General features: G+C 39.5%; 123 protein-coding genes, 3 riboswitches and 1 other annotated feature (2 of these 127 running past the window's edge). Of the genes, 33 read left to right on the top strand and 90 right to left on the bottom strand.

Annotated features, from left to right (window positions below):
* The 8 genes from spoVAD to BPOF4_RS06905 all read right to left on the bottom strand — a co-directional run.
* A protein-coding gene (spoVAD, locus tag BPOF4_RS06940) for a stage V sporulation protein AD (protein ID WP_012958382.1) crosses the window boundary here: on the bottom strand, window positions 1-401 show its 5' portion. It extends 610 nt beyond the left edge of the window; only the first 401 of its 1,011 coding nucleotides appear in the window; it begins with the start codon at window positions 399-401; its stop codon lies beyond the left edge, outside the window.
* Window positions 402-414: 13 nt separating this feature from the next.
* On the bottom strand, window positions 415-870 hold the full coding sequence (gene spoVAC / locus BPOF4_RS06935; RefSeq protein ID WP_012958381.1) for a stage V sporulation protein AC: 456 nt from the start codon (window positions 868-870) through the stop codon (window positions 415-417).
* 13 nt (window positions 871-883) lie between these two features.
* A complete protein-coding gene (locus BPOF4_RS06930; RefSeq protein ID WP_012958380.1) occupies window positions 884-1,297 on the bottom strand; it encodes a stage V sporulation protein AB in 414 nt (137 codons plus the stop codon).
* Between the two features lie 4 nt (window positions 1,298-1,301).
* On the bottom strand, window positions 1,302-1,967 hold the full coding sequence (locus tag BPOF4_RS06925; RefSeq protein WP_238446488.1) for a stage V sporulation protein AA: 666 nt from the start codon (window positions 1,965-1,967) through the stop codon (window positions 1,302-1,304).
* 127 nt (window positions 1,968-2,094) lie between these two features.
* Window positions 2,095-2,865, bottom strand: a complete 771-nt coding sequence (gene sigF / locus BPOF4_RS06920; protein ID WP_012958378.1) for an RNA polymerase sporulation sigma factor SigF — start codon at window positions 2,863-2,865, stop codon at window positions 2,095-2,097.
* 12 nt (window positions 2,866-2,877) lie between these two features.
* Window positions 2,878-3,318 carry an anti-sigma F factor gene (gene spoIIAB, locus BPOF4_RS06915; RefSeq protein ID WP_012958377.1) on the bottom strand — a complete coding sequence of 147 codons (441 nt, stop codon included), beginning with the start codon at window positions 3,316-3,318 and terminating at the stop codon, window positions 2,878-2,880.
* A gap of 1 nt (window position 3,319) precedes the next feature.
* Window positions 3,320-3,670 (bottom strand): anti-sigma F factor antagonist, encoded by a 351-nt coding sequence (spoIIAA, locus tag BPOF4_RS06910; protein ID WP_012958376.1) that lies wholly within the window; start codon window positions 3,668-3,670, stop codon window positions 3,320-3,322.
* A gap of 182 nt (window positions 3,671-3,852) precedes the next feature.
* Window positions 3,853-5,013: a D-alanyl-D-alanine carboxypeptidase family protein gene (locus BPOF4_RS06905; protein WP_012958375.1), complete on the bottom strand. Its 1,161-nt coding sequence runs from the start codon at window positions 5,011-5,013 to the stop codon at window positions 3,853-3,855.
* Window positions 5,014-5,544: 531 nt separating this feature from the next.
* Here BPOF4_RS06905 and BPOF4_RS06900 point away from each other — a divergent pair.
* Window positions 5,545-6,330, top strand: a complete 786-nt coding sequence (locus BPOF4_RS06900; protein WP_012958374.1) for an alpha/beta hydrolase family protein — start codon at window positions 5,545-5,547, stop codon at window positions 6,328-6,330.
* Window positions 6,331-6,410: 80 nt separating this feature from the next.
* Here BPOF4_RS06900 and BPOF4_RS06895 read toward each other — a convergent pair whose 3' ends face one another.
* The 16 genes from BPOF4_RS06895 to spoIIM form a co-directional block, all read right to left on the bottom strand.
* On the bottom strand, window positions 6,411-7,634 hold the full coding sequence (locus tag BPOF4_RS06895) for a dicarboxylate/amino acid:cation symporter (protein ID WP_012958373.1): 1,224 nt from the start codon (window positions 7,632-7,634) through the stop codon (window positions 6,411-6,413).
* A 10-nt stretch (window positions 7,635-7,644) separates the two neighbouring features.
* Window positions 7,645-8,853, bottom strand: a complete 1,209-nt coding sequence (locus BPOF4_RS06890; RefSeq protein WP_180316874.1) for a threonine synthase — start codon at window positions 8,851-8,853, stop codon at window positions 7,645-7,647.
* A 140-nt stretch (window positions 8,854-8,993) separates the two neighbouring features.
* Window positions 8,994-9,464, bottom strand: coding sequence for a thioredoxin family protein (locus BPOF4_RS06885; RefSeq protein ID WP_012958371.1), 471 nt, complete (start codon window positions 9,462-9,464; stop codon window positions 8,994-8,996).
* A gap of 2 nt (window positions 9,465-9,466) precedes the next feature.
* Window positions 9,467-9,892, bottom strand: coding sequence for a disulfide oxidoreductase (locus BPOF4_RS06880; RefSeq protein ID WP_012958370.1), 426 nt, complete (start codon window positions 9,890-9,892; stop codon window positions 9,467-9,469).
* A 90-nt stretch (window positions 9,893-9,982) separates the two neighbouring features.
* Window positions 9,983-10,471, bottom strand: a complete 489-nt coding sequence (locus BPOF4_RS06875) for a metal-dependent hydrolase (RefSeq protein ID WP_012958369.1) — start codon at window positions 10,469-10,471, stop codon at window positions 9,983-9,985.
* A gap of 136 nt (window positions 10,472-10,607) precedes the next feature.
* Window positions 10,608-11,459, bottom strand: coding sequence for a patatin-like phospholipase family protein (locus BPOF4_RS06870; protein ID WP_012958368.1), 852 nt, complete (start codon window positions 11,457-11,459; stop codon window positions 10,608-10,610).
* Between the two features lie 143 nt (window positions 11,460-11,602).
* Window positions 11,603-12,025, bottom strand: coding sequence for an organic hydroperoxide resistance protein (locus BPOF4_RS06865; RefSeq protein ID WP_012958367.1), 423 nt, complete (start codon window positions 12,023-12,025; stop codon window positions 11,603-11,605).
* A gap of 115 nt (window positions 12,026-12,140) precedes the next feature.
* Window positions 12,141-13,442, bottom strand: a complete 1,302-nt coding sequence (locus BPOF4_RS06860; protein WP_012958366.1) for a pyrimidine-nucleoside phosphorylase — start codon at window positions 13,440-13,442, stop codon at window positions 12,141-12,143.
* A gap of 35 nt (window positions 13,443-13,477) precedes the next feature.
* The gene (locus tag BPOF4_RS06855) at window positions 13,478-14,305 is read right to left on the bottom strand and encodes a purine-nucleoside phosphorylase (protein WP_012958365.1); all 828 of its coding nucleotides are present in this window, start codon (window positions 14,303-14,305) and stop codon (window positions 13,478-13,480) included.
* A 112-nt stretch (window positions 14,306-14,417) separates the two neighbouring features.
* Window positions 14,418-14,573, bottom strand: a complete 156-nt coding sequence (locus tag BPOF4_RS21930; protein WP_012958364.1) for a hypothetical protein — start codon at window positions 14,571-14,573, stop codon at window positions 14,418-14,420.
* Between the two features lie 66 nt (window positions 14,574-14,639).
* The gene (locus tag BPOF4_RS06850) at window positions 14,640-15,458 is read right to left on the bottom strand and encodes a purine-nucleoside phosphorylase (protein ID WP_012958363.1); all 819 of its coding nucleotides are present in this window, start codon (window positions 15,456-15,458) and stop codon (window positions 14,640-14,642) included.
* Window positions 15,459-15,476: 18 nt separating this feature from the next.
* Entirely contained in the window at window positions 15,477-16,655 is a 1,179-nt protein-coding gene (gene deoB / locus BPOF4_RS06845; protein WP_012958362.1) for a phosphopentomutase, read from the bottom strand.
* A 107-nt stretch (window positions 16,656-16,762) separates the two neighbouring features.
* Window positions 16,763-17,650, bottom strand: a complete 888-nt coding sequence (gene xerD, locus BPOF4_RS06840; RefSeq protein WP_012958361.1) for a site-specific tyrosine recombinase XerD — start codon at window positions 17,648-17,650, stop codon at window positions 16,763-16,765.
* A gap of 82 nt (window positions 17,651-17,732) precedes the next feature.
* On the bottom strand, window positions 17,733-17,963 hold the full coding sequence (locus BPOF4_RS06835) for a YqzK family protein (RefSeq protein ID WP_012958360.1): 231 nt from the start codon (window positions 17,961-17,963) through the stop codon (window positions 17,733-17,735).
* 180 nt (window positions 17,964-18,143) lie between these two features.
* On the bottom strand, window positions 18,144-18,644 hold the full coding sequence (fur, locus tag BPOF4_RS06830; RefSeq protein WP_012958359.1) for a ferric iron uptake transcriptional regulator: 501 nt from the start codon (window positions 18,642-18,644) through the stop codon (window positions 18,144-18,146).
* 120 nt (window positions 18,645-18,764) lie between these two features.
* Window positions 18,765-19,403: a stage II sporulation protein M gene (gene spoIIM / locus BPOF4_RS06825; RefSeq protein WP_012958358.1), complete on the bottom strand. Its 639-nt coding sequence runs from the start codon at window positions 19,401-19,403 to the stop codon at window positions 18,765-18,767.
* A gap of 196 nt (window positions 19,404-19,599) precedes the next feature.
* On the opposite strand from spoIIM, the gene megL reads away from it, so the two are divergent.
* Window positions 19,600-20,790: a methionine gamma-lyase gene (gene megL, locus BPOF4_RS06820; RefSeq protein WP_012958357.1), complete on the top strand. Its 1,191-nt coding sequence runs from the start codon at window positions 19,600-19,602 to the stop codon at window positions 20,788-20,790.
* 66 nt (window positions 20,791-20,856) lie between these two features.
* Here megL and BPOF4_RS06815 read toward each other — a convergent pair whose 3' ends face one another.
* Complete coding sequence (locus tag BPOF4_RS06815; protein ID WP_012958356.1) at window positions 20,857-21,402, bottom strand: NUDIX domain-containing protein; 546 nt, start codon at window positions 21,400-21,402, stop codon at window positions 20,857-20,859.
* Between the two features lie 82 nt (window positions 21,403-21,484).
* On the opposite strand from BPOF4_RS06815, the gene mciZ reads away from it, so the two are divergent.
* Window positions 21,485-21,676: a Z-ring formation inhibitor MciZ gene (gene mciZ / locus BPOF4_RS22940; protein ID WP_081457639.1), complete on the top strand. Its 192-nt coding sequence runs from the start codon at window positions 21,485-21,487 to the stop codon at window positions 21,674-21,676.
* Here mciZ and BPOF4_RS06810 read toward each other — a convergent pair.
* Both BPOF4_RS06810 and BPOF4_RS06805 read right to left on the bottom strand, forming a co-directional pair.
* Complete coding sequence (locus BPOF4_RS06810; RefSeq protein WP_012958355.1) at window positions 21,604-22,692, bottom strand: DUF3866 family protein; 1,089 nt, start codon at window positions 22,690-22,692, stop codon at window positions 21,604-21,606. The genes mciZ and BPOF4_RS06810 overlap by 73 nt on opposite strands.
* A 128-nt stretch (window positions 22,693-22,820) precedes the next feature.
* On the bottom strand, window positions 22,821-23,336 hold the full coding sequence (locus BPOF4_RS06805) for a TlpA disulfide reductase family protein (RefSeq protein WP_012958354.1): 516 nt from the start codon (window positions 23,334-23,336) through the stop codon (window positions 22,821-22,823).
* A 201-nt stretch (window positions 23,337-23,537) separates the two neighbouring features.
* Between BPOF4_RS06805 and uppP the strand changes: the two genes are divergently transcribed.
* Complete coding sequence (gene uppP / locus BPOF4_RS06800) at window positions 23,538-24,374, top strand: undecaprenyl-diphosphatase UppP (RefSeq protein WP_012958353.1); 837 nt, start codon at window positions 23,538-23,540, stop codon at window positions 24,372-24,374.
* Between the two features lie 71 nt (window positions 24,375-24,445).
* Here the strand turns inward: uppP and BPOF4_RS06795 are convergent, their stop codons facing one another.
* Complete coding sequence (locus BPOF4_RS06795) at window positions 24,446-25,381, bottom strand: AEC family transporter (RefSeq protein WP_012958352.1); 936 nt, start codon at window positions 25,379-25,381, stop codon at window positions 24,446-24,448.
* Between the two features lie 83 nt (window positions 25,382-25,464).
* Entirely contained in the window at window positions 25,465-26,103 is a 639-nt protein-coding gene (locus BPOF4_RS06790) for an SDR family oxidoreductase (RefSeq protein ID WP_012958351.1), read from the bottom strand.
* Window positions 26,104-26,248: 145 nt separating this feature from the next.
* Between BPOF4_RS06790 and BPOF4_RS06785 the strand changes: the two genes are divergently transcribed.
* The gene (locus BPOF4_RS06785) at window positions 26,249-26,875 is read left to right on the top strand and encodes an MSMEG_1061 family FMN-dependent PPOX-type flavoprotein (protein ID WP_012958350.1); all 627 of its coding nucleotides are present in this window, start codon (window positions 26,249-26,251) and stop codon (window positions 26,873-26,875) included.
* 147 nt (window positions 26,876-27,022) lie between these two features.
* On the opposite strand, the gene BPOF4_RS06780 is transcribed toward BPOF4_RS06785, so the two are convergent.
* The 4 genes from BPOF4_RS06780 to BPOF4_RS06765 are packed head-to-tail and all read right to left on the bottom strand — an operon-like array spanning window position 27,023 to window position 30,057.
* Window positions 27,023-27,553 carry a 1,2-dihydroxy-3-keto-5-methylthiopentene dioxygenase gene (locus tag BPOF4_RS06780; protein WP_012958349.1) on the bottom strand — a complete coding sequence of 177 codons (531 nt, stop codon included), beginning with the start codon at window positions 27,551-27,553 and terminating at the stop codon, window positions 27,023-27,025.
* Entirely contained in the window at window positions 27,531-28,190 is a 660-nt protein-coding gene (locus BPOF4_RS06775) for a methylthioribulose 1-phosphate dehydratase (RefSeq protein WP_012958348.1), read from the bottom strand. Before BPOF4_RS06775 ends, BPOF4_RS06780 begins: the two co-directional genes overlap by 23 nt.
* Window positions 28,181-28,846 (bottom strand): 2-hydroxy-3-keto-5-methylthiopentenyl-1-phosphate phosphatase, encoded by a 666-nt coding sequence (locus BPOF4_RS06770; protein WP_012958347.1) that lies wholly within the window; start codon window positions 28,844-28,846, stop codon window positions 28,181-28,183. The genes BPOF4_RS06775 and BPOF4_RS06770 overlap by 10 nt, the downstream gene beginning before the upstream one ends.
* The gene (locus tag BPOF4_RS06765; RefSeq protein WP_012958346.1) at window positions 28,843-30,057 is read right to left on the bottom strand and encodes a 2,3-diketo-5-methylthiopentyl-1-phosphate enolase; all 1,215 of its coding nucleotides are present in this window, start codon (window positions 30,055-30,057) and stop codon (window positions 28,843-28,845) included. Before BPOF4_RS06765 ends, BPOF4_RS06770 begins: the two co-directional genes overlap by 4 nt.
* Before the next feature lie 76 nt (window positions 30,058-30,133).
* Window positions 30,134-30,237: riboswitch (SAM riboswitch) on the bottom strand.
* 230 nt (window positions 30,238-30,467) lie between these two features.
* Window positions 30,468-30,598: riboswitch (SAM riboswitch) on the top strand.
* Window positions 30,599-30,673: 75 nt separating this feature from the next.
* On the opposite strand from BPOF4_RS06765, the gene mtnK reads away from it, so the two are divergent.
* Window positions 30,674-31,888: an S-methyl-5-thioribose kinase gene (mtnK, locus tag BPOF4_RS06760; RefSeq protein ID WP_012958345.1), complete on the top strand. Its 1,215-nt coding sequence runs from the start codon at window positions 30,674-30,676 to the stop codon at window positions 31,886-31,888.
* The gene (gene mtnA, locus BPOF4_RS06755; RefSeq protein WP_012958344.1) at window positions 31,885-32,937 is read left to right on the top strand and encodes an S-methyl-5-thioribose-1-phosphate isomerase; all 1,053 of its coding nucleotides are present in this window, start codon (window positions 31,885-31,887) and stop codon (window positions 32,935-32,937) included. Before mtnK ends, mtnA begins: the two co-directional genes overlap by 4 nt.
* A 37-nt stretch (window positions 32,938-32,974) precedes the next feature.
* Here the strand turns inward: mtnA and BPOF4_RS06750 are convergent, their stop codons facing one another.
* Window positions 32,975-33,925 (bottom strand): CobW family GTP-binding protein, encoded by a 951-nt coding sequence (locus tag BPOF4_RS06750; RefSeq protein WP_012958343.1) that lies wholly within the window; start codon window positions 33,923-33,925, stop codon window positions 32,975-32,977.
* Window positions 33,926-34,049: 124 nt separating this feature from the next.
* Window positions 34,050-34,598, bottom strand: a complete 549-nt coding sequence (locus tag BPOF4_RS06745) for a DUF2179 domain-containing protein (RefSeq protein WP_012958342.1) — start codon at window positions 34,596-34,598, stop codon at window positions 34,050-34,052.
* A 267-nt stretch (window positions 34,599-34,865) separates the two neighbouring features.
* Between BPOF4_RS06745 and BPOF4_RS06740 the strand changes: the two genes are divergently transcribed.
* Both BPOF4_RS06740 and BPOF4_RS06735 read left to right on the top strand, forming a co-directional pair.
* Window positions 34,866-35,894 (top strand): permease, encoded by a 1,029-nt coding sequence (locus tag BPOF4_RS06740; RefSeq protein WP_012958341.1) that lies wholly within the window; start codon window positions 34,866-34,868, stop codon window positions 35,892-35,894.
* Between the two features lie 38 nt (window positions 35,895-35,932).
* On the top strand, window positions 35,933-36,886 hold the full coding sequence (locus BPOF4_RS06735; RefSeq protein ID WP_012958340.1) for a TIGR03943 family putative permease subunit: 954 nt from the start codon (window positions 35,933-35,935) through the stop codon (window positions 36,884-36,886).
* Between the two features lie 43 nt (window positions 36,887-36,929).
* Here the strand turns inward: BPOF4_RS06735 and BPOF4_RS06730 are convergent, their stop codons facing one another.
* The 6 genes from BPOF4_RS06730 to BPOF4_RS06705 form a co-directional block, all read right to left on the bottom strand.
* The gene (locus tag BPOF4_RS06730) at window positions 36,930-38,549 is read right to left on the bottom strand and encodes a carbon starvation CstA family protein (RefSeq protein ID WP_012958339.1); all 1,620 of its coding nucleotides are present in this window, start codon (window positions 38,547-38,549) and stop codon (window positions 36,930-36,932) included.
* The gene (locus tag BPOF4_RS06725) at window positions 38,546-39,094 is read right to left on the bottom strand and encodes a DUF8052 family protein (RefSeq protein ID WP_012958338.1); all 549 of its coding nucleotides are present in this window, start codon (window positions 39,092-39,094) and stop codon (window positions 38,546-38,548) included. Before BPOF4_RS06725 ends, BPOF4_RS06730 begins: the two co-directional genes overlap by 4 nt.
* Window positions 39,095-39,114: 20 nt before the next feature.
* Window positions 39,115-39,420 carry a CC/Se motif family (seleno)protein gene (locus BPOF4_RS06720; RefSeq protein WP_012958337.1) on the bottom strand — a complete coding sequence of 102 codons (306 nt, stop codon included), beginning with the start codon at window positions 39,418-39,420 and terminating at the stop codon, window positions 39,115-39,117.
* Window positions 39,421-39,747: 327 nt separating this feature from the next.
* Window positions 39,748-40,692 carry an aminoimidazole riboside kinase gene (locus BPOF4_RS06715; protein WP_012958336.1) on the bottom strand — a complete coding sequence of 315 codons (945 nt, stop codon included), beginning with the start codon at window positions 40,690-40,692 and terminating at the stop codon, window positions 39,748-39,750.
* Between the two features lie 24 nt (window positions 40,693-40,716).
* The gene (gene licT, locus BPOF4_RS06710) at window positions 40,717-41,556 is read right to left on the bottom strand and encodes a BglG family transcription antiterminator LicT (RefSeq protein WP_012958335.1); all 840 of its coding nucleotides are present in this window, start codon (window positions 41,554-41,556) and stop codon (window positions 40,717-40,719) included.
* A gap of 307 nt (window positions 41,557-41,863) precedes the next feature.
* Window positions 41,864-42,382, bottom strand: coding sequence for a PTS sugar transporter subunit IIA (locus tag BPOF4_RS06705; RefSeq protein WP_012958334.1), 519 nt, complete (start codon window positions 42,380-42,382; stop codon window positions 41,864-41,866).
* Between the two features lie 389 nt (window positions 42,383-42,771).
* On the opposite strand from BPOF4_RS06705, the gene BPOF4_RS21165 reads away from it, so the two are divergent.
* Window positions 42,772-42,858 carry a YjcZ family sporulation protein gene (locus tag BPOF4_RS21165; protein ID WP_049779878.1) on the top strand — a complete coding sequence of 29 codons (87 nt, stop codon included), beginning with the start codon at window positions 42,772-42,774 and terminating at the stop codon, window positions 42,856-42,858.
* Window positions 42,859-42,987: 129 nt separating this feature from the next.
* On the opposite strand, the gene BPOF4_RS06700 is transcribed toward BPOF4_RS21165, so the two are convergent.
* Window positions 42,988-43,389, bottom strand: a complete 402-nt coding sequence (locus BPOF4_RS06700) for a periplasmic substrate-binding domain-containing protein (protein ID WP_327869773.1) — start codon at window positions 43,387-43,389, stop codon at window positions 42,988-42,990.
* A 153-nt stretch (window positions 43,390-43,542) separates the two neighbouring features.
* Window positions 43,543-43,644, top strand: a riboswitch (purine riboswitch).
* A 167-nt stretch (window positions 43,645-43,811) separates the two neighbouring features.
* On the opposite strand from BPOF4_RS06700, the gene BPOF4_RS06695 reads away from it, so the two are divergent.
* Window positions 43,812-44,405 (top strand): xanthine phosphoribosyltransferase, encoded by a 594-nt coding sequence (locus BPOF4_RS06695; RefSeq protein ID WP_012958332.1) that lies wholly within the window; start codon window positions 43,812-43,814, stop codon window positions 44,403-44,405.
* Between the two features lie 12 nt (window positions 44,406-44,417).
* Complete coding sequence (locus BPOF4_RS06690; protein ID WP_012958331.1) at window positions 44,418-45,947, top strand: NCS2 family permease; 1,530 nt, start codon at window positions 44,418-44,420, stop codon at window positions 45,945-45,947.
* Window positions 45,948-45,990: 43 nt separating this feature from the next.
* Here BPOF4_RS06690 and BPOF4_RS21585 read toward each other — a convergent pair whose 3' ends face one another.
* From BPOF4_RS21585 to BPOF4_RS06680, 3 genes are all read right to left on the bottom strand, one after another.
* Window positions 45,991-46,140, bottom strand: a complete 150-nt coding sequence (locus tag BPOF4_RS21585; RefSeq protein ID WP_012958330.1) for a YycC family protein — start codon at window positions 46,138-46,140, stop codon at window positions 45,991-45,993.
* A gap of 57 nt (window positions 46,141-46,197) precedes the next feature.
* Window positions 46,198-47,064 carry an SDR family oxidoreductase gene (locus BPOF4_RS06685; protein WP_012958329.1) on the bottom strand — a complete coding sequence of 289 codons (867 nt, stop codon included), beginning with the start codon at window positions 47,062-47,064 and terminating at the stop codon, window positions 46,198-46,200.
* 101 nt (window positions 47,065-47,165) lie between these two features.
* Entirely contained in the window at window positions 47,166-47,909 is a 744-nt protein-coding gene (locus tag BPOF4_RS06680) for an SDR family NAD(P)-dependent oxidoreductase (protein WP_012958328.1), read from the bottom strand.
* Window positions 47,910-48,042: 133 nt separating this feature from the next.
* On the opposite strand from BPOF4_RS06680, the gene BPOF4_RS06675 reads away from it, so the two are divergent.
* Genes BPOF4_RS06675 through BPOF4_RS06660 form a run of 4 tightly spaced genes read left to right on the top strand, consistent with a single transcriptional unit; the run spans window position 48,043 to window position 52,146 of the window.
* Window positions 48,043-48,843 carry a carotenoid biosynthesis protein gene (locus BPOF4_RS06675; RefSeq protein WP_012958327.1) on the top strand — a complete coding sequence of 267 codons (801 nt, stop codon included), beginning with the start codon at window positions 48,043-48,045 and terminating at the stop codon, window positions 48,841-48,843.
* Window positions 48,840-49,565, top strand: a complete 726-nt coding sequence (locus BPOF4_RS06670) for a lysophospholipid acyltransferase family protein (RefSeq protein WP_012958326.1) — start codon at window positions 48,840-48,842, stop codon at window positions 49,563-49,565. The genes BPOF4_RS06675 and BPOF4_RS06670 overlap by 4 nt, the downstream gene beginning before the upstream one ends.
* Window positions 49,562-50,671, top strand: a complete 1,110-nt coding sequence (locus tag BPOF4_RS06665; RefSeq protein WP_238446487.1) for a glycosyltransferase family 2 protein — start codon at window positions 49,562-49,564, stop codon at window positions 50,669-50,671. The genes BPOF4_RS06670 and BPOF4_RS06665 overlap by 4 nt, the downstream gene beginning before the upstream one ends.
* Window positions 50,668-52,146, top strand: coding sequence for a phytoene desaturase family protein (locus BPOF4_RS06660; RefSeq protein ID WP_012958324.1), 1,479 nt, complete (start codon window positions 50,668-50,670; stop codon window positions 52,144-52,146). Before BPOF4_RS06665 ends, BPOF4_RS06660 begins: the two co-directional genes overlap by 4 nt.
* A 56-nt stretch (window positions 52,147-52,202) precedes the next feature.
* On the opposite strand, the gene BPOF4_RS06655 is transcribed toward BPOF4_RS06660, so the two are convergent.
* From BPOF4_RS06655 to BPOF4_RS06615, 9 genes are all read right to left on the bottom strand, one after another.
* On the bottom strand, window positions 52,203-53,042 hold the full coding sequence (locus BPOF4_RS06655; RefSeq protein WP_012958323.1) for a phytoene/squalene synthase family protein: 840 nt from the start codon (window positions 53,040-53,042) through the stop codon (window positions 52,203-52,205).
* 14 nt (window positions 53,043-53,056) lie between these two features.
* Entirely contained in the window at window positions 53,057-54,502 is a 1,446-nt protein-coding gene (locus tag BPOF4_RS06650; RefSeq protein WP_012958322.1) for a phytoene desaturase family protein, read from the bottom strand.
* The gene (locus BPOF4_RS06645) at window positions 54,499-55,998 is read right to left on the bottom strand and encodes a phytoene desaturase family protein (RefSeq protein ID WP_012958321.1); all 1,500 of its coding nucleotides are present in this window, start codon (window positions 55,996-55,998) and stop codon (window positions 54,499-54,501) included. The genes BPOF4_RS06650 and BPOF4_RS06645 overlap by 4 nt, the downstream gene beginning before the upstream one ends.
* Window positions 55,999-56,179: 181 nt before the next feature.
* A complete protein-coding gene (locus BPOF4_RS22145) occupies window positions 56,180-57,661 on the bottom strand; it encodes a methyl-accepting chemotaxis protein (RefSeq protein WP_012958320.1) in 1,482 nt (493 codons plus the stop codon).
* Window positions 57,662-58,376: 715 nt separating this feature from the next.
* Window positions 58,377-61,259 (bottom strand): ATP-binding protein, encoded by a 2,883-nt coding sequence (locus BPOF4_RS06635; RefSeq protein ID WP_012958318.1) that lies wholly within the window; start codon window positions 61,257-61,259, stop codon window positions 58,377-58,379.
* Complete coding sequence (locus BPOF4_RS06630; RefSeq protein WP_012958317.1) at window positions 61,252-61,614, bottom strand: response regulator; 363 nt, start codon at window positions 61,612-61,614, stop codon at window positions 61,252-61,254. Before BPOF4_RS06630 ends, BPOF4_RS06635 begins: the two co-directional genes overlap by 8 nt.
* A 28-nt stretch (window positions 61,615-61,642) precedes the next feature.
* The gene (locus tag BPOF4_RS06625; RefSeq protein ID WP_049779915.1) at window positions 61,643-62,995 is read right to left on the bottom strand and encodes a glycosyltransferase family 2 protein; all 1,353 of its coding nucleotides are present in this window, start codon (window positions 62,993-62,995) and stop codon (window positions 61,643-61,645) included.
* A 75-nt stretch (window positions 62,996-63,070) separates the two neighbouring features.
* Window positions 63,071-64,045, bottom strand: coding sequence for a HEAT repeat domain-containing protein (locus BPOF4_RS06620; protein WP_012958315.1), 975 nt, complete (start codon window positions 64,043-64,045; stop codon window positions 63,071-63,073).
* A 110-nt stretch (window positions 64,046-64,155) separates the two neighbouring features.
* Window positions 64,156-65,784: a GGDEF domain-containing response regulator gene (locus BPOF4_RS06615; protein ID WP_012958314.1), complete on the bottom strand. Its 1,629-nt coding sequence runs from the start codon at window positions 65,782-65,784 to the stop codon at window positions 64,156-64,158.
* A 197-nt stretch (window positions 65,785-65,981) separates the two neighbouring features.
* Here BPOF4_RS06615 and BPOF4_RS22770 point away from each other — a divergent pair, with 197 nt between their 5' ends.
* Together BPOF4_RS22770 and BPOF4_RS06610 are read left to right on the top strand one after the other, a co-directional pair.
* A complete protein-coding gene (locus tag BPOF4_RS22770; RefSeq protein WP_274378528.1) occupies window positions 65,982-66,113 on the top strand; it encodes a hypothetical protein in 132 nt (43 codons plus the stop codon).
* Between the two features lie 27 nt (window positions 66,114-66,140).
* Window positions 66,141-66,551, top strand: a complete 411-nt coding sequence (locus tag BPOF4_RS06610) for a peroxiredoxin-like family protein (RefSeq protein WP_012958312.1) — start codon at window positions 66,141-66,143, stop codon at window positions 66,549-66,551.
* 43 nt (window positions 66,552-66,594) lie between these two features.
* Here BPOF4_RS06610 and BPOF4_RS06605 read toward each other — a convergent pair whose 3' ends face one another.
* From BPOF4_RS06605 to asnB, 4 genes are all read right to left on the bottom strand, one after another.
* A complete protein-coding gene (locus tag BPOF4_RS06605; protein ID WP_012958311.1) occupies window positions 66,595-67,602 on the bottom strand; it encodes a DUF3231 family protein in 1,008 nt (335 codons plus the stop codon).
* A gap of 58 nt (window positions 67,603-67,660) precedes the next feature.
* Window positions 67,661-70,156, bottom strand: coding sequence for a YhgE/Pip family protein (locus BPOF4_RS06600; RefSeq protein WP_012958310.1), 2,496 nt, complete (start codon window positions 70,154-70,156; stop codon window positions 67,661-67,663).
* Window positions 70,157-70,221: 65 nt separating this feature from the next.
* Window positions 70,222-70,797, bottom strand: a complete 576-nt coding sequence (locus BPOF4_RS06595) for a TetR/AcrR family transcriptional regulator (protein WP_012958309.1) — start codon at window positions 70,795-70,797, stop codon at window positions 70,222-70,224.
* A 145-nt stretch (window positions 70,798-70,942) separates the two neighbouring features.
* The gene (asnB, locus tag BPOF4_RS06590) at window positions 70,943-72,790 is read right to left on the bottom strand and encodes an asparagine synthase (glutamine-hydrolyzing) (RefSeq protein ID WP_012958308.1); all 1,848 of its coding nucleotides are present in this window, start codon (window positions 72,788-72,790) and stop codon (window positions 70,943-70,945) included.
* A 188-nt stretch (window positions 72,791-72,978) separates the two neighbouring features.
* Here asnB and BPOF4_RS22140 point away from each other — a divergent pair, with 188 nt between their 5' ends.
* On the top strand, window positions 72,979-73,137 hold the full coding sequence (locus BPOF4_RS22140; protein ID WP_012958307.1) for a hypothetical protein: 159 nt from the start codon (window positions 72,979-72,981) through the stop codon (window positions 73,135-73,137).
* Window positions 73,138-73,246: 109 nt separating this feature from the next.
* Here the strand turns inward: BPOF4_RS22140 and BPOF4_RS06585 are convergent, their stop codons facing one another.
* Complete coding sequence (locus tag BPOF4_RS06585; protein ID WP_012958306.1) at window positions 73,247-73,432, bottom strand: hypothetical protein; 186 nt, start codon at window positions 73,430-73,432, stop codon at window positions 73,247-73,249.
* Window positions 73,433-73,445: 13 nt separating this feature from the next.
* Entirely contained in the window at window positions 73,446-74,243 is a 798-nt protein-coding gene (locus BPOF4_RS06580) for an SDR family NAD(P)-dependent oxidoreductase (RefSeq protein ID WP_012958305.1), read from the bottom strand.
* Window positions 74,244-74,402: 159 nt separating this feature from the next.
* Window positions 74,403-74,614 (top strand) — a binding site (T-box leader).
* 84 nt (window positions 74,615-74,698) lie between these two features.
* Here BPOF4_RS06580 and proB point away from each other — a divergent pair.
* Genes proB through proC form a run of 3 tightly spaced genes read left to right on the top strand, consistent with a single transcriptional unit; the run spans window position 74,699 to window position 77,911 of the window.
* Window positions 74,699-75,820, top strand: coding sequence for a glutamate 5-kinase (gene proB / locus BPOF4_RS06575; RefSeq protein ID WP_012958304.1), 1,122 nt, complete (start codon window positions 74,699-74,701; stop codon window positions 75,818-75,820).
* A 2-nt stretch (window positions 75,821-75,822) separates the two neighbouring features.
* Entirely contained in the window at window positions 75,823-77,070 is a 1,248-nt protein-coding gene (locus BPOF4_RS06570) for a glutamate-5-semialdehyde dehydrogenase (protein WP_012958303.1), read from the top strand.
* 7 nt (window positions 77,071-77,077) lie between these two features.
* Complete coding sequence (proC, locus tag BPOF4_RS06565) at window positions 77,078-77,911, top strand: pyrroline-5-carboxylate reductase (RefSeq protein ID WP_012958302.1); 834 nt, start codon at window positions 77,078-77,080, stop codon at window positions 77,909-77,911.
* A gap of 648 nt (window positions 77,912-78,559) precedes the next feature.
* Here the strand turns inward: proC and BPOF4_RS06560 are convergent.
* The gene (locus tag BPOF4_RS06560; protein WP_012958301.1) at window positions 78,560-79,570 is read right to left on the bottom strand and encodes an NAD(P)/FAD-dependent oxidoreductase; all 1,011 of its coding nucleotides are present in this window, start codon (window positions 79,568-79,570) and stop codon (window positions 78,560-78,562) included.
* Window positions 79,571-79,804: 234 nt separating this feature from the next.
* On the opposite strand from BPOF4_RS06560, the gene BPOF4_RS06555 reads away from it, so the two are divergent.
* Window positions 79,805-80,659 carry an ion transporter gene (locus BPOF4_RS06555; RefSeq protein WP_012958300.1) on the top strand — a complete coding sequence of 285 codons (855 nt, stop codon included), beginning with the start codon at window positions 79,805-79,807 and terminating at the stop codon, window positions 80,657-80,659.
* A gap of 50 nt (window positions 80,660-80,709) precedes the next feature.
* Here BPOF4_RS06555 and BPOF4_RS06550 read toward each other — a convergent pair whose 3' ends face one another.
* Together BPOF4_RS06550 and BPOF4_RS06545 are read right to left on the bottom strand one after the other, a co-directional pair.
* Window positions 80,710-82,080, bottom strand: coding sequence for an aspartate kinase (locus BPOF4_RS06550; protein WP_012958299.1), 1,371 nt, complete (start codon window positions 82,078-82,080; stop codon window positions 80,710-80,712).
* A 377-nt stretch (window positions 82,081-82,457) separates the two neighbouring features.
* Complete coding sequence (locus BPOF4_RS06545) at window positions 82,458-82,742, bottom strand: hypothetical protein (RefSeq protein ID WP_012958298.1); 285 nt, start codon at window positions 82,740-82,742, stop codon at window positions 82,458-82,460.
* Window positions 82,743-82,949: 207 nt separating this feature from the next.
* Between BPOF4_RS06545 and folE2 the strand changes: the two genes are divergently transcribed.
* Window positions 82,950-83,840 carry a GTP cyclohydrolase FolE2 gene (gene folE2 / locus BPOF4_RS06540; protein ID WP_148229570.1) on the top strand — a complete coding sequence of 297 codons (891 nt, stop codon included), beginning with the start codon at window positions 82,950-82,952 and terminating at the stop codon, window positions 83,838-83,840.
* Between the two features lie 48 nt (window positions 83,841-83,888).
* Here the strand turns inward: folE2 and BPOF4_RS06535 are convergent, their stop codons facing one another.
* Genes BPOF4_RS06535 through cobA form a run of 3 tightly spaced genes read right to left on the bottom strand, consistent with a single transcriptional unit; the run spans window position 83,889 to window position 86,820 of the window.
* A complete protein-coding gene (locus tag BPOF4_RS06535) occupies window positions 83,889-84,506 on the bottom strand; it encodes an NAD(P)-dependent oxidoreductase (protein ID WP_012958296.1) in 618 nt (205 codons plus the stop codon).
* The gene (locus BPOF4_RS06530; RefSeq protein ID WP_012958295.1) at window positions 84,503-85,342 is read right to left on the bottom strand and encodes a sirohydrochlorin chelatase; all 840 of its coding nucleotides are present in this window, start codon (window positions 85,340-85,342) and stop codon (window positions 84,503-84,505) included. The genes BPOF4_RS06535 and BPOF4_RS06530 overlap by 4 nt, the downstream gene beginning before the upstream one ends.
* Complete coding sequence (cobA, locus tag BPOF4_RS06525; RefSeq protein ID WP_012958294.1) at window positions 85,342-86,820, bottom strand: uroporphyrinogen-III C-methyltransferase; 1,479 nt, start codon at window positions 86,818-86,820, stop codon at window positions 85,342-85,344. Before cobA ends, BPOF4_RS06530 begins: the two co-directional genes overlap by 1 nt.
* 249 nt (window positions 86,821-87,069) lie before the next feature.
* Here cobA and BPOF4_RS06520 point away from each other — a divergent pair, with 249 nt between their 5' ends.
* The 4 genes from BPOF4_RS06520 to BPOF4_RS06505 all read left to right on the top strand — a co-directional run bounded on the left by BPOF4_RS06520 (window position 87,070) and on the right by BPOF4_RS06505 (window position 90,691).
* The gene (locus BPOF4_RS06520) at window positions 87,070-87,372 is read left to right on the top strand and encodes a MerR family transcriptional regulator (RefSeq protein ID WP_012958293.1); all 303 of its coding nucleotides are present in this window, start codon (window positions 87,070-87,072) and stop codon (window positions 87,370-87,372) included.
* A gap of 113 nt (window positions 87,373-87,485) precedes the next feature.
* On the top strand, window positions 87,486-88,301 hold the full coding sequence (locus BPOF4_RS06515) for a divergent polysaccharide deacetylase family protein (RefSeq protein WP_012958292.1): 816 nt from the start codon (window positions 87,486-87,488) through the stop codon (window positions 88,299-88,301).
* Between the two features lie 40 nt (window positions 88,302-88,341).
* Window positions 88,342-88,899, top strand: a complete 558-nt coding sequence (locus BPOF4_RS06510; RefSeq protein ID WP_012958291.1) for a GNAT family N-acetyltransferase — start codon at window positions 88,342-88,344, stop codon at window positions 88,897-88,899.
* A gap of 16 nt (window positions 88,900-88,915) precedes the next feature.
* Window positions 88,916-90,691, top strand: a complete 1,776-nt coding sequence (locus tag BPOF4_RS06505) for a S8 family peptidase (RefSeq protein ID WP_012958290.1) — start codon at window positions 88,916-88,918, stop codon at window positions 90,689-90,691.
* A gap of 61 nt (window positions 90,692-90,752) precedes the next feature.
* On the opposite strand, the gene cysC is transcribed toward BPOF4_RS06505, so the two are convergent.
* The 7 genes from cysC to BPOF4_RS06475 all read right to left on the bottom strand — a co-directional run bounded on the left by cysC (window position 90,753) and on the right by BPOF4_RS06475 (window position 96,193).
* Window positions 90,753-91,358, bottom strand: a complete 606-nt coding sequence (cysC, locus tag BPOF4_RS06500) for an adenylyl-sulfate kinase (RefSeq protein WP_012958289.1) — start codon at window positions 91,356-91,358, stop codon at window positions 90,753-90,755.
* A gap of 67 nt (window positions 91,359-91,425) precedes the next feature.
* Window positions 91,426-92,502, bottom strand: a complete 1,077-nt coding sequence (locus BPOF4_RS06495; RefSeq protein WP_012958288.1) for an inorganic phosphate transporter — start codon at window positions 92,500-92,502, stop codon at window positions 91,426-91,428.
* Between the two features lie 127 nt (window positions 92,503-92,629).
* Window positions 92,630-93,775, bottom strand: a complete 1,146-nt coding sequence (gene sat, locus BPOF4_RS06490) for a sulfate adenylyltransferase (protein ID WP_012958287.1) — start codon at window positions 93,773-93,775, stop codon at window positions 92,630-92,632.
* A gap of 19 nt (window positions 93,776-93,794) precedes the next feature.
* Window positions 93,795-94,523, bottom strand: coding sequence for a phosphoadenylyl-sulfate reductase (locus BPOF4_RS06485; protein ID WP_012958286.1), 729 nt, complete (start codon window positions 94,521-94,523; stop codon window positions 93,795-93,797).
* 86 nt (window positions 94,524-94,609) lie between these two features.
* The gene (locus BPOF4_RS21580) at window positions 94,610-94,753 is read right to left on the bottom strand and encodes a YezD family protein (protein ID WP_012958285.1); all 144 of its coding nucleotides are present in this window, start codon (window positions 94,751-94,753) and stop codon (window positions 94,610-94,612) included.
* 209 nt (window positions 94,754-94,962) lie between these two features.
* On the bottom strand, window positions 94,963-95,766 hold the full coding sequence (locus tag BPOF4_RS06480; RefSeq protein ID WP_012958284.1) for a DUF4097 family beta strand repeat-containing protein: 804 nt from the start codon (window positions 95,764-95,766) through the stop codon (window positions 94,963-94,965).
* Between the two features lie 175 nt (window positions 95,767-95,941).
* On the bottom strand, window positions 95,942-96,193 hold the full coding sequence (locus BPOF4_RS06475) for a hypothetical protein (protein ID WP_012958283.1): 252 nt from the start codon (window positions 96,191-96,193) through the stop codon (window positions 95,942-95,944).
* 161 nt (window positions 96,194-96,354) lie between these two features.
* Between BPOF4_RS06475 and cbpB the strand changes: the two genes are divergently transcribed.
* Entirely contained in the window at window positions 96,355-96,804 is a 450-nt protein-coding gene (gene cbpB, locus BPOF4_RS06470) for a cyclic-di-AMP-binding protein CbpB (RefSeq protein ID WP_012958282.1), read from the top strand.
* Between the two features lie 51 nt (window positions 96,805-96,855).
* Window positions 96,856-97,875, top strand: coding sequence for an NADPH dehydrogenase NamA (namA, locus tag BPOF4_RS06465; protein ID WP_012958281.1), 1,020 nt, complete (start codon window positions 96,856-96,858; stop codon window positions 97,873-97,875).
* Window positions 97,876-98,186: 311 nt separating this feature from the next.
* Here the strand turns inward: namA and BPOF4_RS06460 are convergent, their stop codons facing one another.
* Entirely contained in the window at window positions 98,187-98,621 is a 435-nt protein-coding gene (locus BPOF4_RS06460; protein ID WP_012958280.1) for an SRPBCC family protein, read from the bottom strand.
* An 88-nt stretch (window positions 98,622-98,709) separates the two neighbouring features.
* Between BPOF4_RS06460 and BPOF4_RS06455 the strand changes: the two genes are divergently transcribed.
* Entirely contained in the window at window positions 98,710-99,321 is a 612-nt protein-coding gene (locus BPOF4_RS06455; protein ID WP_012958279.1) for a CPBP family intramembrane glutamic endopeptidase, read from the top strand.
* 36 nt (window positions 99,322-99,357) lie between these two features.
* Here the strand turns inward: BPOF4_RS06455 and BPOF4_RS06450 are convergent, their stop codons facing one another.
* The 6 genes from BPOF4_RS06450 to BPOF4_RS06425 form a co-directional block, all read right to left on the bottom strand.
* Window positions 99,358-99,795: a YaaR family protein gene (locus BPOF4_RS06450; protein ID WP_012958278.1), complete on the bottom strand. Its 438-nt coding sequence runs from the start codon at window positions 99,793-99,795 to the stop codon at window positions 99,358-99,360.
* A 123-nt stretch (window positions 99,796-99,918) separates the two neighbouring features.
* Window positions 99,919-101,319 (bottom strand): flagellin N-terminal helical domain-containing protein, encoded by a 1,401-nt coding sequence (locus BPOF4_RS06445; protein WP_012958277.1) that lies wholly within the window; start codon window positions 101,317-101,319, stop codon window positions 99,919-99,921.
* Between the two features lie 14 nt (window positions 101,320-101,333).
* The gene (fliS, locus tag BPOF4_RS06440; protein ID WP_012958276.1) at window positions 101,334-101,759 is read right to left on the bottom strand and encodes a flagellar export chaperone FliS; all 426 of its coding nucleotides are present in this window, start codon (window positions 101,757-101,759) and stop codon (window positions 101,334-101,336) included.
* A 64-nt stretch (window positions 101,760-101,823) separates the two neighbouring features.
* Entirely contained in the window at window positions 101,824-102,123 is a 300-nt protein-coding gene (locus BPOF4_RS06435; protein ID WP_012958275.1) for an EscU/YscU/HrcU family type III secretion system export apparatus switch protein, read from the bottom strand.
* The gene (locus tag BPOF4_RS21160) at window positions 102,120-104,762 is read right to left on the bottom strand and encodes a coiled-coil domain-containing protein (protein WP_012958274.1); all 2,643 of its coding nucleotides are present in this window, start codon (window positions 104,760-104,762) and stop codon (window positions 102,120-102,122) included. Before BPOF4_RS21160 ends, BPOF4_RS06435 begins: the two co-directional genes overlap by 4 nt.
* A gap of 121 nt (window positions 104,763-104,883) precedes the next feature.
* Window positions 104,884-106,131, bottom strand: a complete 1,248-nt coding sequence (locus BPOF4_RS06425; RefSeq protein WP_238446509.1) for a DNA polymerase IV — start codon at window positions 106,129-106,131, stop codon at window positions 104,884-104,886.
* A gap of 291 nt (window positions 106,132-106,422) precedes the next feature.
* Between BPOF4_RS06425 and BPOF4_RS06420 the strand changes: the two genes are divergently transcribed.
* Window positions 106,423-106,629, top strand: a complete 207-nt coding sequence (locus BPOF4_RS06420; protein ID WP_012958272.1) for a hypothetical protein — start codon at window positions 106,423-106,425, stop codon at window positions 106,627-106,629.
* Window positions 106,630-106,929: 300 nt separating this feature from the next.
* Here the strand turns inward: BPOF4_RS06420 and BPOF4_RS06415 are convergent.
* From BPOF4_RS06415 to mce, 3 genes are all read right to left on the bottom strand, one after another.
* Window positions 106,930-108,092, bottom strand: a protein-coding gene (locus BPOF4_RS06415; protein WP_087943500.1) for an IS3 family transposase whose coding sequence is annotated in 2 segments (ribosomal slippage) — window positions 106,930-107,816 and window positions 107,816-108,092 — 1,164 coding nt in all. Because the reading frame shifts where the segments join, the coding sequence is not laid out codon by codon here.
* Window positions 108,093-108,214: 122 nt separating this feature from the next.
* Complete coding sequence (locus BPOF4_RS06405; protein ID WP_012958269.1) at window positions 108,215-109,333, bottom strand: M20/M25/M40 family metallo-hydrolase; 1,119 nt, start codon at window positions 109,331-109,333, stop codon at window positions 108,215-108,217.
* A gap of 143 nt (window positions 109,334-109,476) precedes the next feature.
* A complete protein-coding gene (mce, locus tag BPOF4_RS06400; RefSeq protein WP_012958268.1) occupies window positions 109,477-109,902 on the bottom strand; it encodes a methylmalonyl-CoA epimerase in 426 nt (141 codons plus the stop codon).
* 164 nt (window positions 109,903-110,066) lie between these two features.
* Between mce and prli42 the strand changes: the two genes are divergently transcribed.
* Entirely contained in the window at window positions 110,067-110,156 is a 90-nt protein-coding gene (prli42, locus tag BPOF4_RS22135; RefSeq protein ID WP_022626944.1) for a stressosome-associated protein Prli42, read from the top strand.
* Between the two features lie 50 nt (window positions 110,157-110,206).
* Here prli42 and BPOF4_RS06395 read toward each other — a convergent pair whose 3' ends face one another.
* The 7 genes from BPOF4_RS06395 to BPOF4_RS06370 form a co-directional block, all read right to left on the bottom strand.
* Window positions 110,207-110,701 (bottom strand): L,D-transpeptidase, encoded by a 495-nt coding sequence (locus BPOF4_RS06395; protein WP_012958267.1) that lies wholly within the window; start codon window positions 110,699-110,701, stop codon window positions 110,207-110,209.
* 50 nt (window positions 110,702-110,751) lie between these two features.
* Window positions 110,752-111,720, bottom strand: coding sequence for an aromatic acid exporter family protein (locus tag BPOF4_RS06390; protein WP_012958266.1), 969 nt, complete (start codon window positions 111,718-111,720; stop codon window positions 110,752-110,754).
* A 99-nt stretch (window positions 111,721-111,819) separates the two neighbouring features.
* Window positions 111,820-112,542 (bottom strand): amino acid ABC transporter ATP-binding protein, encoded by a 723-nt coding sequence (locus BPOF4_RS06385; RefSeq protein ID WP_012958265.1) that lies wholly within the window; start codon window positions 112,540-112,542, stop codon window positions 111,820-111,822.
* Window positions 112,535-113,191, bottom strand: a complete 657-nt coding sequence (locus BPOF4_RS06380; RefSeq protein ID WP_012958264.1) for an amino acid ABC transporter permease — start codon at window positions 113,189-113,191, stop codon at window positions 112,535-112,537. Before BPOF4_RS06380 ends, BPOF4_RS06385 begins: the two co-directional genes overlap by 8 nt.
* Before the next feature lie 33 nt (window positions 113,192-113,224).
* Window positions 113,225-114,082, bottom strand: coding sequence for a transporter substrate-binding domain-containing protein (locus BPOF4_RS06375; RefSeq protein WP_012958263.1), 858 nt, complete (start codon window positions 114,080-114,082; stop codon window positions 113,225-113,227).
* Window positions 114,083-114,287: 205 nt separating this feature from the next.
* Window positions 114,288-114,443, bottom strand: coding sequence for a hypothetical protein (locus BPOF4_RS22420; protein ID WP_012958262.1), 156 nt, complete (start codon window positions 114,441-114,443; stop codon window positions 114,288-114,290).
* 250 nt (window positions 114,444-114,693) lie between these two features.
* Window positions 114,694-115,343 carry the 3' portion of a YqcI/YcgG family protein gene (locus BPOF4_RS06370; protein ID WP_041822685.1) on the bottom strand. The gene runs 82 nt beyond the window's last position, so only the last 650 of its 732 coding nucleotides appear in the window; its start codon lies beyond the right edge, outside the window; the stop codon is at window positions 114,694-114,696.

Genomic DNA, 115,343 nt, shown 5'->3' with positions numbered 1-115,343 from the left:
GCAACAAGAGCATTCGAGACGTAATTACTGTTTATCAGAACAGCACCTACAGCTACTGCTTCCATTACCGTTGCACATGCGCTGAACATTCCAAGAAAGGGGATGCTAAGCTGTCTCGCTGCGTAATTAGAGGTGACAATCTGATTTAGAAGATCACCTGCCAGCATCACATCTATCCCTTCTGGTTTCATATTTATTTTTTCTAGACTGATTCGAACAGCCTCTTCCATTAAAGCCCTCTCAGCTAGCTCCCAATTCTCTTTATCGCAGTATAGACTATCAAAAACCTTATCAAAGTTAACTCCAAGCGGCCCTTCACCTTCTAACGGTCCAACGGCTGTACCAGTGGACTGAAGGTATACTGGTTGATTAAACTGCCAAGTCGTTTTTCCTACTCTCATAAAAGTGGCTCCTTTACTGAATAAGCATCTGAACAAGTAATCGAGTGAGTCCGACTACATAGGCTGATAACACTCCAAAAGCAATCACGGCCCCTGTTAACTTGAACATGTTCGCCCCAATCCCAAACACCAGCCCTTCACTTTTATGTTCTAGTGCCGCACTCGTCATTGCATTAGAAAAACCGGTCACCGGAACAAGCGAACCTGCGCCTGCAAATTGACCAAGCTTATCGTAGACTCCAAATCCTGTTAGCAAAGCCGCAGCTAATATTAACGTTGCTAAGGTCGGACTCATCGCCTCTTTTTGAGTCAAATCAAAGATATTCATATAAACATTGTTAATCCATTGCGCAAGTGCACAGATCGCGCCACCAACAATAAACGCCTTCAAACTGTTTGAGAATACCGGTCTTTTTGAATGATATAATTCAATATTTGCTTGATATCTTTTTTGTTCATCTGTTAACACATTGCCTCACCTCCTATAAATACAACCATTGAATAAGAGAGCCTGCTATCTTCCCAAGAACGATAGCCATCATTAAAATAACGATTTTGTCCGTCATGCCAATCCTTTTAGCAAGGAGGGGAAAGACATTTAATACTTCTGTTAAAGCGGCCGCAAGCATCCCAACAAACATTCCACAGGCAAGGCCAATAGGGATGAGAAAGATGCTTGAAAGCATCAGGGAAACGGGAGTAAAACTAGCCCATACCCCAGCTTGCGCCCCTAAAATAATCGCCCCTTCATACGCTCGAATGGATCGATGTGTTTTCGTTAACTGAGTCATCCTTGGAGCAATGCCTAATACGGTAAGAAAAGCAACCAATCCACTCCCAACAGCAATCCCTCCTGCTAGACCAATGAACATAACTGCTACTGCTTCAATAACCATTTTCCTACCTACCACTCTCTTTTAATACATTTTGATCTGCACCGCTGCTGGGGCCTTGTAATTCATCCATAATGACGTATTGATCCAAGTTCTGCTGATAATTAAACATTTCTACTTCAAGCGGACTTGGTTCATCATTAAGTCTTTTCTTAAAAATGTGATTAAAAAATAGAATCATCCCGAGTCCAAGACCAATGGAATACGGAATCTGAAGCAGAAGCGGGTTCGCAATTGTTTTGCCTGTTACTAAATAATAAATTTGACCGTGAACTTCTCTCATGCTGACATCTTCATGAAAATTCATAATAGCAAGTGCTGCTCCCACAAATAATAAAAACCAGATCAGTATGACATAAACAATTTTATACGGTTTCGTTTGCACATTTACTTCGATAATCGTCTGTGCAGCACCTACGGTTTGGATGGTTAAAGACTTCACGTTAGCAGTGATTGCATAAATGACTTGCATAACATCAATAACTACCCGATTCTTATCTTGCTTTGTGATTTGATAAATGGGTATGTGAAGTAATTGGTTCAAGCTTGGTTCATTCGTGACGATATGAGCCACATCCCCGATTGTTAATGATTGATTCATATCCGCCTCTATCCGTTGCTTCATTCGAATGTATACCTCAGCATCCCCCATTTTTTCACCACCCTTAGTCATGTGAGTTATCACTTAGTATGAGAAAGATCGCAAGAAAACATGCAAGGTGCAGAGGGCATCCGCACTCCTTAACATCGAGGTCCTTTTCGAACACAAAAAAGCAGCCTAAAAGGCTGCTTTCTCAAGTCTATATTTGCTCTCCCATAACTTCTTTCATTTGTTCGAGAATCTTTTTTTCTAATCGAGACACTTGAACTTGAGAAATACCAAGTCTTGTCGCCACTTCTGATTGCGTTTGGTCTTTATAATACCTTAAAAAGACGATCAGCCTCTCTCGTTCATCGAGGTCACGGATGGCCTCTTTCAAAGCGATTTTATCAAACCATTTGGTTTCCGTTTGATCAGCAATCTGGTCAAGCAAAGTGATCGGATCTCCGTCATTCTCATAAACTGTTTCATGTATAGACGTTAACGATCTGCTTGCCTCACCAGCGAATACCACTTCTTCAGGAGTTATCTCAAGCTGTTCAGCAATTTCATTAACAGTGGGCACGCGTCCTAGAGACTTAGTTAATTCATCTTTCATTTTGCGGATTTTATTTCCTAATTCTTTAATAGACCTGCTTACTTTCACTGTCCCATCATCTCGTAAAAAGCGTTGAATTTCTCCAATGATCATCGGAACAGCATACGTTGAGAATTTCACATCATAGGAAAGGTCAAATTTATCAACGGATTTAATTAAGCCTATACATCCGATTTGAAATAAATCATCTGCTTCATACCCACGGTTCATAAACCTTTGTACAACCGACCACACGAGTCTAGTGTTGCGGTTTACAATCAGATCACGCGCTTGTTGGTCACCTTCCTGACTTCGGGCAATGAGCTCCTTGACCTCTTTATCAGAAAAGTGAGCTTCCTTCTTCTTCTTTACTTGTTTTACCTCGACATCCATAGGCAAAACTCCTTAATTGCAAATCGCTTTGCTATTAGTTAAATGCTTTTTCAAATAAACCGTCGTACCAATCATCGGCTCAGAGATGACCTTAATTTCATCCATAAAGTTCTCCATAATCGTAAAGCCCATGCCAGAACGCTCAAGCTCAGGCTTCGTTGTATAAAGAGGCTGTCTTGCCTCTTCGATATCTTCAATTCCCATACCTTCATCTCGAATCGTTAATTCAATGACTCCGTTATCAAGAGTGACATGAATAAAGACCATACCTTCTGGTTTATTATGGTACCCGTGAATGATGGAGTTAGTAACTGCTTCTGAAACAACCGTTTTAATTTCTGTCATCTCATCCATCGTAGGGTCAAGCTGAGCAATAAAAGCGCCAACGGTTACACGTGCGAATGATTCATTTTCGCTTAAGGCAGAAAAGGTTAAATCCATTTGATTACGCATATTAGGCCACCCCCAATGTCTTTAATGCAAATTGTTCATTTTCCTCAAGACGGATGATCTTGAACAATCCTGACATCTCAAACAAACGTTTAACTGCTGGTGAAATGGCGCAAACGACCATCTCTCCTCCATTTGCTTTTACTTGTTTGTAGCGTCCAAGTATCACTCCTAGTCCTGAACTATCCATAAAAGACAGCTGTTCAAGATTAAGAACAATATGCTTGACACTCGCATCGGTTAGGTGACCTTCTACTTGTTTACGTAATTTTTCAGCAGTGTGATGATCAAGCTCGCCTTCAAGTCTAACGAGCAGCACACTTCCTTTTCGCTCTAAATCCATCACTAAACTCATTCGATCACTCCCTCTAAGTCTCACATACAGGACCCCCTGTTTGTTTTGCTAGAGAGGATTTCGCCTTTTTCCACTCCTATACCTGCCATATGACAAAACTAGTTTACATTCGTAAAAAGTAGTCTTCATTCGCCTAATAAGACGATCTAATTCCACCATACGATTAATTTCTACTATGTGATTTATTTGCCGTTAAATTTTGATAAGACGTTTTTAAATAACTTCCACCAAGAAGCATCCATTACATCATCACCGGCAACAAGCGGCGTTTCACTTAGAACCTCTCCAGCTCTTTCGATATATAAGGTTCCAACTGTATCTCCTTTAGCAAGCGGGGCATGCAATTGCTGATCAATTTCCATACGCTCTGTCACGTCATCAATCGATTCGCCTTTTTTCGTTAAAATTGAAACAGATTCAGAGGTTTGTACAGGAATTTGATTTTTATCCCCTTTACTAACCTTCACTTCAGCTAAAATATGGTCTCTCTCATACAGTTTATGTGTTTTAAATTGACTAAAAGAATAATCAAGCATCTCTGTAATTTGAGCGTTTCTTTCTTTCGGAGTAGGTGCTCCCATAATCACAGAAATGACACGCATATCGTTCTTTTGGGCTGTTGCTGTTAAACAATACATTGCTTCTCTTGTAAAACCTGTTTTAAGGCCGTCAACTCCAGGATAAAACTTTACAAGCTTGTTCGTATTCACGAGCCAAAACTTATTTTCTGAATCCTGTCTTAAGTAATCTTCATAAATTCCGGTGAATTTTGTGATATCTTCATACTTGAGCAGCTCTTTTGAGATCATCGCTAAATCATACGCCGTAGTGTAGTGATTTTCTGCAGGTAATCCGTTAGAGTTCATAAAGTTTGTATTTTCTAGTCCCAATTCTTTTGCTTTATCATTCATCATTGAGACAAATTCCTCTTCCGTACCTCCAAGGTGTTCAGCCATTGCTACTGATGCATCATTACCTGAGGCAACAGCAATCGCTTTTAACATATCAGTAACCGTCATCTCTTCACCTGGCTCTAAAAACACTTGAGAACCACCCATTGATGCCGCGTTTTCACTCGTGCGAATTTTATCATCGTAGGAAAGAGAACCTTCATCAATGGCTTCCATAATTAAAAGCATAGTCATAATTTTTGTCATACTAGCAGGGGGAAGTTGATCGTGGCTGTTTTTCTCGAATAACACTTCTCCTGTATCCCGCTCAATTACAATAGCTGATGAAGCATTTTCTGCTAAACTAGCCTGCTTTTCAGCTGCATATCCCATTGGTGCTGCCAACGTACATACAAGTACGATAGCTAATAGTGTAGATAAGACTTTCCGCATCCCATCCGACCTCCATCTCATCATTTTCATAGTCCTCTTAAGGAAGCCTCAAAAAACAAGATGTCCCTAAGTTTGCTACCCACCATTTTTACCAATGTTTTCTTTTTTATACATGTTCAATCAATAATAACTAGGTAAATAATCAAACTAAAAATGCCTTCCAGAAAGGAAAGCCGCCAAAACCTCTTGCCTGCTTTGAATGTAAATTATGTCCTTTATGGTTTAGGAGGCAGGAGTATAGATTGTAAGTACTTTAGGATGTTCTTTTAAGAATACAGAGACAGTCCTTGTATTCCCTTCTATCTCTTACATGCTAAAACCACCTAAATTTAGATAAAGACTATTTTTATTCTTATATAAAAGAGACTTGCACCAATAAAATGGTGCAAGCCTCGGCAGCCTTATCAGCAAAGACCTTTTAAGTAATTATTCATTATTCCGACAAAACCACCCGGAAAAATTAGATTTTTATTGTTATTTTGAGTGGTACTCTTTATAATAAACTAAATAACACAAAGGAGCGTGAGACGGATGGCAAGCAAACATATTACCATTTCTGCAGGTGAGTATAATTTATCGACCGCAATACAAACACCTGAACAATTGTTTGAGAAAGAAGCACCTGCCCTCATCTTTATTCATGGGTTTGTGGGCAATAAAATTGGTGAACACAGAATGTTTGTGAAAGCCGCACGCTACTTCAGTTCTTTAGGTTATATTTGTGTAAGATTTGATTTTAGCGGCTGTGGTGAAAGTGATGGCCATTATAAAGATATTAGTGTAACAAAGAAAGTAGACGAGCTAAAATCAGTGATTTCATATACTATGGAACTAGAGGGTGTAGACCCTAATCGTATATCTCTTGTAGGTCATAGTTTAGGGGGCGCAGTTACAGCATTAACCTCACCAACAATCCCTCAACTTAATCAAGTTGTTCTTTGGGCACCTGTTGCTAGACCATATAATGATATTGTATCCATTACTACGAAGGATGCGGTTATGTCTGCTAAGAAGAATGGTGTCTATGATTACCAAGGCTTTGAACTAAGTAAATCTTTCTTTGAAGACTTAAAGCGTCATGATCCTCTAACTTCTATTTCAACTTTTAACGGCTCTGTACTTATCATTCACGGTGATGAGGACCAAGAAGTTCCAAGATCCAATGCTGATGATTATGCTACTGCCGCTATAGATGCAAATCGTATTTTTATAGATAAAGGAGACCATACCTTTTCAAGTCATGCTTTTGAAAATAGACTATTCAATGAAACGGCAGTATGGTTGTCAAAAAGGGTGAAAACTACAGTCAATATTTAAGAAGGACTCTACTATACAGGCAAATACCATAGCCCTAAAACAATAACACCCTGTACCTAAGACGGTACAGGGTGTTTCTTCTATGAAGCAAGCTCATTTGCTTCAATAGGTTTGTTCTTATTCTCAGAACGATCAATGACAACCGAAGCTGCTGCATCACCTAAGATATTCGTTCCTGTTCTAAACATATCTAGAATACGATCAATCGCCGCTACTAAAGCAATGCCTTCAATCGGAAGTCCAGCAGAGCTTAAAACCATCGCAAGCATAATCAAACCCGCACCTGGCACCCCTGCCGCACCGGTAGATGCTAGAGTAGCCGTCAGCATAACAGTAAAGATCTGCAGCACTGTCAGCTCAATCCCATAAAATTGAGCAATAAACAATACTGCGATCCCTTGATAAATCGCCCCTCCGTCCATATTAATTGTGGCACCAAGAGGCAGAACAAAACTGCTCGTTTCCTTTGATACGCCGACCCTCTCTTGTGCATTTTTCAAAGTAACAGGAAGCGTCGCTGCACTGCTTGATGTTGTAAATCCAACGAGTGCTGCAGGAGCCATCCCTTTGAAGAAATGAAGGAGGCTGGTTTTACCAAGTGTTTTCACAGCTAAACCGTAGACAATCAGAACATGCAGAATACACGCCACAGCGACAGCTAAAATGACCTTCCCTAAAGGAAGCAGCACAGCTAAACCATAATTACCTACTATAGGCGCCATAATACCAAATACACCGATAGGAGCAAGCTTCATAATAGCACCAGTAATCTTTAATAATACATCTGCAAAGCCTTCAAAGAAGCGACGTACAGGGATTGCTTTCTCTCCTACAATTGTTATACCAATTCCAAGAGCCGCTGCAAAAAAGATAATCTGTAGAATATTTTGTTCAGCAAGAGCTGCAAATGGGTTGGTTGGAATGATATTAAGTAAAGTGGTGACAACACCTTCTGTTTCATTCACCTCAACTGAGCCTGTTGCAGGCGGTTCAATATTCAGCCCCTCCCCAGGAGAGAACAAAAAGCCAATAGCAAGACCTAATGATACGGCAATTAATGTGGTAGTTAAAAAGAATCCAACTGTTTTTGCGCCGAGTCTAGCTAGTTTTTTCCCGCTGCCAAGACTTGCAATTCCTGTAACAAGGGTCGCTAATATGAGCGGTGCAATCACAAATTGAATTAGTCGTAAAAAGAAGGTACCTAAGGGACTGACAACTTCTGCAGAAGAACCAAAGATTGACCCGACGATGATGGCCAGAACAAATGCCAATAAAATTTGAGTTAACAATGATGGCTTTTTCATCTTCATCCCCCTATAATCGTTCTGTTTTTGAGCGGACAGCCACATTCATCGGAACCGTCTCGGGATACTTGATTCCCATGCCTGTGTTTAAGCATATGACGGTTTCATTTTCTTTAATCCATCCATCTTGACGTAATTTTTTTGCAGCCGCAAATGTTGCAGCCCCTTCCGGACAAATAAATGCTCCTTCTCTTTCGGCAATATGATGCTGCTCTTGTAAAATATGTTCATCTGACACTGCAATTGCACAACCATTTGTCTCATAGATCGCTTCAAGAACTAGAAAGTCACCAAGTGCTTTAGGCACATTTATTCCAAAAGCTGCAGTTACAGAGTCATTCCAAAATTCAGAATCTTTATCTCCTGCTTCAAATGCTTTAACAATTGGTGCACATCCCTCTGCCTGAACTGCTACAAGCCTAGGAAGCTTTTCTTTTTCAATCCAACCAATTTCGGCTAATTCCTTAAGTGCTTTGTATATTCCGATTAAGCCGACTCCCCCTCCAGTTGGGTACAAAATCACATCAGGGAGTTCCCAATTCAATTGTTCTGCAATTTCAAGCCCCATTGTTTTTTTACCTTCAATCCGGTAAGGCTCTTTTAATGTTGAAACATCAAACCAGCCATATTCACTTACAGCTTCCCCTACTAATTTACCTGCGTCACTAATTAAACCGTCAATCACTTTCAAATCAGCACCAGCCACATGAACCTCTTGTCTCGTAATCATCGGGGCATCTTTTGGCATAACGATATGGCTTTTAATTCCTGCTCTCGAAGCATACAATGACCAAGCTGCTCCTGCATTACCGTTTGTAGGCATAGCAAGCTCTTCTACACCAAGTTCTTTTGCTTTAGAAACACCAACTGCTGAACCTCTTGCTTTAAACGAACCGGTTGGGATTAACCCTTCATCTTTCATCAATAATGTTGTAATTCCATACTCTTCACCGAGCTTACCCATAGATAGTAATGGAGTCATTCCTTCTCCTAAAGAAACGATGTTCTCTTTCTTTTTTACTGGCAGCAATTCATGATAACGCCATAAATTAGGTTCTCTATGTAGTAAATCTTCTTTTTGCCACTTTTCTTTTAATGAGTTGTAATCATAGCTCACTAGTAATGGTGAACCACATGAACACAAATTATTTTTTTCATCTGCAGAATAGGCTGCAGAACATTTCGGACAATATAAATGACTCACATAACTAAAACGCACCCTCATCCATCCCTTCTTTTAAAACCAACTAAACAACTTTGTTTTATAAGTTTATTTGATCATTCATTCATTTGTCAATATATTCATACTTTTCTTTACATAAAAAAAACCGATCAACAATTAGCTGATCGGTCGCACTATTAATTATTGACGTTTCGTTCGAAAAAAGCTCTATATTCTTCATCTGGGGCGCTGCCTACAATTCTGTCAACCTCTTCACCATTCTCAAACTGGACAATTGTTGGAGTGGATTCAATGTTATGATCAGACCAGCCCTCATCAAACTCTGTTAAGTTATATTGAACAAGATCTACTCCTAGCTCTTCACTGATCGGTACAAGTCTAGGTGTGGCCTCCTTACAATAAGGACAAGTAGAACTATAAAAATACACCGTTACATCCCCATTATCTTCAAGGATCTCCTCAAGCTCTTCTGGTAAGATGACATTTTGATAGTTTGGATCATTCACTAACTCTGCTGTTGCTGGATCGATCCGTTCTTTTCCAAATGGATTTCCCTCTGCTAGCTGTGATTGTTTCATAGAATTAACGACTGCTAATAACCCAAATAATATGACAATAATGCCACCAAAAATAAGAACCTTCTTCATATCTACTCTCTCTCCTTAGTATTGCGAATGATGATTAAGCTGCATAAAGCAATAATCGTAAATGCTGTTAAAGCTAAAAACGGTATCGTTACAAAACCAAACCAATTAATATACTGCCCGCTGCATGGGACTCTCCCGCAAGAAGGGACAGCATCCTGCAAGAAAGGGAGCTTTTGGTTTGCGTAATGATAGGAGGAAACAAGAATCCCTATAATCGAAAAAATGAAAGAATAAATAGCAGCTGTTGTATCTCTTCGTATAATCCCAATAAGCAAAATAATCACAAGTGGGTACATCAATATACGTTGATACCAGCACAACGAACATGGCTCAAATTGACGTATTACCGAGAAGTAAAGGGAACCAAGCATCGCAGTAAATGAGGTAAGCCACGCAACGATAAATATATTTTCTATTTTTTTAGTCAAACCTAGTACCCCCTTCTTTCACCTATGAAAATTACTTTACCACAAAAGCGAAGAAAGAAGAGTGAACGAATTGTTAAAGATAAAGTAAAACTACAGCCATCCTTTAAGAGTATCGAGTGAATAAATGACAATATAAAGAGACAAAGCTAAGAATAAGACTCTCTCGAAAGCTCCACCGGTTCGAATGTAGAACGGAAGACGAACCCGAAAGTCTAGTGGATAGAATAATCGTACTCCCCTCACTGTACTTGCATCTAAAATAATATGACTAATCATACCTACAATTAATCCATCTCGTATCATCGTATACTCTGCAAAAAAGATATGAAAAATCAATGCCCATATTCCTAAAAAAAGCAGACTGTGAGTGAGCGTCCGATGACCGAATATAGATGAGATGGCTCTAGATAAAAGAGGAAGCCTCCTTCCAATTTTAGAGTGGATATGGCATATATCAGGGATTAGCGCTCCAGCCATCCCCGCAACATAATAAAGCGGTGTTCCGCTATGAGGCAGCAAAAAGGTATCTGCTGCCATACATAATGCAAGCCCTCCGGCTACATGTGTTTTTCCTGTCATATGTATAAAGCTCTCTTTCTAATAAAAATCAAAAAAGAAACATCTGTTCTTATTTGTATTATTTTAGAATATCATAGAGATGTCTATCTAGAAAGAGGAAGATAAAAAAGCTAGAACAATTTGTCCTAGCTTTGCATTACTTGGCTAACCACTGCTCAAATTTATTCATTTCACTTTGCATATCCTCTACACCTTCATTATAAAGAGCTGCAAGTCTTTCTTTGTTCTTTTCTAATCTTGAGACGCGGACGGGCATTTTGGGCCTTATAACATACGCCTCACCACTTGCTTCCATCTCTTCGATTCGTTTTAACGTTTGATTATACCGTTGATAACGCGTGAGCATGGTCTGCAAAAAAGCTGGGTTGTTTCTGAATTGCCATTTTGCAAAACGAGTAAATTTCATAGGAGTTTTCTGATACCCTTTATTTTGAGTTAAAACGATCACATGCTTTTGATGTCCTTCTTCTATTGAACGGTTTATTGGAATAGGATCGGCTACGCCGCCATCAAAGAACACATCATCTTTGTATATAACAGGAGGTGCAAGCAACGGGATACTGCTAGATGCCTTCAAGACAGTCAAAAGATCTTCTTTGGGCAGATGTTTGTCGAAGTAGTAAGGCTTACCTGTGTCTAGTTTAGTTGTGACAATAGTGAACGTTTGAGGAGAATCTTTAAACGTGTCAAAATCAAATGGTTCAAGCTCATTTGGAAGCGTATTAAAAATAAAATCCCATCCAAAAATTGATTTCGTTTTTACTAAGTTTTTAAAACTCAAATATTCCGGGCGATCGATATAATCAATATTCACTTTGCGATTTCGCTCAATTTGCTTAGACACATAAGATGACCCATTACATGCTCCAGCAGAAACTCCAATCACATGAGGAATTTCGACTTCGTTTTTCATCAACGCTTCAAGCACCCCAGCAGTATAAACAGCTCTCATTCCTCCGCCTTCTAATACAAGACTAACACCATTCATAAATAGTCACTCCTAAAACATAATGGGCTCTTTCTTATCTGCAATTGTATCTTAAATTTGAAAATAATGGTATCTTTTTGCTCAGTTGAGATCTAAGGTTCTCCACTAAAAAGCCCTCCATCTAGAAGATGAAGGGTGCTGAGTTATTCTGCTTTTACATTTAAATTAACATCGACATTGCCGCGCGTCGCTTTAGAGTACGGACAAAATTCATGTGCTTTATGGGTCAATTCTTCAGCTGTAGCCTGAGACACACCCTTGATCATTACATTTAGCGTGACGCCAATTTTAAAGCCATCATCAGATGGATCCTTTAATAAACTTACTTCTGCTTCAATTTCAGAATCGATGTCTTCATTTGAATTTTTGGCCATTAAATTAAGTGCTCCGTCGAAACAAGCGGCATACCCTGCTGCAAATAATTGCTCAGGATTGGTTCCGTCCTTATCAGAATTGCCTCCTGTCGGCATAACCAGCTTATGGTCAATCACACCATTATTAGAGGTTACATGTCCATTTCTTCCATTTTTTGCTTTTGCTTGTGCTGTAAACATTACTTCTGCCATGACGTACACTCTCCTTTTTTGCTACTAAATTGGGTACTTACTTATGTATTAACGTTCTTGTTCCATTTTAAACATAAAAAAACAGCCTCTTTTTGTAAAAAGGCTGTTTTTAGTCTTAATGAATTTCATCATAAATTAATGTTGGTTTTTCCACATTGTCACTTGTAATTGAGTATGCGTTTAGTACCATGTCAATGACATTTTGTACATCTTCATTGTTACTATGAAGGGTAACAATAGAATCGCCTGCTTCTACTTTATCACCAATCTTTTTATTTAATACAAGTCCAACAGCAAGATCAATTTCAGATTCCTTCGTTGCTCGTCCAGCCCCTAATAACATAGCAGCTGTACCGATCTTGTCCGCAACAATGGCAGAAACTGAACCTGATTGTTTCGCTTTAACTTCTATTAAGTGCTTAGCTTTTGGCAGCTTTTCTGGATCATCTACAATCGAAGGATCACCATTTTGAGCCTCAATAAACGTTTTTAATGTTTCAAGAGCCTTACCAGATGAAATCACTTCTTCAAGTTTTTGACGAGCTTCCTGAACGGAACTCGCTTGATTTGCCAAGTATACCATCTGGCTTCCAAGCGTCAAGCATAATTCACGAAGGTCTTCAGGGCCCTCACCGCGCAGCATATCAATCGCTTCTTTCACTTCAAGAGCATTACCGACTGTTAAGCCTAACGGCTGATTCATATCTGAAATGATCGCCATTGTATTACGGCCAAGGCTGTTACCGATCTCAACCATCGCTTTAGCAAGCTCTTTTGATTGATCCAACTCTTTCATGAACGCCCCAGAACCTGTTTTCACATCAAGAACAATCGCATCTGCACCAGATGCAATCTTCTTACTCATAATTGAACTTGCAATCAGTGGAATAGAATTCACGGTTGCTGTTACATCGCGCAGCCCGTAAAGTTTCTTATCCGCCGGTGTTAAGTTCCCCGTTTGGCCAACCACCGCTAGCTTATTTTTGTTGACTAGTTCAATAAATTTATCCGTTTCAATTTCTACACTGAAGCCTGGAATCGCTTCTAGCTTATCAATCGTTCCTCCTGTGTGGCCTAAGCCGCGTCCAGACATTTTAGCTACGGGCACACCAAGTGCCGCTACTAATGGAGCTAAGGCAATCGTCGTTTTATCACCAACACCGCCTGTAGAGTGCTTATCAACTTTTATACCATCTACAGCAGAAAGATCAATTTGATCCCCTGATTTCACCATTGACATCGTTAACTCGGCACGCTCTGCTGTACTCATATCTTTAAAAAAGATCGCCATTGCGAGTGCTGACATCTGATATTCCGGTATATCTCCTTTTGTATAGCCTTCAATAACGAACTGAATTTCTTCTTTCGATAACTCTAAGCCATCACGCTTTTTCTCAATAATATCTACCATGCGCATTTCTCAAACATCTCCCTCGTCTTAGAGTGCTGCTCTTACACTTCTACTGTAGAAACAATTTCTTTTACAAGCTTAATGAACTTTGGTTTCGTACGGTTTGCTACTTCTACCACTTCTTCATGAGTGATTCCTTGCAGTTCTTCTCCAATCGCCATATCCGTAATACATGAAATACCAATTACTTTCATACTAGCGTGACTAGCTACAATCACTTCAGGAACCGTGGACATTCCAACTACATCCCCGCCTAAGTTGCGAAGCATAACAAGCTCAGCACCACTCATGTAAGTAGGTCCTGTTACGCCAGCATATACACCTTTTTGAACTTTAATATCTAAGTTATTAGCTGTCTTTTCCACAAAATCAACATACTCAGTAGTGTACGCACTGCTCATATCAGGGAAGCGTGGTCCAAGCTCCTCGAAGTTAGCACCAATAAGCGGGTTATCACCTGTAAAGTTTAGTTGATCCGTAATAATCATTAGATCGCCTGGTTCAAAGTTCTTGTTCATACCGCCGCAAGCATTTGTAACAACCATTAATTCAACACCAATTTGCTTCATTACACGTACAGGGAATGTTACCTCTTGCATCGTGTAGCCTTCATAATAATGGAAGCGGCCTTGCATTGCTACGACATCCTTCCCATGAAGCTTACCAATAACAAGCTGACCTGCATGACCTTCAACAGTAGATACAGGGAAGTTAGGAATATCAGAGTAAGGAATCTTAACAGCATCTTCAATCTCATCTGCAAGCTCACCAAGACCAGAGCCTAAGATTAGACCAATTTGAGGTTTTGTCTCGATTTTCCCTTCTAAATATGTAGCTGACTGCTTAATTTTCTCTAACATGTTTTCCATTAAAATCGCTCCTTTAGATGATATAAAATTCATATAAATACTAGCTTTTCTTATGAGGCTATATATTCGTATTTATCGAGTCGCTTCCGCTTTTCTTGTCCAGTTCCATGATTCAGATAATCGGCGCCTTCACTTTGCCAAACGAAGCAAAGTGCGCTTCTTTTTGTCGAACCTCCAGCCTCCTCATATCTAAACGAATCATTTCACTTTTCTGTCCAGCTGCAGCTCCTTGTCCTGCTGGATAAAACGGTGCTTCGATTGAAGTCAAAGTGCGACTTCAAATCGCTCCCCCTTATTTCTCCGCATGCCAGACCAGTCGCTTCCGCTTTTCTTCCTACATTTCTTTTACGATGGCTTTTACTAGGGATAGGAAGTCTGATTTGACTCGTTCTGTCGTTTCCATTACCTCATCGTGAGTTAATGGCTGTGGCAGGATACCTGCTGCCATATTTGAGATACATGAAATACCTAGTACTTCAAGACCAGCATGACGGGCTACAATAACTTCAGGGACCGTTGACATACCGACTGCATCGCCGCCCATTTTACGGATCATGCGAACTTCGGCTGGAGTCTCATAGCAAGGACCTGAATTACCAACATACACTCCTTCTTTCAGTTCAACATTCAACTGAGAAGCTTGTGTTTTGGCAAGTTCACTTAATTCTTTTGAATAAGCATTTGACATATCAGGAAAACGTACACCAAATGCTTCATCATTTGGTCCAATTAGAGGATTTGCATTCATGTTATTAATATGATCAGTGATAATCATTAAGTTTCCTGCTTCAAATGATTCGTTCACGCCGCCTGCAGCATTTGTTACAATAATCTGCTTGACACCGATCTCTTTCATTACACGAACAGGGAACGTGACAACATCCATGCTGTACCCTTCATAGAAATGAAAGCGGCCTTGCATCGCTACAACTTGCTTACCTTGAAGTGTACCGATAACTAGTTGACCAGCATGTCCAGCCACTGTAGAAACTGGGAAGTTAGGAATTTCGTTATAAGGAATCTTTACAGGATTTTCGATTTCTTCAGCTAGAACACCAAGGCCTGATCCAAGAATTAAGCCAATGGACGGTGTTTCAACCATTTTCTCTTGTAAATACGCTGCTGCTTCTTGTAATGCTTGTTTGTTTACCATTTTTTATCCCCCTATTAATTAAAGATCGCCTAAAAAGCTTGTTCCGTGTTTAGGTAGAGTCACATTAAAGTTATCAGCAATTGTTGCTCCAATATCAGCAAATGTTTGACGAATCCCTAAATCTTTAGCTTCTGTCTGCCCTTTATAGTGCACAAGCAATGGAACATATTCACGTGTATGATCTGTGCCTGGATGAGTAGGATCATTTCCGTGGTCAGCTGTAATGATTAATAAATCATTCTCTCTTAACTGAGCAAATACCTCTTCTAGCTGACGGTCAAACTGCTCTAGTGCCTCGCCGTACCCGATCGGGTCTCTGCGATGGCCATACAACGCATCAAAATCCACTAAATTTAAAAAGCTGATTCCTGTGAAATCTTTTGACATCGTCCCAACCAATTTTTCCATCCCATCATCATTTGACACAGTACGAATCGCTTCTGTAATTCCTTCGCCATCGTAAATATCAGAAATTTTGCCGATAGCAATTGAATCTAATCCGCTATCCTTTAATTCATTCATAACTGTACGCTCAAAAGGCTTCAAAGCGTAGTCATGACGGTTCGCTGTACGCTTCCATAAACCTGGCGTACCAATAAAAGGACGAGCAATAATTCGGCCAACCATGTACTTAGGATCGAGTGTCAGCTTTCTTGCTTTCTCACAAATATCATATAATTCTTCAATTGGCACAATCTCTTCATGCGCGGCGATTTGTAAGACAGAATCTGCTGAAGTATAGACAATCAGCGCTCCGGTTTTAACATGTTCTTCTGCTAGTTCATCAAGAATTTCTGTCCCGGAAGCTACTTTATTACCAATCACTTTGCGGCCAGTTTGGCGCTCAAGCTCTGCTACTAATTCTGGCGGAAAACCTTCTGGAAAGACTTGAAATGGTTCTTGGATATCAAGACCCATAATTTCCCAATGACCTGTCATCGTATCTTTTCCGTTAGATGCTTCCTGCATTTTACCGTAATGAGCGATTGGCTTGTCTACTTTTTCTACCCCATCTATTTCTTTAATATGACTTAAACCAAGGTTTGCCATATTGGGCATTGTTAGTCCATTCATCTTTTCTGCAATATGTCCTAATGTATCAGAACCTGCATCTCCAAACCTTGCTGCATCAGGAGATTCTCCAATACCTACTGAATCCATCACAATTAAAAATACGCGCTTAAATTGATTGCTCATTTAAAAGTGCCCCCTTTACATTCCTACCATAGTCTTCCCTTTTCTTGGTGAGTTTTGCTAATAATCATAGATGTCAGAAGTCTGACCTCTTTTATTAAAAAAAACGATTATGCTCTAGGATGGTATTGAGCATAGACGTCTTTCATTCGTGTTTTTGTGACATGAGTATAAATTTGAGTAGTAGATATATCAACATGTCCGAGCATTTCTTGAACGGCACGGAGATCAGCCCCGTTTTCAAGTAAATGGGTTGCAAATGAATGGCGAAGCGTATGTGGAGTCAATTCTTTTTCAATCTTAGCAGCTTCAGCTAACTTCTTTACAATTTTCCAGAACCCCTGTCTTGTCAGCGGTCTCCCGTAGTGATTTACAAAAACATATTCATGTCTATTCTTTTTCAGCATAGTAGACCTTGCTTGCTCTAAATAGAGTTGAAGCGCTTTCGTTGCTTGCTGACCTAAAGGAATGATTCTTTCTTTATTCCCTTTTCCTATACATCGCACAAATCCCATTGATAGATGGGTATCTGTTAACTTTAGATTAATCAATTCTGAGACGCGCATGCCTGTTGCATATAATGTCTCCATCATTGCACGGTTGCGAATAGATAAATGATCTTGTCCAGAAATCGTTAACAACGCTTCTACCTCTTCCAATGATAACACTTTTGGCAGGCGCTTTGAAGCTTTAGGTATGTCAAGGTGAACAGAAGGATCTTGCTCACTTAATTTTTCTCTAAGCAAAAATTGATGAAAAGCACGAATCGACGCTATCGTTCTGGCAATCGTCGCTTCAGCTCGTCCCTGCTCCTTTAAGAAGAAAAGGTAATCTACAATCATGTGACGTGTAACATCCTTAAACGTTTGAATATCAATGACGTTCTGTAAAAATTTCGCATAATTTAACAGGTCACGGCGATACGATTGAATCGTATTCTCAGCAAGGCCTCTCTCAATCTGGATGTAGTGCAGGAATTCGCTTACATCTTTTTGCATATACACCCTCTCCTTTATTTAAAGCCCTTGATGAATTGTCTATAAAATGAGAACCACAAATAAGTCAATCAAAACTAAGAAACTATTCACCAAAATGATAGTACATCATTAAACGATCGACCCATGTCATCTCTATCTCATTTGATTCATAACTCATCACTTTGACCGCTTTTCCTTTTGGTTCATCATATCGATGATAGCTTTCATACTCAGCACTCACCCATAGGATACCATAATAAAAGAGAACTGTGCATCCTATAAATAGCAGAAAAACTTTAATACTTTGTAAAACGAGCAAAAACCACTGTTTCATATCCTCACCTCGATAAAGTTAAATCCATTTTGGATTAGCTGTTACTATCAAGCTATGCCAAAAAGTGTGAGGATTATACCTGTCTTAACAAACGAGTGATTAGGTGCTTGCATTAGGTTCCTGTATTAAGTGTCTGCACAATATAAAAAGTGCCCATTCACCTCGTGAACGGCACTTTAGTTATTCGTTATTTGATTCTTCATTAGAAGGTTCATTAGAAGTTTCATTTTCACTTGTTTCGTCTTTATCGTTACAGCGATAACAAATTCCATGGAAAGTCAAACGATGATCTTTAATTTTAAAGTTCCAATCACGCTCAACGATCTCTTCCACATCACCAAGTAAATCTTCTTGAATTTCGTCTACTGCACCACATTCTATACATACTAAATGATGGTGAAAGTGAGCGGCTCCTTCTTGTCTGAGATCAAATCTCGATACGCCATCACCAAAATTAATTTTATCAACAATTTTAAGTTCAGCTAGTAATTCTAGCGTGCGGTATACCGTAGCTAGTCCAATTTCCGGTGCTTTATCTTTGACAAGGAGGTATACATCTTCTGCACTCAAGTGATCCTCTTCATGCTCAAGTAACACACGAACGGTTGCTTCACGCTGCGGTGTTAATTTATAGCTTTGTGAGTGCAAATGCTTTTTAATTCTTTCTAGTCTTTTCTCCATTGTATGTGTGTCCCTCCCAAGCCTTTAACCTCCTATCATTATAATCATCTAAAAAAATAGCGTCAATCAATAATGATTATTATTTAAAGTTAATCACACACTCTTATTTAATAATAATTATTAAAAAGTAGTTAGTACAAACCTCATTAATAAAGGTGAAAGATATGCCTCTACAGCAGACGCTGCAGCAAGCGCTGCCCCCACACATAGTATTAATGCAGAATACTTAATGAAAATCGGAAAGAAAGGCGTACTTGATTTTTTTAAAAATTGATGACGGATCATTTTCAAACAAAAAGCTACACTTGCGGTACCTGCTATTAAGAAAGCTGGTACAAGGATAAAATTTTGGGGCATGATTGCTACAAAGGAAAGAAGAAAGCCTGACATTCCCATTTGATTGACAAGAAAGCCGACCGTAAACCCAACAACGACTCCCTTTAAAAATAACAATATTAGTATAACCGGCAGCCCGATTACTGAGAGTCCAAGCAGCCACATGAGTCCAAAGTATTTAGCATAATGAGCGAAGCTTTGACTGAAAATAGCAGATGATTGTGCTAGGTTCCCCTCTGATACCTGTCCAAAAAATTGCCCCAAATACATATATAAGTCATGCTTTTGTGTCAAACTCAAGCTATTAACGACGATGGCACCAAAAATAATTCCGATTAAAAATAATACAGTTATGAATAAATAAATCGATCTATTTTCTTGGATGTGAAATGAGATCATATCTCTTACCCCATACTTAAACATCCGCATCCCTCCTCTGTACACTCTTACTCTACTCTATGAAGACAAGCTGCAATCTATGCCTGCAGATAAAATGATAGATTTTTTCTTCTTTTTAAACTTGCTCTTTTTTAGTATAGTAATAATGAGGGGCATCCATTACGTGTGCTATTTTTTTCGTTCATTATGAAAACGTTTACAAAAAGAGAAGAGGGATATCATGTCATCAAAAGAATCCAACCGAGAGCAAGGCTTTCAAACATTAGCTGTCCATAAAGGGTACAAACCAGATCCTCTTACCGGTTCACTTGCTCTACCTATTCACCAAACGTCTACTTTCGTCTTTCCTAGTGCAGAGACAGGCGGAAGGCGGTTTGCCGGCGAAGAGGAAGGTTATGTATATTCAAGACTTGGAAACCCGACAGTTACCGCATTAGAAGAAAAAATCGCAGCTCTTGAGAAAGGAGAAAAAGCATTAGCATTCGCGTCTGGTATGGCTGCTATTTCAGCTGTGCTTCTAGGCCTTGTGCGCTCCGGAGATCATATTTTATGCTCACGAGGTCTTTATGGTTGTACATTTGGCTTTTTATCGATTTTAAAAGATAAGTTTAATGTGGATTACACATTATGTGACATGCGAGATAAAGAAAGCATCCTCCGTGAAATAAAAGAAAATACGAAAGTTATCTATATTGAAACCCCGATTAATCCAACGATGCAAATTATTGACTTAGCACTTATAGGTCAAATAGGAAAAGAGCATAATGTGACTACAGTAGTAGATAACACATTTATGTCTCCTTACTTGCAGCGTCCCCTAGAATATGGGTGTGATGTGGTTGTCCATAGTGCAACAAAATATTTAGGTGGACATGGGGACCTTGTAGCTGGTGTCGCTGTTGGTACAAAAGAATTTCTTGAGCATATTCAATTTACAACTCAAAAAGATATTGGCGGAATCCTTGCTCCATTTGATGCCTTTTTACTTGTCAGAGGAATAAAAACATTAGGTGTACGAATGGACCGGCACTCTGAAAATGCTCAAAAGGTTGCCGAATTCCTAGAATCCCACCCAAAAGTGACGAATGTCATGTACCCTGGGTTAAAAAGCTTCCCACAACACGAACTCGCAAAAAGACAAATGGACGGTTTCGGCGGACTTATCAGCTTTGAATTAAAAGAAGGACTTGAAGCTGGACTTAACATGATGAACAAACTTGAATTACTTAAATGTGCTGTCAGCCTAGGGGATGTTGACTCATTGATTCAGCACCCTGCTTCTATGACTCACTCTGTTGTCCCTCGGGAAGAACGGATAAAAATGGGGATTGCAGATGGTCTAATTCGTCTGTCTGTAGGAATAGAGAACGTTGAAGATATTATTTATGATCTAGAGCAAGCACTATCGTAAACAAGTTCGGTGATATGTTAATTACACAATAAAAGCGCTCCTACTCTCAAAGCAGGAGCGCTCCTCTTATTTATCAAGATATTTCATTAACCGCATATATTGAATGGCATAGGCTGTTTTGGCATCATGAATCCGTTCATCTCGCACCATCTCTTCTGCTTCCTCAAGTGTTGCCTCAATCACATCTAGAAATTCATCTTCATCCCGGCTTACTTCCCCTGCTGTAAGACCAGTAGCCGCATACATATAAATGAGCTCATCAGCAAATCCAGGCGATGTATAAAATGAAAGTAAAAAGTCAAGATTGTCTGTTACATAACCTGTTTCTTCTGCGAGCTCTCTTTTCGCACAATCAGCAGGCTCTTCCCCCGCGTCCAACTTGCCTGCTGGTATTTCAATAATCGTTTTTTCAAGTGCTTTTCGAAATTGCCTAACTAAAATCAACTTTCCTTCTGTTGTAATAGGAAGAATAGCTACAGCTCCTGGGTGTTTAATAATCTCTCTTTTACTTGTTTTTCCGTTAGGCAGTTCTACTTCATCCACTTGCAAGTCAATGATCTTGCCGCTGTATATCGAGTTAGATTTGATTGTTTTTTCGTAAAGATGATTCAACGATCTCACTCCTAGGTTCTTTTTGACATAGTTATTACATAGAAGTGTACCATATAATCTATCATTCGAGGATGTGTGAGATATGAAAGTCTATGTACACAATCAAGGAATCGTTTTAGCAGGTAAAGCTTGGGAAATTAATGCCAAGCTGAAAGAGTCTATGCAGCATTTTGAGTACGTAGAAGACTGGGTTAAGACTGTTCATTCACGGCCTAAATTAAGACTGGTCCATAATGCTGCCACCACTGCCCAGAAAAAAACAGGATCTTCCTGATAGCCTCTTCCCATAGTCTTAATATCTTTTCCTAACGTACGAAGAGCTTGCTCTGTCTTTTGTTGTACTTCCTGTTCTTCGATCCACTTTATTTCAGGGTACACTTTTGCTTCTTGCAGCATAGAAAGCTGGTTTTCAATCATTTCAAGCCTATCTCCATTTAAAAGTGGCAGGGGCAAGATAACCTTCGTCAGGACTGCTTCTTTTAGCGGCGTTAATGTATGATGACTAATCCCTCTATGCCGCTTCCTTTTATCAGCAAAGGACAAGCGCGGAATCCATACAGGAACCCCCCCTAAAGCCGCCACATTATTAGACCAATTCGCCAAAGACATTCCTGTAAATCCGTAATAACTTCCTGTGCCTACAACTCCAGGGCCGACAGTTATCATAATAATGTCAGCTTTTAGATGTTCATGAGCAAATTGAAGAGCAGTTTGGATGGTAATTGCTTCATATGTCCCTCCAAAAGCCTGACCTACCGTAATGGTTACAAATGTCTCTTCTCCTTCAAGTGCTCTAATGTGTTCACTCAGCGTAAGAGGCAAAGCTGCTTGATCATCAATGATAATACATACAGTAGCCCCTTTGTGTAAAACTTTAGAACCTGCGTAGAGAATGGGAATCATACTATGCAATTCACCGACTAAAACAGGCTTCTTCTCTAGAGAAAACGCGGTTTGAAACATTGAATGATATGGACTTTCCTGTGATTCTACAGATAAGACTTGATGCTGCATCGGAGTATATCGTAATTTCAGAATATGACCGTCATCCCTGTTTAGACAAGGAGTCACATGGGCATTCTCTCCCGCTGATTTAACAAAATCATATCCTCCGGTACCTAGATTCAATTCGCTCGCTGTGGTATTTAATAAAACCGTATCTCCTATCCGGCCTTTTTTTGTCAGCGCTTTATATAAAACAGCTTGTTGTGTGCGAGATGTCTGCAAAATCTGTATATGATTATCTTCAAACACAATAGCTTTGATCTGATCTCGCACTTCTGCAAACATCTCACTTCAGCTCCGTTCTTTTCCTTTGCTCTTAGTATGAAGTTTCCCTTCCAAATTATTCATAAATTACTAATTCCTCTTCTTTAACACAAAAAGCCGAGCATAGGCTCGACTTACACTAGATCCACTTATAATAAGGGTTTAATCAATTCTTCTAATCTTTCATAATTCACTTCACCAGGAATCACATGGGCAATGACACCTTCACGGTCAATAACAAAAGTCGTCGGCAGAACTCTTATTCCGTAACGATCTGATACAAGCCCATCTGCATCAAAAAAAACAGGAAGTGTGAGATTCATTTCTTCTATAAATTCAGGGGCATCATTTAGCGTTCGTTCGTACGTCTGCATATTTACAGTCACTATGTCTAAGCCCTCTTGATGATAATCTTGCTGTAGTTCCATAAAGTCTGGCATTTCATCACGGCAAGGCTCACACCATGAGGCCCACATATTAAGGATTACAACTTGACCCTCGTACTGATTAAATGATTCTTGACCGCCTTGATAGGTCGGCAGTTCAAAATCTTCAGCAACCATCCCAACTTCATTACCTACCTCTTGCCTGTCCATTGTTACAACCGTCACAACTGCTAAAATACACGCTATAGCTAAAACCAAAAAGGTTCTTTTCCGTTTCATTTTTACACATCCATTCTAAAATCACTTACTCTATTTTCTCCCTACATTATAGAATTTAAAAAACGAAGCCGCAATAAACAATAAAGTGAACGTACGATGTATTTCTACTAAATACTCTTTTCTAAAAATGAAAAGTTTGCTAGAATGAAGCAGTTATTACCCAATAAAAAATGACTATTCATAAAAAGGAAGGAACCTACTATGTCAATAATTGAAGCAATCATTTTTGGAATTGTTCAGGGAATTACTGAATTTCTTCCTATATCAAGTACGGCTCATATTATCATTACACAAATGGTTTTTAATTACTCTTTTCCAGGATTTGGATTTGAGATCTTTTTACACCTCGCTTCCATCTTAGCGGTTGTCATCTATTTCAGAAAAGATATCGTTGAAGTCATTATTGGATTCTTCTCATTTTTTGGGAATCGTTCAAAAGAAAACCGTGTGCAATTTTTATTTGCACTCTATATTATCGTAGCAACTGGAATTACAGGTGTGTTAGGCGTATTACTAGAAGATTCGATTGGCAGTGTTTTAAAAACACCACCTTTTATCGCCTTAGCTCTTGCTACAACGGGAATCTTCTTGATTATTATTGAACGTTTTGTTAAACACGGAAACCGAACAGAAAAAGACATGACATTTATCGATGCAATTATCGTAGGTTTAGGACAGACACTTGCTGTTATTCCAGGAATATCAAGGTCTGGAGCGACTCTAATTACAGGGTTATTTGCAGGATTAAATAAAGAAACGGCTGTACGCTACTCGTTCCTTTTATCTATTCCTGTAATCCTAGGATCAACAGTGTTAGCTATTGGTGATTTTACAGACGGCACACTAGTTGCTGAAACAGGGGTCCTGGCATTAGTCGTTGCTTTCATCGCTACATTCATTTTTTCATGGCTAGGTATTGTATGGCTGATTGAGTTCTTAAAACGTAGCAAACTTATTTACTTTGCGATTTATTGCTTTGTTGCTGCCATCTTCATCTTTTTCTATTTTGATGCTAACTTCATTATGGAACTTGAATAGAAAACATTTAAAAGGAGCTGCCCTGCTGGGACAGCTCCTTCTTCGTTCTAACGTTTCTAAAACTAACTATATTATGAAAGCCATATGATCAAGCTGTACAATAACGGAATCGTCAGCACACAAAGAATTGTCCCCGCTGCCACTATAACTGCCGCAAACTTAGTATCGCCTCCATATTTCTCTGCATACATTGTAATGGTTGGTGCAGAGGGTGTTGCTGTCACAAGGATAGCTACACCGATAACAGTCATAGAAACAGGCAAATAGATAAAAGGTAAAAGAAAAACAGGAATGACAACTAATTTTGCCAGCACGGCAAGCCATACATACTTCGATGTCATTAATTGCCGGCAAGCAGACGCCGTCAAACCAGCTAATAAGCTGCCTATCAATAACATTGATAAGGGCATTGTTAATTCTCCTAGTGTTAAAAGCAAGGAGGATACAGGAGAAGGCCAGCCGAAAGGCAATAGCATAATGACCAATCCAAGAGTAGTTGCGATTATACCAGGATTCCAGAATAATAAGGATAGGTTAATTTTTTGATAGTTTCTCGCCACTAAGTAGATGGCATACGACCAAATTAAAAATAGATAAAATATCATAAAAACAGCTGTATATAACACTCCTATTTCTCCAAACAAATAAAAAGTAACAGCGTATCCGATGAACCCTTGATTTCCAAATACAATTAACCCTTCATACACACCTTGCTTATTCTCAGGTAATGTCGCACTCCTTCGCATTTCTCTTCCTACTAAGATGGCAACTGCCATAGCATATATCGATAAACCTATTAACCATAGGAGTTCAAACATGATTTCAGTTGATAAGTTAATGTCCATAGCATAAAGGATCAAAGAAGGAAGAGTAATGTATAAAATCACTTGGGTCAAAACCCTATTTGCTTCAACTGGCAGAATTCTCACCTTCCGCGCTGTAAAGCCTATCAATCCAATAACTAACAGCCCAAGCATCTCATAAAAGAGAAATGCACTTCCTGTCATAGCCCTCACCTCACCCTATGTGTATGAGGAAAAATAAAAAAGGTGAGTGAACAAATATTGTTCACTCACCTAAAGATTCCTTTTTACACTCGATCTAGAGCTTCATTAATTGGTGTATCACCATTTAAAATTTCAAACGTTTTACCATAGGTATTCACCCGATCTACAACCTCAGCTAAAACCTTAGCAACATCCGCTCTAGTGATCGTGGTATCGCGCACTTCAATTTCCTGCTCTAGTTTAATTTTTCCAAGAGCCTCATCATCTGTGAGAGTGCCTGGTCGTACGATTGTATAATTTAAACCTGATTGTTTTAGATGATCGTCTGCTATTTTTTTAGCAACAAGGTAATGTTTGATGCGATCACTCTTATCAGGATCAACAGTCCCCATTGAGCTAAGCAGAACAAAGCGGTCGACCTTATGTTTTTTCGCAGCATCTACTGCTTTCATCGCACCCCACATGTCAATTAAAATCGTTTTATCTGCCCCGGTATGACCTCCGGAACCAGCTGCAAAGATGACAGCATCTATCCCGTCAAAGGCATGATCGATATTTTCCTCTAAATCAGCAATGACCACTCTGTCTGCGCCTGCATCCATAAGTGATTCTGTCTGTTTGTCATCTCTAATCATCGCTACTGCCTTATGATCACTTTTGCTTAATTCTTTAATAGCTTGCTTTGCTACATTTCCATTTGCTCCAACTACTAGTATATTCATTTCATTCACTCCTTTTACTATCTCAATAAATCTTTTCCCTAATTCAGTTTTTCATAAACATCAGAAATAAGCATTAAAGCATTTACGAACGACAAGGAAGTTAGTATGATAAAAATAGTAAAATCAACCAAAGGAGCTTTAATCTATGATGTTGTCTGATTGTTCTTTTATTCATACAGAAAATGAGCTTGTAAATATGCTTGGGGAGCCTAGTCTTTTAGCTCAGCGAAAAGTTATTGATCACATTGATCGACATGTGAGCGAGTTTCTTTCTAAATCTCCCTTTGTTGTAATATCTACAGCTAATGCAGCTGGTTTATGTGACGCATCACCACGAGGAGATGCTCCGGGCTTTGTATCCATCCTTGATTCAAAAACATTGATTATTCCTGAGAGACCAGGCAATAAGCGGCTTGATTCCATCAAAAACATTCTTCAGAACTCTCAGATAGGCTTGTTATGTATCATTCCTGGACTTAATGAAACTCTACGAATCAACGGGAAGGCTAGAGTAACGAATGATCAAAATTTATTAGAATCAATGAGTGTAAAAGGGAAAATCCCCATTTTAGGAATAGTCGTTGAGGTAGAAGAGTGCTTCATACACTGTGCCAAAGCTTTTATTCGTTCAAACTTATGGGATTCAACTTCGTATGATAGTGAACTTCCAAATCCAGCCTCTATTTTATCAAGTCATGCAAAGACATTGAAGCGTGACACAGAAACAATTCAGCAGCAGCTTGAAGAAAGCTACACGCAGCGCCTCTATTAAAAAAAGAAAAGGGGACAAAGTATTTAATGAGTCTTGCAAACAATAACCCCAAAGAAGTAAAGTTTATTCAACACTCCGCTTCCTACTATGCTTCAGATGAATTGGCATTTTGTTCGCTCTCAGTTAAATACTTCCGTCCCAGCTTTTTTATTTTACTTCCTCTTTTCGATCATATACTGGCACCCATCCTTCTTTTGTTTTAAAAATGCGAATGGCTACGACTTGACGATCTTCTTGCAGCGTGAAATAGTGACGATAATTTTCAGGTACAGAAATTAAATCGCCCGGTTCTAACTCTACATCAAAGAAACGGCCATCTTTCCCCTCAATAGCAAATATCCCATGTCCGCTCACAATATATCGCACTTCGTCATCAGTATGATGGTGTTCTTGCTTAAAGTTTTTAAGTAAATCTTCAAGCTTGGGCGTAGCAGAAGACAATGAAATTACATCTGCAGTTAGATAGCCTCTTCTCTCTGAAATATCAGCAATTTCATTTGCATAAACTTCTAGAATTTTTTCTTTCTCAACCTCTGATAATGTATACTTTTCAACTAAGGGAGACGGTAGTTTATCTGTTGACCAGTTTTCATAGATAACACCTTGATCATTTAAATATGTTTCTACCTTTCCTCCTTCTAGTCTCTCGTTCGTATCATGAAATCTCAATGTTGCCATAGTTCATTCCTCCCTTAATCGCTTGTACTTGTTGTGTGAGAAGCAGCTGCTTCACATGAAAGCTGAACAAAAATTCAAGTGCTTCCAGATGCTTTTTAGCTTCTAGGCCGTCACGCCCCCAGACAGTGATTCCGTGATTTCTAATTAAAACAGCTTTCGTTTCTGGTTTAATAACATCAGCAACAACTTGGCTAAGTGTAGGGATATCTGCACAATTACGAACAATAGGGATCGTTAATTCCCCGTCCTCTTCCCAAATATTGAATGCTTTAATTAGTTCATTGCCTCTAAACGTTACGGCTCCTGTATCACCGTACATATTTGAAATTAAATTATTATCAACTGTATGCACATGCAGCGAGCAGCCAGCGTTCGTTAACCGGTATACTTGTGCATGAAGGAGCGTTTCTGCAGAAGGTTTTAAGGATGTTTGTTCGATAGATTGACCCCATTGATCCACTAACAAAAAATCTTTTTCCGTTCGTTTACGCTTATCTACTCCGCTAGCTGTCACATAAAAAGATAATGGCTCATTATTTACCTTTATAGAAAGGTTGCCGCTTGTTCCAGGAAACCAATCACGAGCAGCTAATTCATCTTTAATATCAGCTAATTCGTTCCACTCATCTATCGACAAACTAACTTCCTCCCTTCTAAGTAATTCATAATCTGATGAAAATCTTCAAAAGGCTGATAGGTAATATTTAATTCCTCGCATTTTTCTTTTAGATAGCCTCGCGCAAAAACTAAGTCTGCTAACTTTGCTGCTTCAAGATCAGTTATTGAATCGCCAATGACAATACGCTCATGCAATGTCTCATCGAATGATCGTATAATACTTGGTTTGCAGCAGCCGCACCCATTAGTGCAATGCGTATCACAAGAATACGGCCATTTAATCAGGATTTTCTCACCTGAAAAATCGGCTTTATTACAATAGATCTGCTCTAGTGGCACATCAAATTCTGCAAGCATTGGATAAACAAAAAAATCAATGCCTCCGCTCACTACGTAAAATGGGATATCATTGTCATTCGCATAAGTTAACAGCGAAGCAAAACCCTCCCGATAGTGTGCGTTCTCCCTGAGAAATTCAAGCATGTCTTGCTTTTTAGAAGAGGGAATATAGGAGAATAATTTCCCGACCCCTTCTTGTATCGTAATGGTTTGATTTAAAATCTGATCTTTGATCTCTTCCCATTCAGGAGGGGCAAACTGCTTCATTAGAGCAATAATGTTGTCTGATTCTGTAATGGTCCCGTCAAAGTCACAGAAAATAATCGGTTTCTTCATACTTTTACGAGCCCCCACGTATCTAGTGCCTTTCTCAAGTTTAAACTTGATTCAGCCTTCTCTTCTAACGTCCGGCCAGAAAGAACACCATCTATAGCTTCTCTAAAAGCCGCACCGCCTGCGCTCGCTCCATCTGGATGACCATGAATGCCTCCGCCTGCATTAATGACAGTATCAATTCCAAAATCTTCAATTAATTGCGCTGTCATACCTGGGTGAATGCCTGCTGATGGGACAGGAAATGCTTGCGCGTATGGCTCATCTGCTGTTCGCAAAGCTTGAGCGATTTGTAATGTTTCTTGTTTAGGCATCGCTACACTGCCATAAGGTGACGGAAATAAGACTAGGTCTGCACCAGCCATACGTAGTAATTTCCCTAAAAGTAATGGATTGCTCACCCCGTATCTAGTAGAAGAGGTTATAGCCCCTGAAAAGGCTGGATGTGCTAAGATCGGCACATCAATTTCCGGGTCTTCTCTTAACCCTTGAAGAACATCGAGTCCATATGTAAATACGTTAAACAGTAAGGCCGGTGCTCCGAGTTCAATCGCTGTTTTTGCCCGCTCTTTCAACTCAAATGTCTTTCCTGTTAAATTCACAGCATATAAAGGTCGATTTCCAGTTTCTTCTGCTGCTTCAGCAATCGCTGCAAGCCCAACCGGAACTCTTTGTTCAAGGGGAGTTAATTCATTTTCAAATAGAATTTCATCGTCTTTCACTAAATCAACCCCGCCTAACGCTTGATGAAGCATTTGCTCATGAAGCGAGTCGAGTGACCTTCCAATAGCTGCCTTAAATATACTCATCACCAATGGACGATCATAAGCACCTGTTAATTCTCTCACCCCTTGAATACCAAAACGCGGTCCTTTGAAATGGCGTTGAATTTCATTGCTGAAATGTAGATCGATCAGTTTGATTGAGCCGTCTAAAGATAGTTTGCCAAAGGTCGTTGTTAAAATAGCCGGCAGATCAAAGCTGTAGTTAGCAGCAGGAAAAGAAATACTAATTAACCCTCTTCTGACCCCATCTGCTGATTCCTCTATTTCCCTCACTTCAACAACCTCACCTTTATGAGCAAGCAGTTGTGCTTTTTCAAGTTCTGGCAGATCGGTCCACGAACCAACCGTTAGTCCTATTGCAATTTTTTCTGCTTTTTTTTCAAATTCACCATTTTTATCATGAACTAAATACTGAGCGATAACTGTCATTTTTAGACCTCCTGCATGAATAGTAAACAAAAAAACCTCTTCCTAAAGAGGGAGAGGTTTGTATAGTTTAAACTCCCTCTTATCTATCAGCTAATAATCGCTGCAAGAATTAGCACCGTGTTTTTCAAACCGGTTGCCGGGCTTCACTGGGCTTGTCCCTCCGCCTGCTCTTGATAAGAGATTTGTATAAAATTCTAATTAAACTCACTTAAATCTAAAAATTTCCAGAAGAATAAACTGAACAATCAATTTATTGTTACTATCATGACAGGTACTAACTTAACTTGTCAATAATTATTTTAATCAGATTTGAAAATTATTTATTTCAAAAAAATATTGACGAATTGCAGATACTTGTTTTATAGTTTTCATCAAGTGATCTTACATTTTTCCAAAAACTTCATATTCCACTCTTATTACGAGTAGGCTGAGGGAATTGGCCCTATGACGCCCAGCAACCGACCTTTCTTTTATAATTGATGATTTAAACTAATCAATGGCACGGTGCTACATCCAACAGACTTTGTCTGAGAGATAAGAGAGATGCGATCATACATCCACCTCTTTTCGATCAGAAAAGAGGTTTTTTATTTTTATTATTTTAGGAGATGATCTAATGAGTACAAGCATTGCCACGACAAGTTATGAACCATTAACAGAAGAAACGGCTATCGCCTACATCGAAAAGCTTAATCAAAAGCTCGGCCTCTTCCCTGCACCTTCTCTTCTTCTATGCAAAGAGATTGGTGATGGTAATCTTAATTATGTATTTCACTTGAGCGACTCACTAAGCGGACAATCTCTCATTATCAAACAAGCACTACCTTATGCAAAAGTGGTAGGGGAAAGCTGGCCCCTCACTTTAAGACGAGCAAAAATTGAAGCAGAAGCCTTGCAAAAAGCTGCAGAAACTGTCCCATCATTGGTTCCTAACGTGATACATACTGATGATGACTTAGCTATCACTATCATGGAAGATTTATCTGACTATACTATTTTAAGAAAAGGACTAATTGATGGTGAGACCTACCCTAATCTTGGCAGGCATATTGGGATATATCTAGCAAAAACGATCTTTCATTCCTCTCCTTTTGGTGAAAGCCAGCAGGAGATAAAAGAAATCTCAGTTAGATTTACAAATCCTGAGCTTTGTAAAATCACAGAAGATCTCGTGTTCACAGATCCTTTCTTTGATCATGATACAAATGACTTCGAAGATCATTTGAAAGATACTGTGAATGAACTATGGAAAAACGAAGAGCTTAAGCTAGAAGCTGCCAAACTCAAATATACATTTCTTACAAAATCAGAAGCTCTCATTCACGGGGATCTCCACACAGGGAGTGTGTTTGTTACTGCAGAAGAAACAAAAGTGATTGATCCGGAATTTGCATTTTATGGTCCTGCTGGTTTTGATTTAGGTTTATTTATTGCTAATATACTATTAAATACCATCTCAAAAACGGCTATAGATGAACAGCAGCATTCTGACCTGTATCAAACCATCACCGAAACAGTAGAGGTATTTAAAGAAGAATATAAAAAGCTATGTCAAAACCACCATGTAGAAGCTTTTATACAAACAGAAGGCTACGTCGATTATATGCTAGCTACCATTTTTGAAGATGCTGTTGGCTTTGCTGGCTGTGAATTAATTAGAAGGATTATTGGACTTGCTCATGTGGCTGATATTGATAACATTTCAGATTGTCAAAAGCGTTTATGCGCTCAGAAAAATGCGTTGGAATTAGGAAGCACCTTTATCCTAAAAAGACGAAATTTTCGTACGATTCATCAATTAATTCAAGAAACAAAGGATGTGTTAAAATGACCATTCAATCTGTTGAGTGGAATCAAGAAACAAACGTACTCCGTATCCTAGACCAAAGACAATTACCTCATAAAGTGATCTTTATAGATGCCGTTTCCATTGAGGAAGTTTGGGAGGCCATCACGTTTCTTAAAGTAAGAGGTGCACCTGCGATTGGTATTGCCGCAGCTTTTGGACTTATTTTATGGAGCGAAGGAAAGCAATCTAATCAACTTGAACTCTTTTTAAATGAGCTTCAGGCCAAACGAGATTATCTTGCCACAAGCCGCCCTACTGCTGTTAATTTATTCTGGGCCACAGACCGAGTGATTGAAGCAGCTATTCAAGCTAAAAGTGTCGAGGAAGCTAAAGAGCGGTGTGTATTAGAGGCACTAGCGATCCAAGAGGAAGATAGGAATACGTGTAGAAAAATTGGAGAATTTGGTCTAGAGCTCTTGGAAGATGGAGATACAGTACTAACGATCTGTAACGCTGGAGGGATCGCAACGGCGCAATACGGTACAGCTCTGGCTCCCTTTTATCTCGCAAAAGAAAGTGATATAGAATTAAAAGCTTATGCGTGTGAGACAAGACCCGTTTTACAAGGTGCAAGACTAACTGCTTGGGAGTTGCAGCAGCTAGGTATTGACGTAACCTTAATTACTGACAGTATGGCTGCTCATGTATTAAAAACAAAAAACATTACTGCGGTGATTGTTGGAGCGGACCGAATCGCCGCTAATGGAGATACTGCAAATAAGATAGGTACATACGGTCTTGCCATCTTGGCTAAAGCTCATGATATTCCTTTTTATGTAGCAGCACCTTATTCAACCATTGACCTTAACACTGTATCCGGGGAAGATATACCTATTGAAGAACGAGCTGCTGAGGAAGTGACTCACCTTCAAGGTGTGGCGCTTGCACCTGATGGCACCAAGGTATTTAACCCTGCTTTTGATGTTGTACCTAATGAGCTTATTAGCGGAATTATTACCGAAAAAGGACTTATTAGAGGAGATTTTAAAGATCGATTGCAAGCACTCCAAAACGAATCCGTCCATGTATAGAACGTAAAGAAGCGTAGTGCAATCACTACGCTTCTTCTCACCCTTTCATTAACACTTCTGCTTTTATGGAATCCAAGAGTTCCTCTTCATGAAAATCTGTGCCAATCAAAATGATAACAGGTTCATCTTCCCTTTCAGCAGGCGTTAACTGCAAAGTCTTGGATGCATATTGAAAGTGAAAGAGTCTTGGTGTTTCAGTTAAGCGAACCACTCCTTTAGCTCGAATGATCAGCTCATCATTTTTCTTCAGCCACTTCTCAAAAGCTACCCTCTCTATATTCGGCACATCTTTTACTCGAACAGCTTGGAAAGTATGTTGATGGTGATGGTGATGGTTGTTTTGACTTTTTTCAGACTCCTCTAATTCCCACTTAAATCTTGAGGCGAACAACTCAGTATGAGCTACATTTCCCATCTCAGTTTCAATAATAGGAGTGTTTTTCTGCTTCAAAACTTCCACTTTCTTTTTAACTTTGTTAAGCGTACGGCCGTCTGTTAAATCCATCTTATTAAATAAGAGTAATGAGGCAAACTCAACCTGTTGATTTAATAACTGTCTTACTTCTTTAGAACTTTGAAACCGGCTTTGATACTCGAGAAATTTACTAGTATCTAATACACTTATAATCGACTGTAATTGAACGGCCTCAACTAAATGTGGGTGTGTGAGTGCTTCCATTATTTCTTGGGGATTAGCAATGCCTGTCCCTTCTATAAATAATATATCTCCTGGATCGTCTGAGCGTAAAAGCTCCTCTAGTTCGGTTCTCATATCTTCTTGAATCGTACAGCAAATGCATCCATTCAATAATTCAACCATTTCAACATCAGTAAATAAATGACGTTCTACATTCGTTTCACCTAGCTCATTCAAGACAATAATTGGTCTTAAGCCGTCATCTTTAGCTGATTGGATCATACGCTGCAGGACAGTGGTTTTTCCGCTGCCAAGGAATCCCGTTAACACATATGCAGGAATTTGTTTCATTGACCTGTCTCCTTCTCTCCTTTTCTACAAAAATATCATAAATCACCTCACAAATCAAAATCATTCTTATTTACACAAAGAAAAAAACATAAGGTTCCCCTTACGTCTTCCTCTATCATTTATATTATGCACTCATTTTCTTCTTCAAGAATTTTTCTTTACGCTTTTTCATCGCTTTTGTAATGTAACCGCCTTTAAAATTACGCGGTTCAAAGGAAACGATAAACGCACTTGGCTCATAAGCATTTACAATTTCAATAAACTCTCGCTCACGATCTCTCCGAGCTGTGCAATCTAGTCTAAAACGAGAAGAATTCATTCCTTCTACTTCAGCAGTCGAAACACTGAATCCTACCTCTCTTAAACGATTTGTTAATTCCTCATTACGCTGCATAATGTTGACTTCAATTGTTACATAACCAATCGCGAGCTTTTGTTCAATAATTGCTCCGATATAAAGTCCAACACCAAAGCCCAATGCATACGAAGCCATATTTAAATAGTTGGATAGATCACTGAACACGAGTCCAAGTGCTCCAACATAAATAATCCCCTCAAGTATACCCATAGCAGCAGCTTTCTCTTTCATCCCCTTAACCATCATAATCGTACGTAAGGTTAAGACTGGTACAAATAAAAGCTGGGCAACAAAAATAATTAAAGCCTGAACCATATTCAATCACCTTCCTTTACTATTATCCATCAGGCAACTCCCGTAGTTTAACAGGAAAACCACCATGAATCTACCACTTTTTTTCTACTTCTTTCGATATTTTTTCAATTTTATTACGAATGCAACGGTTTCCCCTGTTGTGAAGCTGTTTGTGATAAACTAGCTAGGGAACTTTTTTCTAGCAAAGTTATTCTATTTCTACTAAAGCCAAAGTCACTTACATAAGAATAAATAGAACCATCTAATAAAGGAGTCGATTTAAAAGAAATGAAAGCAGGTAAAAAATTAATAGGTTTTGGGAAAGACATGATCGGCTTTGTCTTGCTGCTGTTGTTCTTAATTTTATTTTTCAATATTGAATCATTTAAAAATACGGAAGCCTCTATCGCTGTCCCTGATACATGGTTAACGGTTAATACAATCTTCTTAAGTATAGTAATTGAAGCGGTACCCTTTATTTTACTTGGAGTCTTCGTGTCTGCTTTAATTCAAATCTATGTAAAAGAAGAATGGATTCATCGTTACCTTCCGAAAAATGCTTATGCAGCCCTTCTGCCCGCTGCCTTTTTAGGAGCGATCTTCCCTATTTGTGAATGTGCCATCGTTCCTATCGTCAGACGACTCATCAAAAAAGGAATGCCCCTGCATGTGGGTGTGGTCTTTCTAGTCGGGGCACCAATCTTAAATCCGGTTGTAGCTGCATCGACTTATTATGCCTTTAGAACAGATTTAACTGTTTTATATGCAAGAATGGGACTAGCGTTCATACTTGCTATAATTATCGGAGGCATCTTGTATATCATCTTCAAAAATAGTGATCAGCTAAAGTTATCTAAAGAAGAGCTAGTAGGCATTACCCCTGTTACTATTGAAAGCCCTGGGCGCAAGATGAATCGGTTTAAACAAACCCTCTATCACGCTTCAGACGAATTTTTCTTAATGGGAAAATATCTGATTCTTGGGGCATTTATTGCCTCGTTATTTCAAACGTTCCTAGATCGTGAGCTTCTTCTTACAATTGGAAGCAACGAATGGTCTTCAACGGCTGTAATGATGGCTTTCGCCTTCTTGCTTTCATTATGCTCTGAGGCAGATGCTTTTGTAGCTTCATCATTTGGAAATACATTTACTACTGGATCACTTATAGCCTTTTTAGTATACGGACCTATGTTGGACCTAAAAAATACAATTATGTTATTTGCGTTCTTTAAAGCTCGCTTTGTTGTTACATTTATGATCGTTGTTACAGTGGCTGTTTTTGCGGCAGTGATGACTCTTCAGTTATTCATATTGTAAAAAGTACTCAGTTTTTAAAATAAATGAGGTGAAAGGATTTGAAGAAAGAAACAGACTTAGGATTTCATGCCTATATTCGAGGAATTATTTTAATCGGTTTTGCTTTATTAATATTGGCATTTATCATTACTGGCAACATACGTTACTATATTGCCGTAAATATGATGCCGTTTATCTACTTTGCTACGGGCGTTTTTCTCTTGCTCGGTGTCGTTCAGATTATAAGAAGCACATCAAAAGGCCAAGAGGAAGAGCTGTTATGCGATTGCGGAACCGACCACAGTATGGAAGGTTCTCCTGTTACTAAATTACTTATTTACTCTATTTTCATTGCACCTATTGTTTTAGGGTTTGTGCTGCCGGATAAAGTATTAGACTCAACTGTCGCGCAAAACCGAGGGATCCAATACGGTTCAGGCATTCTAACAAAACCAACAGCTCAAGTGTCAGAAGAAGGATCACAGACTTCTCGAGCTGAAGCCTATTTAAATGATCCTGATGGTTATATGGAAAGTCTCGAGTCAGAAACAAGCTCCAGTGACGAATTCAGCACAGAAGAATTTTATACTGAGGAAGGGTTTAACTCCTATTACGACGAAATGGCACAAGAGTTACTTGCAGAAGAACGGATTGTAGTTACAGAAGAAAATTATTTAGATATTATGACTGTCCTAGATTTACACTTAGACCGCTTTGTCGGGAAAGAAATTCATATAGTAGGATTTGTGTACAGGGAACCTGATTTTGATGATAATCAATTAGTCGTTGCCCGGTTTGGAATGACTTGCTGTGTTGCCGATGCATCGGTTTATGGAACGATGATTGAAACGACTGAAGCAACTGCATTTGAAAACGATACATGGGTCAACGTAGTAGGTACGATTGACAAAACAATGTACAATGATTTTCACATACCTTTAATCCAGCTCGATACGATTAACGAAGTTCCAGAACCAGACACTCCATATGTCTTCCCAAGCTTTGGGATCTAACAAAAAAGGCAGCTCTTATGAGCCGCCTTTTTTGTTTCTTTATTTACATTTTAACCGTACGATCTTGTTCTTCTTTCTCTCCTAATGCTCTCCAACCTTCAATGGCTAGGAAGATACATAGAATAAATAAGATGAATGCTGAAACAAATAACAGCCAATTGCTTGCGATAAAGTTGTTATACATTAATACCCCAAGTGCTGCTACTGTGACAAAGAACATGAAGTACATCGGTATAACGACATAGAAGGTACGAGCTCCAGTCTTTTTAAGCCAGACAGCTACTGCAAGCAGAGCAAGCGCACCAAGCATTTGATTAGCTGAGCCGAACAGCGGCCAAATTTGACTCCACGTTCCTGATAGAGCTAGTGCAGCTGCAAAGACAAGACCAGATGCTGTAGCCACATGTGAATTTTGGAACGCTTTTGGCGCACGGTCTTCAGTGATTTCTTGGACTGCATAGCGCATAAGGCGCGTAGCAGAATCTAGTGTTGTTAGTAAGAAAGCAGATGCAGTCAGGGCAGCAAATGTAACGGCAACCGTTTCGCTGATTCCCCAAAATGACATGAAGTATCCGATACCCGCAGCAAATGTTCCAATCGGTCCGCCTAATGCATCCATTCTTGCTGCAAAGTCTGCTTGTGATAAATAAGCAACAGAGCCAATAGCAATAATCGCTAAGAAACCTTCAAGGAGCATACCGCCGTAAGCAATAAATTTACCATTTTTCTCATTATCAAGCTGTTTTGCCGTTGTACCTGATGATACTAATGAATGGAAACCTGAAATAGCTCCACATGCAATCGTAATAAACAAGATTGGGAATAAAAAGCCCATCGTCTCATGACGGAAACCAGTGTAAGCTGGTAATTGAATAGATGGAGCGGCAATTAAGATCCCCACTACTGCTCCAATAATTAACCCATATAATAAGAAGGCATTTAAATAATCACGCGGCTGAAGAAGCAGCCATACAGGCATAACAGAAGCTGCATAAGCATAGCCTAGTAAAATGAGCGACCATGTCGGTGCACTTAAATGGATTGGGAAGTTAATTCCTACCCAAATCGATAATAACATGGCAATAACACCAAACACGCTTGCAATCGCTAAATTGACACGAAGCTGGTTTACAAAGAATCCAAAAATAATAGCAACACCTAAAAATAAAATCGACGCTGTAGCAGCTTCAGGAACGGATACAAACGTATTTGCTACAAGAATCATAAATACACCGACAACTAAAATTAATGTAGCAATAGAGAATGTAAGAAATAATACCTGACCTCGTCCACCCATATATTCTTTAATCACCGCACCAATTGACTTTGCTTTATGGCGGATAGAAGCTTGAAGTGAAGTATAATCATGTACCCCGCCAATGAAAATACTACCAATGATAATCCATAATACCGCAGGCAGCCAGCCAAATGCTACTGCTGTAATAGGGCCTGTAATCGGACCTCCACCAGCAATGGTTGCAAAGTGATGTCCTAGCAATACCGGCTTCTTTGCAGGAACATATTCTACCCCGTCATTTACTTCTACTGCTGGAGTGACACGGTTTGGATCCACTTTTAATTCTTTTTCTAGAAAACGACCATAAATACGATAAGCAAGTAAGAAAATGACCCCTGAGATCATCATTAATGTTAAAAAGTTCATACCCTAGCTTCCCCCTTCAATAAGGCATCCTGAAATCCCTTTACAAATTCTCTCCCTTTGTTGTTTACGAATACTTTTCTCTCTGTAAGGTCAACAATCGCAATGTAGCGATCTGCCCAGCCATGTAAACCAAACTTTAAAAACTGCAGCTTCCGTGCCTTCCTCACCTCCTTCAAAACAGCTTTATCTATTGGTTGATTGGTTACAATAAATCCAATAAAAAATGTCGACATATGTTCACGTTTAGATGGTACAAATTCTTTGATTCTAGCATCAATATCTTTGGCGAACTTCTTTATATCTGTTGGAGTGATGGCTTGTTCTTGATGTTTGACAAATGCATATTGCTGATTTTCAACACTCCATACCTTAATTGACTTACTCATTAGATATTTCTCATCACGCCTTTTAAATTCAGCATAAAAATCAAGCAGTGTATCGCCTATTCTTTCCTCCCGGTACACATTAAACTGCATCGTATATTGATTAGCCATATCATTAATAAATTCTTTCATTTCCTTTGTGCTGACTTTAGTCTTGTTCATTCCCTTCACCTTACTCCCCTTTAAAATCTCTCGAGTCCTGTTGCTTGTAGTTGTTTGATCCAGCCGAATGTAGATAGATCAATTTTTAAACCTGTATCTTTTAGAGGAAGGTTCGGTTCAATTAACAACTCAATTTCATTATGCTGAATTTTCTGAAACTTATTTCTATCAAAAGGTGCCTTATAAGATAAAATAAGTTCAGTAATCCCCCCTGTACAGCAGGAAGAATTTCCGTGAAATAATGAAATGCTTACTGTACCTCCGTGCTTTTTTATAAAGTCATAGGCACGTTTTGAAATGGTGATAGGAATGTTCGAATCTTTCATGTAGATCCCCCCATTATCAGTGTACCTTCTAAAACACTCATCTAATGAATGTTATTATTTAATCCTTAATAGTATTAACAATTTTCGAACTTTTCTACCAACTATTTATCATTATACAAAAATAGAAATAGAAAACAAGAGTAAGTTCACTAATTTGTTCGATTTTCTAACAATTCCATTAAATTATATGTTTCTAGAGTACATTTCGTATAAAAAGAGCTGTTCTAGGTTGAACAGCTCCTTCTTTTGTCTTATAAAATTAGGTCAGCCAACGCTACGATCGGCTTATTTCCCATAAAAATACATTAAGATTACCTGACACACACTCTACTTTTGTAATGTAGCTTTCACTTCATCAAGCGTAGGAAGGGCAGTCATTGCCCCTCTTGTAGAAGCCGCAAGCGCCCCTGATACCGAAGCAAACTCAACAATTTCCTTCCACTGATCAAGAGCAATCTCTCCTAGAGCCGTATTTCTTTCGCTCAGTTGATATAAGATTCCTGAAACAAAAGCATCCCCTGCTCCTGTAGTGTCAACTGTTTCAACTTTCATTGCCGGCACATGAATCGTTTCATTATCAACATGTACATAACTCCCCTTGCTGCCATAAGTAACAAGCAACACTGGAATGTTGTACTTTGAAAGCTTTTTTATACCTGCTTCAAGTTCTATTTCACCAGTCAAAAATGTAAGTTCCTCGTCTGAGATTTTCACAATGCTTGCTTCTTTTAACATTGAACTAATCGTTTCTCTCGCGTCCTTTTCTGACGGCCATAACCCTAATCTTAAGTTAGGGTCATATGACACAATCATATTTTGCTCCTTAGCCATTTTTACTGCTTGTAGAGTAGCACTTCTGCTCGGCTCGGAAATCATTGAAATGGACCCATAATGAAGAACATTATGTCCTGTAAATAACTCGGAATCTAAGTTATCTATTGAAAGAAAACGATCTGCACTAGGATCAATATAAAAGCTGAAATTACGCTCACCCGATTCATCTAACGTTACAAAAACGACTCCAGTTCTTGCTTCCTCAGTTAAGATCATAGAAGTAACATCTACCCCGTGGCTTTGCAACGTTTCTTTGAGGAACTCTCCCAATACATCTTGCCCAACTTTACCAACAAAGGTGGATTTCGCACCTAATTTAGCTGCTGCAACAGCCACATTTGCCGGAGCACCGCCAGGACTTTTTTGATAAGTGATATTCTCTTTGTCTAATGGAATAAAATCAATTAATGCTTCACCTAAGGATATAATCCCTTTCATATTCAATCACACCTTATTTTTTCTTTAACTTCGTTCTTTTTTATCAATTCGTTGAATGTGTAATGTTAAATAAACAAGTTCTGATGAGGGAAGGTCCTGTTCCAAACGATCCTTTACATGATCTCTCAGCAGCAAGGCCGTTTGATAGGATCTGTTGTATTTCTCCTTTACAAGCGCATGCATGTCTGGGTCTACATCTTGAAACGGTTCATTTTCTACTACTCGTTTCAAAGCGAAATTTAAGTGAGTCATTAATCGTTGATATGATATCGAGTCTTCTTCAACTTTGACTTGCAGTGTATTTTCAATTAATGAAATGAGCTCATGAAGGATAACGGTTGTATTCATCACTTCATTCATGGTAGAGGCATTCATCTTGGCTGTATGAATGTGAAGAGCTAAATGTCCTGCTTCATCTTCCGGTAATCGAACACCCGTTTTTTCGAAAACCAAGTCGACAGCCCATTTACCAATTTCAAATTCAGCAGGGTACAGTGCTTTAATTTCGTGTAATAATTTATTATGTAGGCTGAATCCCTGTTTTATACGTTCAATGGCAAACGAAAGATGATCGGCTAAAGCCACATGAACATGCTCATTTAGACTGGCTTTTAACTTCTTCTCGGCATACGAAATGATTTGCTCAGCTAAAGAAATATGTGCTTCAGGCAGCATATTGAGCATTTGAGTAAATTTTTCATATTCATTCTTATCTTTCATGACAAACACTTTCTCAATTTTCTCAGGGTTAATTAAATCATTCTTCCGCTTACCAAAAGCTAATCCAGAGCCCATAACAATAATTTCTTCTTGCCCCTCTTTTACGACCACTACATTATTATTTAACACTTTATTAATCCTCATCATCATGCTCCCTAATTAATCCGCCATCAACAATATATCATCCGAATAACACCCTACCATTGTAACGAAATGAAACGAAAAGCGAAAGTGAATGCTTTGGCATTGCAGGTAAATGAGGAGAAGCAATATGAAGTCGCTTTTTGACTTTATTTGATTCACCGTTTTATCTAGCAGGCCAATGAACTGTAGCTAGACACGAAAAGCGAAAGTGAATGCTTTGGCATTGCAGGTAAATGAGGGGAGCAGATGTAAAAAAAGTGAAGCTGTTTGACGGCTTCACTTTTCTCATTCAACTATTAATTTAAGATTAGCCCTTCATCTTTAATGTAAGAAGAGGAGTTTCACCTGCAACCACATCGGTTGCTGTTTCTTTGATGACGCTATCTAGGTCGTCTTGATTTGTAACAACAATTGGCGTAATGATGCTTGCCGCTTTTTCTTTTACAAGTGCAAGGTCAAAGTCAACTAAAGGATCTCCTACTTTCACTTTATCTCCTTCTTTAACATGAGCTGTGAAACCTTCACCTTTCATATTGACCGTTTCAAGACCAATGTGAAGTAAGATCTCTGCTCCGCCTGGCGTTTTGATTCCAATCGCATGTTTTGTCGGGAAAACCTGCATGATTTCTCCTGATACAGGAGCAACAACTGTTCCATTAGCAGGTTCCACGGCAACACCGTCACCCATCATTTTCTCTGCAAAAGTTGGGTCTGGAACATTTTCAATAGCAACATATTTCCCCGTCATTGGAGAGTGAACAATTTCTTGAGTTGGTTGAACTGGTGCTGCTTCCTTCTTATCTAGTCCGAATAATTTTTTTAACATGTTAAATACACCTCTCAATTAATTTCATAATTACTAATTACATGACTGGAAATGATGCTTTTTTTCAGGAAATAGAAAAAGACCTAAAAAAACGCATAAAGATAGCTTAGTGCTCCCCATTCGTTTCTCAAGGTCTTGCCTGATCTAATCAGTTACAATCCTGCCATATTCATTTCGCTAACACATTTTAATATGAACAATAGACCTTGTCAAATGATCTCGCTTAGGGGAAGCGTTGTTTGTACTATTCCCTTGTTTACCATTTCTCAAACAAGAAAACATCTCATGCCTGGATTTATGATTTTCACCTAAAAAATGATGATTAGCCCAACCAATATCAGCTAATTGACATAGTATGTATGGAACAGAGCAGAAAGGAGTTGACAGCTATGGGTTACTCTTATCAAGGTGGGTTTACGTTAATTGTCGTATTATTCATCTTATTAGTCATTGTCGGTTCCGCTTACGTATGCTAATTAAACTTTAAGAACCCCCTCCTTATTGTGAACGCATATAACCCCCCAGTTTATAAACTGGGGGGTTAGTGGATTTACATAGTCGTTAAATTATGGAGTTATGCTATGGTTTTATACTATGGTTTTATACTATTGAATCGTCACATCACGGAGGTAATATAAGCTGCTTGGATGAATCCAAAAACCTTCTACCTCATCACGAAGACCAGCTAGATGCTCTGTATGATAAAGAGGCACTAGAGGAGCTTCTTCGATAATAATTTCCTGTGCACGTTTGTAAATGTTTAATCGCTCGCCCTCATCAGTTTCTTGGCGGCCTAATACAAGCAGCTCATCTACTTCATCATTTGCATAGAACGTACGGTTGCCAGTCATACCGAAGTTAGATGAATGAAACATCGGATAAAGTCCGTAATCAGCATCAGCTGTCACCGTTCCCCAAGCACCAATCATCATATCATGCTCTGCATTCGTGATACTGTCTAAAAATGCACCATATTCCATCGCACGAATATCAGCTCGGATCCCGATCTCAGCTAAGATTTATGTTCATTAAGGACCATCAATTAAAAGATTTTGAGCACTCTAAAAAACGAATGAATTTTCTAAATTTAAGTTTTTTATTCGTTTTTTTCAAAAAACTCTTTAAAAAATAGACATGATACTCTATACTAACCCCTATACACAAACAATATAAAACAAACTCGTATAATCGTGAGGATATGGCTCACAAGTTTCTACCAAGCTGCCGTAAATGGCTTGACTATGAGTGATGATGACAATCGGATCAAATAATAGTTCAATTGAACAGGTGTTTTATGTATATTACTGCTTATTTAGCAATATACATTGCCTAACTTTTCTTTTGACAAAAAACCCGAATGTCAAGGTATCACTTGTAGTCTACAGGTGCCTTGATATTCGGGTTTTTTCATTATTAAGGAGGGGATCGTATGCAAGAGCTAAAAAATGCAATACGAGAAAGAGGAAAAGTATTATCAAATGATGTGTTAAAGGTTGATACTTTTTTAAACCATCAAATTGACACGGAGCTAATGGCATTGGTCGGCAAGGAATTTGCTGCACGTTTTAAGAATGATGGGATTACTAAAGTTTTAACCATTGAATCATCAGGTATTGCACCAAGCTTTATGGCAGCAACAGAACTTCAAGCACCGTTGATCTTTGCCCGCAAGAAAAAGTCATTAACGTTAACGGATAACCTCCTTGTAAGCACGGTTTATTCTTTTACGAAACAAGAATCAAATGATATATCTGTCTCCAAGGATTTCATCCAAGGAGGAGATCGTGTGTTAATCATTGACGATTTCCTTGCTAATGGCCAGGCGGCATTTGGATTAATAGAGATCGTTGAACAAGCAGGTGCTAGTGTTGCAGGTATTGGAATTGTGATTGAAAAATCATTCCAAGAAGGAAGAAAAAATCTTGATGATGCTGGGTATCGCGTCGAATCGCTAGCACGCCTGCACGATTTAAATGAAGGTAAAATTACATTTGTTGATGAACTCGTTTCATCTCACTCATAAGGAGGCTGCATCATGACGACTAAACCTATTCATTATCCCCTTTATAAAAGAGAGGATACAGATGCATTTTTTGCCTTATTCCAAAATAACTTAGCAAACTTTGTGATTATAGCGGTCACTATGCTTGGTATGGGATTCCCTGCTAGTATTGTGTTTGGAAAAGTTATTCCTGGTGCTGCTGTTGCTGTTATGGCCGGAAATTTATATTATGCGTACATGGCAAAGCGCTTGGCCGTTAAAGAAAACCGAACTGATGTAACCGCCCTGTCTTATGGGATCAGCACTCCTGTTATGTTTGTCTTTTTATTTGGGGTTCTTGCGCCTGCTAACGCTCTTACAGGTGACCCTGAACTTGCTTGGAAAATTGCTGTTGCCGCAGCCTTTTTAAGTGGTTTGATTGAAGCTGTAGTCAGCTTATCTGGAAACTGGGTCCGTGACCACCTGCCGCGCGCAGCCATGTTAGGAGCTCTTGCGGGTGTGGCAATCACATTTATTGCTGGTGAAATGTTATTTAATACGTTCTCCATTCCGGTTGTAGGTCTTGTTGCATTAGCTATTATTTTAGTTGGTGTAGTTGGTAAAGTCGCAATGCCATTCAATATCCCTGCATCATTATTCGCCGTAATCATCGGTACTGCTCTAGCTTTTGCCTTAGGGTATCAATCTCCTGGAAGTATTGCTGAAGGTATCTCAAACATGGGATTTTACCCAATCGTCCCTTCACTAGCTGCATTTGAAGGAATGACTTATTTATTTGGAGCACTTATTGGATTACTTGCCGTATTACTGCCTATCACACTTTATAATGCGATTGAAACGATGAATAACGTCGATGCGATGGCAGCTGCAGGTGATTCTTATGATGTTCGTGAATGCCAAGCTGTGGACGGCACAGGGACGATGCTTGGTGCCATTTTTGGAGGATTGTTTCCTACAACTGTTTATATTGCAACAGTCGGCTCAAAACAAATGGGAGCCGGACGAGGGTACAGTATATTAAATGCCGTTGTTTTTGGTGCAGCAGCTGTAACAGGTGTGATTGCTGCATTAGCCGCGATCATTCCATTAGCTGCGATCGCACCAATTCTTGTATTTGTCGGCTTATCAATGGTCACAACAGCCTTTCAATCTAATGATAAGAAATACTATCCTGCTGTGGCGATCGCAATGCTGCCGTATTTCGCTAACTATGTTATGACACGATTTAATAACGGAGCAGGTGAAGTCGTTGCTGGGATTTCTGAGGGGATCGTTCCACTCGGACAAGGAGCTATGTTTACAGCTATTTTACTTGGGGCTATGACGGTTGCTATTATTGATCGGAATTTTAAACAAGCAACCATTTTCTCTCTGATTGCTGCCTTCTTATCTTTTGTCGGATTTATGCATGCACCGGCTCTTGCTGTTAATGCTGCCCCAGATTATGCTATAGGATATGTACTAGTTGCCGTTTTCTTTGTATATTGTGCGTATAAACAAGCATCGGCACAAGAAGTCACAGAGCCTGCTTTAACGAAAACAAAACAACAAGTAGCCTCTTAATAAAATGAAAGACGTATCCGCCGTTCAGTGCGGATACGTCTTTTTATTTTTCTGTGCTATCATTTTTTTTCTCAAGCTCAGCCAGTTTTGCAATTAGAATATGCTGAGGCATATGCATAATTTGTTCAATCGGCACATTCAATGATTTAGATAATTTCTGTGCAGTCTCGGCTGAAATTTGTAAAGGTCTCATGTCATCACTCCTCGTATTTATTAGTTTAGCGGATGTGACTCTATGATGGCAACACCTTTAACCGTTTACAATGGTCCCGCCGTTTACATGAAGCATCTGTCCGCTGACATAAGAGGAATCATCAGATGCTAGATAAACATAGGAAGGTGCCAATTCTTCCGGCTGCCCGGCACGTCCTAAAGGGGAGTTTTGCCCAAAAGAAGCGACGTGGCTCGCATCAAAGCTTGCTGGGATAAGCGGCGTCCAAATAGGACCAGGCGCTACCCCATTTACTCGTATGCCTCGTTTAATTAATGATTCTGATAAAGAACGGGTAAAGCTGACGATCGCCCCTTTTGTTGAGGAGTAATCGATTAATTGATCATTTCCTTGATATGCCGTAATAGATGCTGTGTTAATAATACTCGCACCAGATTTCAAGTGAGGCAGTGCTACTTTTGTTACATGGAAAAAGGAGAAAATATTTGTTTTAAATGTTCTCTCTAACTGCTCTGCAGTGATCGCTTCAAGTGATGTTTGAGGATGCTGCTCTGCTGCATTATTTACTAGAATATCTAGCTTATTATAGGTTTCGATCGTTTTTTGAACAAGCTGCTTAGCAATGCTTTCCTCCCCAATATCTCCAGTGAATAATAAACATTGCTTCCCTTCTTTTTCGACTAATCCTTTGGTAATCTGGGCATCTTCATGTTCATCTAAATACCCAATTACAAGGTCTGCTCCCTCTCTAGCGAATGCTACAGCAACCGCTCGTCCAATTCCGCTGTCTCCTCCTGTAATGAGAGCTACTTTACCTTCAAGCTTCCCGCTCCCCTTGTATTCCGTCCGGTCATACACAGGTTTTGGGTTCATTTCCTCCTCAAAGCCTGGCTGGCGATTTTGATGCTGGGCTGGCTGACTAGTTGGATACGATTTATTTGTCATATAGCAACACTCCTTTTCCATTAGCTTCTCACTAATGAGAAAAATCATGAGGCTTCTATCACTCGAAAATGAATAACCCTTTTGAAGTTCCCACTATTGTTTTAATGTTCATAAATCATTTTCCGAGTCATGCCACCGTCAATAACGACATTCTCACCAGTGATGAACGAATTCTCTTTTTGAGTTAAAAACAGGCATGCACGCGCAATATCTTCTGGTACGCCGACTCTTTTTGAAAAATGCTGGTTGTGATCAACCTCTCTTAGTTCCCCTGCATCTCCTGTATGAATCCATCCAGGGCTGATAGCATTTACACGGATCCCTGAATCTTGAAGACTCGCCGCAAAAGCATGTGTTAGGGAGATGATACCCCCTTTTGAAGCAGCGTAAGCCTCAGAATTTGGTTCAGACATCATTGCTCTTGTAGAGGCGATATTGACAATCGCTCCATACTGAGTTTCCTGCATTACCTTTGCTGCTTCTTTTGTAAAAATAAACACACTTCGTAAATTCGTGTGAATCACATCATCCCATTCGCTTACATCTAATTCAAAGGGAGATTTAAACGAAGAAACACCTGCATTATTAATTAGAACATCAATGCGCTCAAATTGTTGTTTCACATGGCCGGTCAATTCTTGTATTTGATCTTCAGACCTGACATCACATGCCATAGGATAATAAAGGTGTTTGTCTTTTTCATCTATTTCTCGAGCCGTTTTTTCAACTGCCTCTTGATTGAGATCACAAGCAATTACGGTCGCTCCCCTTTTTATATACTCTAATGCAATCACTTTCCCTATACCCTGTCCTGCTCCTGTTACAATGACGACTTCATTTCTCATGATAATGCCTCCGTTCTATTTAAATAACAAATTGTGTAATTTAACATGCTGTACATTTTAACGCGTTGTACAATATTTGTACAATTATCTAAATCACTTTATAATGATCATAGTAGATAAGGAGGATAAAGTCATGTCACACACATTCGACCGTATACTATTCGGTTTATTTATTTTTTGGTACATAAACGGAGTCATTCTATTAACCTTTGATATTCTGCCCCCTGCTCTTGAGTGGGCTAATGCAGTGTTTCTCATCTTATCCGGAACTCTTGGAGTCGTTTACTTTATCCGAAATTATGGTGCGGCTCTTGGGAGTGTGATCAGTGCTGCTATCTTTTTGATTACACTTCTTGTTGAAGGCGCAGGAGTTCATTACGGGCTGTTTTTTGGACACTATTATTACAATCCAGATTTTGGACTTGTCGTATTCGACCTTCCTTTAACGATCGGCTTTGCTTGGTTGATGGTTATAGCAACAACCCATGGCATCAGCAAACAACTGACAAAAGTCATTTCTAATACTTGGATTAGGGGACTGACTTACGTTGTAGCTGGCAGTATATTCGCTGTTGTGATTGACTTAATCATTGATCCAGTGGCTTTCCATATTAAAGAATATTGGATATGGGATCAGGGCGGGTTGTATTATGACATTCCTTTTTCAAATTTTGCAGGATGGTTTTGGCTTGCTTTTTTACTTCATGCTATTATTTATCTTCTGCTTTCTTATAAAAAGGTTTACCACATTGATCAATCACCTTATTGGAAGATACGTATGGTCTGGCTATTTGGATTAATGATTTTCATGTTTATGGTCATCGCTGCAACTGAACAGCTTTGGCTGGCTATTATTGTCACTGCCATCCCTGCCATAATTATTTTATGGAGCTATCTCCTCTCACTACAGAAAGAAGAAGGTGAGTCTAGATGATTAAAGATAAGAAGAGTGTCTGGTTTTCAAAAGTGTTTCATTTTTATACCACTCATTGGCTTCTAAAAAGATCCTTTTATTCAGTCAATCTAAAGGGAACCTTCCCTAAAACTGACAGACCTCTTCTGTTAATTGCCAATCACAGCAGCTGGTGGGATGGTCTCGTTTCCTTTTATTTATCCAACGAGTGCTTACGTCATGAATCGTTTGCGATGATGAGTGAGGAAGGGATGAAGTCCTATTCCTTTTTTAGAAAAATAGGTGCTTTTTCAGTCAACCCATCCGATTCTCGCTCTCTCCTAGACTCGTTAAACTATTCCCGGACCAAGTTGACAACTAAACAAGCCCTGTGGTTTTTCCCTCAAGGGGCTGAACAACATCTTGAAAAACGGCCGCTTGAATTTAAATCTGGTGTCGGCTACTTATTAAAAGATAAGAAAGATGTATTAGTCGTTCCGCTCACCTATTACTACACCTTTAGACACGAGCAAAAACCTGAGCTATATATTCATATCGGGACTGCTATTGAGAATAACGGTGGTCTAGGGAGAAATAGAAAAGAGATCACATGTTCATTAGAAAAAACACTTACAAGGCAGCTTGAGGAGCAAAAGGAGGAGTTGGTTCTTGAGAATCCATCAGAGTACCAACCTCTTTTGCAAAGTGGAAAAACAGTCAGTGAGTGGCTGCAAACATTCACTTTAAAGGGAGGAATTAAATGATGATATTGATCCTCTGCTTCATTCTTTTCGTCATACTAATATGGGCCACGATCAATCGCTTATTTATCCCGAAGCTTCCAGATAAAAGTGAGAAACGTGTCACCTACCCCTTGCTTTCTGTTTTGGTGCCGCTTAGAAACGAAGAGCGCAATGTAGGTGACTTACTTTCTTCTTTATCGAAGGTAACGTACCCAAATGTAGAATTTATTTTTCTAGACGACGGTTCAACTGATCAGACTCGACCTCTTCTAGAAACATACAGTCAATCTCTTACCAACGTAACTATAATCGACGGAAAACCGCTTCCAAAAGGATGGGTGGGAAAGGTTCATGCATGTTATCAACTTGGAGCAAAAGCGCGGGGAGAATTTCTCGTTTTTATTGATGCAGACATTCGAATAAAGCCAAACACACTTCATAAAGCTTTACAGCTATTGGAGAAACATAAAGCAGGATTGCTTACAGGGTTTCCGTTTTTCCCTACAACAAGCTTTCTTAGTAAACTGCTTGTTCCTATGCAGCATATGATTGTACTTATGCACCTGCCGCTTTTTATGGCTAACTATACAATGAAGCCTGCTTTTACTGCTGCCCATGGTGCTTTCATGTTCTTTAGCCGTGCAGCCTATGAGAAAGCCGGCGGGCATCAGACAGTTCAAAATTCTCTTGTCGAAGATGTCCATCTTACCCGCGCTGTAAAAAAAAGCGGCAGCAAAGCAATCATTGCGAATGTGACAACTGATGTAACATGCCATATGTACGACAGTAATAAAGAAGTATGGGAAGGGTTTTCAAAAAATATTTTTCCCGGTATAGGCAGGTCAGTAATACTAGCCGTTTTTCTCTCTATTTTTTATTTTATGTTGTTTATTGTGCCACTCCCTCTTGCCTTATACGGTCTATTTACTTTGCAATTTTATTACTTGTTACCGTTAACTCTAACTTGGATGATCAAATTCTTTATTGATCGTTCCATGAATCAAGAAAAGTGGCTGTGGCTCTTCATGCCCCTCTCCGCAGTAAGCCTGTTATTAGTATTATATCGATCTATGTTCTTAAGCTTTAATGGGAAGGGATTTGTTTGGAAAGGACGGCGTTATTCATGAAAAAGAAAGTTGTAGGGATTGTTGGCGGGGGACTGGGCGGTTTAGCTAGTGCAGTACTGCTTGCCTATCATGGTTTTGAGGTGCATTTAGTAGAAAAGAATCAACATTTAGGTGGAAAGATGATGCGCCATCAGTTAGGTCGTGCTCAATTTGACTTTGGTCCAAATACCATAACCATGCCTGATGTGTTTAAAAGTATCTTTAAAGAGACTGGTGTCAACCCGGATGATTATCTTGAGTTTATTCAACTAAAAACCCACACCAGAAATCATTTCACAAATGGGACAACGCTAGATTTGTCTACTGATGTATCTGAGGTAAGCAGTCAGCTCACTTCATTTGAGCCAGATGCTCGGTCTTGTTATTCAAATTATTTAACTGAAATCAAGCGTTTATACGGATTGTCAGAGCGCTACTTCTTTCATCGAACCTTCACCAGCTGGACTGATTATCTTTCACCAGAGCTTGCTCGTGCACTTATCCAAGTAAGGCCGCACCAAACCCTTGATTCATTTCATAGAAAATACTTTACCAATGAGCAGGTAATCCAAATGTTTAACCGATATGCAACCTATATCGGCTCCTCTCCGTATGTTGCCCCTGCTACATTTGCGATGATTGCTTACTTAGAGTTGATCGAGGGAGTGTATTACGTTAAAGGGGGAAACCCTGTCATTGCGGAAGCTCTAACTACAAGAGCAGTGGAGCTTGGTGTGAACATTAAGAAAGACACAGAAGTGAATCATCTTGAAGTGAAAGACAGCCGTGTAACAGCAATGGCTTTATCAACTGATGAGATGATTGATGTAGATGAAGTGATTATGAACGGGGACCTTTTATCCGTATATCCTTCCTTAGTAAAAGAAAAGTACCGCCCTTCTTTTAAAGATCGAAAAAGAGATTCCTATGAGCCCTCAATTTCTGCGCTCGTTCTCTTAGTTTCTTTAAATAAACGGCTTGATTCACTTATTCACCATCAGGTTTATTTTAGCGAATCGTACGAAAAAGAATTCAATGAATTATTCACCAAAAAACAGCTCCCGAAAGATCCTACAGTGTATATATGTAATTCATCTTATACGGACCCTGCTGTCTCACCTGATGGAGATAATTTATTCATTTTAGTGAATGCACCAGCCATCACAAATGAAAAGGATCCGCTAGATTTAGAAACATATAAAGAAGTAATCTATGATAAACTTGAGGCTTTTGGTGTAGAGATCAGACCCTATATTTTAGAAGAAAAAATAATAGAGCCTAATTGGATTGCTTCCACATTTAATGCATATCGCGGGGCATTGTACGGGCCAGCATCTAATAAACGAAAAGATGCATATTTAAGGCCAGCAAATAAAGCAAAAGACTTGAGCAACCTATACTTTGTCGGCGGCTCGACTCATCCAGGAGGCGGGTCTCCAATGGTCACATTAAGCGGCAAGAATATAGCGAAGGTACTCATAGATAAACATGGTTAAGGAGCTGTCTTTTGACAGCTCCTTCTTAGCGTATAGCAGATAATGCAATGAAAAAGTTATGCTTCCATCTCTAACAAAATCGCATCTTTTTCTTCTTGCGTCACATAATGACGGGTCTTAAAAACATTGTAGTTATTTTTGCGGATCGATTGGAGAATCGCTCGATACAATAAGGCAGACCCTTTTACTTGGAGTCTCGAATCAAGAGGGTATCCTTCCATAGTATCTAAGGCTTGTTCATACAGCATTTCTGCTCTTTCAGCGACCTCTTCAAAAACCTTCACAAAAGAAGAATTATTGATTCCCATATGCAAATCGACTAGAGAATAGCCATGCTTCTTCATTAAATCGTATGGCAGATAGATACGGTCTCTATCTAAATCTTCCTGCACATCACGGAGAATGTTCGTTAATTGCATCGCAAGCCCGAGCGCAACTCCACCCGCTCTAAGAGATTCGTGGTTCTTAGGAGCAAGAATAGGAAGCAGCATCAGCCCAACGGTACTAGCCACGTGATAAGAATAGTGTTCTAACTCTTCTAATGTCGTATATTTTGTTTTCTCTAAATCCATTCTCTGTCCGCGAATCATATCATAGAAAGCTACTTGATCCATTTCAAAACGAGAAAATACATCGTCTAGTGCAATCCATTTAGATTCTACAAGCGGCAGCTTTCTTTGCAAAAACAGCTCAAATGTTTCTTCAAAATGTGTTAACTCTTCTTTTGGGTTGTCACCTTCATCAACAATATCGTCCACTTCACGGCAAAAAGCATATACAGCCCATACGGCATTTCGTTTTTCTTTCGGAAGTGTACCAAAGGCTTTTGTAAATGTTTTAGAATGACGGCGAATGACCTCGTAACAATCATTATAGGCTTGTTCTATCCTATCCATCGTCTCACTCCTTTTCACCATGATTGGACCAACTCTTCTGTTTCAATATACTCATTTAACAGCTTAGCACCTTGCATCACAATTGGGATGCCCCCGCCTGGATGAGTTGATGCTCCTACGGCATACACATTTTCATATTGAAAGGGTTTTAATTGAGGTCTAAATACTCCTGATTGCATAAGGGTAGGAGCAATTCCAAAGCTTCCTCCCGCATACAAACCGTCCTGCATCGCATCTTTTGGAGTCCGGACTTCCATCCATTCAATCGCTTCTCTTAAATTAGGAAATGCTCTTTCCTCTAGCTCCTTAATCCGCTCATCTACATAGTCATCAATTGAATCCCAATCCACATTTCCGTTAGATGGAACTGGAATTAACACATACATGACCCCTTTATTCTTAGGAGCGAGCGATTCATCAATCAAAGACGGATGAAATACATACATGGAGGGAGAAGCCGGCAAAGTCTTCTTTTCAAATACTTCATTCATATGAGTTTCAAAGTCTTCTGTCATCAAAAACTGATGAACAGAGGACTCACTATACGTACGATTGAGCCCAAAATAGAGCAGGAGACACCCTGATGAAGGGGTATACGATTTCTGTTTACTGGTCACTAACCGCTCAGCAAGCGGAAAGTCTCCATTTACAATTACTCGATCAACCTTATCTAAGTTATCCCCTGCACGTACACCTGTACATCTTTTACCATCAATGATCAGTTCACTTACTTCTGAAGAAAGCTTGATCTCAACTCCTCTAGCACGAAGCTTTTCCTCAAAAAGTGAAACGAGACTTGCATATCCGCCTTTTACATACCAAATGCCATGATGGTGTTCACTAAACGGAACTAATGAATAAAGCGCAGGAGACTTGTTTGGCGCCCCGCCTATATATAAGGTTTGAAACGAAAAAGCCTCTACAAGTCTCGGATTAATGAAATACCGGCTTGCCTGTTTTTTCACTGTTTGATATGCTTTTAGCTTCCATAATGTCTGTACATTTGAAGGAGAAAAGAAATCTCGTTTTCTCACAAAGTCTCGATCTAGAAACGCTTCTTTTCCTTCTTCAAATCTCCATTTCATTTCATTTAAATAATGAACAAAGGATTCTTCTTCTCCTGGAAACCATTTTTTGATCTCTTGTTGTTGTTTTTCGATATGACTCCATTTGAAAAATTCCATCCCATCAGGAAATTGTAGTTTGTAGAGAGGGTCAATCCGAATCATCTCAACCTCGTCCTTTTGGATCCCTACTTCTTCTAAGATGGAATAAATCATTTCTGGAAGTAAAACAATTGTTGGACCTTTATCGATTTTAAAACCATCTTTGGAGACAAAATTTAACCTTCCACCTAATGAGGATTCTTTTTCATACAAGACTACTTCATTGCCTCGCTGTCTTTCATACAAAGCAGAGAGCATTCCTCCGACACCACCGCCAATAATTGCTGTCTTCACGTGGACACCAACACCTCCTTATCAGCATCAAAGATTAAGTTAGCTGTTATTCTTGCCGATTCAAAGATTGTAGGCAGCCCGCTCCCTGGATGAGTACCGCCTCCTACAAGCCAGCAATTCTCAAGTTCCTGAAATTTATTATGAGGCCTGAAATACATCATCTGTCCTAAATTATGGGCTAAATTAAACGTCGCCCCTTTATAAACATAATGTTTTTCTTCCCAGTCAAGCGGTGTAATAATCTCTTCTACCTCAAGATTCTCCCTTAGCCCTTTAAACCCTGTCTTCTTTTCTACCTGCTCGTATACAAGCTGCTTAAAAGCATGTTTGTTCTCTTCCCAATCGATTAAACTAAAATTATTTGGTACAGGGGCTAATAGATACATAGCAGATTTCCCTTTCTCTGCTAATTTGCCGTCTGTCACACTGGCATTTTGAATGTATATTGATGGATCGTCTGAAATGATTTTAGAATGGGTAATTTCCTCCACATTCTTTTTATAATCATTTGAAAAAAGGATTGTATGGTGAGGAAGATCAAATGTTTTCTTTACCCCTGCGTAGATCATAAAAGTAGAGCAAGAGTATTTCTTTTTTTCCAAGCGCTTTTTTGTATAAAGTTTTAAGTCACGATCTTCTACAATCGTAGTCATTGCTTTAGCGAAGTCAGCATTAATCACCACATCATCGCACTGAAGACGATCCCCGCTAGTTGTTTCAATCCCGATAATTTTTTTATTTTTAGTAATCAGTTTTTCTACTCCGGTATTCAGGTGGATGCTTCCGCCAAATTCCTGAACGACTTTAGCCATCGCTTTAGGTATTTGATTTAACCCCCCTGTTGGATGGAATACACCGTATTTATGTTCCATATAAGATAGTATGCTGAATGCCCCTGGACAATCCCACGGTGACATTCCTAAATATTTTGATTGGAATGTGAATGCGAGTTTAAGACGTTCATCCTTGAAGTATTTAGATAAGACTTGATAAAGGCTTTGGCCAAGTGATAATTCTGGAAGCGCCTTAATTGTTCTCCATCTCGTATAATCAAGCAAAGAACTATGTCTATTTTGCAGAACAGGCATTAAGGCATTCATTTTTTTCTCTGTTTCCCTCATAAACTGCAAATATCCTTCGCCCTCACCTGGAAAAGTTTGATCAATTCTCTCTTTTGTGATCGAAGAATCTCTTGAAGGAAAGACAGAGAGGGTATCAAATTTCAATTCATACATCGGATCAATTTCTAGCATAGAAAGATAGTCTTTCATTCTACGTCCCACTGCATCAAATAACTCTTCTAAAATATAGGGCATGCTTAGAAATGTAGGCCCTCTGTCAAACGTATATCCATCTTTTGTAAAAGAAGAGGTTCTGCCCCCAAGATAAGATTGTTTTTCAAATACTTCTACGTGATACCCTCTACCGGCTAAGAGCATAGCTGCTGCCAAACCGCCAGGGCCCGCACCGATGACGAAAATCTTTTTTCTTGCCATCGTATCCACCCTCTCTTAATCACTAATCATAACTTAAAAATAAATTGTACATATATTATACAAACAGTATAACCTTGAAACGGTTCTTTTTCAAACAATATCACTCCAATTCAACACTTACCAAAATAAAGCAAAAAAGACCCATGTAGAAACCTTTTCTTCATGTGCCTTTTTATCAGTGTTATTCTGTTCTATCTATTAAAGAAGATAATTCATTTGTTAGTTTTTCTAATTCTTTAAAGCGGTCCGTTATGGATGCGATATACTCATTTTGTTCCTCGACACTTGCAAAAACTTCTTCAACCATCGCATGTGATTGCTCGGTCCCGCTTGTAACTGTTGCAAGTTCCTCGGTTATAATCGCAGATGATGATTTTAATTTTTTCACCAGCTCATTAAATGCACTAGCTGCTTCAGCCATTTGCTTCATTTTTGATAAAAGAAACTGTAAGCTCGTTTCCGTTTGTTCGGTCGCAAGCATTCCTCTGTTGATTGCTTGTTCACTAAGGTTTACCTCTAATGAGACGGATTCAGTTTTTTTCTGAATATCAAATAAAAGATTGGTGATTTCTTTTGTAGACTGCTGTGAATGTGTGGCAAGCTTTCTTACTTCATCAGCGACAACAGCAAATCCTCTCCCATGTTCTCCGGCCCTGGCAGCTTCAATTGCAGCATTTAATGCTAGTAAGTTTGTCTGTTCGGCAATTTGATCGATCGTCGTTAAGATGGCACCAATATTTTTCGTTTTATCTGTTAGGTCACTCATATTAACTGTCGTACTTTCTACCATCTTCTGAACATCATTCATTTCCTTGGTTAATTCATTTAAACGCTGATAACCAGACTCAGTTTCTTTGAGACTGTCATGAGCGGTTGTATGAACCGTCTCAGCATATGTTGAAACATATGTCACTGATTGGTCTTGCTCCTTTATTAATTCGTTCATTTCACTTACACTCATTGCTTGATCTTCTATTCCCCCGGAAACTTCTTTAAATGTCTGATAAAGCTGTGTAGATACAGCTTTTGTAGAATGAATATCGTCTTTTACTTTTCCGCTGAATTGTGTGATGACAGCTTGAGATTGTGCCACTTTATGTAATAAGTTTTCAGCTTTTTCTTTAGCTTTCGTCGCATCTTCTGCCTGCATTTCAACATCTTTTTGCATACTAGTCCCAATCCTAGCCTGTGCAATTAGAATAAGAGTTAATAACAATACATACAGATTTAGAGAAATTAACACTTCACTGCCTAATCCACTGAACATAGCTTCATTTAGATTAAGGAAGAAATAGTTGGTTAATACGAGCCCAAGCAATCCAGAAATAGCAATGAGATGATATTGATGATATAAAGTGACGATTGCTAAACTGACATATACTAAAAGATAATTCGATAATTTTGGTGAGGTAGTCCCGAGTACAAATGTTAGAATAGAAAATGAAACAGTTACAGCATATGGAACATACATTTGTGCTTTTTCTTGAAAGGTTAATAAAGTGATCACAGTTGATAAAACTGCCCCGCACACTGCATAAGCTATGATCCCTTCCATTGGAACCGAGCTTATGAAATTACTAAGCAACCCTAAGCTAAATAAGGCCCAAATAAGCTTCGTTAATAGCCTGTTACGTTTTTTAAGTACGATTGTTGAATCGAGCAACTCTTCCACTCCCCCTTATTATGAATGAATAGTCATTCACATAAAAACCAAAACAATTGTCATGATAAATTAGTCTGATTACTGTGATCATACCACAGTTCATTTGCATCCTACAATTACCTTTTCAGAATTTTCTTCCTTCTAATAAAGCCTATTAGAATAGTATCTTTAACTTGTATGGTACAAACGTTACATAAGCGTCTTATGTATACCGTTTCTAAACTAAACTCCTTTTCGCGGGGAGCTAGTGATTTTATGCAAAAATTAAGGGGAAATATTGTTTACATGACAGTGATTCAAACATGGGATATAGCGGATTCGCCGCTTCTGAACTATACTGCGCTTTTCGCGGGGAGCTGGTGAGCTTCCTCGGGCTATTGCCCTGTGGGATCTCACTCCTGCTCTAGGCCCCGTAGAAGTCTACGTATAGTTCATCCGCTAAGTTATTGCTTTTTGTACCTATTATGTGGAGCGATTAAGTTATGGTTCAGTTCAAATAATAAACTAAGCCATCGTTTGCTAAAATCACTGAACAACGAACAAATACAATGAAGGAGCACTTTACAGCATGCTCGCTCAGTTGACCTCGCTGCAGGTAGATCCATTTTCAGTATCCTTTTTTTCCTCCCACAGTCTTCATATATTTCAGTCGCTATATTCAGTACTTCCTTCGTATCCAGAATAAAGCATATTAATCATGTCCCAGCCCCTCTGCTTATATTTCACTCTTTCTCTTAGGTATAAGTATTTCACCCCTTGTCTTATCTTGATTAAGAGTTTTAATTATTGTTTTTGATAGTTCGCTAGGAGGGTAGGGTTTTGTCAAATAGCTCTCAATCTCAGAGTGTCTTGTAAGCTGCTCGGTTTCATCTAGTGCTGAAGAAATAAAAATAGGTAAGTCACTCCAAAGATTATTTGCTTTTATCTTATGGATAAAGTCCCAGCCCGTCAGCTCATCTCCAAGCATAATATCTACAACCATTGCATCTAGAGGGGGCGAATGAGTTGAGTTAAGATGACTAGCCATTGTATCCACAAACGTGATAGCTGTGGCAGGGTTTGAGAAATGTTCAACATTAAACCCATAATTCTTTAATTCTTCAGCTAATAATAATGCCAGGCTCTGATCATCTTCTAACAACAATATAGTTTTAGGGCTGTCCCCTTCCGCCTTCAGCGTTTGGGAACAATCATTTAAAGGGAGCTCGATGATAAATGTACTTCCCTCATTTTCTTTTGATTCTACGCTTATCGTACCGTTATGAGCTTCGACTATTTCTTTACAAATAGGAAGTCCAAGCCCTGTTCCCCCAATTTTCTTTCGATCTGAGTTATCGATTCTGTAAAACTTTCTAAATAAATTTTTCATCTCGTTCTCTGGAATACCAAGCCCATCATCCTTAACAGATACGAAGAGGGAGGTGGAATTACTAGCTAATGTCGTTGTGATGTCACCGCCATTGGGGGAAAATTTAATGGCATTGCTAATAATGTTTGTAATGACTTGTTGGATCCTCTCACTATCCCCTTGTATGATCGTCTTTTCTGCAAGGTTGATAAAATGCAGCGTATGCTTCTCTGAATACGCCTCAAATCTTGTTAACACTTCAGATATAAGATCCCTTATATCTAAACTCTCGTTTGTATACATCTGCCCGCCCGATTCCATCCGTTGTAAATCTAAGAAATCATTGATCAGATTCGTTAAACGGTTGGCTTCTTTATGGATCGTTTTTAAGTATTTTTCTTGTTTTTCAGGCTTCAGCTTGCGATGAAGCATTAATTCCGTAAATCCTAAAATACTAGATAAAGGTGTCCTCAGCTCATGGCTTACTGTACTAACAAGCTCTGATTTCATTTGCTCTACTTCATGCTGCTTAGTAATATCACGGTGTACAAAAATGGTCCCTACTTTATTATATCCATGGTATACAGGCTCGGCATACACTTTGAATATACGTTTTTGCTTGGTGTGAATCTCATAATTCATTGATAACACGGAGCTATTATCTTGTTTTAAAGCCTCATTGTAAAAACTGGCTACTGCCTCGTTACCACCCACCACATGTTCTAGTGCCTGAAACCACATCGAAAAAGGCGCTTTTAATTGAGCCTTCTGTTCACATTCAATCAATTGACAAAATGACTGGTTAAACTGTAAGAGATGCCCCTCATTGTCTACAAACTGAATCGCTTCATTTACATTATCTATGATATCTTGATTTAGCTGTCTTTCTTTTTCTGTTTCTTCGTGCATAAGAACTTTCTCAATAGCTATAGACATATGATTCATAACTCCGCTTAATTCATTGATCTCAGTTTGCAAAAAAGGTTTACCGACTCTATTGGTTGCAAAAACAGCCCGTAGTTCCCCGCCGGAAGAATAAATAGGAATGTAGAGATCGTAAGCAGTCAGCACTCCCTCTGCTAACCCTCTCTCAACATCGGTCACTTCTCTTTCCACGAGATGATAGTTATTTTTCTCTCTTAATATAAGTCCAATCCCTTGATCGAAATGATTCAATAGCTGAGTGACGTGCTTATCATAAATCCCTCTAGAACGGTAAAATGTTTCCTCCGTTAAGAATAAAAGCATCTTATCAACAGGATAAATGTCACTTAAATGAGTAAGTAATTCATCAAATAAATCCTCTTTATTAAGAGTGACAGATATAGCATGGTTGAGTGAGTTGTATTTTAGTAATACGTTTTGCATCTCTTCTGTTTCATGAAGGGACTTTATTAACTGATCCTGCTTATGTTCAAGTTCTTCTTGCTGGGTTTTCAATTCAATATTTTGCTGAGTCATCTCATCTTCTTTTTGTTGAATGATCTCCACCATATCAAGAAACGTTCTAGATAACACTCCAATTTCATCTTCCCTTTGATGGCTTTTCAAAGAAACATCTTTACCGATTGCAAGCTCAGCTGCTGCAACCGTAACATCTTGAATCGGCTTTCCAATTTGTTTAATCATTTTGTACAGAACGATGAAAAGAATGAGAAGTACAACACCTAAAAAAATAACAAATAATGAGACTAGTATACTTACTTTTTGCGTGTAGCTGCTGCTTATTTCTGCCGCCTTTTCAGAGATTGTTAAGACATAATTAGATGTGTTCTCAATTAACTGATTTACTGTATCACTAGCTCCGCTGTTGGCATAAGCACTTAAGCGGTCAAGCTCATTGTTACTTACTAAGCTTAAAGCTTCAGGCAGGTGAATCGTCTGATATAAATGAATGGTTGTTTTAATTTCAGTTAATAAAGCAAGCTCTTCTGCTGAGAGATCTAAAGAGGAAAACCTCTCGATATACACATTCAGGGCATCTATTTCTCTGTAGAGAGCATTTAACTCTTCATTATTTTGAAAAGCAAAGTAACCCCTTGCCCTTATTAACATCTGCTTAGCGTGTGAATCAATCTCAAATACAATTTCCTGTTTTTCTAATTTCCGCTCCCTTTCAGCCTGATAGCTTGATTGGATCGACATACCATAAACAGCTAGAACTCCACCTACTAGAACAATAACTAAAGATACAACAAGTAATAAGAAAGTGAATTGCCTATTGAGTGTCCTCTTGAAATAATTAGTCACTTAACATATCCTCCACGATCGAGAGCAGTTCAATTGGGCTAAACGGCTTTGCTAAAAAATAGTTCGCACCCTCTTTATACATTTCATCCTGATCTTTTTGCTGGCTTTTAGCTGTTAACATTAACACTTTTGGTTGAGGAATAGTCAACTTTCTTGTCTCCATTAATACTTCTATGCCTGATTTCTCAGGCATCATATAATCTAGGATAAGCAAATCATACTGTTCTTTCTTTATTAAAGACAGGGCTTCAATACCATCTTCTGCCTCATCTAATTGAAGATGATCTTCCTCTAAAGTATCAACAATTAACATCCGTAATACTTCTTCATCATCAGCGATTAATATCTTTTTCAACCAAGCTCCCCTCCTGTTTTTACATTTATTATTTAGATACTCCTTTTCGAGTCATAACACCCCAATCCGAGCGCTTCCTTAACGCCTGCCAAATACCTTCTAACCTCCAGAAAACAGTTAACGGCCGGTACCAAAATACTTCGCTTGAAGCATACAAAAATAGAATGATTAGATCTCTTTTTCTTGGATATCTGCGAGAACTCCATTCTTCTAGCAAAACACCCCACATGGATAAATAAGAACCATACACCCATGTAAGTAAAAATAGAAGGACGGTTATATCAATAGGTACAAAAGCAAAAAACAAACCTAGTATGATATAGAGGTAGGCAAAAAATTCAACAACCGCTCCGAGCAGCTCTATTAAAAGGAAATAGGGCATAGAAATCAAACCCACTTGTTTATATTTAGGATTAAAAATCAACTTCCAATGAAGGCGGAGCGTTTCAAATAATCCTCTTTGCCATCTAGTTCGCTGCCTTCTAAGAATTGTTAAGCTTTCTGGTGCTTCTGTCCAGCATACGGGGTCCGGAATATAGCGGATAGATCGTTTAACCCCTTCTTTTTTGATTTGACGGTGAAGTCTGACAACCAGCTCCATATCTTCCCCTACGGTCCCTACTTTATATCCGCCTGCTTTAATGACCCAGCTTTTATTAAAGACTCCGAAGGCTCCAGAAATAATAAGAAGCAAGTTATATTTTGACAACCCGATTCTTCCCATTAAAAATGCACGTAAGTATTCAATCACCTGCATGATTGCTAAAGGGTGTGTAGGAAGATTTATTTTTTCTACCTGCCCGCGTTCAATTTCACTTCCATTAGCAATTCGTACGCTTCCTCCTGCAGCAATTACCTTCTCATTTGAATCAACAATCGGCTTCATTACTTTTAATAAAGCATCGCCCTCTAAAATGGAATCTCCATCAAGTGAACATATATACGGATATTTTGAAACATTAATTCCCGCATTTAATGCATCAGCTTTTCCTCCATTTTCTTTATCAACCACATAAATATTATGGAATAGCTCTGATTTATAAACGGCCTTAATTTCTTTCGTTTCAAGCTGTTTTCTGCAAATTTGCACAGTTTCCTTCATACTAAAAGCTTCTATTAAACGATTCAATGTGTCATCAGTTGACCCGTCATTTACCACGATAATTTCATATTCGGGATAATTCATACTGAGGAGTGAACGGATACTGCCAACGACCCCTGCTTCTTCATTAAAAGCTGGTACAAGAATGGAAATAGGCTTTGTGTCTGTCGAATGCAGGATATCTTCGTATGGCTCTCCTTTATTTAATCCTCTCTCCCGTCTAAGCATCCCTGCAGAGAGAAGCAAGAGCACCGTGTAAAAAAGTGAGGCGAAAGCCATATAACTTATGAGCAGAATACCGATTACATAAAAGACTGATTCTAATGATTCGATCACACTCCCCTCCCTCCTTTTCTAACATCCTCCATCACTCACACTGTCCCTGCTTCCTACCCATTGTCTAGCCATATCTCTTGCAAATGGATCGGGGTGATTAGTGTGAATATGCTCTAAAATAAGCACGCCGTCTCGATAATGGAATAAAGCCTCTGCAGCCCCTTGTCTTACCCACCAATTTGAATCCCCCATTAATTCGTTTAGTATGGAGATATAGCGAGACTGCTTTAACTTCCCTGCTATTCTTGCAAATAACATTCTCTCCACCCATTCACTTGAGGAAGCAAAGGAAGTGAGGAGCTCAACCTTAGTTATTCTCTCTAAAGCTAATATACCTTTTAAGGCTCTAATCCTTACTTCAAGAGAGTGACTGCTAAGAAGATCTTCAAATAACGGAAGCAGATCTTCATCCCGTTCTTCCCTCGCCACATCAAGCATCGCATGGCCGACAGGGTGCTCGAATGAATCTAGTTCTGAAACGTTATATTTAAATTGATCTCTATCCATCCTTCTAAATATTTCTTTATATAAGCCCACAGACCAATCAGGCTGCTCCTCTACTAACATTCCAAACAGCCTCACGTCTTGCAGAGCTGCAAGAGTTCGGATGATTTGTTCTTTTTCTTCATCCCATTTTGAATGCGTTTGAAAGAGCATCCAAATTGTATCGGCAAGACTTCTCATCTTAAAGTCCTCGATATAGTAGAGTGTATTCATCCTCTTACTCCATCTACCTTTTAACAGCTGGTCCTTATAATAATCTCTTAAATAGTGTTCAGCTAATACAACAACCTTTTCTCTTGTTTCTTCATGATCAATTAATTTTTGGTACGTCTCTAGTGATTCTTCAAGGAGCTCATACGTAATCGATTGTCCTTTTAAATGTCGTGTCAGCCCTACTTCATTAAGTGATATCGAATCATTAAACAAGTAGGTTGATACTGCTTTATCTACTGTGAACCTAAGGTGCTCTTTTCTTTTTTGCTTCCTCATCCATTTTCCTTTAATGAAAAGTAAATAGATGAGGGTGAAAATATGGATGATAAGGAGCAGGATAAACACAGAGAAAATAGTTGAAATAGATATGATGACCAACTCCTCACCTAAAGTAATGAGCGCTTAATAAGCCGTTTAATTCTAGCAGTCACTTCATCAACCTTAAATGGTTTTGTTAAATAATCATCAGCACCTAATTCTAGTGCTTTGACAATTTCTTGTTCCTGCTTGCGCCCCGTCAGCATTAACACCATAACTTCATGTTCAGGGTACTTGCTGCGAAGGATAGATAACACTTCTAAACCATCCATTTTAGGCATAATGCGGTCAAGAATCACTAGGTGTTTTTCCCTTGTTTTATACCAATCTGCTAAAAGAAATTCTTCACCATTTTTATAGGCAGTCACTTCAAGATTTACTTGATCCGTAACGAGCTCACATACCCGGTCAAATAATATTCTTCGTAACACTTCATCATCATCAATAATAGATACATAGATTGTACGTTTTGAAGCTACCATATTCTTATTTTCAAAAAGAACGGTTTGATTTCTGCCTGTTTGCTTAGCCATATATAAAGCTTGATCTGCCTGTTCAACTAACTCTTCCAAATTTTTAGTTTCGATTGTAGAACCTGCGATACCGCTTGAGAACGTAACATTAAAGGAGGAGGAGCCTTCTTGGTACTCTGTTAGTCGGAGTTTAATGCGAATCCTCTCCACCACCTTCTTTGCTTCAGCAGGTGTTGTATTTGGAAGAAGCAATAAAAATTCTTCGCCCCCTAACCTAAACAATAAATCATACTCTCGTTTTAACTGAGTAATAATATTTGCAAAAGACTTTAGTACGTTATCACCAGCAGGGTGGCCATACGTATCATTCACCTTCTTAAAAAAATCTAAATCAAACATAGCAGCAGTTAATGTTTGCTTGGATCGTAGTGCTTGACTCAATTGTTTTTTACCTTCTGTAGAAAGATAGCGTCTAGTATAGACACCTGTTAAATCATCAGTCATGATTGTTTGTTGAATAACCTTTTGGTATCTTAGACGATTGTTCATACGTACTTCTAACTCTTCACTATTTACTGGTTTTTTTATAAAATCAGCTACACCCGATTTATAAGCATTTAACTCGATATGTTTATCCATACTGCTGCTTATCATTAGAACGGGGATAAATTCAGAGGTCGCTTTCGATAATAGCGATTGAGCAGACTCATACCCTCGTTCATACGGGCGTACATAATCTACAATCACACAGTTAGGTCTTTCATTAAGAAACATTTCAAGACCCTTTTCAGGAGATGTAGCTAATAAAACGATAAAACCTCGCTGCTCTAACCCGCTCTTCATCCCAGAAAGAAAGTCTAGGTCTTCATCAATCATTAAGACAACTGCTTTAGCATCCTGTTCTTCGATCGTTTCCAATGTTGAAACAGGAACAAGAGTTGACTCCCTTAAACCTTCTGCTTGCTCTGTCATATCTTTTATAAAAGGGGAAAAATATCCGGTCATTACTTCTTCAAATGACCATTTATCCTTCAGTTCCTTATTAAGTTCTGTTAATTTTTCTGAAGCAGCTTGTGAGTAGTCCGGCAGTCCGATAGAAGCGGCAGTACCATTAACAGAATGAAGAAAACGATAGATCTGATCTCTTGAAATGGTATCCCCTGGCTGCCACTTTTCAACCTGTTGTTTCAACCTTTGTTTAAATTTTTCTTGATATTTTTGCATAATACCCCCCTGTAGCCCATTACCACCATATTTCACATGTATATTCCTTATTTTTCATTTCATTTTCTCACATATCATTTCTTATGACTATAGGACCATATCTCAATCCGCTTCTCCTTTAACAAAAATATGTGCTGAAGGGGGATTAGTTGCTATTATTTGCTAAAACTTTTATCCTCTAGAAAAGGAGGTCAAGCATGATGACTACTAAAATGACTGAAGATCAATTAAATACAAAGCTTGAGGCGGCCGATGGGACTGACATTACATTTCATGAGTTGGTCAAAGAAAGTCCTTGTTATGTATTATTCGTTCGTCACCTTGGTTGACCAATTTATAGAGATTTCCTCACGCAGGTGCGTGAGTCTTACGAACAATTCAAAAAGAGAAATGTAGAGATATTCATTGTCACTCCACACGACGAAGAGTATCTTACGAAATACAAAGATACACTCTCTTCGTACCCATTTCCTTTTTACGGTGATTCAACGCTTTCTTTGTATAACAAACTAGGTCACCAATCCCTGTCTAAATGGAAACTATTCATTCATTCTGTATCCAGCTTATTTAAAGGGAATTTTACTCTTCCCTCAAATGCTCAAGACAAAAAAGCTGTTAAAGAAGCCATTAAGAAATCTGATGTTGAAGTTCAAGGCGGCGCTTGGTTGTTTGATTCAAATAATGAAGTAGTCTGGCATCACATAGACAAGTCTCCAAATGATCACGCAGACATCTCTACCCTAATAGAAAAAGCAAATTCCGTATAGAAAAAACCAGCGGCATAACATGATATGCTGCTGGTTTTTTGATTTATTTTTTTGACTTTATAATAGCTCTGCGATCAATCATTTGCGGAGGCTCTTCCATCCAGCCATGCTTGGCCATTAACTTAGCACCTTCTGAGGCAAAATCAAAAATTGACTTTCCAAGTGATGCAACCTTTAATGGCAGGTCGTTTCTAAGACTAAATGCCGTACCAAATGCGTTGCTCCCTAGTGAAAAGCTGCATAACAAGCTTGTACAATACATCATAAGCTTATCTGAAAATGGTGAAATAGTAGATGAAGTCAACGCTCCGTTTGGTGGCTTTGTAAATTGGATGTCATCATTTTTCATGATTTGACTAATGTCATCAACCACTTGATTAGCTAACTTTTTTCCTTTAAGAAAGTAGTCTTGAATATCTTTTTCTTTAGCAGATTGAGCAAAGCCAATCATTAAGGTTAATCCAATGGTGTTATTTTCAATGGCATGATACAGATGGGCCACTTCAATGGCATTTAGCACACGTTCATCCCCAACCAGCTTGTTTCCCCTGAAGTAATCTTTATCTTGAACAAATTGGATCCCTTGATCATTTGATAAATAAGGCGGTCTTGTAAGCAAGCCCTTCTCTGCTAAATACATAGAGCATTGATTGTAATATTTTTGAGTCAGGGCGGTAAGATCCCTAAAAAGGATTAATAAATCTTCTCTATAGGCCATATTTACATGCAATACATGTATCCCCATACTAATAGCCTTCATCAGTTTCATACACATAATATCAAAATGTTGATCAAATAACTTAGGAGCTTCTAAATTAACATCTTGCTCAGTGTATCCTAATGGAATAGAATGCCCTTCTTGGATAAATAATTTTTCAATTTTTATTGTAAATGTAGATATATCTTTATGGAGCCCCATCATTATTTTCTTGGATTTCTTATCTTCAGTATGCAATAGAAAATGTTCAATCATCCTTAGCAGCATCGTTTTTTGTTGATAGGTCATCCACAGAGTACCAATCTCTGATGCGGTTAATTGGATATTCTTCATACATTTGCCTCCAATACGAATCTGATACCTGTAATGTGCCCAATTAAAGTTGAGACATTCATTCTTTATCAGCTGCTGAAGTTGTAGGATATTCTTTTTTATTCCGCTTATGATGTGTAACTATAAAATAAACGAAAGCCCCTGCTGTACAAATCATTAATAAGATGCATAAAAAGCGAACGCTGTCCCAAAGCAAAGGATTCACCCCCATAAAAATGACCGACCTAAATCCAAGTACAGAGTAAGTCATTGGCAGCCAGCCATGCAGAGTTTGCAAGGGAGATGCTAACAATTCAACCGGAAAGCTTCCCGCACTTCCGCCTAATTGCAGGATTAATAAAATGATCGCTGCAAACCGGCCAGGATTATCAAGGACACTTACCAAAAAGAAAATAAGTGAGAGAAACGCTAAACTCGTAAAGATGGTAAAGCTAAAAAAGCCAATCTTGCTTGCTACATCAAGCTTAAGCCCATATAGCAGAAATACAGCAACTAGCGAAGACTGCAAAACCCCAACGGAATAGATAACTCCTAGCTTTCCGCTAAACCATTCCCATCCAGATTGATGCTCTCCTAATGGGTCTCTAAAGGGATAAATGATCGATAAAGTCAGCCCCCCAACATATAACCCAATGGACAGAAAGTAAGGGCTTAAACCTACACCGTATGAGTAATCTTCAGTCTGCGATTGATTCTTGGACTGCACTGGACTCACAAGCATGCTTTCTTGTTTTTCATTTGGATCAACCTCAAGCAGCGCTTCTTTAAGCTGATTCATATTAAGGGCTAAATCAATGGATCCATCTTGTAACGTATGAAGACCGCTAAAGAGTTCGTTTCCTCCATCACTTGCTTCAACTAAGCTCTCACTCAGAAGATTTGATCCATTGACTAGTTCATGCAGACCTTCATTTAAATCTACTACCCCTTTATATGCTTGTTCACTTGCTGCCTCACCTCTTTGATAAAGAGAAGCGGCCATATTCAATTTTTCATTTACTTTATTAAGAACCGATAAAACATTCATATACTCTTCTTCAAATGAGGCAGTTAGTTGATCCCCATTTAAACCATCTGGAATAGCAGCTTCAGCTTCTTGTAAGGCACTAGAGAGCTGATCTAAAATCATAAGAAGCTCTTCCGTTTTAGATGTCGCCTCTTCAAAGAATTGATTCATTTTTGTTGAAGATTGATCCAATTGTATGTTTAACTCTTCATTAAACTGTTTCCATTCGAGTTGACGTGACTCGAGTCCGTTCAATAATTCAGGAAATCCATTATTAATCGTTTCTATTGAACCTGCAGTCTCTTTGTAAAACCCCTCCACACGTTTCACATTCGCTTGAATATCCTCATACCAACTAACGAGATGTTCATGTTCCCTCCATTCGGGATATAGGTTATTAAGAATGGCCGGAAGCTCCTCCACTTGAGATTGAATTTTTTTAAGTTCAGCCAAAGGTTGTTCTACTTTTTCATAGGCTGCTTTCACGTTTTGATTCCATTCATCTAACTCTTTATGAGTCATTCCCATTTGTTGATTCAGCTTGTCAGTATGATCATTTATCGTATGAATGACTTCATTAATCTGCTGTTCCATCCCCTCCATGCTGTCTTTCAGGCCTCGTATTTGTTCTTCTACCAATTGCACTTGCTCGTCTGCTTGGTTTAACTGCCTGTTTACATGTTTGAGACGGTTATCTAGATTATCTAGTATCACAGCTGCTTCTTTTGTATCGGCTTGTTCTAGCTCATTAATGGTTTGTTCTAAAAGTTGGCTTGTCTCATTAAATATAGCGTCTACATTATTTGCTTGATTGAATGTTTGAAGTTCTTTTTTTGCTTGCTCGATCCCACTAACTAACTGATCCGACCCTTCAGCAGCCTTTTTCACCCCTGTAGTAAGCTCTTTTGAACCAGATGTTAGGCTGACTAACCCCTTAGACAAGCGCTCCATGCTTTCAGTCGCAGTCTTATTTCCATCAGCTATTTCATTGGATCCTTCTTCAAGCGCTATGACTGCCTCTGTCAACTTACTAAATGCATCATGTGCGACCTCTACATACGCTAATGTCAGGGTTTCTGATAATTCTTTTTCCATTTCTTCAATCACATTTGAAGCTATTTGTGATGATACGTAATTATACTCTTCATTCACTTCATAAAATACGTTTGCCTTCACAGGGTTTGACTCTTTTAATGAAATAAGATCCTCTGAGAAGCTCTCAGGAATTTCAACATAGAAATAATAATCGTGACTGGCTAATCCTTGTTCTGCCTCTTTCTTTGAAACGAAATGGAAGTCTAAGGCTGGATCTTTTTTCAACTCTTCAATAAACTCTGCTCCGGCTTCTATTTGTTCCCCTTCTACCTCTGCCCCCAGGTCTTCATTTACTACAGCTACTGGCAACTGATCCAATTGACCATACGGATCCCAAAAAGACCAAACTAATACACCTCCATAAAGTAAAGGCATAAGAATAATTCCTAATAGAGCGATAACCATTTTCTTTTGACGCCATATACCTTTCAGCTCAGTTATATAACCTTTCATGCAACCACTCCAATTTATGACTGATTTGTTCAATTGGTCATTTTCGATTAAAATAAAAAGGTCCCCTAGTCACTAAGCAGACCTTTCGTTAAATGACTCTTAAATAACTTGATAATCTTTTGTTTATCGATAGGTTCAAACATCTCTGTAAATTCAATAGCTAATGCCATATAAGACTTATACACCATAAATGCGGTCAACTTTGGGTCTGAAACCTTAACTTTCCCGTGCTCGATCCCTCGTTCAATTTGCTGTGTGATCGATTCAATAATGACTTTTTCAACTTCAGTTAGTGCATTTTTTGCAGGAATGGAACGAATAGCAGACGCTTCTTGAGTCAACTTATTTAAGAGTACATGCTGCTGCCTGAATTCAAGCAAATCATGCAGCGCATGACTGATGTTGTCATCCATACTTCTACTGTCTAGAAAAGCCCGCTCAAATACATCTTTCACTTCAATAATAATTTGATTTAAGACTGCTTCAAATAATTCTTCCTTGCTTTTAAACGCTGTATAGATGGTTCCTTTACCAATATTGGCAAGCTTTGCAACTTGATCGATCGTTGTTCCTTTGTATCCAAACATCGAAAAAGATTGACCAGCAGCCTCTAAAATCATTTCTTTTTTATTAGCTAACATATCATCACCCTTGAAAAATGACCATTTTACGAAAACAGTCATTTCTTTTATTACTTAATATCTTACTTCACCTTACCTATACATGCAACCTCTAAATAAATCTACAATAGAAAAAACAGCCCTACAACGTAAGGCCGTTCTCTAATTATCCTTCTATTTTGACTCCGTATTCTCTCAGCCAAAAGTCCATCTGAATAAAATGTGCTAAAAGCTGCGGTCCTGCCATCAACTGCCCAAAATAAGGTGTGCCTGTTGAAAGCCCTCCGCTATCAGCTATTTGTCTCAGCTTTTCTTTATTAATAAATTCAAAAATGGGCGAGTCATCATGATCTAGAATCTCTTGGATCCCTTTTTGAACAGCTTCTGTGTAGCTAGGGTGATGGGTCTTAGGATAAGGACTTTTCTTTCGATATAAAATCTCATCTGGTAATAAGCCCTCTAATGATTTTCGCAGAATTCCTTTTTCTCTTCCGCCTAATTGTTTCATCTCCCACGGGATATTCCATACATACTCAACTAAGCGGTGATCTGAAAATGGAACACGAACTTCAAGACTTGCCCCCATACTCATACGATCTTTTCTATCTAATAAATTGGTCATAAACCAAATGATATTTAAATAAGAGATCTCTCTCCTTCTTGCCTCTTCTTTCGTATCACCGTTAAATCTTGGAGTTTCAGAGATCGTTTCTTTATACCTGTCGTACACATATCTTTTTAAATTAATTTTCTTCTGCCATTTTTCATTTAATAAATCTTGCCGCTCATCAATGGAGCGCATCCATGGAAACATATCAACATTCATGATCTCAGGTTTATGAAACCACGGGTATCCTCCGAAAATTTCATCCGCACATTCGCCAGAGAGCCCCACTGTCACATCTTTCTTTATTTCCCTGCAAAACCATAGAAGAGATGAATCTATATCTGCCATGCCCGGTAAATCCCGTACCCGAACAGCTTCTTTCAGTTGATTTGCTAGTTCATCAATAGAAATAATGGCATTATAATGCTTTGTTTTAAATGAATCAGAAACGAGCTTTATCCAGGGGCCGTCTGCATTTGGCTGAAAATCATTTGCTTTAAAGTATTTATCATTTTCATCATAATCAACCGAATAACTTCGAACAGCACCCAAGCCTTGCTTATCATGTACTTTTGCAGCTAGAGCTGTTAATGCACTTGAATCTACCCCCCCAGATAAAAATAAACCGACTGGTACGTCAGCAAATAATTGTCTCTCTACAATATCTTCCATTAATTCACGAATATGTGCAGCGGTTTCCTCCATTGAATGGGGGTGGGGTTTACTTTTAAGTGTCCAGTAACGGCTGATTTTCGCACCATTCCGGTCATAAATTAACATGTGAGCAGGTCGAAGCTCATTTATATCTTTGAACACCCCATGACCAGGTGTTCGCGACGGACCTAGCCCCATAATTTCTGCAATACCTTCCCTGTCAACAACAGGCTCTATATCACGGTGAGCCAGGAGTGCTTTCAACTCCGAACCAAATAGTAAACATCCGTTTCGTACGGTGTAAAACAGGGGCTTCACTCCAAGTCTATCTCTTGCCATAAACAGACTTTCATCTTGATCATTCCAAATAGCAAATGCAAAAATTCCATTTAATTTCTCGAGGCATTGATAACCCCATTCAATATAGGACTTCAATAATACCTCAGTGTCGGAATGGCCGCTAAAGTCATGACCAGCTGATAGCAGCTCTTTACGAATATCTTCTGTATTGTATAATTCACCGTTATAACATATCGTATAGGTTTTATTTTTATACGTTCTGCTCATCGGCTGTATTCCGCCTTCTGGGTCAACAACAATAAGCCTTGCGTGACCAAAGCCCACATGCTTAGAAGTCCACACATTCATATCATCTGGACCCCTTCTATTGAGGGTTTCAGCCATCTTTAATACTTCCGCTTCTTCTTTTCTCATATCGCGCCGCCAGTCAATCCACCCAGTAATACCACACATATTTTATCAGCCCCTCTTGGGAAATATCACATGTTCTCTCTAAAACCTGCACAGCTTAAGGTCCTCTACCCATAAATTATGTTATTCAGGCGATTACCCAAAAGTGCGATTTTTTTAATTGAAGTTCATTCTTCGTGTTTTGTATAGAGAGTACTTCTAAGTAAATAATAGGAGTAGAGGTGATTTTCATGAATTATCCCGTAGCTCGTTTAGAGCAAAATCAATTACAAACTGTCCGTCAGCTTGAGCAAGATCTCGGTGTCATTTTAATTGCTTATACACCGGATGATGATCCTGCAAAGAAGCCTGAGCAAATCAATCATCAAAGAGATTTAGATTTCTTCTAAACAAACAAAAATCAAGGTCCGAGATGGACCTTGATTTTTGTTTTACATGGTTAGTCACATGTTTATGGGAGGCTGTTTCATTTACCATAGTTTTTACTAGGTTCTTTTATCACTCTTCAGAGGAAAGACGCTTCTTCATTAACTTCTTTACTTGTTCTTTCGGCTCCCAGCATGAAAATTGATAAGAAGGCTTGGTTTCATACCCAAGTCTTTGGCAAAAATAGTGCATGTGATCATTAACCCTGGCTGCCTTAAAATGAATACAGGTCGCACAGCAATGGAATGTATTTTTCACTGTTACCTCCATTTTATTTCTGTCGTAATTTACTGCCTGCAAGCTTCTCTACCACACCAGGCATCAATTGGTATAGTTTTGATCCAAACCCCATCCATTTCGGAAGGTTAATTTCCCGTTTTGGCTTTTCAATCACTTTTAAAATTTCATTTGATACGTATTCCGGGTCCAGCATGAACTTTTCAATATTAGCCACATAACTCCCGTCCTCATCAGCACGGTCAAAAAAAGGTGTGCGGATTGGACCAGGGTTCACAGCTGTCACATGAATATTTGTCTCTTCTAGCTCAAGACGAAGAGCATTTGTGTAGCCTAATACTGCATGCTTTGTAGCAGCATATACACTTGATTTAGGTGTTGCGAGTTTCGCTGCTTGAGAGGCGACATTGATGATATGACCTTGATTCGCTTTTTTCATCAATGGCAGTACTGCTCTCGTCATTTCAATCAGACCAAGAACATTCACATCAAACATTTCTTTCGTATCCGCTAAACTCATTCGATCTGCATAATCAAATACCCCAAAGCCAGCATTATTAATAAGTATATCAACTCTTTGGACTTTTTCGACTATGTTTTTGACACTTGCTTCTATATCCTCAGGTTTGCTAATATCAAGTGTATAAATATGAGCTTGACCGGAATTTTCTTGGATGACTTGCTGCACCTCTTTAAGCTTAGCTTCATTTCTAGCTAATAACACCAGCACCGCACCAGCGGCTGCCGCATCTATAGCTAATTGTTTTCCTAGACCGCTTGATGCGCCTGTTATCCATATTACTTTGTTTTCTAGACGTGTAAACTCACTCATGATCTCACTCCTACATATAATAAAGGATCCTTTATTAGTGTAACCCGGTCCATTATGAGTAGCAAAAGTTTTCTATGAAAGCGCTTTAAAGTTGTGTGAATCTTCAGATTTCTACTTGACTAAAATAGCTTGCATGATTATAATAATAAAAATTAAATCAAATGTGCGTTGATTGGGAATAGTACGCATACTTCATGTGAAAAGAGAGTGGTCTCACCGGCTGAGAGGACCATCACCCCTGTTGTAGCGGAACCTGCCCTTGAGCAGTCTGGTAAAAGCCTGACCGTCTCATCCACGATACGGATGTTAGAGCGGGCATAATTTTATGCCAATCAAGGTGGTACCGCGGATGTAACCCTTCCGTCCTTATTTATAGATAAGGATGGAAGGGTTTTTTATTTAGTAAAAACAAGATGCATGTAATATAAATGATCCAAAGAAAGAAGGCATTGATTATGAACCGTCAACGATTAGTTATGAAAGTAGGAAGCAGCTCCCTTACAGGCGCTAATGGCGCGCTATGTCTGACAAAATTACGCGAGCATGTCAGGGCCATTGCTCATGCAAAAAAACTTGGCCATGAAGTCGTATTAGTTTCTTCTGGGGCAATAGCGGCAGGTTTTTCTGCGCTCGGTTATCCATCCCGTCCTTCCACAACAGCGGGCAAACAAGCTGCTGCTGCAGTTGGTCAAGGATTGTTAATGCAAGCTTATCTTGCAGAATTTGCAGCACATGATCTTACAGCTGCTCAGCTGCTATTAACTAGAGAAGACTTTAAAGATCAGAAGCGTTACCAAAATGCCTTGCAAACGTTAACTGAATTATTGAAGCGTTCAGCTATTCCGATCATTAATGAAAACGACTCAACTTCGATAGAAGAGTTAACTTTCGGTGATAATGACATGCTTTCCGCTCTAGTCAGCGGGTTTATACATGCAGATGCCCTTTGTATGATTACGGATGTGAATGGTCTATATGATTCCAATCCAAATCAAAACCCTAATGCTAAAAAGTTTCACTATATTCCTGAAGTAACTGAAGACCTTTTCGCTTATGCAGGTGATTCAGGGTCTAAGGTCGGCACAGGTGGAATGAAATCTAAACTAATGGCAGCTAAGACAGCTACCCCTTTTGGAGTGAATGTGTTTATCGGAAAATCCAGCGGGGAGACAACACTTGAAGATCTCTTGCTAGGTAAAGGTGATGGAACGTATATTGGATCATTCAAACATGCGAGCGTTATGCCCGCTTCTAAACAATGGCTGGCAGTGCACTCTGAGGCATCTGGCCAAATTAAAATCGATAAAGGAGCAGAGCGAGCCTTGCTTTTTGAAGGCAAAAGCCTGCTGCCAGTTGGTGTAGTAGACGTTATTGGACGTTTTCACGAAAATGATGTCGTTGAAATTGTAAATGAAAAAAATGCAGTCATTGGCAAAGGACAAACGACACTGTCTGCTAGTGATTTAATGTTGATTAAAGGCATGCAAAGCATTCAAGCCAATGAACAAATCAAGCTGACTAAACCAGTGGCCATTCACCGGGATCAATGGGTCCCACTCACAAAGGAGAGAATCTAGAAATGAATGAAGTATACACAAAAGCAAAAAATGCAAAAGAAATTGCCCATCTTTTAGCAAACTTAACAACAGATCAAAAAAATGCTGCTCTCAAAGTCATTGCTGATGAACTTAGAATAAACCAGGAATTTTTATTAAATGAAAATGCAAAAGATGTAGAAACTCAAAGAGCAAACGGGATGAGTGAAACAATGATTGACCGCCTTACTCTTACTGTAGACCGTTTAGAAGAAATTGCCTCTGCCGCTGAACAAGTAGCCGAACTAAATGACCCGGTAGGTGAGGTGACGAGTGAATGGGAAAGACCTAACGGGCTTCATATTCAAAACGTACGCGTGCCGCTAGGAGTTGTCGGCATGATTTATGAAGCAAGGCCGAATGTCACAGTTGATGCAGCGGCCTTATGTTTAAAAACAGGAAATGCAGTCATTTTACGAGGCAGCTCTACAGCCATTCATTCCAATATAGCCCTAGTCAATGTATTACAAGGCGCGCTTAAAAAGGCTTCACTTCCTGTAGAGACGATTCAGTTAATTGAAGATACAAATCGAGCGACGGCGGAACACCTATTTACATGCAACGAATATGTAGATGTACTTATTCCACGAGGGGGAGCTTCCTTAATCCAGGCAGTCATTGAAAAAGCAACCGTCCCAGTCATTGAGACAGGTGTAGGAAATTGTCACATCTATGTTGATCATTCAGCTGATTTCGAGCTAACAAAATCAATTGTCGTCAACGCGAAAACACAGCGTCCATCTGTATGTAATGCAGCAGAAACAGTAATCATCCATCAAGACTTTGCAAATGAACATTTACAAAGTCTGCTTGACCAACTTGAAGAAAGAGGGGTAACCTTTTTCGGAGATCAGACTGCTTGTTCAATGGATGAGCGTGTTAAGGAAGCCACAGAATCTGATTGGGCAGATGAATATTTAGATTTAAAACTTGCTGTTCGAATCGTCCCTTCTATTGATGAAGCGATTGGACATATACGAAAATATGGCACAAAACATTCTGAAGCCATCATCAGCGAGACTAAAGAACATATCCTTACATTCCAAAATTTTGTGGATGCAGCTGCTATTTATCACAACGCTTCAACCAGGTTTACGGATGGATTTGAATTTGGTTTTGGGGCCGAAATTGGAATAAGCACACAGAAATTACATGCTAGAGGGCCAATGGGACTGAACGCCCTGACTTCAAACAAATACCTGATTTTAGGGAACGGACAAATTAAAGGATAGGTGACTTATGTTAACAAATAAAACGATTACTTTTTTAGGTGCAGGTGCCATGGCAGAGGCAATCATTGGCGGACTTATACGAAACCAAATCGTAGACCCACATAACATTATTGCCACAAACCTGTCAGATACAAATAAGCTTGAAAAATTAAAAATGAGATACAACATTCAAACGACCACAAGTCGAACTTGGGCTGTGGAACAAGCGGAAATTATTGTTTTAGCGATGAAACCTAAAAATATTGAAGAAGCTGTACGAGAAATTAAAGAGAAAGTAAATAACAATAAGCTGATTATTTCAGTTATTGCAGGGATCCCTTCTAGTTATATAGAGGATTTATCTGGCACAAAGAGCAGGGTCGTTCGGACGATGCCAAATACTTCTGCTAAGGTAGGAGCTTCAGCAACCGCCATCTGTGCTGGCAGATATTCAACAGGTGATGACTTAGAAACGGTGTCCCTATTATTTTCAGCTGTAGGTACGGTAACTGTCGTTCCTGAAGAAAAAATGGATGCTGTCACCGGCGTAGCCGGCAGCGGCCCTGCTTACTTTTATTATCTCATTGAAGCGATGGAAAAGGCGGCTGTTGAGAGTGGATTAACAAGTGAGGAAGCTACAGCTTTAATTACGCAAACGGTTGTCGGTGTTGGAAAACGACTTCAAGACACATCAAAATCATCTCGGGAATTATACGAAGAAGTGATGAGTCCAAACGGAACAACGGAAGCTGGCATCACGCTTTTAAGTGAACGTAACGGCCAGGATGCCATGCATGATGCTATCCTAAAAGCCATTGCCCGTTCGAAGGAATTAGGATCTGTGTTTACAGAATCAAAATAAATATAGAGGCTGGGGCAAAAGCATTTTGAAACGAACGTATGATAGAGGAGAATTCCCGATCCTGAAATACCCTTCGCTTTCCATGGGAAGCTGCTGAGCCTCCTCGGGCTTTGCCTGTGGGATCTCAGCCCTGCTCTAGGCACCGCAGGGAGTCTCCGCATAGTTCATCCGCTAAGTAATGTGCTTGGGACGGATTTAGTTGGATGATTTCGTTTGAATCAGACCAATCGAAACACAAATTATATGATGTTCACTATAAAGCTAAGTCACTGAATACTATCTTGCAATGTGAGGGACCACTTATTAACCTACATGCTACGTTGATTGGAGCGGAAGGCGCCGACTCCAGCGGGATGCGCGTGACCAGGGAGACCCCACAGGAGCCAATTGCGACGAGGAGGCTCCCGGGCCGCCCGCGGAAAGCGTGCGCCTGCAGCGGAAATCAACAATTACTGCAGGGGAGAACCTTTTCATACTGTACATGGCCAGTGAGGTCCCACAGGAGTTAAGTGACAAGGAGCTCCTGGGCCGTCCGCGGGAAGCGTGTGCCTTGCAGCGGAAATCAACAGCTACTGTAGGAAGATGCATTTTCAGTGACTTAAGCGCTTTGTTCTATTCTTATTTAAGCAATTCCGTTATGCCCAGCCTTTATTTCTTTAAGTACCTGCTCATTCGTTTTCCTGCTTCCATTCCAGATAATACTGCACCTTCTACTTTCCCTTCTTTAAAGCAATCTCCTGCAAACACTATAGGACTGGGATACGTTGTAGCAAGCACCCTGTCTGGATATAGTGACCGTGGCTTTGCATACCTCCACCTCTTTACTTGTACTTCTTCTACTTCATTTTGAGAGATGAGTGATTCTACTTGCTTTAATAAGGATGAAGTGACCTCGTCATCGGCAGCATCGAAATTGTTAGAACTCCATTCTCCTGAGGCATGAATCGTAATGATCGGTTTGGTCGAAATTCCTTTTTGTTGATTGTCCCCTATAAAAGCTACATCTCCTTCTCCCTGTATACCGCCCTTAGGAGGAATTCTGCTGTCATTTCTTAACGTAACCATCAAACAAATGCAAGGATCATACGTAATATTTGCAAGCTCTATCTTTATATCACTTTCTAGCAGCTCGAGGTTCATCCAGGTGAGGACTTGAGGGATCGGAATGGTTGATATAATTCCTGCCGCTTGTATTGTTTCTGTTACAGAATCCTGCTCATTTATGACTTCCAACTGCCATTGTTGCTTTTGATAATCAAGATGAACGGCACGATGATTTAAAAGAATATCATTCTCATCAACAAGTGATTTTGTAAGCGTGTTCATACCACTTGAGCCTACATACCTCGGATAACCATCTGCCTCTAGATGAACTTGACCGCCTAGGTCCATTTGGTGAAAGCCCTTTGTCCACTCATTAACAGTGCCCTCTTCCATCCAGCTGTCTACTAAACTTTTCATAACATCTGATCTTGCTGTAAAAAATTGAGCTCCATGATCGGCTCTACCGCCTTGGATTCTTCTTGTAGCCATCCTGCCCCCTACACTTCTCCCTTTTTCAATGAGAAGAGACGGGATGCCTTTCTTTTTTAATTCTTGTGCAGCAAATAGTCCTGTTAACCCTGCCCCTAGAATAATAATAGGTGATTCTTTTTTCATATTCACCCTCCCTTTTCTATTATTATTGATCATAGCAGAATAAATCCGAATGACGAAATAATTTACCTCGCTTTCGAAGTGGTTATTTCGATTTCGGTTTTCAATTACTGCTGAAGGGATTGCACATATATAAAAAGAAACGTCAGCTTGTCTTGTTGACTTCTTATCTAGTAAAATAGGAAAGTGTGCATATCGAAATAGCAGAATAAAATGCAAGAAGGAGTTATTATGTAAATGGAAAACAATCCAGCCGAACAACAAGTTCCACCATTAGTAGCCTTAGCTCAGCGTATCGTCTTTCATAAGGCCTTCACCCCAACTATTATTACCTTGATTATCATTAATGCCATTATTGTAGGCCTTGAAACATATCCTACTGTTTATCAAGGTTATAATGATTGGTTCTACGCAGCAGATTTAGCCTTACTTTGGATATTTACAATTGAGATTACACTGCGTTTTATCGCAGCGAGACCGACTAAATCTTTTTTTAAAAGCAGCTGGAACTGGTTTGATTTATTAATCGTTCTTGCCGGTCATGTCTTTGCCGGTGCTCATTTTGTAACGGTTCTTCGTATCCTGCGCGTTCTTCGCGTATTACGTGCCATTTCTGTCATTCCTTCTCTGCGTCGTTTAGTCGATGCTTTGCTGATGACCATCCCGGCTTTAGGAAACATTATGATCCTGATGGGAATTATTTTCTATATTTTCGCTGTGATTGGAACGATGTTATTTGCTTCTGTAGCACCTGAGTACTTTGGTAACTTACAGCTTTCTTTATTAACATTATTCCAAGTTGTTACACTTGAATCTTGGGCAAGCGGTGTCATGAGGCCGATTTTTGCAGAGGTTTGGTGGTCTTGGATTTATTTTGTCATTTTTATTTTAGTAGGGACATTTATTGTCTTTAACTTATTTATCGGTGTTATCGTTAATAACGTTGAAAAAGCAAACGAAGAAGAACTCAAATCAGAATTAGATGATAAAGAGGCAGATACAAAAGAAGAGCTTGCTTCTCTGCGTAATGAAGTAGCAGAGATGAAAGACCTCATTAAACAAATGCATAAACAGCAAACAAAAAAAGGGTAACAAAAAGGAGCTGACTAAAGACAGCTCCTTTTCTGTGTGCGTATTACCATTTATTGAACGACTTCAACTGCAGCACCGAAAAATTCAGCATACAGTTCTCGTACTGCGCGGTCTGTATCTTTTTCATGAATTCCAATAACTAAGCTCACTTCAGAAGAGCCTTGGTTAATCATCTCAATATTCACATTCGCACGGGCCAGAGCAGCAGTCATACGAGCTGACACGCCAACTGTATTGTGCATCCCTTCTCCGACAATCATAATCATCGCAAAATCCTTTTCAATATACACATCATCTGCCCCGAGTTCCACTCTGATACGCTCAACAATCCGCTCTTCAATCTCTGGAGTTAACTGGCATTGTCTCAGAATGACAGATGTATCGTCAATTCCCGATGGAATATGTTCATAGGACAAGCCTTCATCTTCAATAATTTGCAGAAGTCTTCGTCCGAAGCCCACTTCTCTATTCATTAAGTATTTCCGAACGTAAATGGTTGAAAAGCCTTCATCTGCCGCAATCCCAATCACAGGATTCAGAAAATATTCGCGCTCAGCAATAATCATTGTTCCAGAAGAAGATGGATTGTTGGTATTTTTCACACAAACAGGGATTCCTTTTCTGAATGCAGGAATTAAGGCTTCATCATGGAAAACAGAAAATCCAGCATACGAGAGCTCGCGCATTTCTCGATACGTCATTTTCTTGATTTTCACAGGTTCTGAAACGACATTAGGGTTCGCTGCAAAAACAGAATCTACGTCTGTAAAGTTCTCATATAAGTCAGCTTCCACTCCGGCCGCTAAGATCGAACCAGTAATATCTGATCCGCCTCGTGGGAACGTTACAAGAGTCCCTTCTTTTGAGTAGCCAAAGAAACCTGGGAAAACAATGATTTCGTCTGTGTTACGCAGCTTTTTTAAATGATCATAAGCTTCTGGAAGCACCTGCGCATTTCCAGGCTCATCACTTACTAATAATCCTGCATCTTTAGGATTAACATATCTTGCAGGTAAGCCAACACTTTGTAAATATGCAGCAATTAATTTAGCATTATTATCCTCGCCGCTAGCTTTAATTAAGTCCATAAATGACCCAGGACGACTCCTGTCAAAAGATAATCTCTCACGGAGATCAGCTTCGATCGTTGCAATAATACCTTGCCCTAAACCAAGACCCTCCGCAATGGAAGCGTAACGTTCTACAACGGCTTCAAGCGCTTCTTCTGTGTCGCCAGCCTCAAGGTGCGTTTCACCTAAATGAATAAGTAAATCTGTAACTTTCGTGTCGCTGCTATCTCTTTTTCCAGGTGCAGAAACGACAACAATTTTCCGCTCAGAATCCTCTGATACAATTGCTGCAACTTTTTTGATTTGTTCTGCACTAGCTACGGAACTTCCCCCAAATTTAGCTACCTTCATCTTGTCACTCCAGCTCCTTACTTCTCTCGTTTTCTCTATTTATCTAATAATTTGAACATTCTAACTATAGCACAATGACACCGTTGCCGCAAAGTGAATCTATCCTACTCATCCTGCATACCAAACGCTTAACTTAGCTTACCTCGCCTCACCCATCTAGTTCATTCATTTTACGCCAATCATTGCCCATTTCTCCCAAATGCTCAAAATGGATAAACATTCTTGAGTATGGTTAAGCACATATAAAGGATATTTTATGTTCATTTCATTATATTATGTCTACACTTCTTTCACTAGCTCTTTGCGAATTAGGTTACAGCTGGATTAAATGAAAAGAAACAAAAAAACCCCCTCGCATTTTTATGCGGGGGGTCAGCTTATCTGAACCATGAGAGCAATAATGGCATTTTCTCACTTTTAAGTGCTTCAGCCGTGCAAGATGATTCAGAATCATATCCTAGATCAACTGCATAGCCATATGTAACTTCTTCAAGGTTGTTGGTTAATTCAGCTTGATCAAAACACTCTGGTGCACTGTAAACTTTCTTTGTGTGATCAACAATTACTCTCTCATCTGTAGGTTGAACGGTTGTTTGAATCGTTAACCCAAGCACTACTAAAACTAGCGCAACTGCTATTAAAATACCCGTTCCTTTTTTCAAGTATGCTCACTTCCTTGTCTACATTTCCTTTTGTAGTGTAATATGAGGGAGCAGCGCATGCAACCTTTACAACTTGTATAAGTAATTTTTAACTATATCGAATCAAGTTGTTTTCTGCTTGGAACAAAATATGGTATGATAATTTCGTATTTCTTATGTAATTTACTCTACTTATAGATTATGTTAGAGGATAAATCAGGAGTGATGATGATGAATAGACAATTGCCGCCTAAAGCTGAAAGGCACCGTCATTTCGGCTCAGTGGAACCAATTGAAGGAACAAAGCCTAAAGAAAAAGATCAGATGCCAGATCTTCAAAATAAACCAGATGATTATTATTTCCCTATTCAAAAAGTAGGTATTTCAAAGGTCAAGTATCCTGTGATGATTGAATCGGCCCTAGCACCAACAACTCAAACGACTACAGCCGAATTTGCCATGACGACAAGCTTAGATGCAGAATTCAAAGGGATTAACATGAGCCGTTTAACAGAACAGCTCCATATGTATTTCCAAACTCATCTTCTTTCAATTGAAACGCTGCGTGAGTTTGCTGCCATCTTAGCCCGTGAAATGAAACAAAAAGCATCTGATGTAAAGGTTACATTCCCTTGGTTCTTTACTAAATCAAGCCCTTCTATGAAGAAAGAAGGAATGGCTCACGCAGATGTTACATTTGATGTTAGTTTTAATGAAGAAACAGGTTACACATCAAAGATTACTTTAGTTGCTGCTGTAACTACTTTATGTCCTTGTTCAAAAGAAATTAGTGAGTATAGTGCGCACAATCAGCGCGGCTTTGTAACGATGAGTGCTGTAGTGGATGACGTGGAAGATATTGATTGGAAGCAAGCAATGCTTGAAGCAGCAGAAAGTAATGCAAGCTCCATTCTTTATCCTGTATTAAAGAGACCTGATGAAAAAGCTGTTACCGAACATGCATATGAGAACCCTCGTTTTGTAGAAGATCTTGTTCGTCTTGTAGCTAGTGATCTTTATGAAAATGAAGCGATTCGTTCATTTGAAATTGAGTGCCGTAATGAAGAATCGATTCACCAGCATGATGCAATCGCGCAGCTTTCTTTCTCTAAAGAATAACAAACAGCCTGATCCTATCCGGATCAGGCTTCTTTATTTCAGGCTTCTTTATTTCATGCTTGATTTCTTTACTTTAATCAGAAGCTTCTCTTCACGCTCTTTATCGTTAAGCCAATTAGGCTGAACGATTTGGGTAAGCAGACCTTTTTTATTAACTGGATTTAAAGACGCGCTTTTAATCTGATCTCTTGCCCATTTTAAAAATAAGAGCTGATCTTCAATATCAACCGGTAATTGATTTTCGATTTGATTTGAGAGCTCTTTAGCATATAACGGACTTGCCCCATTTGTTGAAACTGTGATTGTTAAATCCCCTTTTTGTAAAGTGTGAGGGAAATGAATATCACTCTTTACTTGATTTGAGGCATTATAGACCCATTGTCTAGCTTCCCGGTTATGATAAAGCACCTCATTTAATTCTTGATCATTGGTAGCTAGAATGAGCAGGTCAGATGAGAACGATTCATTCGGCTTAACTTCACGTTTTTCAAAGCTCACTTCACCTGCTCTAACTAGGTCTTCGATTTCTGCAGTGATGTTTGGCGAGATAAGATGAATGGTTGCTTTTTGAAGCCGAAGCTTCTTTATTTGACGGCAAGCCACTCTTCCCCCTCCAACTACCGTTACTTCCCGTCCCTCAAGGTCCATCATCACAGGAAGATTCATTCAGGGGTCACCTGCTTTTTTTCTTCTGCTTCAATACGATAAACACATAAATCACAATTCACCCTCACCTGATTAGCTAACACTTCTTCTACCCTCTTGACCAACACTTCTTTTATATCATCATCAAACCCTAAATAAGGGCATAAAATCGATTCTATCCCGGTTTCAAGCGACCACTGGTCTAATTTTTTTTGGAGTCCTTTCATTAAGACACCAGTGAAAAGAAGATAAGGAAGAACGAATACTTTTTTATAAGGTGATCTAGTAATTTTCTCCAAACCTTGATCGACAGAGGGTCTTGTTGCCGCGATATAACATACCTCTATCTCACTTACCGGAGCTTCCTCCCACAAAAGTCTAGAGATTTTCATTAAATCGCTGTTTGCATCAGGATCACTGCTGCCCCGTCCTACAAGCAGAACACTTACCTCTTCACGCTCCTCATCTGTTGGTCTGCCTTCAACACTTATTAAACCTTTGTATTCAAGTCTCTTCTTTAAAATTGAGATTAAAGTTGATTCCACTCCAAACGGGCGGCCGTAAGAAAACTGTACGTTAGGATATTGTGCTTTTGCGCGGTCGATTTCTCTTGGAATATCAAATTTCGCGTGATTGGCCGTTAGCAGCAAAACAGGAATGACCGCAATGTCTGTTGCCCCTTTTTCAATACATGTTTTAATTCCTTGGTCGATCGACGGTTCGGCAAGTTCAATAAAACTATGCTCCTGAATAGGAACCTCGGGAAACCGCAGCTTTACTTGGTTAATAAATGCGATTAATTCTTCATTTCCAGCCCTCACCCGGCTTCCGTGACCTACATATAAAATGGCTTTCACTATTTAACCACCTCTGTTATGTTCGATTGTATTAGAGCTTTAATGAGTGCTTCTTTTGTAGGAGATTCTAACACGACATCTACTTTATAACCAGCAGAAAGGGCTGCCTTCTCTGACATTGAACCAAAACAAATCACTTTGACTGTTTCGTTAATTTCCTCTATGCTCCAGCCCATCTTCATAAACCGATCGCTGACGGTTTGTACAGACTGAGCACTTGGGAAGACAATGGTTTGAATACGCCCTTCATCTTTTAGTCTTTCACAGGTAACATCTGTAGACGAGACAACCAAATCGTGATGGGTAATAACATATTCGTGTGGACCCCATGTGTCAGTTAATAACACTTTGTCATTTGCTGAATGTGCATTCCCTAGCAACAGAACCTTAGAACATCCATCCTTTACCTTAGATAATTCACTTGTAAAACAACCGTACTTCTCTAAAGCCCTCTCTGATTTTTTTGACCGTACATGAAATGCAGCCCTTATATCCCGTAGATCCACTTTATCTGCTCTCAACCAATTAAAAAAGATTTCAACACTTTCAGGCGATAAAAAGACAATTTGATCAAAGTTCCTAAAATCTGCTTGCGGTTTTTCAGCTGTCTTAGAATACATACGTGGAAATTCGAATACTTCAGCTCCTAGTTCTTCTAACTCATGAGCAACCGCACCTTGGCTTCCTGAAGTTCTGCCTAATAAGATATGCTGCCCAAATAGTGGTTTACGCTCAAACCAGCTTGGTTCTTTTCTTATGTTGGCCACATCACCAACTAAAGTGATCGCAGGGTTCGTCAAGTTTGATTTGCTTACTTCTTCTGCAATCGTTTCAAGTGTCCCGCTCACGGTTTTTTGACTGCCTAACGTTCCCCATTGAATCAAAATAACAGGTGTTTCTTTTGGCTTACCGTGCAGAGTTAGTTGATTAGCTATATAACCGAGGTTTTTCACTCCCATATAAAAGGCAATTGTATCGCTCCCTCTTGCAAGTGCTTGCCAGTCGATTAAAGGCTCTCCTTTTTCAGACTTGTCATGGCCCGTTACAACGGTAAACGAGGCACTGTGATCCCGATGCGTCACAGGAATACCTGCATATGTTGCCGCTCCAATTCCAGCTGTAATTCCCGGAACGATTTCATATTGAACACCAGCTTCATCTAAAGCATGAGCCTCTTCCCCCACTCGACCAAACACACTTGGGTCGCCGCCCTTAAGCCTGACGACAATTTTCCCTTCACTCCCATACTGAACGAGCTTTTCATTTATAGCCTCTTGTCTCAATAAGTGCCGCTTAGGTAACTTCCCGCAATAAATATGCTCACAATCCGGCTTCGTCCATTCAAGCAATAATGGATTCACCAGCCGGTCGTAGAGTATAACATCTGCCATTTCTACACATCTTCTAGCTTTCAATGTCATGAGCTGCAAATCCCCAGGACCTGCCCCAACTAAATACACATACCCTCCATTGTTCATCTCTTCATCTCCTCTAAACTGTCCGCATCTATTATTCCGAGTTAATTTATAAGTTTTATAAAGTATAACGTAATTTTCAGAAAATGTACATTCACTATTTTTATATGTAGCCTGAGCGAAAAAATTGTCAGATAATCTAACAAACCCTCTCACCTACCCCTTGTCCATGTGATATAGTATGACAAAAGGTCAGAACATTCTCACTTAAAAACAGCTAAATAATCCCCATCAAAGAGGTGTTTCTTGGTTATGTCTTATAAAGATAAAAAAGTGATTACAATTGGGATAGTAAGTGAACTAACTGGATTAAGCGAGAGGAAAATCCGGTATTATGAAGAAAGAAAATTAATTTACCCTGACAGAACAAAAGGCGGCACACGCAAGTATTCATTTATAGATGTCGAACGCTTAATTGATATTGCAAATAAAATGGAAGATGGCATGCAGACGTTCGAAATAAGAAGACAAGAACAAAAGATGATGAAGAAGAAAGAAGTTCGCGACAAAATGCTTCGTGGTCAATTAAATGCAGCCTTTAATATAAGAAAATAACTCATGCCGGGTCTAAAGCCTGCGCATGAGTTTTTTTGTGCTGAATGGAGTCATAGAATAAACTCCGAAACGGAACACTATATCTACACCTATTATAAATAAGGAGTGATCTCATGAAGGCTTACCCTTCCTTCTTTTCTTTAGTACTGGTTTTATCTCTTTCTATAACTTCTGTTATATTCTGCACTCCTTTCACCGCTCAGGCGGACGAATGGAAAAAAGTAGCGATAGTGATTGATGACTTTGGAGGAAATGTTAAAGGAGTAGAATCTTTTTTAAAAGGTGATATACCTATTACAGCGGCCGTCATGCCTTTTCTAGAATACTCAACTGAGCAAGCGGAAGAGGCGCATCACGCTGGTCTTGAAGTAATCATCCACCTCCCTCTTGAACCTAAAAAAGGAAAAGCTTCATGGCTTGGCCCTAAAGGAATTACAAGCGACCTCTCTAATGAAGAAGTACGCAAACGCGTTGAAGAAGCGATTGAAGATGTTCCCCATGCAGTTGGCCTAAATAATCATATGGGCAGCAAAATTGTAGAAGACCGGCGGATTATGGGTGTTATTTTGGATGTGGTAAAAGAACACGGGTTGTATGTAATCGATAGCGGGACGAGTAATAAATCTGTGATATCTGAGCTCGCTGAAGAACGTCGTATCCCTTATTCAATACGCGATGTATTTCTAGACGATTCTCTATCTTCGCGATCCCATGTTGCAAAGCAAATGAGACTGCTTCAAAAAGTGGCTGCAGTTGAAGGTGATGCGATAGGAATTGGTCATGTCGGAGTAAAAGGAGAAGAGACAGCAGCAGGCATCTTATCCTCGCTTCGTGACCTTGAGAAAAATAAAGTCCAAATTGTCCCTGCTTCACACATTATCGAGAGTGTAATCGAACAAGACCCTAATTACTTTTGGACACCTAATTAATTAAGTTAAGCGATAAAGAAACATTAAGGAGGAAAGATGTATGGTGGTAGCCCAAGAACCATTGATTATGACTTTTACCGCTAAAGATGATACCGATGTTACATTACGCCCCGTTCAAAAAAGCGATGCATACGACATTATTACTTCTGTTGCATCCATAATTAAAGAAGGCACTTATATTCAAAAAGAGCGCCCTCGTACATTAAATGAAGAACATCAATTCATTGAAGAAATGAAAGCAAACGATAATATGTATATCGTTGTCGAAGTGAATGGTGCAGCCAGAGGGATTGCAAGGGTCGTCAGAGGCGAACTTGAAATGAAGAAACATACTGGCTTGTTTCGAACCTGGCTGCATGAAGATGCTCAAGGCAAAGGGATTGGCAAAAAGGTTATGGAGTATACCTTTGAGTGGTGCCGAATGCATAACTTGCACAAGCTGTGTCTCACTGTATTTGCATCTAATGAAATTGCCATCACCCTTTATAAAAAATATGGGTTTGTTATAGAAGGAACACAAAAAGAGCAAGCTTACTTAAACGGGCAATATGACGATGAATTATTTATGGCTTATTTCTTTAATGATCAAAAAACATGACAAAGGAGCAAGGATAATGTGGAGAATGGCAAAAACCGTTGCTATTGTTGCTGTAGTGGGTTTAGCTTTAGCAATGATAGGACGTGCTCTAATTGATGATAACCAAATTGCAATTCAGTCGAAAGAGATCCCAAAGAAACTAGAAACGAATGCAATGGACCAATTAATGGCTCAAGATCTAGCTTTGACCACGTCCATGTTTTTAAAACAACTATCAGCTCAGCTCCAGCGCTGGGGAGATGCTGATTTAACGGACTCAGAAATACAAAAACGCTTTAGTGAAGAAGTGCAGGAACATCCTCATTTTAATGGATTTGCCCTTCTAAAAGATGATCAGCCTGAAATCATAGTCGGAGACATGTCGACTTCTAATTCCAATTTACTCACACATCATCATATGAATAGTGAGTTCTCAGACCCGTATGAACAAGACGGCAAAATGTATATGTTAATGGGTGAAAAAAGCGAAGGCGGACATACGATTCTCGGAGAAGTAGATCTTTCCTTTGTTAAAGCATTTATCCGTAATACTGCTGCTGTAGCAGACTCAAACGGTAACTTCTTCGTTTCAGGTGATAACCCTAACATCGATTGGAAAACAACGGCTGATTTACCCGAATCGATTAAGGCAGAAACGGTGCCAGTATTAGGTTGGCAGATTGTGGTTCAATCCGAACAGCCAGATAAAGAAAAATTAACTTACGTGGAACATCAAGCAGTAATCAAATTCAAACGTCCGCAAAATAATACTGCTTGGTTTACAGATAATCAAGATTTAACTGTCGTAAAGCAGAACGATCCATTTTACGTGGTGAAAAGTGAAACCGAAACGACCGAAGCTTTGATTCAAAGACTTCGCAGAGATTATGATTTGGCATTTGCTGAGCCTAACTATGTATTTACTCAAACAGGCATCACCCCGCAATTCACCGTACCAAATGACGAATTTTTCGCTGATTATCAATGGAATCTCGAGCAAATCGAAATGAGCCAGGGATGGAATCTTTCTGGTGGTAAAGATGTAACAATTGCCATCCTTGATACTGGAGTAGACCCTGAACATCAAGACTTAAAAGATAAACTTCTTACTGGATTTAATGCTTTTGATGAATCTTCAGACCACTCAGATGCTCATGGTCACGGAACACATGTAGCGGGAGTAGCAGCCGCACTGACAAATAACGTAACCGGCATCGCAGGTGTTTCTTGGCATAGTAAGATCCTCCCTGTTAAAGTGTTAAATGATAACGGAGAAGGGTCGTCATATGAGGTAGCAAAAGGGATTTATTGGGCGGTTGATAACGGGGCAGATGTTATTAATATGAGCCTCGGGGATTACTATCACGCAGATGTGTTACAAGACGCAGTAAGGTATGCGTATGAAAATGACGTGGTCTTAATTGCAGCATCAGGAAATGACAACGTCGAAGACCCAATGTATCCAGCACAGTATGAAGAAGTACTAACTGTAGCTGCAGTCGATGACACTAGAAATCGTGCCTTCTTCTCCAATTACGGACAGCATATTGATGTGGCAGCTCCAGGTGCACACATTCCTAGTTTGTTCCCTAATAATCAGTACACGGTTATGTCTGGAACTTCAATGGCTTCCCCTCATGTAGCTGGACTAGCTGGGCTGATTCGTGCGATGCGTCCAGATTTTAACGTGGAGCAAGTCTATGATGTGATTCGTAATACCGCACGTGACCTCGGAACCGAAGGACATGATGCGTATTACGGACACGGAGAAATTGATGTCGCTAATGCATTAGAATCACTTACTGGTAGATAATCATGAGGAAAAAGAAACACGGTGAGCAGCATAATGATGCTCGGACCGTGTTTCTTTCTTCTTAAATGATGCCTCGATCTGCTAAGTACAATGTAATTTTCTCAACGGACTGCTCAACACTTAAAGAGTCTGAGTCAATCGTCAGCTCTGGATGGTCAGGTTCTTCGTAAGGGGAACTAATTCCTGTGAATTCAGAGATTTCTCCACTACGTGCTTTTTTGTATAAGCCTTTAGGGTCACGAGATTCACATGTTTCAAGAGAGGCTTTTACATAAATCTCAATAAACTCATCTTCCTCAACTAACGCTCGAACATTGTTGCGATCTTCTTTAAAAGGAGAAATGAAGGCTGTGCAGACAATACTGCCAGCATCTACAAATAATTTTGCCACTTCACCAATTCTTCTAATGTTCTCTTTCCGGTCATCATCACTAAACCCCAACCCTTTATTTAAACCATGTCGAACATTATCTCCATCAAGGATATAACTGCTTAAACCACGTTTAAACAATTCCTGTTCAAGCGCATTAGCTAATGTTGATTTTCCAGCTCCAGACAGCCCGGTAAACCACAATATGGCACTGCGATGTTCATTCTTTTTTTGACGTTCTTTTTTTGTAATCGCTGCTTCATGCCAAACGATATTGTTAGCTTCTTGATTAGTCATCCTGTACATCACTCCAATTATTTTGATCTATTTACTATGTTTTAAGGATAAACCAGCTGGTGATCTATTAAATTCCTCCACCCTCATCATACGTTGTTCGTCGTTCCGTTTTCACCTGTATATAGAGGCTGATCGAACCAATAGTTGCTAAGAAAACACTAAAAATAACGAAAAACGTATAGTAATCTGCTTGCCTAAACAGTAAAATCAATCCGTAACTCATTACAAGAGAAAATACCGGTGATACTACCCACACTTTGGCAATTTGTTTCAAAATGCCTTTTTGCCACAACCTAAACCCGTTTTTAGCGGTGCCAATTCCTACAATGGCTCCAGTTGTCACTTGTGTAAGAGGAACCGGCAGTCCAAACAACGACGCGACAATGACTAATCCGCCGCCTGTTATTGAAACCGTACTTCCTTGCAGCAGTGAGAGTCTTGTGATCTTTTTCCCGTTTGTCTCAAGCACCTTTCCACCTAAAAGCAGTGCTCCCAAGGCGACAAAAGCCCCTCCAAATAATACAGCTGTCCTCACATCAATCAACCCTGCCCCAACAAGAGGACCAACTGCATTGGCTACATTGTTCATGCCGGCTGCAAATGCTTCTAAGCAGCCGCAGACAATTAATAGAATGACTAACGGCTTTCTCCACTTCCCTTTACCCGTTAAGAGAGGCCACTTTTTTTCCGCTTTATTTACAAGGTGACCAGCTAAGTAGGCAACTATAAATGCTACAACCGGGACAATCACCCAAAACGATACAATGACTAACAATTTATCGAAGTAAAGAGCTTGATAAGCTATCCCTGCCCCAACAATTGCACCTACTACGACTTCACTTGTTGATAATGGAATGCCTAGTAAATTAGCTATAAATAAGGTTAAGCATGCTGATGCTAAAATAATGATTACTAATTCAACATCTACGATATCAGCAGGAATGATGCCGCTGCCGATCGTCCGAACTACTTCACCGCCGGCCAGTGCCCCTAAGAATGCAAATACTCCTACAAGAAGCATCGCAATCCGTTTATTCGGTACAGCGCCGCTGCCATAGGCCGGCCCCATAGCAGCTGCTGTTCCACTTGCTCCAATATTCATTGCGAAGAAAAATGCAATGGCAAACGCTGCAATCGTCAACATGCCTGCTCGCCTACTTTCTTTTTCAATGTGTCATGCAGGATGGTCTAAAACGGTTTGAGGTAAATCTTTCATCGCCTCAGACTATGACGACTGATCATTCCTTGTCATACCATGTTTCATTCACCTACTAAGCATGAACACTTTTCTGCATGCCTTTTATTAAGACTTCAATGACCTCTTTACGACTAAACTCAGGCGGCGGAGTGATTCCGTTACTAAGCATCTCACGAACCTTTGTGCCTGAGAGGATAACATGATCTTCTTTCCCATGCGGGCAAGTTTTTGTGGAAGCCATGTTTCCGCATGCTTTGCAATAAAAGCTATGCTCAAAAAATAATGGTGTGATTCCAAGCTCATCTTCAGTAAAGTTTCCAAAAATCAACTGAGCATCATAGGTACCGTAATAATCACCTACACCCGCATGGTCTCTGCCTACGATAAAGTGAGTGCAGCCATAGTTTTTACGAACAAGGGCATGGAATATAGCTTCACGCGGTCCTGCATATCTCATTGCAGCTGGAAATACTGCTAGGAATACACGATCTTTTGGATAATATTTATCAAGTAAGACTTCATAACTTTCCATCCTTACATCTGCAGGAATATCGTCAGCCTTTGTATCCCCTACTAATGGATTCAAAAATAAGCCGTCTACAATTTCTAATGCTGTTTTTTGAATATACTCATGGGCACGGTGTACCGGGTTTCTCGTTTGAAAACCAACGACTTTCTTCCACCCTAGATCTGTAAAGGTTTGACGTGTTTCCACTGGGTCTAAATGATAAGACTGAAAACGTCCTCGTTCTACCCGTTTTACCAATGTAATCGGACCCGCTACATATACATTTGGACGATCTAGGAGCTTAGCTACTCCAGGATGAGCAAGATCTGAGGTACGATAAACCTGCTCTGCCTCTCTTTCTTTATCAGGTTCATAGATTTCCCGAACCTCAATCGCACCGTATACCTCCCCTTCAAACGTTAATTTAACTTTCTCGCCGACCGAAAGCTCACTTGCCTTCTCTTCTGTAACCGGCAATGTAACCGGAATACTCCATACCGTTCCGTCTTTTAATCTCATATTGTCTACAACAGATAAGTAGTCTTCTTTTCCTAAAAAGCCTGTTAAAGGACTGAACGCTCCAATCCCAATTAGTTCCAGGTCAGATAATGCAAACGAGTCGAGCTCAATTTCCTTTATGATTGTATCAAGTGCTGTATCCGGTTTATACCGGTTTATTAGGGTTCCGCCATGTGGTTTGATTGTTGACATGATTTATTCCTCCATTAAATTAATTATTTTTTTGTTTGTCACCTAAATGTAAGCCGCATTCCTTTTTGGCCGAGCCTGCCCACCTACCGCTTCTGGGGTCCTCACCAGGTTGAACAGGCTTCGTACAGAATTCACAGCCAATACTCGGAAAATTCTGATCATGAAGCGCGTTATAAGGCAGCTTATGGAGTTTGATGTACATCCAAATTTCTTCTTCCGTCCAATGAATCAACGGGCAAACTTTAATCGATTGAAAACGTTGATCTTTGTTTATAAACTGCGTATTTGCTCGTGTAGGAGACTGCTCTCGCCGCAATCCTGAAATCCATGCTTGATGTTCACTTAAAACTGATTCAAGAGGAGTAAGCTTGCGCAGCTGGCAGCATAGATCTGGATTCGTTTTCCATAGCTCTTCTCCATGTATTTCCGACTGTTCAACTGGGGTTAAAGACGGCTTCTTTAATTCAATCGTAAGTGTCGGATACTTGTTTTTCACCTGCTCTATCAATTCGTACGTTTCTTTAAAATGAAAATCGGTATCCAAAAAGACAATCTTTGCATCCTTTTTAACCTTTGAAATAAGATCAATTAAAACCATACCTTCTGCACCGAAACTGCAGGAGTAGACTAATTCATTCCCAAATGTTTGATAGGCCCACTTTAAAACATCTAAGCTGTCTTTATTTTTCAATTGGTCGTTTAGGCTTTTATAATCCTGTTCATGTAAGGATTGATATGTGACCTCCATTATTGTCCCTCCTCTTAGATTGAAAAAGCGGCATTCAAAAAGGGTTTCCCTTTTGAATGCCGCCTCTAGTTTGTCTAGTCAGCTAGCTATTTCAATCGTTGTTTTTCATTTTTTTCAAGTTGAACAATTTTTCCATCCTGTACCACAATCGTGACTGATCCGTATTGTAAGTTTTTCAGCATGGCTTGTAATCGTTCTGAAAGAAGCTCCCACTCTGTTTGTTTACTCATATTGACCTCCTCTTTTACATTAGGAGAAGTTTAATTCCTTGTAATTTGATATGAATTATTAGTTTAATAGTATTCTATCCATCTATCTCCAAATTGTCAATGATCCTTCTAACTTTTTTGAAAAATTGGGCACTAATTCTCATCCTGAAATTTCCACAAAATAAAAAAGCCGCATGTAGCGGCTTTATATTGATGATTTAATCATTATTTTATTCAGGCGTTTTCACTTCTCCTGTGACACCCTCAATCTCAAACTTACCGCCTTTAGACTCTAATATGGTTACATTTCCATCAATATTATTAATGGCTACATCCCCATTTCCACTCCTTAGAGTAATGTCCCCATTATGATCAGAAATCGTTACGTCCCCTGAACCAGCTGTAAATAATACCGTTCCATTAGAATCTGAGATAGTGGTAGCCCCTGCATTGATGTTTAGTTGCAGCTGACCTGTGATCCGTTCAAAAGAAGCTGCTCCTGCACCATCTGTCAGCGTAATATCACCGCTAATATCATTCATAGCAAGTGCACCTCGACCGTGCTGAACATTGATATCACCAGATAGGTTTGAAGCTTCAAACCCTCCCTCTTTCTGTCGGTAAACGATCGGAAGTTCCTCTGGCACTTTAATATCTAAATGGATATTTGCTTGCTCTTGGTTTGAACCTCTTTTGATGGAAGTAATTAATTTAGCTGCTTCCCCCGCGCTTTCAAGCGATACTGCCGTATTCGCTCGGTAGAAGCTCTCGGCTTCCTCTAACTCTTCACCTAGAACCTCGTATTTCACTTCGACTATAATGTCTTCAAGTCCTTCTTCTCCCGTTATCGTTACTTCTCCTTCTTCATGTACCACCTCAAGCAGCTCATGTTCGGCTAGCGGGAGACTTAATGTTTCTTCTTCTACAAATGTGACTAAGTTACAACCGGCAAGCAGAAACCCTGCTGCTATAACACCAAGAAATGCACTTATTTTTTTCTTCATTTTCCTAATCGCTCCAATCATTCCAATCATCTATACCCTGCTCTCATAATGAATCAGTTGATATCTATGTGAGCTGACTTTTTCAATCGAATATAGAACTCTGCTCTGTATAGTGTAGCCGATTCAGGATAATAAGTCATTATTAAGACTCGGTCTGCAGGGATAATTTGATGCGATTTTTCACGATTTGTTCACGTATTCTTCATCAATCGCGGGAAGGCATTACAGGAAAAGCAATCACTTTGGCAGGAGGTCTGTCTACTCTTTCAATTTCCGTTTTATATCCTTCTTTTTTTCTTTTCATAAAAGTACTTTTAGAGATCGGTCTAGGTGCAGACCAGCTTAATGATTCAATATTGTCCCAACTATCATGCGTAATTAGCTCTCTTTTATAGAAATACTCATTACCTGAAGAGTAAATCTCGCATATGTACCTTACCGTTTGTTTTGTATGCATACATCTCACCTTTTTTTATATCTTAGTTTGGCCTGAACCGTGGATGCTCATACTTTATAAAAGTGTTTAAATCAGGCAGTTCCGTTGACAATAATCCACTTTCACTTGTAGGATAGAAGAGATGTGATGTTTTCCAAATCTTAGATAAAGAAGTGATTAAGATGATCCAGCATTTAAAAAATAAGCCGCTGTCAGAACCTGAAATCTTCGATATGCTTATTCCAAGTGAAAAAGTGGCTCACGTTCATTTAGCAAACCCACTAGAACATGCCCTTCTTGTTCTTATTAAATCCGGTTATACTGCGATCCCAGTACTTGATCCTTCCTTTAAATTACATGGATTGATTAGTAAATCATTAATCTTAGATTCACTATTAGGCCTTGAGCAAATTGAAATGGACCGATTGTCTGAAAAAAGCGTCGGTGATGTAATGGATAACGAAGTCCCTACAATCTACATAGATGAAACGTTCGCCAAGGCACTTACCCTTGTCATTAATCACCCTTTTATATGCGTCCTTGATGAAGACAATTCGTTTATTGCCCTATTAACTAGACGTTCAATCTTGGCCTTGGTTAGTAAATACCTGCATCAAGTAGAAGCCAATTAAACAAACTACTAACTTATAAGTCAGCAGCAAGAGTATAAGGAGATGATGTCGTTGAACCGTATGCTTTTTTCGCCATATAAAATAAAAGACGTTGAAATAAAAAATAGAATTGTCATGTCACCTATGTGCATGTACTCAAGTGATACAAAAGATGGCAAGACACGTCCTTTTCACCTTGCTCATTATGAAGCAAGAGCAATCGGTCAAGCTGGTCTTGTCATGATAGAAGCAACGGCAGTAGATCCTCAAGGCCGTATCTCAGATCAAGACCTCGGAATATGGGAAGATGCTCATGTTGAAGGGTTAAAAGAAGTAGTCGAGCGAATTCAAGCACACGGAGCAAAAGCTGCGATACAGCTTGCTCACGCTGGACGTAAATCAATGGTTGAAGGCGATATTTTTGCCCCTTCAGCTTTAGCTTTTAATGAGGAAATGCGTACTCCTGTTGAGATGACCACGTCTCAAATTGAAGAGACGATTGAAGCCTTTAAAGAAGGTGCCGTTCGTGCGAAAGAAGCAGGCTTTGATGTAATTGAGCTGCATGGTGCACACGGTTACTTAATTAATGAATTTCTCTCGCCATTAACAAATAAACGGAACGATGAATATGGCGGTTCACTAGAAGCAAGATACGTCTTCTTGAAAAAAATTGTCGATGAAGTAAAGACGGTTTGGACTGGCCCGCTATTCGTCCGCCTCTCAGCTTGCGAGTATGCTGACGGCGGCAATTCGATGGAAGATTTCATTCAGCTGTCTGCATGGCTAAAAGAGCAAGGTGTCGATTTAATTGACACAAGCTCTGGTGCTGTCGTACCGGCCGCTATTCCTGTTTATCCTGGCTATCAGGTAAAATTTGCAGAAACAATAAGACGCGAAGCAGGAATTGCAACAGGAGCTGTAGGAATGATTACATCAGGACTGCAAGCAGAAGAAATTTTACGAAACGAACGAGCCGACCTCATCTTTATCGGTCGTGAATTACTCCGAAACCCGTACTGGCCACGCCAGGCAGCACTTGAATTAAATACAAAAATTGAAGCTCCAACCCCATATGAACGAGGCTGGAACTAAGAGAAAAGGCTGCCTTTGCGGGCAGCCTTTTGTTTTGATGATTATATGGTTGCGTGCGAGTGTGGTGGGCGATTGGGAGCGATACAAAAAAACAAGTGCAGAGTGAGTGACGCAATAACACTGGGAAAGAATACAATTCAGCTTAGCAGTGACGCATAAGCAGGCTTAACAGGCGCAATAACAATGAATGCGCGCAATTAAGCCGTGAACCGGCGCATATAGCTGATGGACCCACGCAATTGCTTAACTGACTGACGCATATAGCAGCTGAAAAGATACAAAAGCAGCCTTAACTGCGGTCTGAAGTAAGATCACAGCCGATTGAAATGGCGGCGAACTGCATCTGCTCTCCCGCGGAACATCCCATGAAGAGCCAGCCTTAGGATAGAAGTCGGCAGGATTGATTGGATTTCAACATTGTCTCTCATTACCGTGGAGTCACCTCTTTTTACAAATGAATGTGTATGCCGCCATGATTTAAGAGGAAAAGGAAGCTTCACACCCACATCTACGAAATATTCATGGGGCTTCACTTCTTGAATGTATGAATGCCAATCGGACCCTACAGGTCCGAGCCCCATTTTCATACGAATCGTATTTCCTTCTCTTGTTTCAGGATCAGAGTGCAGGGTAATCGTTGGAAAAGAAGTGATTTTAACTAGATTTTCAGCTGTTCGAAAAAAAGACCATACCTCTTCAATGGGAGCATCAACTGTCGTTTCATATGTAAAAATATACGTATCCACCTACATCACTCCTTCATTAAGTATGATTTAGTATAATCAATGTAAGCGGAGTATATCAACAAAACTGCTTTTGAAAGAAGGAATGAACTTGAACCACAACATATTAAAGTCTACACCATTTGGTTATGGATTAGCTGTGATTTTTCTTGCTATTAGTTTTTATTGGCAGCCGATTGATTTTTGGATTCTATTCCCGTTATCATTATTTATTTTAACCATCTATGCCTTCTCTTGTATCCAAATGGATGTGAGGGCTATCAACTTAAACGGCTGGCTCGTAGGGGTAATGAGCGGAATTTTGCTTTATTTATTGTTTGCATTTGGGAAATGGATGATCGAGGTTACCGGCCTGCCTTTAATGGAACAGCTTCAGGCCCTCTATACTCTTGTTCAGCCTAGTGCTGCCATTCATTATGTATGTTTATTTTTGATTATTATTCCGGGTGAAGAGTGGTTCTGGCGCGGTTTTATCGTGAATCGGCTGTTAACGCGCTATACTCCCATGAAAGCAGCACTATTTGGAACCGGGCTGTATGCATTCGCCCATGTATTCGCAGGAAGCATTCTATTAGTATTAGCAGCCCTCATTGCTGGTTTTGTATGGTCATATATCTATGTGAAGACAAGGAACTTATGGATTGCGATTATTTCTCACTTAGTATTTGATCTTTTCTTATTACTGCTGTTCCCGCTGTTATAAAAGAAGACCTGTGAGTCATTTTCACAGGTCTTTGTTTTACGCATAAATATTAACGAGCAGCCCTTTTATTTCTCCAACCATATCAAGAATCTGCAAGCCTTTTTTCTCTTTTTCTAGGACTGCATCAGTTAAATCCAGCAGTTTACGATCGACTTCTTGTACGATTTTGTAGATCTTCGTACGTCCCCTGCGGTTAAAGCCCCTTCTCTCTTCAAGGCTTAACCCAAATTGTAAGGCATCTTCCATAAATTCTTTGACTAGCTGCTTATATTTCCGCAGCTCTTCAACCGTTCTTGATTCAGCAAGGACTTTCCCCTGATCATCAATCTTCTGCATTAATTGAGATAACTTCTCGTATGCTTTCTCATCACGCTGTTTCCCCATCACTTCTTGAAAGGAAACTTTAGCTGATGCTTCCTGTTTTTTCGGTTCAATCTTTCCAAGTCCTGTACGAGCAATCCGCCCGACATCCATGATCTCACGTCCTCACCATGATCTTATCTGTGCTGTTATTTTAGCATAAATAGGAAGTAATGAAACGAGAAAAAGCGAAAAGACTTAAGTCTCCTCGCCTTCCCATTTCCGTTATTGTATTAATTATTGTAATAATTGAAGCACACCTTGCGGCAATTGGTTTGCTTGCGCAAGCATCGCTGTTGCTGATTGATTTAAAATATTGTTACGAGTAAATTCCGTCATCTCAAGTGCCATGTCCGCATCACGAATACGAGACTCAGAAGCCGTTAAATTCTCATGAGTAACTTGAAGGTTGTTGATTGTATGCTCCATACGGTTCTGAACCGCCCCAAGCTTCGCACGAGCATCAGAAAGCTTGTTGATTGCTTGGTCGAGTTGGAAGATGGCCGAGTTAGCACCCGCGTTTGAAAGTACATCAATATTCTCGATTCCTAACGTAACGATGTCCATGCGAGGGATATCAATCATTACATTTTGGTTTGTGTTAGGCCCGATTTGGAAAGAGAGAGCGTTGTTGGTGATGTTAAAATCAAGCGTATCATCTGTAATATTCGTATTGAACTGATATTCAATCCCACCGTGCTTAAATAATCCATTGTTTGATACCAATTTCCTTTCAGCTTGGATATCAACAGCTGGTGTAGAGTTATTATCTTTTAATACAACCGACGCTTCTGCTTCCATTTTCACTTTTACCGTACCGGCTGTACTAATTTTTGAAGCATTAATTGAAATTCCAAATATATCTTCTCCAGTAGTTGATGCATCAGATCCAATCTTCACCACTTTGCTTCCAAGCGATAAACCGTTAGGATCTAATATTTCAACTTTAGCATCGTTATTATCTGTATTAACCTCTCTAACCATAATTGTATACTCACCAAATGGCATAGCAGGTTCCTCACCGATATCCTTAGTAAACGTCACGTCATTTGCTTCATCAGAACCTAAACCAGCAGATTTTTGAGTGAAAGTATACTTGTATTCTGCTCCCGAGATACCAACTTGATAATCTCCAGAGGGAAGATTTGCATTTGTCACCTTAGGAAACCCTACTAGATTTATATCATTTGCATTATTTTCATAAGTCGTCAACACTGCACTAAACCCATTCAACAGCTTCCTCGTGTTAAACTCTGTCTTCTCTGAAATGGAATCGATCTCCAGCTTCAACTGGTCAATCTCTTTTTGAATTTGTTCGCGGTCGTATTCTGTGTTTGTGTCATTGGCTGCTTGGACAGCTAATTCACGCATGCGCTGCAGCATCGTATGTACTTCCTGCATTGCTCCTTCAGATGTTTGCATTAGAGAGATGCCGTCCATTGCATTACGTTCAGCCATTTTTAGGCCGCGGATTTGTGAACGCATTTTCTCAGAGATTGCAAGACCCGCTGCATCATCTGCAGCACGGTTAATACGAAGACCTGATGATAGTTTCTCTAAGTTTTTAGACGTTTGAAATTGATTTTGATATAGATTTCTGTAAGCATTAAGTGCTTGAACATTATTATTAATTTTCATTTTAGGAGGCTCCTTTAATCTTGATAAATGGCGGTTGACTCGTATGCATTCGCCTTTTGTTTCATCATCTTCGGCTGTATATCTTTTTTCGATTTCATCGCTTCATTCCATGAAGACATGATCGATTCGATGATCTGAATGACTTCTTCAATCATCGCTTTATCTTTTTTTATATTTGCTTCGACAATTTTATCCGCCGCATAGTTATATACTTGCTCAAGCTGATCCGCAATGATCCCTGCTTCATAATTAATACCAGCACCTAGGCGATGAATGATATCACTCGCTTTTTGCAGTTTTGCGTTCGCTTCTACATATTCTTTTTGATCAATCAACCCTAGTGAATCTTCTAAGTTTATTAAACAAGCCTCATACAACAGTGCTGTCAATTCTTGAGAGGACTTTTGATGAAGGGCTTCGTTTGTTAGGAAAGTGGTCAAACCTTTCCACCTCCGTCTGCATTTTCTTTTGACACTATTAGTATCGACTTATGTCGATGGTTGTTTAATAGTTTTTCTCCATATCTTCAATCAGCAGCAAGATTTCTGCCATAACTGAATAGAGCTGAGGAGGAATATTATCGCCTAAATCCATATCCAGTAAATTCGAAACGAGTGTCGCATCTTCTTGCATATGAATGTCATTTTTATGGGCTAGCTGAATAATCTGATTCGCAAGCTGCCCCCTCCCTTGTGCAACCACCTTTGGAGCACTTCCGTCTTCCTTATCATAACGAATAACAGCAGCAGTTGGTCCGTTCTGAATCCGCCGCTTCGTTTGGTTAAAGTGTTTTTGGACGATCATATTTTAAAGTCAAATCCTTTCTCAGTAAACGTAGGGGTCTGGACCTTTTTCTGTACTTGATCTAGTGCAGGGTCTTGTTCGTCTTGTTTAAGCTTTGAATATTGAATGCCTTTGATTGAATAGCCTATCGCTGATAACTTTTCTACTGCTTGATCAACCAAAGGGGCCATTTTTTTCTCAAATGCTTCTCCATCATTTTTTAACGTAACCGACAATTGACGATCTGCAGCTGAAATAGCGATTCCCACTTCCCCCATCTTATGAGTTTCCATTAAGAAAAATAAACTGCAATTCTCCCAGTCTACCTTCTCTCCCTCATTACGTGAGTTCACAAATACTTGTAAGTTCTCTACTTTATTTTGAAGCAGCATCGGCAAATTGAAAAATAAACTTTGCATGTTTGCTTGTTGGTCAGACCTGCTTAATAATTGCTGACCTGTCATATTATTTAAGGCTTGATTCGCTAATTGATTTAAACGAGTCCCTTCTTCTTCACCTCGAGCAATCTGCATAAGAGTCGCTTTCACATTACGTTCATTTATTTCAGTATGCTCTTTTGCTGCTGCTAATTGCTGGGCAATCTCACTATCACGGTTTAACCCCATCCCTCTGATCATCTCAAACATTGCACGCGGCGACCCTTCTTGGATCGGAGAACGAGCATGTTCACTATACTGCTGTGAGAGGATCTGAGAAGGTGTGCGGCCTTCTTGACCGGAGCGTTCATTTAGCGCTACGTAATGCTTTACTTTTGTTTCTGATGGCTGGAAATTTAATCTTTCTACTAGCTGCTTTACCTCTTTTACGATTTGATTAGCCTGTTCATGAAGGCCCTTTGATAACAGCTTTTTCGCTTCTTGAAGCTGGCTGCTGGCTTGCATTAGGCTTCTCTCTGTCTTCATATCTGTTAAAAGCATCATTTCAGACCGAAGAATCGCATGATCTAACTTTTTGATTGTAGTTTCAAGCAACGGTTTGGCAGTCGGTTCTGCATGCTGTTTGAACTGTTCTGTTTGACGAATGATTTGGTCCAATGTCCGGCTGATCTCACGTTGAAATTGTTTAAACCTCTGGGCAGCTTCGGCTAATTTTTCAGTAACTGTTGTGACAGCAATATTTTTACTTGCCGCCTCGAGGCTTGTTTGATAAAGCTCATTTTGAATGTATTGGTCTGCCCCCAGCAGGCTAGCTCCATTTTGGTTTGGTCCAGTCTGATTAGGACTAAACTGATTAGAGTCAAGACTCATTTTCAATGGTTCTACTTCTATCAGAGCCTGGCTCAAAAGTTGTCTTGATCTCATTTCTCTACCGTTATCAGCTGAATCTGCTGCTTTTATTAAAGCTTCACCGAGCTGTTTTTGGGTCTCTCTAGGTACTTCAGGGTGATTCAGTAGTGACGTTTCAATCATTTGAATAACACGTTGTATATTCGGCTCCTGCTGAAGGGCTTTGCCCGCATCCAGCAATGCACTGCCTAAGGAGTTCGACTGAATCGAATCCAAATTACTTGTCCCATTTACATTCGACTGGATCAATTCTTCGCTTTTAGTAAGAGCCTGAATCATTTGTTCTCGACCAGCTTGAATTAATTGAATTGCTTGCGCGACTGCCTTATCCACTAGCTGCTGGTGAGCGGTAGATAGTTCTTGGCTGCTACGTGCTGTGCGCATCATTTCAACAGCCTCCTCAATCGAACCTCCTGCTTGGCTGATCGCTTGCAGCTCACGATTGATTTGACTGTCAATGCCGCTAGATTGGCGCAGCACCTGACTTACCGCCTCCTGCACCCGCTCTTTGGCGACTTTCGTTAAATGAGCGGCTTCAGTTGTTGAGCGTTCCACTAACTGAGCTGCGTCACGTGATGTCTGAGGATGTTGAACGACTTGGCTTCTTGCCGTTTGAACAGCTCGCTCTATTGATGCATCCTGCTGAATCATTTGACGTATTTGACGCAAATAATCAGGAGACATTCTCCCGTTTTGGTTGCTGCCTAAAGGTTCGCCGTTCCTTGCTGGCAGCTCTTGCCTTCCTTCTGACGTCCGTTCCCTTGGCTCCACTTTAAATTCAGGATCTACTTCCTTTGCGAGATCATTTAACACATGTGTATATGGGCGTCCGTGTAATGCTTCGTGGACACTTCTCAAATGAGTCGACGTTACTTCCAAGCGCTTATTCGCTAACACTTTAACCGTCTCTAACCTGTTTGCCGCATCACCGCTTCTAAGAAACCGGTCTAATTCGGCCACTCCCTCTCTAGTAAGCGGAACGCCTTTATCCATTAGGGCCTGCGCTCCTTCTCTCATCGCAGGTGTGGGATTTTTCGAACCTAAATTTTGCAGTGTTTGCTTCAACGTATCTCTATTTTGGTTGTTTGCTTGAGTAGCTGCGCGCGGCTCCTCATTAACCGCTCGAACATTGATATGAGCTTCTTTTACTTGATCAACTTGTATCGTCACTCGCTCACCAGAGGGTACGCCCCCTTCAAACCTTGCCAGGACCTCTCTTCCTCTAAGACTGATAAGCGCTTCATTATGATCTTTTCTCTCTTTTACTGTTGCTTTATATACATCACCTTCACGTAACGGTATAGCCCGCTCTGGCTGTTGATTTTGAATTTGCTGCAGGTGATTGACTTGCATGCGGCTCACGCTCCCGGTCTTCGTTTCGATTATCCATCGACCTTTTTTATTCTTATTCTTTATATCGGCACGTCCTTGCCCATCTTACATGGTCATTCTTAAAACAAAAAAAGAACCAGAATTATTCTGGTTCTAGAAAATCTTTGCTAAAGCTCGTACCTTCTTCAGTTGATGTTTCTTCTTTTCTCTTCCATTTGCTAGACAATCCTTTTTGCAGTGCCTGCTCACCGAATTTCTCATGCACTTCCTTAACTAAATGAGAAAGCTTTTCTTCTTTTATGTCATCTTGATAATGAAAGAGATCGAGTTGCTTATAAGCATATTGCTGCTCAATCAAATCGTATGTGCTGACACCTAGTAAGCGGACAGATTCTTGGTTCCATGCTTTTAGGAAAATTTGTTTAGCTTGTTTATAGAGATCTTCAGGTTTTTGAGCAGGATTTGAGAGCTTCTGGCTTCTCGTAATCGTTCGCCAATCATGATAGCGGATCGTCAGCTGGATCCCTCTTGCAAAGACTTGCTTTTTTTCAAGGCGCCTTGAGACTGATTGGGATAACTGCTTCAACGTTTGATCAATCACCGCCATGTTTTTAGTATTTTGCTTTAAGGTGGTTGAATGGCCAATTGTTTTAAATTCGTAGATCGCCTCAGGGTCTACCGGGCGATGATCAATACCATTTGCTCGTTCGTGAAGCTTTCGGCCGTTTGTTCCAAACCAGGCTTGAACATCTCCCATTTGAGCATGTGCCAGATCACCAATTGTTTTGATCCCTTTCTTTTCCCACTTTTCTACAGTGCGCCTTCCAATCCCGTGCATCTCACCAATTGGCAAAGTCCATAACTTCTCTTTCATATCTCGTTTTCTCAAAATGGTAATGCCATTAGGCTTTTTCATGTCACTTGCCATCTTTGCCAAAAACTTATTTGGGGCAATACCAATACTACATGGCAAATCAAGCTCTACTTTAATACGGCGTTGAATTTCTGCGGCCAAATGCAGAGGGTGTATTTTGGACAGATACGCTGTTACATCCAAATACCCTTCATCAATTGATACTGGCTGAACAAGCGGAGTGTATTCTCTTAATAACTCAAATAAAGCACGGGACGATTCTTTGTACCGCTCAAAATTTGGTCTTCTTAACTCTAAGTCCGGACAAAGACGAAGGGCCTTCCAAACTGGCATCGTTGTTTTAACCCCTTTTGCACGAGCCTCATAACTGCTGGTGACAATAATTCCGCGACGCTCTTCAACATTTCCGGCAATTGCAAGAGGTTTTCCTCGTAAAGTGGGATCATATGACATTTCCACAGAGGCATAGAAGCTATTCATATCAATATGAAAAATAACTCTTCTTTGATTCATGATGATCCCACTCCTTTACACTTAATTATACGAAAGAATGTTCGTTTTTTAAAGTTATTGGTCCTACAATAATTGCTGTACCATCACCAATTTTAATTAAAAGAATCCATTCTCATACTTTTTTAATTTTCGCTAAAACTAGTATCATACCAAGGATACAAAGTATAAGTCAATATTTTTTTGCGATTTTATTTAAAAAAACATTGCCTTTCATGTATATTTCAGATAAGGTTAAAGTAGCAGGCGAAACGATAAGGTTGTTGTCGAAAGCCTGCAAATTGGAGGTGTCTTATTATGACCCACTATCAGTTGAAATGTGATCAGCGCTATGCCGATGTATTCGACCGCATTGTCGTTCTCCTCCACGCATATAAAAAGGAACATGCCAAGTCACCTACGATTGCACAAATTGCATCTATAATCGGTGACAGTGAGGAAATGGTGTTAGAAAGCATAGAATTCGGACGGTATTCACCGCAACAATCGCCATTTTTACACTAGAACTTATCCAAATGTATGGACCCACGCAATATTCCGCACGATCGGCAAAATGACTATATAGTCGTTATCTCTGTCTGCCGAAACATCCCAGAAAAACTTCTTTGAGCTATAGTATAAATAGTAAGTTTTCGAGGTGTACCAGGTGATGATTGCATGATTGCTCGTGTTTGTTTATTTTATAAACCATACAAACAATTAACATCATCTGGCCCTCTTTTATGTATATAAGATTTCCTATAAATAGAAAAAACCGATGAACTAGACTGACCTAGTCATATGAGACAGTAATAAAACACCTTCCTAGGCTGCCATATCACCAAACTTTATTGGTGTGTGGTAGCCTAATTTTTCTTGGATACGTTCATCGTTATAATACCTCATAAATTGATCTACACGATCCCTTACTTCTTCTAAAGACAAGGAATTGAATTTAACATACTGAAATTCTTCTGATTTCAGGTTCGAATGGAAAGACTCAATGACTGCGTTGTCCCAACAGTTTCCCCGGCGTGACATACTACTGACCAAATTCTTTTCTTTAATCCGATTTTGATAAGCATAAGAAGAATAAACACTTCCTTGATCTGAATGGATGATGACTCCTTTGGGGTTTCCTCGCGTTTCTAGTGCTTCATCCAAGGTATCAATCACCAAAGGGATTTGTTGATGAGTATAAAGCTTATAAGCAACGATTTGATTATTAAACAAGTCCATGATCGTTGATAAATATAAAGTGTCTGGACCATACTGGATGTAGGTAATATCCGTTACCCACTTTTGGTTAGGTTTGCTTGCGTTAAATTCTCGCTGTAATAAGTTTGGCGCAACAATGACAGATTCCCCTAGAGATTTCCACCTTCTTTTTTGCTTTACTCTACATTGAAGGTGGTATTTCTGCATGATCCGTTGAACAGTATTACGGTTTAATTTGATATGATAGTCACGTTTTAATAGCTCCTTGATTTTACGATGACCATATCGATACTTTGTTTTTTCGCAAAGGTAGATAATCGTTTCCTCTTCCTTAGACAACTCGACTGGTTGCGCAGATGCCCAGCGATAATAGGTGGATCTGGGAACATTTAAAGCTGATAAAATAGCTGATACTGTATATTTTTTTCGTAAAGTCTGGACTAGTTGGAGGACGATTTCTTTTTCAGCTCCTTTTCGATCTCCAAATACTTTTTTAAGATTTCATTTTCCTGCTTTAAATGATTCATTTGACGTTCTTTTTTCTCTTCATTACTTGAACTGTCAGGTCCATGACCATATGAATATTGCTTCCCAATTGGTTGATCGAATCGATGAACCTGATTTTCACGATACCATTTCATCCACGTTTTGATCTGAGACACATTTTTAATCCCATATTTCTCCATGATCTCCTGGTTCGTAAACTGACCACTCATCTTATCTTTCACGACTGCCCACTTAACTTCATTTGAATATACGTTTTTGCCCATGCAAAAACACCTCCGAATTAGTACTTTGTTTAAGTGTACCATTTCGAAGGTGTTTTATAGTGTCTCATTAATTTAGGTTAGTCTAGAACCTTCTTAAGTCCACCGGTCTCTTTACCCCTAAATTATTTTGCCGCTTCTTTTACTACCGCTACTACTGCTTCTGATAACTTCACAAGCTCTTCAATCGGCATTCTTTCATTCTTTGTATGGATCTCTTCGTAACCTACAGCAAGGTTAACGGTCGGCACTCCGTGTCCTGCGAAGATATTTGCATCACTTCCTCCGCCGCTTTGAAGTAATTCCGGTGTACGGCCAATCGCTGTCATTGCACGTTTAGCCACTTCAACAACTTCATCACCATCACCTAGCTTAAACCCTGGATACATTACATCAATTTCAACGTCAGCTTTTGTACCCATTTCCTTAGCCGTTTGTTCAAACGCTTCTTTCATTTTCGCTACTTGCGCTTCCATTTTTTCATTCACCAAAGAACGGGCTTCCGCCAAAATAGCCACGTGATCGCACACGATATTCGTTTGACTTCCCCCTTCAAAACGGCCGATATTTGCTGTCGTTTCTTCGTCAATTCGGCCTAAAGGCATTTTTGAGATTGCTTTTGCTGCCACTGTAATAGCTGAAATCCCCTTCTCTGGAGCAACACCGGCATGTGCAGTCTTGCCGTGAACAACGGCTTTAACTTTTGCTTGTGTTGGTGCCGCTACAATAATATTACCTACAGGTCCATCACTATCTAGCGCAAAGCCGTATTTCGCTTTAAGATGAGCAGGATCCATTGCTTTTGCCCCTACAAGTCCAGATTCTTCTCCGACCGTAATAATAAATTGAATCGTCCCGTGTTCGATATTTTGTTCTTTAAGCACGCGGATCCCTTCAAGCATCGCTGCAATACCCGCTTTATCATCAGCACCTAAAATCGTTGTTCCGTCTGTGACAATATATCCATCTTTAATTGACGGCTTAACTCCCTTACCTGGTACAACTGTATCCATATGAGAAGTGAAATAAATTGCATCTACCCCATCTTTTGTTCCCGGTAATGTACAAATGAGGTTTCCTGCACTGTGATCTGTTTTATCAGCTGCATCATCTTCAACTACCTCTACTCCAAGAGAAGTGAATTTTTCTGTCAAAATCGGTGCAATTTCCGCTTCAAACTTTGTTTCTGAATCAATTTGTACAAGCTCTAAAAATTCATCTACTAAACGTTTTTCATTAATCATTATGTAAGCCTCCAATTTGTAGTTTCAGCTTAATGGTACATGATTTCAAGGAATTTTTCACCTTTTCAAGCGATAGCCACTACATTATCTAAAATAAAACACTAAAAAGATGCATCAAATCAATGATGCATCTATATCACACTTTATTTTGTCACTTGCTCTTTTTCACAGAATTCATATAGAACACCTCTGGCTGATTTAGGATGTAAAAACGCCACTTTTGCTCCACCAGCTCCTGGTACAGGCTCATCATTGATCATTTTTACGCCATTCTCTTTGATATCTTCAATTCTTGATTCAATGTTCGTTACACCAAGTGCAATATGATGAACCCCTTCACCGCGTTTTGCAATAAATTTAGCAATTGGACTTTCATCTGACAGCGGCTCTAATAATTCAATCTTAGATTCGCCAACCCCTAAAAAGGCTACTTTCACTCCTTGAGACGGTACTTCTTCAATATCAATTAGACGTAATTTCAAGCTTCCTACATAAAAAGGCAGAACCTCTTCAATAGATGCTACCGCAATCCCAATATGATCAATTTTTTTCGGTGTTTTTTCACTCAAAGGAACCACTCCTCCATTTATGACAGTCTAGTTATAACATTCGTTCCACCAATCAAAAAATCCTGCATATCCTGTCAAATTTTCTCGATTACGAAGGTACCCCTTGTCCTAATAGCGAGTTCTTAGTAAAATATAGGGTACAGACGTATGAGGGAGGGTATTACATGCCACGCAAATTCCAAAAAACAATTATTTATATTATGATTTTCACTATGGTTGTAGGAACACTTTTAATGGGTGTATCACTATTCTAATCACTCATCTAACGATAAAAGTCGCTGCCAGAGTTCTGGCAGCGACTTTCTTACATAGCACCTGCATCTTTCGCTAATTGTTCAAAAGATGCATCTTTTTGCTTCAGAATATGAACTTTCGTACCTAAAGGAATTTGATCAAATAGCTGCTCAACTTCTTCATTGGGCAGGCGTACGCATCCTGCCGTCACGTGAGAGCCGATCGAGTCAGGTCTATTGGTCCCGTGGATTCCATAGATCCTGCCATCGGTTCCTTCCGCATCAAATCCGATCCATCTGGTGCCAAGAGGGTTATGTGGATCACCGCCTTTAATGTCCAATTTTCTGTAATATGGATTTTCAGCTTTCACCACAACAGTAAACTCTCCCTCAGGTGTTTCTGCACCCTCTTTTCCGCTCGCTACTCTATATACCCTTTGAACCTGGCCATCATAAATAAAAGCCAGTTCATTTGTTTCAATATTAATGATCAGGTAAGGATCGCCCAATGCAGGATTCTCACCCAAAGGCCAAATCGGGGAAAACACCATTAAAAGCGATAACATCACAGCTGCCACATAATCACCAGCCCTGCTTTTTACCTGTAGCTTGCCTCTTAAATAGATCGTTTATCCACGTGATTCCATAAGCTGTCTTTAATATGAAGATATTGCCTTAATTCATGCATAATGTAGAATAAAGACGAGCGAATTTCAAACTCCTCTCTTGTCTTAGGCAGTTCCATTTCCCTGAATTCCGCTTCCATTTGATCAAGGCGTTCTAAGAAGTAAACCACATGATTAGCAGGACTTAACGATTTACTTAATTCATCTAAGAAATCCGCTAGCTGAACGCTTTGAGGCAACGATCTCTCTAATGAAGAGATAAAAGGCATCAGGCGTTCAACAATTTCAAACTGCTTCTCCCTCATCTTGAAATAATGATAATATTGGTCTTCATAACGCATTATGTGGTTATGAACATTTCGTAAAGCTTCATTCTTACCCTTCTTCAACAATTCCACTGTCTCTGGAATTTCAGCTCCGTCCCAATCACTTTGTCCGTGCCGTAAATATTCAGCCATTTCATGCAGAATCTTTTTAAAGTGATCTTCTATGTCCTTTAAATAAACACGTAAAACTTTTTCGCTGCTTGGCATATATAAATTCATAATTAATGCAACACCTATTCCGATGATGATTAATAATAATTCATTAATAATAATGGCGGTTGAGACTTGCTGCAGTGTATAGAGATGCAAGACGATAACTAAGCTCGTTACAATTCCCTCTTGAACTTTCAACATAACGGCTGTAGGTATGAACACTAGCAGCAATAAACCGAGCGACCAAGGTTCATATCCCACTAATTCAAAAATAATCACGCTGTAAGCCATGCCGATCAGACAAGCAGCAAAACGCTGCCAGGATACGATTAATGACTTTCTTTTTGTAATGGAAATACAAAGGATCGTAATAATGGCTGCTGAAGCATAAAAATCTAGTTGAAGAAGCTGGGCAATGGCGATTGCTATCGCTGCACCTACTGCTGTTTTTAAGGTTCGATAGCCAATTTTAAAATTCATTCATCACAGGCCTTTCTTTTATTATTGTTTTTATCATACCTTACTTTATTGTCATTTAATATAAAAAAGACCCACAGCCTATCACTGTGAATCTCTTCGTTATAATACCTTTTCAAGAAAGTCTTTGGCACGTTCTGATTTAGGCTCTGTAAAAAAGGTTTCAGGCGGAGCGTCCTCGACGAGCTTGCCTCCGTCTAAAAATAACACTCGATCAGCAACTTCACGCGCAAATCCCATCTCATGAGTTACGATCATCATCGTCATTCCTGTATGAGCTAAATCTTTCATAACAGCCAGCACCTCTTTAACCATTTCAGGATCAAGAGCTGATGTCGGCTCATCAAAAAGCATCACCTCAGGTTCCATAGCGAGCGCTCGTGCAATCGCCACACGTTGCTTTTGTCCCCCTGACAGCCTGTTAGGGTACTCATCTCGTTTTTCAAGCAGTCCAACCTTTTTCAAAAGCTTTTCTGCACGTTCTACGGCCTCGCTTTTTGACACTCCTTTTACTGTCATAGGAGCATACGTCAAATTCTGAAGCACTGTCATATGAGGGAAAAGATGAAAATGCTGAAACACCATCCCGATCTGCTCACGTACTTTGAGTACATTCGTCTTCTTATTTGTCAGATCTTGATCTCCGACCCAAATATGACCTGCTGTAGGCTTTTCTAAGAGATTAATGCAGCGGAGGAAGGTTGATTTTCCAGAGCCTGAAGGTCCAATAACCGCTACAACGTCTCCTTTATTTACTTCCGTTGAAATCCCTTTTAAGACCTCAACTTTTCCAAAGGCTTTATGCAAATTATCGACCTTAATCACTGCGTTGCAATCTCCTTTCGATCATTCGTCCAATAATGGTCAACACCATCACCATCACATAATAAATTAAACCAACAAACAATAACGCTTCGAAATACTTATAGATCTGCGCATTGACCATTTGAGCACGGCGCATAATATCCCACACCCCGATAATCGATACAATGGCTGACTCTTTCGTTAAGTTAATGAACTCATTAAAAAGGGCAGGAAGAATATTACGAAATGCTTGCGGTAAAATGATTCTGATCATCATTGGACGCTCAGGGATACCTAATGCAGCGGCAGCTTCTTTTTGACCTTTATCAACCGCTTGAATCCCTGCACGGATAATTTCTGAAACATAGGCAGATGAGTTTAAACCAAAGGCTAGGACCCCTGCTAAAAAGGCACTCATTTCAATTCCAAATTGCGGCGCCCCATAATAAATGATGGATAATTGCAAAATTAATGGCGTCCCGCGGAAAACAGATGTATACGCATGAGCAAACCAGCGCAGTACAGCTATCTTGCCAATTTTCATGATGGCTAAAATAATTCCTAAGATTAGACCGACTAATAATGAGGTAGATACAAATTGTAATGTAACCCCAATCCCTTTTAATATAAAAGGGATATGGGGTTCAATCACTCTAAAATCTATGTTCATGACTGAATGTTTCCTTCCTACACAACGTATTCTTTATTCTTCAGCGTCGAACCATTTGATAATCAGCTCGTCCATTAGGCCGCTGTCAATCATTTCGTTTAATTTATCATTGAAAGGTTCAACAAGCTCGCTGCCTTTAGGGAAGGCAATCGCAGAACCAGCTAGTTCCTCACTTGGCACTTCAAATTGCGCTAAGCCTGATTGAGACTCCATATAACCTGCAGCAACGGTATCTTCCATAAGGATCGCATCAAGACGACCTGCTAGTAATTCTTGAATTAATTCAGGAATACGGTCACGTTTTTCTACATTAAAACCAATCTCTTCTGCTAAATCTTCTGCTTCCCCTTCTTGGATGGAACCAAGCTGGACTCCGACAGTTAATCCCTCAAGATCTTCAACTGCACTTAATCCTTGATCTTCTTTAGACACAATTAAATTCTGTGCTTCATAATAGATATCTGAGAAATCAACATTCTCTTTACGTTCTTCTGTTGGTGTCATTCCAGCTAGTACAAAATCTGCACGGCCTGCTTCCATTGCTGGAATTAACCCGTTAAAATCAACATCTTGAATTTCAAGTTCATACCCTAATTCACTTGCAATGTGATTCGCAATATCAATATCAAAACCGACAATCTCACCTGACTCTAAATCCACAGACTCATACGGAGGATAATCAGCTGATGTGGCCATAATTAATGTGCCGCCTTCTCCTGATGTTGCATCTTCATTCACTTCTTCAGTCGGTTCCTCAGCTGGTGCTTCCACTTCCGCAGGCCCGTCCCCCTCTGCTCCACACCCTGCTAATAATCCTACTGATAGGATTGCCGATAATCCTACTGATAGGATTGCCGATAATCCTGCCACACTCCACTTATACTTTTTCATCATTATTAACCCCCAACTATCTTTCTAGTAATATAATAATTATGCTTGTAGATGCATAATAACACATAGTTTTATGCATGAAAATAACTTTTCTAAAAAAAATCTTTTTTTAATTAATATCAGAAAATTCATGTTTTTTCAACTATAATCTCTTTTTTCACAAAAAAAAGATGACCGCTAAAAGCGATCATCACCTTACATTTATTTATTCTGCTTCTTCTTCTTCTACTTCGATGTCATCTTCTTGTTCCATTGCTGGATCATCTGCTGGAGCTGGCTCATCTACCGGCTCACCGCATGCTGCTAATACACTTACTGATAATGCACCTGCTAGTAATGTATAAAGTAGTTTCTTGCTCATTGAAAATTCCTCCTTCGTGTCGGTTGAAATTTTATACTAATGTGCTTCGAACTACACCTATCATACTAAAACAAAATGCACTTTATAAGTCATTTTCCTAAAATTACAAGTTTTCACAAAATTATTTGAGAGTTTCCCACCCTATGACAGTCAGTGACAAAAATTAAAAAACAATTAATATACAATTAAAAAACCACAGCACTATGTACAATGGCTTAATGAACTGTGGTTTTAGTCTTGGAGGTACCCCCTATTTATTTGTATTAACAGCATGAAACGGACATTTAGAAGTAATCGGCTCACAATCATCCCCGATGAAAAATTGTTTCCATTCGTGATGGGCAGGATCACCATAATGACTGATATCAGGATGCTTCGGGAGCTTATCCCATGCCTCTACTCGTTTTCTTACTGCTTCTCTAGAATTTATCCCATTCGGTTCTGTTCCTTTTAGACCTTCAAAGATTCGACGAGGCTGAATTCCAATGACCATACTCTCGCCTAAATTTCTTGTGATTCGCTGTTTATAGGCAGGAGCATTTCCAAATGCAAAAATCGATTCATCGTCAAAGCAAAACGACCATAAGAAATCATTTGGATCTGCTGGTGTGTGTTCGGGCCACTTTTTTGGATCATGCCGATTCAAGTATTGCAATACATCCCAGAAATAGTTTCTATAATAGGAAAGAGGCTGTTCTTTATTTTCAGGCTCTACGAATATAAAAAGGCCGCGCCGTACTAAAGGAGGCTCTTTCACTAATTGTAAAAAGGTTGAAAGAGTACGAGGAAGATGAGACCAATCAGAATGACTGATATAGGAATACCTGAGCTCCCCTCTTTCTTCACCTGTTCTGCCAAAAAAACAAGGGAAAGTTGGCTTCATCACTACTTCGCGATATT

Origin of the sequence: Alkalihalophilus pseudofirmus OF4 (assembly GCF_000005825.2) — a bacterium.
Taxonomy (GTDB): Bacteria; Bacillota; Bacilli; order Bacillales; family Bacillaceae_D; genus Alkalihalophilus; species Alkalihalophilus pseudofirmus.
This window is presented reverse-complemented; position numbering and strand designations above follow the sequence as displayed.

Bases quoted from the DNA above. Each gene is read 5' to 3' on its own strand.
- BPOF4_RS06930 (WP_012958380.1), bottom strand. From the start codon at position 1,297: ATGGTTATTGAAGCAGTAGCAGTTATGTTCATTGGTCTAGCAGGAGGG.
- BPOF4_RS06925 (WP_238446488.1), bottom strand. From the start codon at position 1,967: ATGACTAAGGGTGGTGAAAAAATGGGGGATGCTGAGGTATACATTCGA.
- sigF (WP_012958378.1), bottom strand. From the start codon at position 2,865: ATGGATGTCGAGGTAAAACAAGTAAAGAAGAAGAAGGAAGCTCACTTT.
- spoIIAB (WP_012958377.1), bottom strand. From the start codon at position 3,318: ATGCGTAATCAAATGGATTTAACCTTTTCTGCCTTAAGCGAAAATGAA.
- spoIIAA (WP_012958376.1), bottom strand. From the start codon at position 3,670: ATGAGTTTAGTGATGGATTTAGAGCGAAAAGGAAGTGTGCTGCTCGTT.
- BPOF4_RS06905 (WP_012958375.1), bottom strand. From the start codon at position 5,013: ATGCGGAAAGTCTTATCTACACTATTAGCTATCGTACTTGTATGTACG.
- BPOF4_RS06900 (WP_012958374.1), top strand. From the start codon at position 5,545: ATGGCAAGCAAACATATTACCATTTCTGCAGGTGAGTATAATTTATCG.
- BPOF4_RS06895 (WP_012958373.1), bottom strand. From the start codon at position 7,634: ATGAAAAAGCCATCATTGTTAACTCAAATTTTATTGGCATTTGTTCTG.
- BPOF4_RS06885 (WP_012958371.1), bottom strand. From the start codon at position 9,464: ATGAAGAAGGTTCTTATTTTTGGTGGCATTATTGTCATATTATTTGGG.
- BPOF4_RS06875 (WP_012958369.1), bottom strand. From the start codon at position 10,471: ATGACAGGAAAAACACATGTAGCCGGAGGGCTTGCATTATGTATGGCA.
- BPOF4_RS06870 (WP_012958368.1), bottom strand. From the start codon at position 11,459: ATGAATGGTGTTAGTCTTGTATTAGAAGGCGGAGGAATGAGAGCTGTT.
- BPOF4_RS06865 (WP_012958367.1), bottom strand. From the start codon at position 12,025: ATGGCAGAAGTAATGTTTACAGCACAAGCAAAAGCAAAAAATGGAAGA.
- BPOF4_RS06860 (WP_012958366.1), bottom strand. From the start codon at position 13,442: ATGCGCATGGTAGATATTATTGAGAAAAAGCGTGATGGCTTAGAGTTA.
- BPOF4_RS06855 (WP_012958365.1), bottom strand. From the start codon at position 14,305: ATGGAAAACATGTTAGAGAAAATTAAGCAGTCAGCTACATATTTAGAA.
- BPOF4_RS06850 (WP_012958363.1), bottom strand. From the start codon at position 15,458: ATGGTAAACAAACAAGCATTACAAGAAGCAGCAGCGTATTTACAAGAG.
- deoB (WP_012958362.1), bottom strand. From the start codon at position 16,655: ATGAGCAATCAATTTAAGCGCGTATTTTTAATTGTGATGGATTCAGTA.
- xerD (WP_012958361.1), bottom strand. From the start codon at position 17,650: ATGCAAAAAGATGTAAGCGAATTCCTGCACTACATCCAGATTGAGAGA.
- BPOF4_RS06835 (WP_012958360.1), bottom strand. From the start codon at position 17,963: ATGAAACAGTGGTTTTTGCTCGTTTTACAAAGTATTAAAGTTTTTCTG.
- fur (WP_012958359.1), bottom strand. From the start codon at position 18,644: ATGGAGAAAAGACTAGAAAGAATTAAAAAGCATTTGCACTCACAAAGC.
- spoIIM (WP_012958358.1), bottom strand. From the start codon at position 19,403: ATGTTTAAGTATGGGGTAAGAGATATGATCTCATTTCACATCCAAGAA.
- megL (WP_012958357.1), top strand. From the start codon at position 19,600: ATGTCATCAAAAGAATCCAACCGAGAGCAAGGCTTTCAAACATTAGCT.
- mciZ (WP_081457639.1), top strand. From the start codon at position 21,485: ATGAAAGTCTATGTACACAATCAAGGAATCGTTTTAGCAGGTAAAGCT.
- BPOF4_RS06810 (WP_012958355.1), bottom strand. From the start codon at position 22,692: ATGTTTGCAGAAGTGCGAGATCAGATCAAAGCTATTGTGTTTGAAGAT.
- BPOF4_RS06805 (WP_012958354.1), bottom strand. From the start codon at position 23,336: ATGAAACGGAAAAGAACCTTTTTGGTTTTAGCTATAGCGTGTATTTTA.
- uppP (WP_012958353.1), top strand. From the start codon at position 23,538: ATGTCAATAATTGAAGCAATCATTTTTGGAATTGTTCAGGGAATTACT.
- BPOF4_RS06795 (WP_012958352.1), bottom strand. From the start codon at position 25,381: ATGACAGGAAGTGCATTTCTCTTTTATGAGATGCTTGGGCTGTTAGTT.
- BPOF4_RS06790 (WP_012958351.1), bottom strand. From the start codon at position 26,103: ATGAATATACTAGTAGTTGGAGCAAATGGAAATGTAGCAAAGCAAGCT.
- BPOF4_RS06785 (WP_012958350.1), top strand. From the start codon at position 26,249: ATGATGTTGTCTGATTGTTCTTTTATTCATACAGAAAATGAGCTTGTA.
- BPOF4_RS06780 (WP_012958349.1), bottom strand. From the start codon at position 27,553: ATGGCAACATTGAGATTTCATGATACGAACGAGAGACTAGAAGGAGGA.
- BPOF4_RS06770 (WP_012958347.1), bottom strand. From the start codon at position 28,846: ATGAAGAAACCGATTATTTTCTGTGACTTTGACGGGACCATTACAGAA.
- BPOF4_RS06765 (WP_012958346.1), bottom strand. From the start codon at position 30,057: ATGACAGTTATCGCTCAGTATTTAGTTCATGATAAAAATGGTGAATTT.
- mtnK (WP_012958345.1), top strand. From the start codon at position 30,674: ATGAGTACAAGCATTGCCACGACAAGTTATGAACCATTAACAGAAGAA.
- mtnA (WP_012958344.1), top strand. From the start codon at position 31,885: ATGACCATTCAATCTGTTGAGTGGAATCAAGAAACAAACGTACTCCGT.
- BPOF4_RS06750 (WP_012958343.1), bottom strand. From the start codon at position 33,925: ATGAAACAAATTCCTGCATATGTGTTAACGGGATTCCTTGGCAGCGGA.
- BPOF4_RS06745 (WP_012958342.1), bottom strand. From the start codon at position 34,598: ATGGTTCAGGCTTTAATTATTTTTGTTGCCCAGCTTTTATTTGTACCA.
- BPOF4_RS06740 (WP_012958341.1), top strand. From the start codon at position 34,866: ATGAAAGCAGGTAAAAAATTAATAGGTTTTGGGAAAGACATGATCGGC.
- BPOF4_RS06730 (WP_012958339.1), bottom strand. From the start codon at position 38,549: ATGAACTTTTTAACATTAATGATGATCTCAGGGGTCATTTTCTTACTT.
- BPOF4_RS06725 (WP_012958338.1), bottom strand. From the start codon at position 39,094: ATGAACAAGACTAAAGTCAGCACAAAGGAAATGAAAGAATTTATTAAT.
- BPOF4_RS06720 (WP_012958337.1), bottom strand. From the start codon at position 39,420: ATGAAAGATTCGAACATTCCTATCACCATTTCAAAACGTGCCTATGAC.
- BPOF4_RS06715 (WP_012958336.1), bottom strand. From the start codon at position 40,692: ATGAAAGGGATTATATCCTTAGGTGAAGCATTAATTGATTTTATTCCA.
- licT (WP_012958335.1), bottom strand. From the start codon at position 41,556: ATGAGGATTAATAAAGTGTTAAATAATAATGTAGTGGTCGTAAAAGAG.
- BPOF4_RS06705 (WP_012958334.1), bottom strand. From the start codon at position 42,382: ATGTTAAAAAAATTATTCGGACTAGATAAGAAGGAAGCAGCACCAGTT.
- BPOF4_RS21165 (WP_049779878.1), top strand. From the start codon at position 42,772: ATGGGTTACTCTTATCAAGGTGGGTTTACGTTAATTGTCGTATTATTC.
- BPOF4_RS06695 (WP_012958332.1), top strand. From the start codon at position 43,812: ATGCAAGAGCTAAAAAATGCAATACGAGAAAGAGGAAAAGTATTATCA.
- BPOF4_RS06690 (WP_012958331.1), top strand. From the start codon at position 44,418: ATGACGACTAAACCTATTCATTATCCCCTTTATAAAAGAGAGGATACA.
- BPOF4_RS21585 (WP_012958330.1), bottom strand. From the start codon at position 46,140: ATGAGACCTTTACAAATTTCAGCCGAGACTGCACAGAAATTATCTAAA.
- BPOF4_RS06685 (WP_012958329.1), bottom strand. From the start codon at position 47,064: ATGACAAATAAATCGTATCCAACTAGTCAGCCAGCCCAGCATCAAAAT.
- BPOF4_RS06680 (WP_012958328.1), bottom strand. From the start codon at position 47,909: ATGAGAAATGAAGTCGTCATTGTAACAGGAGCAGGACAGGGTATAGGG.
- BPOF4_RS06675 (WP_012958327.1), top strand. From the start codon at position 48,043: ATGTCACACACATTCGACCGTATACTATTCGGTTTATTTATTTTTTGG.
- BPOF4_RS06670 (WP_012958326.1), top strand. From the start codon at position 48,840: ATGATTAAAGATAAGAAGAGTGTCTGGTTTTCAAAAGTGTTTCATTTT.
- BPOF4_RS06665 (WP_238446487.1), top strand. From the start codon at position 49,562: ATGATGATATTGATCCTCTGCTTCATTCTTTTCGTCATACTAATATGG.
- BPOF4_RS06660 (WP_012958324.1), top strand. From the start codon at position 50,668: ATGAAAAAGAAAGTTGTAGGGATTGTTGGCGGGGGACTGGGCGGTTTA.
- BPOF4_RS06655 (WP_012958323.1), bottom strand. From the start codon at position 53,042: ATGGATAGGATAGAACAAGCCTATAATGATTGTTACGAGGTCATTCGC.
- BPOF4_RS06645 (WP_012958321.1), bottom strand. From the start codon at position 55,998: ATGGCAAGAAAAAAGATTTTCGTCATCGGTGCGGGCCCTGGCGGTTTG.
- BPOF4_RS06625 (WP_049779915.1), bottom strand. From the start codon at position 62,995: ATGGCTTTCGCCTCACTTTTTTACACGGTGCTCTTGCTTCTCTCTGCA.
- BPOF4_RS06620 (WP_012958315.1), bottom strand. From the start codon at position 64,045: ATGAGGAAGCAAAAAAGAAAAGAGCACCTTAGGTTCACAGTAGATAAA.
- BPOF4_RS06615 (WP_012958314.1), bottom strand. From the start codon at position 65,784: ATGCAAAAATATCAAGAAAAATTTAAACAAAGGTTGAAACAACAGGTT.
- BPOF4_RS22770 (WP_274378528.1), top strand. From the start codon at position 65,982: ATGATGACTACTAAAATGACTGAAGATCAATTAAATACAAAGCTTGAG.
- BPOF4_RS06605 (WP_012958311.1), bottom strand. From the start codon at position 67,602: ATGAAGAATATCCAATTAACCGCATCAGAGATTGGTACTCTGTGGATG.
- BPOF4_RS06600 (WP_012958310.1), bottom strand. From the start codon at position 70,156: ATGAAAGGTTATATAACTGAGCTGAAAGGTATATGGCGTCAAAAGAAA.
- BPOF4_RS06595 (WP_012958309.1), bottom strand. From the start codon at position 70,797: ATGTTAGCTAATAAAAAAGAAATGATTTTAGAGGCTGCTGGTCAATCT.
- asnB (WP_012958308.1), bottom strand. From the start codon at position 72,790: ATGTGTGGTATTACTGGGTGGATTGACTGGCGGCGCGATATGAGAAAA.
- BPOF4_RS22140 (WP_012958307.1), top strand. From the start codon at position 72,979: ATGAATTATCCCGTAGCTCGTTTAGAGCAAAATCAATTACAAACTGTC.
- BPOF4_RS06580 (WP_012958305.1), bottom strand. From the start codon at position 74,243: ATGAGTGAGTTTACACGTCTAGAAAACAAAGTAATATGGATAACAGGC.
- proB (WP_012958304.1), top strand. From the start codon at position 74,699: ATGAACCGTCAACGATTAGTTATGAAAGTAGGAAGCAGCTCCCTTACA.
- BPOF4_RS06570 (WP_012958303.1), top strand. From the start codon at position 75,823: ATGAATGAAGTATACACAAAAGCAAAAAATGCAAAAGAAATTGCCCAT.
- proC (WP_012958302.1), top strand. From the start codon at position 77,078: ATGTTAACAAATAAAACGATTACTTTTTTAGGTGCAGGTGCCATGGCA.
- BPOF4_RS06560 (WP_012958301.1), bottom strand. From the start codon at position 79,570: ATGAAAAAAGAATCACCTATTATTATTCTAGGGGCAGGGTTAACAGGA.
- BPOF4_RS06555 (WP_012958300.1), top strand. From the start codon at position 79,805: ATGGAAAACAATCCAGCCGAACAACAAGTTCCACCATTAGTAGCCTTA.
- BPOF4_RS06550 (WP_012958299.1), bottom strand. From the start codon at position 82,080: ATGAAGGTAGCTAAATTTGGGGGAAGTTCCGTAGCTAGTGCAGAACAA.
- folE2 (WP_148229570.1), top strand. From the start codon at position 82,950: ATGATGAATAGACAATTGCCGCCTAAAGCTGAAAGGCACCGTCATTTC.
- BPOF4_RS06535 (WP_012958296.1), bottom strand. From the start codon at position 84,506: ATGAATCTTCCTGTGATGATGGACCTTGAGGGACGGGAAGTAACGGTA.
- cobA (WP_012958294.1), bottom strand. From the start codon at position 86,820: ATGAACAATGGAGGGTATGTGTATTTAGTTGGGGCAGGTCCTGGGGAT.
- BPOF4_RS06520 (WP_012958293.1), top strand. From the start codon at position 87,070: ATGTCTTATAAAGATAAAAAAGTGATTACAATTGGGATAGTAAGTGAA.
- BPOF4_RS06515 (WP_012958292.1), top strand. From the start codon at position 87,486: ATGAAGGCTTACCCTTCCTTCTTTTCTTTAGTACTGGTTTTATCTCTT.
- BPOF4_RS06510 (WP_012958291.1), top strand. From the start codon at position 88,342: ATGGTGGTAGCCCAAGAACCATTGATTATGACTTTTACCGCTAAAGAT.
- BPOF4_RS06505 (WP_012958290.1), top strand. From the start codon at position 88,916: ATGTGGAGAATGGCAAAAACCGTTGCTATTGTTGCTGTAGTGGGTTTA.
- cysC (WP_012958289.1), bottom strand. From the start codon at position 91,358: ATGACTAATCAAGAAGCTAACAATATCGTTTGGCATGAAGCAGCGATT.
- BPOF4_RS06495 (WP_012958288.1), bottom strand. From the start codon at position 92,502: ATGTTGACGATTGCAGCGTTTGCCATTGCATTTTTCTTCGCAATGAAT.
- sat (WP_012958287.1), bottom strand. From the start codon at position 93,775: ATGTCAACAATCAAACCACATGGCGGAACCCTAATAAACCGGTATAAA.
- BPOF4_RS06485 (WP_012958286.1), bottom strand. From the start codon at position 94,523: ATGGAGGTCACATATCAATCCTTACATGAACAGGATTATAAAAGCCTA.
- BPOF4_RS21580 (WP_012958285.1), bottom strand. From the start codon at position 94,753: ATGAGTAAACAAACAGAGTGGGAGCTTCTTTCAGAACGATTACAAGCC.
- BPOF4_RS06480 (WP_012958284.1), bottom strand. From the start codon at position 95,766: ATGATTGGAATGATTGGAGCGATTAGGAAAATGAAGAAAAAAATAAGT.
- BPOF4_RS06475 (WP_012958283.1), bottom strand. From the start codon at position 96,193: ATGCATACAAAACAAACGGTAAGGTACATATGCGAGATTTACTCTTCA.
- cbpB (WP_012958282.1), top strand. From the start codon at position 96,355: ATGATCCAGCATTTAAAAAATAAGCCGCTGTCAGAACCTGAAATCTTC.
- BPOF4_RS06450 (WP_012958278.1), bottom strand. From the start codon at position 99,795: ATGGATGTCGGGCGGATTGCTCGTACAGGACTTGGAAAGATTGAACCG.
- BPOF4_RS06445 (WP_012958277.1), bottom strand. From the start codon at position 101,319: ATGAAAATTAATAATAATGTTCAAGCACTTAATGCTTACAGAAATCTA.
- BPOF4_RS06435 (WP_012958275.1), bottom strand. From the start codon at position 102,123: ATGATCGTCCAAAAACACTTTAACCAAACGAAGCGGCGGATTCAGAAC.
- BPOF4_RS21160 (WP_012958274.1), bottom strand. From the start codon at position 104,762: ATGCAAGTCAATCACCTGCAGCAAATTCAAAATCAACAGCCAGAGCGG.
- BPOF4_RS06420 (WP_012958272.1), top strand. From the start codon at position 106,423: ATGACCCACTATCAGTTGAAATGTGATCAGCGCTATGCCGATGTATTC.
- BPOF4_RS06405 (WP_012958269.1), bottom strand. From the start codon at position 109,333: ATGATTAATGAAAAACGTTTAGTAGATGAATTTTTAGAGCTTGTACAA.
- prli42 (WP_022626944.1), top strand. From the start codon at position 110,067: ATGCCACGCAAATTCCAAAAAACAATTATTTATATTATGATTTTCACT.
- BPOF4_RS06395 (WP_012958267.1), bottom strand. From the start codon at position 110,701: ATGTTATCGCTTTTAATGGTGTTTTCCCCGATTTGGCCTTTGGGTGAG.
- BPOF4_RS06390 (WP_012958266.1), bottom strand. From the start codon at position 111,720: ATGAATTTTAAAATTGGCTATCGAACCTTAAAAACAGCAGTAGGTGCA.
- BPOF4_RS06380 (WP_012958264.1), bottom strand. From the start codon at position 113,191: ATGAACATAGATTTTAGAGTGATTGAACCCCATATCCCTTTTATATTA.
- BPOF4_RS06375 (WP_012958263.1), bottom strand. From the start codon at position 114,082: ATGAAAAAGTATAAGTGGAGTGTGGCAGGATTATCGGCAATCCTATCA.
- BPOF4_RS22420 (WP_012958262.1), bottom strand. From the start codon at position 114,443: ATGAGCAAGAAACTACTTTATACATTACTAGCAGGTGCATTATCAGTA.